This window comes from Streptomyces sp. NPDC060064 (assembly GCF_042736455.1).
GTDB lineage: Bacteria > Actinomycetota > Actinomycetes > Streptomycetales > Streptomycetaceae > Streptomyces.
This window is the reverse complement of the sequence record NZ_JBHWWF010000004.1, coordinates 55,710-166,327: the sequence shown is the minus strand read 5'-3', so window position 1 is coordinate 166,327 and position 110,618 is coordinate 55,710. Positions and strand designations below refer to the sequence as shown.

At 69.3% G+C, this 110,618-nt stretch carries 106 protein-coding genes, 1 tRNA gene and 4 pseudogenes (2 of these 111 cut by a window edge); 40 read left to right on the top strand and 71 right to left on the bottom strand.

All coding sequences use genetic code 11. The features are described 5' to 3' along the window. The 3 genes from ACFWDI_RS07205 to ACFWDI_RS07195 form a co-directional block, all read left to right on the top strand. A protein-coding gene (locus ACFWDI_RS07205) for a 4'-phosphopantetheinyl transferase family protein (protein ID WP_385301806.1) crosses the window boundary here: on the top strand, positions 1-235 show its end. Its footprint begins 497 nt before the window's first position; 235 of the gene's 732 nt are visible here — the last part of the coding sequence; its start codon lies off the left edge, out of view; its stop codon occupies positions 233-235. A 507-nt stretch (positions 236-742) separates the two neighbouring features. After that, positions 743-2,557 carry a prolyl oligopeptidase family serine peptidase gene (locus ACFWDI_RS07200; RefSeq protein WP_385301958.1) on the top strand — a complete coding sequence of 605 codons (1,815 nt, stop codon included), beginning with the start codon at positions 743-745 and terminating at the stop codon, positions 2,555-2,557. 146 nt (positions 2,558-2,703) lie between these two features. Beyond that, positions 2,704-3,465 carry an SURF1 family protein gene (locus ACFWDI_RS07195; RefSeq protein WP_385301805.1) on the top strand — a complete coding sequence of 254 codons (762 nt, stop codon included), beginning with the start codon at positions 2,704-2,706 and terminating at the stop codon, positions 3,463-3,465. 174 nt (positions 3,466-3,639) lie between these two features. On the opposite strand, the gene ACFWDI_RS07190 is transcribed toward ACFWDI_RS07195, so the two are convergent. The 7 genes from ACFWDI_RS07190 to ACFWDI_RS07160 form a co-directional block, all read right to left on the bottom strand. After that, on the bottom strand, positions 3,640-4,623 hold the full coding sequence (locus ACFWDI_RS07190; protein WP_385301804.1) for a hypothetical protein: 984 nt from the start codon (positions 4,621-4,623) through the stop codon (positions 3,640-3,642). Positions 4,624-4,766: 143 nt separating this feature from the next. After that, positions 4,767-5,357, bottom strand: coding sequence for a SigE family RNA polymerase sigma factor (locus ACFWDI_RS07185; protein ID WP_385301956.1), 591 nt, complete (start codon positions 5,355-5,357; stop codon positions 4,767-4,769). Between the two features lie 397 nt (positions 5,358-5,754). Further along, on the bottom strand, positions 5,755-6,822 hold the full coding sequence (locus ACFWDI_RS07180; RefSeq protein ID WP_385301803.1) for an aspartate-semialdehyde dehydrogenase: 1,068 nt from the start codon (positions 6,820-6,822) through the stop codon (positions 5,755-5,757). Next, positions 6,819-8,090, bottom strand: coding sequence for an aspartate kinase (locus ACFWDI_RS07175; protein WP_327325084.1), 1,272 nt, complete (start codon positions 8,088-8,090; stop codon positions 6,819-6,821). The genes ACFWDI_RS07180 and ACFWDI_RS07175 overlap by 4 nt, the downstream gene beginning before the upstream one ends. A gap of 294 nt (positions 8,091-8,384) precedes the next feature. Then, on the bottom strand, positions 8,385-9,044 hold the full coding sequence (locus ACFWDI_RS07170; protein ID WP_385301802.1) for a DUF5063 domain-containing protein: 660 nt from the start codon (positions 9,042-9,044) through the stop codon (positions 8,385-8,387). Next, positions 9,037-9,636, bottom strand: a complete 600-nt coding sequence (gene recR / locus ACFWDI_RS07165; protein WP_385301800.1) for a recombination mediator RecR — start codon at positions 9,634-9,636, stop codon at positions 9,037-9,039. Before recR ends, ACFWDI_RS07170 begins: the two co-directional genes overlap by 8 nt. Positions 9,637-9,691: 55 nt before the next feature. Beyond that, the gene (locus ACFWDI_RS07160) at positions 9,692-10,048 is read right to left on the bottom strand and encodes a YbaB/EbfC family nucleoid-associated protein (protein WP_385301955.1); all 357 of its coding nucleotides are present in this window, start codon (positions 10,046-10,048) and stop codon (positions 9,692-9,694) included. Positions 10,049-10,354: 306 nt separating this feature from the next. Here ACFWDI_RS07160 and ACFWDI_RS07155 point away from each other — a divergent pair, with 306 nt between their 5' ends. After that, complete coding sequence (locus tag ACFWDI_RS07155; protein WP_385301799.1) at positions 10,355-11,098, top strand: SLATT domain-containing protein; 744 nt, start codon at positions 10,355-10,357, stop codon at positions 11,096-11,098. A gap of 292 nt (positions 11,099-11,390) precedes the next feature. On the opposite strand, the gene ACFWDI_RS07150 is transcribed toward ACFWDI_RS07155, so the two are convergent. From ACFWDI_RS07150 to ACFWDI_RS07135, 4 genes are all read right to left on the bottom strand, one after another. After that, on the bottom strand, positions 11,391-12,395 hold the full coding sequence (locus ACFWDI_RS07150) for a class I SAM-dependent methyltransferase (RefSeq protein ID WP_385301797.1): 1,005 nt from the start codon (positions 12,393-12,395) through the stop codon (positions 11,391-11,393). 62 nt (positions 12,396-12,457) lie between these two features. Continuing rightward, entirely contained in the window at positions 12,458-13,108 is a 651-nt protein-coding gene (locus ACFWDI_RS07145; protein ID WP_385301796.1) for a hypothetical protein, read from the bottom strand. A gap of 102 nt (positions 13,109-13,210) precedes the next feature. Beyond that, positions 13,211-15,673, bottom strand: coding sequence for a dolichyl-phosphate beta-glucosyltransferase (locus ACFWDI_RS07140; protein WP_385301954.1), 2,463 nt, complete (start codon positions 15,671-15,673; stop codon positions 13,211-13,213). 20 nt (positions 15,674-15,693) lie between these two features. Further along, positions 15,694-16,383 (bottom strand): GntR family transcriptional regulator, encoded by a 690-nt coding sequence (locus tag ACFWDI_RS07135; RefSeq protein WP_385301795.1) that lies wholly within the window; start codon positions 16,381-16,383, stop codon positions 15,694-15,696. 102 nt (positions 16,384-16,485) lie between these two features. On the opposite strand from ACFWDI_RS07135, the gene ACFWDI_RS07130 reads away from it, so the two are divergent. The 4 genes and pseudogenes from ACFWDI_RS07130 to ACFWDI_RS07115 all read left to right on the top strand — a co-directional run bounded on the left by ACFWDI_RS07130 (position 16,486) and on the right by ACFWDI_RS07115 (position 18,813). Beyond that, positions 16,486-16,944, top strand: a complete 459-nt coding sequence (locus tag ACFWDI_RS07130) for a hypothetical protein (RefSeq protein ID WP_385301794.1) — start codon at positions 16,486-16,488, stop codon at positions 16,942-16,944. A 252-nt stretch (positions 16,945-17,196) separates the two neighbouring features. Continuing rightward, a pseudogene (locus ACFWDI_RS07125) lies at positions 17,197-17,277 on the top strand (hypothetical protein); the annotation flags it as partial. Positions 17,278-17,447: 170 nt separating this feature from the next. Next, positions 17,448-17,930 (top strand): zinc-binding dehydrogenase, encoded by a 483-nt coding sequence (locus ACFWDI_RS07120; protein WP_385301793.1) that lies wholly within the window; start codon positions 17,448-17,450, stop codon positions 17,928-17,930. Positions 17,931-17,964: 34 nt separating this feature from the next. After that, positions 17,965-18,813: a hypothetical protein gene (locus ACFWDI_RS07115; protein ID WP_385301792.1), complete on the top strand. Its 849-nt coding sequence runs from the start codon at positions 17,965-17,967 to the stop codon at positions 18,811-18,813. A gap of 129 nt (positions 18,814-18,942) precedes the next feature. Here the strand turns inward: ACFWDI_RS07115 and ACFWDI_RS07110 are convergent, their stop codons facing one another. Next, positions 18,943-20,298: an aspartate aminotransferase family protein gene (locus ACFWDI_RS07110; protein WP_385301791.1), complete on the bottom strand. Its 1,356-nt coding sequence runs from the start codon at positions 20,296-20,298 to the stop codon at positions 18,943-18,945. A 506-nt stretch (positions 20,299-20,804) separates the two neighbouring features. Between ACFWDI_RS07110 and ACFWDI_RS07105 the strand changes: the two genes are divergently transcribed. Together ACFWDI_RS07105 and ACFWDI_RS07100 are read left to right on the top strand one after the other, a co-directional pair. After that, on the top strand, positions 20,805-21,398 hold the full coding sequence (locus tag ACFWDI_RS07105) for a type 1 glutamine amidotransferase family protein (protein ID WP_385301790.1): 594 nt from the start codon (positions 20,805-20,807) through the stop codon (positions 21,396-21,398). After that, positions 21,395-21,865 carry a MarR family winged helix-turn-helix transcriptional regulator gene (locus tag ACFWDI_RS07100; RefSeq protein ID WP_385301789.1) on the top strand — a complete coding sequence of 157 codons (471 nt, stop codon included), beginning with the start codon at positions 21,395-21,397 and terminating at the stop codon, positions 21,863-21,865. The genes ACFWDI_RS07105 and ACFWDI_RS07100 overlap by 4 nt, the downstream gene beginning before the upstream one ends. Here the strand turns inward: ACFWDI_RS07100 and ACFWDI_RS07095 are convergent. Then, a complete protein-coding gene (locus ACFWDI_RS07095) occupies positions 21,828-22,319 on the bottom strand; it encodes a VOC family protein (RefSeq protein ID WP_385301788.1) in 492 nt (163 codons plus the stop codon). The genes ACFWDI_RS07100 and ACFWDI_RS07095 overlap by 38 nt on opposite strands. Positions 22,320-22,506: 187 nt before the next feature. On the opposite strand from ACFWDI_RS07095, the gene ACFWDI_RS07090 reads away from it, so the two are divergent. Next, positions 22,507-24,177 carry a serine/threonine-protein kinase gene (locus ACFWDI_RS07090; protein WP_385301787.1) on the top strand — a complete coding sequence of 557 codons (1,671 nt, stop codon included), beginning with the start codon at positions 22,507-22,509 and terminating at the stop codon, positions 24,175-24,177. A 54-nt stretch (positions 24,178-24,231) separates the two neighbouring features. On the opposite strand, the gene ACFWDI_RS07085 is transcribed toward ACFWDI_RS07090, so the two are convergent. Together ACFWDI_RS07085 and ACFWDI_RS07080 are read right to left on the bottom strand one after the other, a co-directional pair. Continuing rightward, on the bottom strand, positions 24,232-25,515 hold the full coding sequence (locus tag ACFWDI_RS07085; protein WP_385301786.1) for a hypothetical protein: 1,284 nt from the start codon (positions 25,513-25,515) through the stop codon (positions 24,232-24,234). A gap of 78 nt (positions 25,516-25,593) precedes the next feature. Further along, positions 25,594-26,001: a hypothetical protein gene (locus ACFWDI_RS07080; protein ID WP_385301785.1), complete on the bottom strand. Its 408-nt coding sequence runs from the start codon at positions 25,999-26,001 to the stop codon at positions 25,594-25,596. 157 nt (positions 26,002-26,158) lie between these two features. On the opposite strand from ACFWDI_RS07080, the gene ACFWDI_RS07075 reads away from it, so the two are divergent. From ACFWDI_RS07075 to ACFWDI_RS07065, 3 genes are read left to right on the top strand one after another with little or no spacing between them, the layout of a single operon-like run. Then, positions 26,159-26,995 (top strand): Scr1 family TA system antitoxin-like transcriptional regulator, encoded by an 837-nt coding sequence (locus tag ACFWDI_RS07075; RefSeq protein ID WP_385301784.1) that lies wholly within the window; start codon positions 26,159-26,161, stop codon positions 26,993-26,995. After that, a complete protein-coding gene (locus tag ACFWDI_RS07070) occupies positions 26,992-27,228 on the top strand; it encodes a DUF397 domain-containing protein (protein WP_385301783.1) in 237 nt (78 codons plus the stop codon). The genes ACFWDI_RS07075 and ACFWDI_RS07070 overlap by 4 nt, the downstream gene beginning before the upstream one ends. Before the next feature lie 26 nt (positions 27,229-27,254). Next, a complete protein-coding gene (locus tag ACFWDI_RS07065; protein WP_385301953.1) occupies positions 27,255-28,622 on the top strand; it encodes a cytochrome P450 in 1,368 nt (455 codons plus the stop codon). Between the two features lie 53 nt (positions 28,623-28,675). Here ACFWDI_RS07065 and ACFWDI_RS07060 read toward each other — a convergent pair whose 3' ends face one another. From ACFWDI_RS07060 to ACFWDI_RS07050, 3 genes are all read right to left on the bottom strand, one after another. Then, a complete protein-coding gene (locus tag ACFWDI_RS07060; RefSeq protein WP_385301782.1) occupies positions 28,676-29,077 on the bottom strand; it encodes a hypothetical protein in 402 nt (133 codons plus the stop codon). Further along, complete coding sequence (locus tag ACFWDI_RS07055) at positions 29,074-29,337, bottom strand: hypothetical protein (RefSeq protein WP_327325056.1); 264 nt, start codon at positions 29,335-29,337, stop codon at positions 29,074-29,076. Before ACFWDI_RS07055 ends, ACFWDI_RS07060 begins: the two co-directional genes overlap by 4 nt. A 460-nt stretch (positions 29,338-29,797) precedes the next feature. Further along, a complete protein-coding gene (locus ACFWDI_RS07050; RefSeq protein ID WP_327325054.1) occupies positions 29,798-31,081 on the bottom strand; it encodes an adenylosuccinate synthase in 1,284 nt (427 codons plus the stop codon). A 153-nt stretch (positions 31,082-31,234) separates the two neighbouring features. On the opposite strand from ACFWDI_RS07050, the gene ACFWDI_RS07045 reads away from it, so the two are divergent. Together ACFWDI_RS07045 and ACFWDI_RS07040 are read left to right on the top strand one after the other, a co-directional pair. Continuing rightward, positions 31,235-32,056, top strand: coding sequence for a diacylglycerol kinase (locus ACFWDI_RS07045; RefSeq protein WP_385301781.1), 822 nt, complete (start codon positions 31,235-31,237; stop codon positions 32,054-32,056). A 69-nt stretch (positions 32,057-32,125) separates the two neighbouring features. Beyond that, positions 32,126-32,590: pseudogene (locus ACFWDI_RS07040) on the top strand (ABC transporter permease); the annotation flags it as partial. 101 nt (positions 32,591-32,691) lie between these two features. Here ACFWDI_RS07040 and ACFWDI_RS07035 read toward each other — a convergent pair. The 3 genes from ACFWDI_RS07035 to ACFWDI_RS07025 all read right to left on the bottom strand — a co-directional run bounded on the left by ACFWDI_RS07035 (position 32,692) and on the right by ACFWDI_RS07025 (position 36,089). Next, a complete protein-coding gene (locus tag ACFWDI_RS07035) occupies positions 32,692-33,894 on the bottom strand; it encodes a cytochrome P450 (protein WP_385301780.1) in 1,203 nt (400 codons plus the stop codon). A 162-nt stretch (positions 33,895-34,056) separates the two neighbouring features. Further along, complete coding sequence (locus tag ACFWDI_RS07030; protein WP_385301779.1) at positions 34,057-34,716, bottom strand: response regulator; 660 nt, start codon at positions 34,714-34,716, stop codon at positions 34,057-34,059. Further along, positions 34,713-36,089: a sensor histidine kinase gene (locus ACFWDI_RS07025; RefSeq protein ID WP_385301778.1), complete on the bottom strand. Its 1,377-nt coding sequence runs from the start codon at positions 36,087-36,089 to the stop codon at positions 34,713-34,715. The genes ACFWDI_RS07030 and ACFWDI_RS07025 overlap by 4 nt, the downstream gene beginning before the upstream one ends. A 66-nt stretch (positions 36,090-36,155) precedes the next feature. On the opposite strand from ACFWDI_RS07025, the gene ACFWDI_RS07020 reads away from it, so the two are divergent. Then, entirely contained in the window at positions 36,156-36,356 is a 201-nt protein-coding gene (locus tag ACFWDI_RS07020; protein ID WP_385301777.1) for a hypothetical protein, read from the top strand. Here ACFWDI_RS07020 and ACFWDI_RS07015 read toward each other — a convergent pair. From ACFWDI_RS07015 to ACFWDI_RS06975, 9 genes are all read right to left on the bottom strand, one after another. Continuing rightward, positions 36,350-37,018, bottom strand: a complete 669-nt coding sequence (locus ACFWDI_RS07015) for a response regulator (protein ID WP_385301776.1) — start codon at positions 37,016-37,018, stop codon at positions 36,350-36,352. The two genes, ACFWDI_RS07020 and ACFWDI_RS07015, sit on opposite strands and share 7 nt — an antisense overlap. Continuing rightward, on the bottom strand, positions 37,015-38,307 hold the full coding sequence (locus tag ACFWDI_RS07010; protein ID WP_385301775.1) for a sensor histidine kinase: 1,293 nt from the start codon (positions 38,305-38,307) through the stop codon (positions 37,015-37,017). The genes ACFWDI_RS07015 and ACFWDI_RS07010 overlap by 4 nt, the downstream gene beginning before the upstream one ends. Before the next feature lie 10 nt (positions 38,308-38,317). After that, positions 38,318-39,496, bottom strand: a complete 1,179-nt coding sequence (locus tag ACFWDI_RS07005; RefSeq protein ID WP_385301774.1) for an acyltransferase — start codon at positions 39,494-39,496, stop codon at positions 38,318-38,320. Beyond that, a complete protein-coding gene (locus tag ACFWDI_RS07000; RefSeq protein ID WP_385301773.1) occupies positions 39,489-40,436 on the bottom strand; it encodes an alpha/beta hydrolase in 948 nt (315 codons plus the stop codon). The genes ACFWDI_RS07005 and ACFWDI_RS07000 overlap by 8 nt, the downstream gene beginning before the upstream one ends. Before the next feature lie 138 nt (positions 40,437-40,574). Then, complete coding sequence (locus ACFWDI_RS06995; RefSeq protein ID WP_385301772.1) at positions 40,575-41,444, bottom strand: alpha/beta hydrolase; 870 nt, start codon at positions 41,442-41,444, stop codon at positions 40,575-40,577. A gap of 86 nt (positions 41,445-41,530) precedes the next feature. Then, entirely contained in the window at positions 41,531-42,757 is a 1,227-nt protein-coding gene (gene kynU / locus ACFWDI_RS06990) for a kynureninase (RefSeq protein WP_385301771.1), read from the bottom strand. Further along, a complete protein-coding gene (locus tag ACFWDI_RS06985; RefSeq protein WP_327325040.1) occupies positions 42,750-43,571 on the bottom strand; it encodes a tryptophan 2,3-dioxygenase family protein in 822 nt (273 codons plus the stop codon). Before ACFWDI_RS06985 ends, kynU begins: the two co-directional genes overlap by 8 nt. A gap of 100 nt (positions 43,572-43,671) precedes the next feature. Then, positions 43,672-44,601, bottom strand: a complete 930-nt coding sequence (locus ACFWDI_RS06980; RefSeq protein WP_385301769.1) for a DUF3152 domain-containing protein — start codon at positions 44,599-44,601, stop codon at positions 43,672-43,674. 123 nt (positions 44,602-44,724) lie between these two features. Beyond that, a complete protein-coding gene (locus tag ACFWDI_RS06975) occupies positions 44,725-45,138 on the bottom strand; it encodes a DUF3151 domain-containing protein (RefSeq protein WP_362677805.1) in 414 nt (137 codons plus the stop codon). A gap of 78 nt (positions 45,139-45,216) precedes the next feature. Between ACFWDI_RS06975 and ACFWDI_RS06970 the strand changes: the two genes are divergently transcribed. After that, positions 45,217-46,020, top strand: a complete 804-nt coding sequence (locus ACFWDI_RS06970) for a hypothetical protein (protein WP_385301768.1) — start codon at positions 45,217-45,219, stop codon at positions 46,018-46,020. On the opposite strand, the gene ACFWDI_RS06965 is transcribed toward ACFWDI_RS06970, so the two are convergent. From ACFWDI_RS06965 to ACFWDI_RS06900, 14 genes and pseudogenes are all read right to left on the bottom strand, one after another. Next, a complete protein-coding gene (locus tag ACFWDI_RS06965) occupies positions 45,992-47,479 on the bottom strand; it encodes an MFS transporter (protein WP_385301767.1) in 1,488 nt (495 codons plus the stop codon). The two genes, ACFWDI_RS06970 and ACFWDI_RS06965, sit on opposite strands and share 29 nt — an antisense overlap. Positions 47,480-47,617: 138 nt before the next feature. Then, positions 47,618-48,778: a MalY/PatB family protein gene (locus ACFWDI_RS06960; RefSeq protein ID WP_385301765.1), complete on the bottom strand. Its 1,161-nt coding sequence runs from the start codon at positions 48,776-48,778 to the stop codon at positions 47,618-47,620. 110 nt (positions 48,779-48,888) lie between these two features. Then, positions 48,889-49,920, bottom strand: coding sequence for a class II fructose-bisphosphate aldolase (gene fbaA, locus ACFWDI_RS06955; protein ID WP_327325034.1), 1,032 nt, complete (start codon positions 49,918-49,920; stop codon positions 48,889-48,891). Positions 49,921-50,143: 223 nt separating this feature from the next. Then, positions 50,144-50,683, bottom strand: a complete 540-nt coding sequence (gene pyrE / locus ACFWDI_RS06950; RefSeq protein ID WP_327325033.1) for an orotate phosphoribosyltransferase — start codon at positions 50,681-50,683, stop codon at positions 50,144-50,146. A 10-nt stretch (positions 50,684-50,693) separates the two neighbouring features. Continuing rightward, a complete protein-coding gene (locus ACFWDI_RS06945) occupies positions 50,694-51,491 on the bottom strand; it encodes an aldose 1-epimerase (protein ID WP_385301763.1) in 798 nt (265 codons plus the stop codon). A gap of 26 nt (positions 51,492-51,517) precedes the next feature. Further along, positions 51,518-52,420 (bottom strand): SRPBCC domain-containing protein, encoded by a 903-nt coding sequence (locus tag ACFWDI_RS06940; RefSeq protein ID WP_385301762.1) that lies wholly within the window; start codon positions 52,418-52,420, stop codon positions 51,518-51,520. Positions 52,421-52,488: 68 nt separating this feature from the next. Next, the gene (locus ACFWDI_RS06935) at positions 52,489-54,084 is read right to left on the bottom strand and encodes a polyamine aminopropyltransferase (protein WP_385301761.1); all 1,596 of its coding nucleotides are present in this window, start codon (positions 54,082-54,084) and stop codon (positions 52,489-52,491) included. A 54-nt stretch (positions 54,085-54,138) separates the two neighbouring features. Then, the gene (locus ACFWDI_RS06930) at positions 54,139-54,657 is read right to left on the bottom strand and encodes a DUF2617 family protein (RefSeq protein ID WP_327325029.1); all 519 of its coding nucleotides are present in this window, start codon (positions 54,655-54,657) and stop codon (positions 54,139-54,141) included. Between the two features lie 375 nt (positions 54,658-55,032). After that, on the bottom strand, positions 55,033-55,296 hold the full coding sequence (locus tag ACFWDI_RS06925) for a hypothetical protein (RefSeq protein ID WP_385301760.1): 264 nt from the start codon (positions 55,294-55,296) through the stop codon (positions 55,033-55,035). A gap of 204 nt (positions 55,297-55,500) precedes the next feature. Beyond that, positions 55,501-56,106 carry a signal peptidase I gene (locus tag ACFWDI_RS06920; RefSeq protein ID WP_385301758.1) on the bottom strand — a complete coding sequence of 202 codons (606 nt, stop codon included), beginning with the start codon at positions 56,104-56,106 and terminating at the stop codon, positions 55,501-55,503. Continuing rightward, entirely contained in the window at positions 56,107-56,556 is a 450-nt protein-coding gene (locus tag ACFWDI_RS06915) for a hypothetical protein (protein WP_385301757.1), read from the bottom strand. Between the two features lie 243 nt (positions 56,557-56,799). Continuing rightward, complete coding sequence (locus ACFWDI_RS06910) at positions 56,800-56,901, bottom strand: hypothetical protein (protein ID WP_385301952.1); 102 nt, start codon at positions 56,899-56,901, stop codon at positions 56,800-56,802. 73 nt (positions 56,902-56,974) lie between these two features. Further along, positions 56,975-57,889, bottom strand: a pseudogene (locus ACFWDI_RS06905) (RCC1 domain-containing protein); the annotation flags it as partial. A gap of 334 nt (positions 57,890-58,223) precedes the next feature. Beyond that, complete coding sequence (locus tag ACFWDI_RS06900; RefSeq protein WP_385301756.1) at positions 58,224-59,357, bottom strand: aminotransferase class I/II-fold pyridoxal phosphate-dependent enzyme; 1,134 nt, start codon at positions 59,355-59,357, stop codon at positions 58,224-58,226. Positions 59,358-59,758: 401 nt separating this feature from the next. On the opposite strand from ACFWDI_RS06900, the gene ACFWDI_RS06895 reads away from it, so the two are divergent. Beyond that, on the top strand, positions 59,759-60,961 hold the full coding sequence (locus ACFWDI_RS06895; protein WP_385301755.1) for a glycosyltransferase family 39 protein: 1,203 nt from the start codon (positions 59,759-59,761) through the stop codon (positions 60,959-60,961). A 21-nt stretch (positions 60,962-60,982) separates the two neighbouring features. On the opposite strand, the gene ACFWDI_RS06890 is transcribed toward ACFWDI_RS06895, so the two are convergent. Continuing rightward, positions 60,983-61,534 carry a YbjN domain-containing protein gene (locus ACFWDI_RS06890; RefSeq protein ID WP_362677781.1) on the bottom strand — a complete coding sequence of 184 codons (552 nt, stop codon included), beginning with the start codon at positions 61,532-61,534 and terminating at the stop codon, positions 60,983-60,985. 140 nt (positions 61,535-61,674) lie between these two features. After that, positions 61,675-64,260 (bottom strand): ATP-dependent chaperone ClpB, encoded by a 2,586-nt coding sequence (clpB, locus tag ACFWDI_RS06885; protein ID WP_385301754.1) that lies wholly within the window; start codon positions 64,258-64,260, stop codon positions 61,675-61,677. Positions 64,261-64,401: 141 nt separating this feature from the next. Between clpB and ACFWDI_RS06880 the strand changes: the two genes are divergently transcribed. Then, positions 64,402-64,809 carry a TIGR03618 family F420-dependent PPOX class oxidoreductase gene (locus ACFWDI_RS06880; RefSeq protein WP_327325023.1) on the top strand — a complete coding sequence of 136 codons (408 nt, stop codon included), beginning with the start codon at positions 64,402-64,404 and terminating at the stop codon, positions 64,807-64,809. A gap of 173 nt (positions 64,810-64,982) precedes the next feature. Here the strand turns inward: ACFWDI_RS06880 and ACFWDI_RS06875 are convergent, their stop codons facing one another. After that, the gene (locus ACFWDI_RS06875) at positions 64,983-65,303 is read right to left on the bottom strand and encodes a (2Fe-2S)-binding protein (protein ID WP_142214562.1); all 321 of its coding nucleotides are present in this window, start codon (positions 65,301-65,303) and stop codon (positions 64,983-64,985) included. A gap of 482 nt (positions 65,304-65,785) precedes the next feature. Between ACFWDI_RS06875 and ACFWDI_RS06870 the strand changes: the two genes are divergently transcribed. Further along, positions 65,786-66,769, top strand: coding sequence for a helix-turn-helix transcriptional regulator (locus ACFWDI_RS06870; RefSeq protein ID WP_362677775.1), 984 nt, complete (start codon positions 65,786-65,788; stop codon positions 66,767-66,769). Between the two features lie 168 nt (positions 66,770-66,937). On the opposite strand, the gene ACFWDI_RS06865 is transcribed toward ACFWDI_RS06870, so the two are convergent. Genes ACFWDI_RS06865 through dnaK form a run of 4 tightly spaced genes read right to left on the bottom strand, consistent with a single transcriptional unit; the run spans position 66,938 to position 71,116 of the window. Continuing rightward, positions 66,938-67,399, bottom strand: coding sequence for a heat shock protein transcriptional repressor HspR (locus ACFWDI_RS06865; protein WP_327325020.1), 462 nt, complete (start codon positions 67,397-67,399; stop codon positions 66,938-66,940). A gap of 4 nt (positions 67,400-67,403) precedes the next feature. Next, the gene (gene dnaJ, locus ACFWDI_RS06860; RefSeq protein ID WP_385301753.1) at positions 67,404-68,591 is read right to left on the bottom strand and encodes a molecular chaperone DnaJ; all 1,188 of its coding nucleotides are present in this window, start codon (positions 68,589-68,591) and stop codon (positions 67,404-67,406) included. 30 nt (positions 68,592-68,621) lie between these two features. Further along, complete coding sequence (gene grpE / locus ACFWDI_RS06855) at positions 68,622-69,263, bottom strand: nucleotide exchange factor GrpE (protein WP_385301752.1); 642 nt, start codon at positions 69,261-69,263, stop codon at positions 68,622-68,624. Beyond that, positions 69,260-71,116: a molecular chaperone DnaK gene (gene dnaK / locus ACFWDI_RS06850; RefSeq protein WP_362677769.1), complete on the bottom strand. Its 1,857-nt coding sequence runs from the start codon at positions 71,114-71,116 to the stop codon at positions 69,260-69,262. The genes grpE and dnaK overlap by 4 nt, the downstream gene beginning before the upstream one ends. Positions 71,117-71,391: 275 nt before the next feature. Between dnaK and ACFWDI_RS06845 the strand changes: the two genes are divergently transcribed. The 4 genes from ACFWDI_RS06845 (at position 71,392) to ACFWDI_RS06830 (ending at position 76,850) form a co-directional block, all read left to right on the top strand. After that, positions 71,392-71,949: a sugar transferase gene (locus ACFWDI_RS06845; protein ID WP_385301751.1), complete on the top strand. Its 558-nt coding sequence runs from the start codon at positions 71,392-71,394 to the stop codon at positions 71,947-71,949. 129 nt (positions 71,950-72,078) lie between these two features. Then, positions 72,079-74,349, top strand: a complete 2,271-nt coding sequence (locus ACFWDI_RS06840; RefSeq protein ID WP_385301750.1) for a heterodisulfide reductase-related iron-sulfur binding cluster — start codon at positions 72,079-72,081, stop codon at positions 74,347-74,349. Positions 74,350-74,681: 332 nt separating this feature from the next. Then, positions 74,682-75,761 carry an FG-GAP repeat domain-containing protein gene (locus ACFWDI_RS06835; RefSeq protein ID WP_385301950.1) on the top strand — a complete coding sequence of 360 codons (1,080 nt, stop codon included), beginning with the start codon at positions 74,682-74,684 and terminating at the stop codon, positions 75,759-75,761. Positions 75,762-75,956: 195 nt separating this feature from the next. Further along, positions 75,957-76,850, top strand: a complete 894-nt coding sequence (locus tag ACFWDI_RS06830) for a Yip1 family protein (RefSeq protein ID WP_385301749.1) — start codon at positions 75,957-75,959, stop codon at positions 76,848-76,850. Positions 76,851-77,029: 179 nt separating this feature from the next. Here the strand turns inward: ACFWDI_RS06830 and ACFWDI_RS06825 are convergent, their stop codons facing one another. The 4 genes from ACFWDI_RS06825 to ACFWDI_RS06810 all read right to left on the bottom strand — a co-directional run bounded on the left by ACFWDI_RS06825 (position 77,030) and on the right by ACFWDI_RS06810 (position 80,436). Next, complete coding sequence (locus ACFWDI_RS06825; protein ID WP_385301748.1) at positions 77,030-78,361, bottom strand: DUF6777 domain-containing protein; 1,332 nt, start codon at positions 78,359-78,361, stop codon at positions 77,030-77,032. 704 nt (positions 78,362-79,065) lie between these two features. Continuing rightward, positions 79,066-79,575, bottom strand: a complete 510-nt coding sequence (locus ACFWDI_RS06820; protein ID WP_385301747.1) for a phosphoribosyltransferase — start codon at positions 79,573-79,575, stop codon at positions 79,066-79,068. Between the two features lie 3 nt (positions 79,576-79,578). Further along, a complete protein-coding gene (gene dcd, locus ACFWDI_RS06815) occupies positions 79,579-80,154 on the bottom strand; it encodes a dCTP deaminase (RefSeq protein WP_327325006.1) in 576 nt (191 codons plus the stop codon). A 99-nt stretch (positions 80,155-80,253) separates the two neighbouring features. After that, positions 80,254-80,436: a hypothetical protein gene (locus ACFWDI_RS06810; RefSeq protein WP_326651449.1), complete on the bottom strand. Its 183-nt coding sequence runs from the start codon at positions 80,434-80,436 to the stop codon at positions 80,254-80,256. A gap of 255 nt (positions 80,437-80,691) precedes the next feature. Here ACFWDI_RS06810 and ACFWDI_RS06805 point away from each other — a divergent pair. Continuing rightward, positions 80,692-80,765, top strand: a tRNA-Gly gene (locus ACFWDI_RS06805). A 333-nt stretch (positions 80,766-81,098) separates the two neighbouring features. Here ACFWDI_RS06805 and ACFWDI_RS06800 read toward each other — a convergent pair. Both ACFWDI_RS06800 and ACFWDI_RS06795 read right to left on the bottom strand, forming a co-directional pair. After that, the gene (locus tag ACFWDI_RS06800; protein WP_385301746.1) at positions 81,099-81,332 is read right to left on the bottom strand and encodes a hypothetical protein; all 234 of its coding nucleotides are present in this window, start codon (positions 81,330-81,332) and stop codon (positions 81,099-81,101) included. Between the two features lie 442 nt (positions 81,333-81,774). Further along, a complete protein-coding gene (locus ACFWDI_RS06795; RefSeq protein ID WP_385301745.1) occupies positions 81,775-82,290 on the bottom strand; it encodes a hypothetical protein in 516 nt (171 codons plus the stop codon). A gap of 563 nt (positions 82,291-82,853) precedes the next feature. On the opposite strand from ACFWDI_RS06795, the gene ACFWDI_RS06790 reads away from it, so the two are divergent. The 4 genes from ACFWDI_RS06790 to ACFWDI_RS06775 all read left to right on the top strand — a co-directional run bounded on the left by ACFWDI_RS06790 (position 82,854) and on the right by ACFWDI_RS06775 (position 87,823). After that, the gene (locus tag ACFWDI_RS06790; protein ID WP_385301744.1) at positions 82,854-83,405 is read left to right on the top strand and encodes a hypothetical protein; all 552 of its coding nucleotides are present in this window, start codon (positions 82,854-82,856) and stop codon (positions 83,403-83,405) included. Positions 83,406-84,314: 909 nt separating this feature from the next. After that, positions 84,315-86,573 carry a glycoside hydrolase domain-containing protein gene (locus ACFWDI_RS06785; RefSeq protein ID WP_385301743.1) on the top strand — a complete coding sequence of 753 codons (2,259 nt, stop codon included), beginning with the start codon at positions 84,315-84,317 and terminating at the stop codon, positions 86,571-86,573. An 84-nt stretch (positions 86,574-86,657) separates the two neighbouring features. After that, on the top strand, positions 86,658-87,077 hold the full coding sequence (locus ACFWDI_RS06780) for a hypothetical protein (RefSeq protein WP_385301742.1): 420 nt from the start codon (positions 86,658-86,660) through the stop codon (positions 87,075-87,077). After that, entirely contained in the window at positions 87,074-87,823 is a 750-nt protein-coding gene (locus tag ACFWDI_RS06775) for a hypothetical protein (protein ID WP_385301741.1), read from the top strand. The genes ACFWDI_RS06780 and ACFWDI_RS06775 overlap by 4 nt, the downstream gene beginning before the upstream one ends. A gap of 600 nt (positions 87,824-88,423) precedes the next feature. Here the strand turns inward: ACFWDI_RS06775 and ACFWDI_RS06770 are convergent. Both ACFWDI_RS06770 and ACFWDI_RS06765 read right to left on the bottom strand, forming a co-directional pair. Beyond that, positions 88,424-88,600, bottom strand: coding sequence for a hypothetical protein (locus ACFWDI_RS06770; protein WP_385301740.1), 177 nt, complete (start codon positions 88,598-88,600; stop codon positions 88,424-88,426). Positions 88,601-89,378: 778 nt separating this feature from the next. Next, the gene (locus ACFWDI_RS06765; protein WP_385301738.1) at positions 89,379-89,717 is read right to left on the bottom strand and encodes a MerR family transcriptional regulator; all 339 of its coding nucleotides are present in this window, start codon (positions 89,715-89,717) and stop codon (positions 89,379-89,381) included. Positions 89,718-90,539: 822 nt separating this feature from the next. Between ACFWDI_RS06765 and ACFWDI_RS06760 the strand changes: the two genes are divergently transcribed. After that, positions 90,540-90,932, top strand: a complete 393-nt coding sequence (locus ACFWDI_RS06760; protein ID WP_385301737.1) for an ATP-binding protein — start codon at positions 90,540-90,542, stop codon at positions 90,930-90,932. Positions 90,933-91,607: 675 nt separating this feature from the next. Here the strand turns inward: ACFWDI_RS06760 and ACFWDI_RS06755 are convergent. Then, positions 91,608-92,645, bottom strand: a complete 1,038-nt coding sequence (locus tag ACFWDI_RS06755) for an SMP-30/gluconolactonase/LRE family protein (protein ID WP_385301736.1) — start codon at positions 92,643-92,645, stop codon at positions 91,608-91,610. A gap of 165 nt (positions 92,646-92,810) precedes the next feature. Here ACFWDI_RS06755 and ACFWDI_RS06750 point away from each other — a divergent pair, with 165 nt between their 5' ends. Further along, positions 92,811-93,254 (top strand): MarR family winged helix-turn-helix transcriptional regulator, encoded by a 444-nt coding sequence (locus ACFWDI_RS06750; RefSeq protein WP_385301735.1) that lies wholly within the window; start codon positions 92,811-92,813, stop codon positions 93,252-93,254. Between the two features lie 565 nt (positions 93,255-93,819). Here ACFWDI_RS06750 and ACFWDI_RS06745 read toward each other — a convergent pair. Then, positions 93,820-94,347 (bottom strand): annotated as a pseudogene (locus ACFWDI_RS06745) (SixA phosphatase family protein). Continuing rightward, entirely contained in the window at positions 94,344-95,150 is an 807-nt protein-coding gene (locus tag ACFWDI_RS06740; RefSeq protein ID WP_385301734.1) for a hypothetical protein, read from the bottom strand. The pseudogene ACFWDI_RS06745 and the gene ACFWDI_RS06740 overlap by 4 nt, the downstream one beginning before the upstream one ends. A 481-nt stretch (positions 95,151-95,631) precedes the next feature. On the opposite strand from ACFWDI_RS06740, the gene ACFWDI_RS06735 reads away from it, so the two are divergent. Then, positions 95,632-95,784, top strand: coding sequence for a hypothetical protein (locus tag ACFWDI_RS06735; protein WP_385301733.1), 153 nt, complete (start codon positions 95,632-95,634; stop codon positions 95,782-95,784). A gap of 86 nt (positions 95,785-95,870) precedes the next feature. Here ACFWDI_RS06735 and ACFWDI_RS06730 read toward each other — a convergent pair whose 3' ends face one another. From ACFWDI_RS06730 to ACFWDI_RS06715, 4 genes are all read right to left on the bottom strand, one after another. Further along, the gene (locus ACFWDI_RS06730; RefSeq protein ID WP_385301731.1) at positions 95,871-96,317 is read right to left on the bottom strand and encodes a PaaI family thioesterase; all 447 of its coding nucleotides are present in this window, start codon (positions 96,315-96,317) and stop codon (positions 95,871-95,873) included. A 254-nt stretch (positions 96,318-96,571) separates the two neighbouring features. Continuing rightward, complete coding sequence (locus ACFWDI_RS06725; protein WP_385301730.1) at positions 96,572-97,045, bottom strand: carboxymuconolactone decarboxylase family protein; 474 nt, start codon at positions 97,043-97,045, stop codon at positions 96,572-96,574. Between the two features lie 633 nt (positions 97,046-97,678). Further along, entirely contained in the window at positions 97,679-98,989 is a 1,311-nt protein-coding gene (locus tag ACFWDI_RS06720) for a carotenoid oxygenase family protein (protein ID WP_385301729.1), read from the bottom strand. Next, positions 98,986-99,540: a hypothetical protein gene (locus ACFWDI_RS06715; protein ID WP_385301728.1), complete on the bottom strand. Its 555-nt coding sequence runs from the start codon at positions 99,538-99,540 to the stop codon at positions 98,986-98,988. The genes ACFWDI_RS06720 and ACFWDI_RS06715 overlap by 4 nt, the downstream gene beginning before the upstream one ends. Positions 99,541-99,630: 90 nt before the next feature. Here ACFWDI_RS06715 and ACFWDI_RS06710 point away from each other — a divergent pair, with 90 nt between their 5' ends. From ACFWDI_RS06710 to ACFWDI_RS06700, 3 genes are all read left to right on the top strand, one after another. After that, entirely contained in the window at positions 99,631-100,143 is a 513-nt protein-coding gene (locus ACFWDI_RS06710; RefSeq protein ID WP_385301727.1) for a PadR family transcriptional regulator, read from the top strand. Positions 100,144-100,718: 575 nt separating this feature from the next. Continuing rightward, positions 100,719-101,267 carry a DoxX family protein gene (locus tag ACFWDI_RS06705; protein ID WP_385301948.1) on the top strand — a complete coding sequence of 183 codons (549 nt, stop codon included), beginning with the start codon at positions 100,719-100,721 and terminating at the stop codon, positions 101,265-101,267. A 91-nt stretch (positions 101,268-101,358) separates the two neighbouring features. Next, on the top strand, positions 101,359-101,922 hold the full coding sequence (locus tag ACFWDI_RS06700; RefSeq protein ID WP_385301726.1) for a response regulator: 564 nt from the start codon (positions 101,359-101,361) through the stop codon (positions 101,920-101,922). A gap of 110 nt (positions 101,923-102,032) precedes the next feature. On the opposite strand, the gene ACFWDI_RS06695 is transcribed toward ACFWDI_RS06700, so the two are convergent. Both ACFWDI_RS06695 and ACFWDI_RS06690 read right to left on the bottom strand, forming a co-directional pair. Next, complete coding sequence (locus tag ACFWDI_RS06695) at positions 102,033-102,614, bottom strand: HdeD family acid-resistance protein (protein WP_385301725.1); 582 nt, start codon at positions 102,612-102,614, stop codon at positions 102,033-102,035. A 311-nt stretch (positions 102,615-102,925) separates the two neighbouring features. Next, positions 102,926-103,606: a pyridoxamine 5'-phosphate oxidase family protein gene (locus ACFWDI_RS06690; RefSeq protein WP_385301724.1), complete on the bottom strand. Its 681-nt coding sequence runs from the start codon at positions 103,604-103,606 to the stop codon at positions 102,926-102,928. Positions 103,607-104,006: 400 nt separating this feature from the next. Between ACFWDI_RS06690 and ACFWDI_RS06685 the strand changes: the two genes are divergently transcribed. The 3 genes from ACFWDI_RS06685 (at position 104,007) to ACFWDI_RS06675 (ending at position 106,553) form a co-directional block, all read left to right on the top strand. Beyond that, positions 104,007-104,843 (top strand): helix-turn-helix transcriptional regulator, encoded by an 837-nt coding sequence (locus ACFWDI_RS06685; RefSeq protein WP_385301723.1) that lies wholly within the window; start codon positions 104,007-104,009, stop codon positions 104,841-104,843. A gap of 194 nt (positions 104,844-105,037) precedes the next feature. Further along, the gene (locus ACFWDI_RS06680; protein ID WP_385301722.1) at positions 105,038-105,403 is read left to right on the top strand and encodes a hypothetical protein; all 366 of its coding nucleotides are present in this window, start codon (positions 105,038-105,040) and stop codon (positions 105,401-105,403) included. A gap of 520 nt (positions 105,404-105,923) precedes the next feature. Next, positions 105,924-106,553: a hypothetical protein gene (locus ACFWDI_RS06675; RefSeq protein WP_385301720.1), complete on the top strand. Its 630-nt coding sequence runs from the start codon at positions 105,924-105,926 to the stop codon at positions 106,551-106,553. 160 nt (positions 106,554-106,713) lie between these two features. Here the strand turns inward: ACFWDI_RS06675 and ACFWDI_RS06670 are convergent, their stop codons facing one another. Beyond that, positions 106,714-108,240 (bottom strand): SDR family oxidoreductase, encoded by a 1,527-nt coding sequence (locus ACFWDI_RS06670; RefSeq protein ID WP_385301718.1) that lies wholly within the window; start codon positions 108,238-108,240, stop codon positions 106,714-106,716. Between the two features lie 313 nt (positions 108,241-108,553). Between ACFWDI_RS06670 and ACFWDI_RS06665 the strand changes: the two genes are divergently transcribed. Next, complete coding sequence (locus ACFWDI_RS06665) at positions 108,554-109,420, top strand: serine hydrolase domain-containing protein (RefSeq protein ID WP_385301717.1); 867 nt, start codon at positions 108,554-108,556, stop codon at positions 109,418-109,420. Between the two features lie 37 nt (positions 109,421-109,457). On the opposite strand, the gene ACFWDI_RS06660 is transcribed toward ACFWDI_RS06665, so the two are convergent. Continuing rightward, positions 109,458-110,135 (bottom strand): zf-HC2 domain-containing protein, encoded by a 678-nt coding sequence (locus ACFWDI_RS06660; protein ID WP_385301715.1) that lies wholly within the window; start codon positions 110,133-110,135, stop codon positions 109,458-109,460. 5 nt (positions 110,136-110,140) lie between these two features. Beyond that, positions 110,141-110,618 carry the 3' portion of a sigma-70 family RNA polymerase sigma factor gene (locus tag ACFWDI_RS06655; protein ID WP_327324980.1) on the bottom strand. 101 nt of this gene lie beyond the right edge of the window, so 478 of the gene's 579 nt are visible here — the last part of the coding sequence; its start codon lies off the right edge, out of view; the stop codon is at positions 110,141-110,143.

Here is a 110,618-nt window from a genome sequence, read left to right as displayed (position 1 = left end):
CTTCGCCGGCTGCTGGACCCGGAAGGAAGCCCTGCTGAAGGCAACCGGAGTCGGTCTGAACGAGGATCTCTCCCTCACCTATGTGGGAGCCGGCGCCCAACCGGCAGGGAGCGCCGACTGGTTGCTCGCCGACCTGCCCACGGATCCCGGGTTCGCCGCCGCGATCGCCGTACACCTCACCGCGCCCGGCGCTCGGCCGCCGCATGCCACCAACGAGGCGGAGACGGCCCGCTGACCTTCGCCGTGAGCTGGTCGGGATGCAGCCCCAGCGGGCGCAGGGCGTCGGCCCGGATGCGAACGTCGTACCATCCGCGCCAACGGCCGTCGGGGCCTGGACCGCAGGCGTGGTTCCAGTAGATGTCGCTCTCCGCGAAGGGCATCCAGTCGATGCCGCGATCACGTAGTCAAGCGCGTACTGCGGCGGTCGGGTTCGGGCGGCCGGGCAGGTTTTCGTAGGCCGCAACGGTGACCCAGTCGGAGCTCTGCAGGTTCATGCCGTCCATTGTCCCGGCCCTGGACACTGGGCGGCGGCATCGCCGTCGTCCGGCTGCCGAACGCCCAGCGGCCTCAGTAGCGTTCGACCACGCGCTCATCCATGCCCTCGAAGTTATCCACAGGCTGCGGACGACGCGAACGGATTGTCGGGGGTCCGGCGCAGAATGGGGTCATGACTGAGATCACCGACTCGACGCCGGACCTGCCCGGCACGCCAGAGCTGCCCGGCACGCCGGACCTGCCGCCGATGCCCGACTGGGAGAAGCGCTTCCGGGCTCCGCGCGTCTCGCTGCCCGACTGGGCGGAGGACGCGCCGGACCGCTCGCTCTTCGTGTCGAACGCCACGGGGACATATGAGCTGTACGCCTGGGACCGGTCGACCGGCGAGCAGCGGCAGGCGACGGACCGGCCGAACGGCACGACAGACGGTGTGCTGTCGCCCGACGGCGAGTCGATCTGGTGGTTCTCGGACACCGACGGGGACGAGTTCGGGGTCTGGATGCGGCAGCCCTTCGGCGGCGGCGACGACGAGCCCGCGGCACCCGGACTCGAGCCTTCGTACCCGGCGGGGCTGGCGATCGGCCGGGACGGCACCTCGGTGGTCGGCCGGTCGACCGACGAGGACGGCACCACGATCCATGTCGTACGGCCGGGTGCGGAGCCGGTCGAGATCTACCGGCACCGGGAGTCGGCCGGGGTCGGCGATCTTTCGCACGACGGGACGCTGATCGCGATCGAGCACACCGAGCACGGGGACGCGATGCACTCGGCGCTGCGGGTGGTGCGCATCGGGGGCACCTCCCACGCCGAAGGCTGCGGGGGAGGCATCTCGGTCGCCGAGCTGGACGACACAAAGGGGGGCACGGAAGAACTGGGTCTCGAGGTCCTCGGTTTCGCTCCGGTGGACGGGGACACCCGGCTGCTCATCGGGCATCAGCGGCGCGGCCGCTGGGAGCCGATGATCTGGGACGTCGCGTCGGGCACCGAGACCGATCTCGCGATCGACCTGCCGGGCGATGTGAACGCCGAGTGGTATCCGGACGGCTCCGGGCTGCTCGTCGCGCACAGCTTCGAGGCGCGCGGGGAGCTGTTCCGGTACGACCTGGCGGCGCGCGAGCTGGTGCGCATCGAGACGCCGACCGGTTCGGTCTCGGGTGCGACGGCCCGGCCGGACGGACAGGTGGAGTATCTGTGGTCGTCCGCCGCACTGCCGCCGCAGGTGCGCTCGACGGCGGGCGGGGTCGTGCTCGATCCGCCGGGGATGAAGGCGCCGGAGTCGGTGCCGGTGGAGGACGCCTGGGTGGAGGGACCCGGGGGCCGTATCCATGCGCTGGTGCAGAAGCCGGCGGGCGCGACAGGACCGCTGCCGACCGTCTTCGAGATCCACGGCGGCCCGACCTGGCACGACAGCGACGCCTTCGCGGCGGGCCCGGCAGCCTGGATCGACCATGGGTACGCGGTCGTGCGGATCAACTACCGGGGTTCGACGGGGTACGGCAGGGAGTGGACGGACGCCCTCAAGCACCGGGTCGGGCTGATCGAGCTGGAGGACATCGCGGCGGTACGGGAGTGGGCGGTGAAGTCGGGGCTCGCGGACCCCGCGAAGCTGGTCCTGGCGGGCGGCTCGTGGGGCGGGTATCTGACCCTGCTCGGCCTCGGCACCCAGCCTGAGGCGTGGACGCTGGGGCTGGCGGCGGTGCCGGTCGCGGACTACGTCACGGCGTACCACGACGAGATGGAGGCCCTGAAGGCGATGGACCGCACACTGCTCGGCGGGACGCCGGAGGAGGTCCCGGAGCGGTTCGAGGCCTCGTCCCCGCTGACGTACGTCGACGCCGTCAAGGCTCCCGTGTACATCTCGGCGGGCGTCAACGACCCGCGCTGCCCGATCCGCCAGGTCGAGAACTATGTGGACCGTCTGGCGGCCCGCGGCGCGGTGCACGAGGTCTACCGGTACGACGCGGGGCACGGCTCGCTGGTGGTGGAGGAGCGGATCAAGCAGGTGCGGCTGGAGATCGCCTTCGCCGGCGGGCATCTGGGGCAGACGGCGAGCCTGGGATAGGGATCCGTAATCGGGAAGGGGCCCTATCCGGGAAGGGGGACAGGGAGCCGTACCTGCCGCAACGGGCAGGGCGGCGCAGCCGGGAGCGGGAGCCGGGACAGGGGGGTGGGCCGAGAGATCGCGGGCCCGTTCCGTACCGTGGAGGGGTGTACCGGTTCCTGCTGACGCCCCGCTGGTGGGGGATCAATCTCTTCGTCGTGCTGGCGATCCCCTTCTGCGTCTTCATGGGCTCCTGGCAGCTCGGCAAGTTCGAGGACCGCGTCCACACGCACCGGGAGGCCCAGCAGAAGCCCGGCCCCGGTGAGCAGAAGGCCGCGCCCGTCGACGAGCTGCTGCCCGTCGACCAGGAGACGTCGGGGCGGCAGGCGACGGCCACCGGGCGGTACGGGAAACAGTTCCTCGTGCCGGAGCGGGAGTTGGACGGCAAGCGCGGCTCGTATGTGCTGACGATGCTGAAGACCGACGGCGGCCGGATGCTGCCCGTGGTCCGCGGCTGGTTGGCCGAGGGCGGGCGGATCCCCGCGGCACCGGCCGGCCAGGTCACCGTGACCGGCGCGCTGCAGGCCTCCGAGACCTCGGGCTCCGACGGGGTGCACGCCGCGGGCGGGCTGCCGAGCGGTCAGCTCGGCATGATCAGCGCGGCCTCGCTGGTGAACCTGGTGCCGGACCATGTGTACGACGCATGGGTCACGCTCGCCAAGGCGGACGCCGGGCTGAAAGCCGTGCCCGCGGCCGCGCCGGAGGGCAGTGGGCTCGACCTCAAGTCGTTCCAGAACCTCGGCTACACCGGCGAGTGGTTCGTCTTCGCCGGCTTTGTGGTCTTCATGTGGTTCCGGCTGCTGCGGCGCGAGGCGGAGGCCGCCCGTGACAGCGCGCTGGGCCTGGCCCCGGGCCCGGAGCCGGTGTAGACCGAGCCGGACGATGCGGCTGCGGCCGGCCACCGCGGCGGAGCCCCCGTACGCCCTGAACAACAGCCCCTCCGGCGTTTGAGGAGCGGGGCTTGGGGCGGAGCCCCAACAGGAGCCTCGCCGGCGATTGAGGCGCGGGGTCCGGGGCGGAGCCCGGTTGCGCGACGGTCGCTGCTACTGCGCGTTCAGGACACCCGTGCGGTAGATCGTGCCCGCGCATGCGTTGGAGATCGTCGTCTCCGCGCTCGGCGCGCCCGGCTCCGGGACGTGGGTCACCGCGACGCTGCCGTCCGAGGTCCCGCCGTCCTCGGTGACGAGCTGGGGCTGGGTGTTCTCCGACGTCGTGCCCGTGCCGCTGCTGCTCGCGCCCGAAGAGCCCGTCGAGGGCGTGGGGTCGGGCGAGGCGCCGGAGGTCGGGCAGCTGTCCTTCGGCACCCAGGCGAACTTCACCTCGTACGCCGTGTCCGGCTTCAGCAGCAGCGCTCCGGCCTCCTGCGAGGGGTCGGGCAGTCCGCTCGCCGGGTCTCCCGTCGTGTGCCCGACCACCGTGATCTTGGCGGGGTCCGCGGCACCCATCGCCTGGAAGCCGACCGTGCCGGCGCCGCTGACCGCACAGTCGGTCTTGGAGACGTTGGCAATGTGGAAGGTGCCGTACACCTTGCCATCGGCGTCGGGCTTGGCCGCCTGGGTCGCACTGACGCCGAGCTGGTTCGCGTCGCAGGGCGGCGAGGTCGCGGCCACGGTGCCCGACGGGTTGGCGCTACCGCCGACCATGCCGTTCGAGGTGCCGTTGCCGGGCTTCGCCCCCGGCGTCTGGCTGGCACCGCCTTCGTTCTGCTCGGTGCCCTGGCCGCCGGCGGAAGGATTGTCCGTTCCGTTCTCGCCGCCCCCGTCACCCGGCTCGGACCCGGTGCCGCCCTGCGCCTGTTCGCCGTGTCCGGCGTTGACGGAGCGGGCGCCGTCGCTGTCGCTCGAGTTCGCCACATGGACGAAGGCGGGGACGGCGGTGCCGATCAGCAGCGCCGCGGCCGCCATGCCGACGAGCGCCTGCCTCTTGCGGGCGCGCCGCGCGGGAACCGCCCTTCGCAGATGGTCGAGGGCGCCGTCGGAGGGCTCGAGGTCCTGTACCGCGCCCTGCAGCATCCGGCGCAGGGCCATTTCGTCCCCGCCAAAACCCTCAGCGGGTCCTTGACCGAGGCCGCCCTGCTCATTTTCCGGCCCGTTGTTCACAATTCCGTTTCCAGTCCGGTCGTCAAACGGCCCGTCCGGCCCGTACTGCTCAAACCTGTGCTTGTGCCCGCTCATGCCGTGGCCTCCATGGCGACGCGCAGCGCCGCGATGCCCCGCGAGCCGTACGCCTTCACCGAGCCGAGCGATATGCCCAGCGTTTCGGCAACCTGAGCCTCGGTCATATCGCCGAAGTATCGCAGCACCAGCACTTCGCGCTGGCGCCGTTGCAGTTTGCGCATCGCCTTGATCAGCGCGTCCCGCTCCAGCTGGTCGTAGGCCCCCTCCTCGGCGCTCGCCATGTCCGGCATCGGCTTGGAGAGCAGCTTCAGCCCAAGGATCCGGCGGCGCAGCGCGGAGCGGGAGAGATTGACCACGGTCTGGCGCAGATACGCCAGAGTCTTCTCCGGGTCCCGCACCCGGTTGCGCGCCGAGTGGACGCGTATGAAGGCCTCCTGGACGACGTCCTCGCAGGAGGCCGTGTCGTCCAGCAGGAGGGCCGCGAGACCGAGCAGCGACCGGTAGTGGGCGCGGTAGGTCTCGGTGAGGTGATCGACAGTGGTGCCCGCAGCCATGGTGTCTTCAGCCATGGTTCCTTCAGCGCCCTCGCGCTGGGAAGGTATGCGGTTGGTGCGGGGTGCGGGCATGGGAGCAATCACCGGCATGCCGCCGGACGGGCGGCGTCTGCGGAGCGGACGCACTGCAGCGCCGCGGACCGGGACCACCCTGGTGATGTCGAGAACCTCTGCCACGCCTGTTGGACACGCTTCCCCCCGTCAGGGTTGTACGCGTACGCCACCGTTTTTGACGGTGATCCAAATGCGCTCATGCGTACCCGCTCTTCCCCAATGCCCCATTTTTTGCGGCACCGTGAAGGGGCAACCGCAAAGACGCTTCCCGCCCAACTGCCGGTTGCAGAAAGGGGGGAAGCGAATCGTCGAACATCCTTGCACCCCAGTTCAAGTGGTACAGACCTTCGACTTGCTCACAGGATGTACACAGATCTTACAAAGGCCTCCGGTTCCACCGCCCCCATAAGGAGGAGCCGGAACCGGAGTCGGGTCAAGCTCCGAGCCGCGGCCCGATTTCGGCGGCGACCGCTTCCGCGATCTGCGCGGAGTTCAGCGCCGCCCCCTTACGGAGGTTGTCGCCGCAGACGAACAGTTCCAGCGCGCAGACGTCGTCCGGCGCCCGCCGCACCCGACCGACCCAGGTCGGATCCGTTCCCACCACATCCGCCGGCGTGGGAAAGTCGCCCGCCGCCGGATCGTCGTAGAGCACCACACCGGGCGAGGTCGCCAGGATCTCGTGCGCCCGCTCCACCGTGACCTCGTTCTCGAAGCGCGCGTGCACCGCGAGGGAGTGCGTGGTGATGACCGGTACGCGTACGAACGTCGCCGCCACCCGCAGCCCCGGCAGACCCAGGATCTTGCGCGTCTCGGCCCGCAGCCCCAGCTCCTCCGAGGACCAGCCGCCGTCCTCGAGCGCGCCGGACCAGGGCACCACATTGAGCGCGAGCGGCGCCGCGAAGGGGCCGAGCTCGTCGCCCACAGCACGGCGTACGTCGCCGGGCCCGACGCCCAGCTCCGTACCGGCAACCATCGACAGCTGCGACCGCAGCGCACCGACAGCGTCCCGTCCCGCGCCGCTGACGGCCTGGTACGAGGAGACAACCAGTTCGCGCAGCCCGAACTCCGCGTGCAGCGCGCCCACCGCAGGAAGCATGGCGAGCGTGGTGTCGTGCGGGCTCGCGACAATGCCGCGCGGCCGGACCCGTACGGCATGCGGATTGACCTCGGGGACCACCAGCGGCACATCCGGATCCATCCGGAAGGCGGCCGAATTGTCCACGACCACCGCGCCCTTGGCAGCGGCGATGGGCGCCCACCGCTCGGACACTTCGGCCGGCACGAGGAAGAGCGCGACGTCGACGCCGTCGAGGGCTTCTTCGCTCAGCGCGACGACCTCGGTCTCCTCGCCGCGCACGGCCAGCTTGCGGCCGGCCGAGCGCGGCGAGGCGAGGAGTCGTATATCGCCCCAGATGTCGGCGTGCTGCGACAGGATCTGGAGCATCACCACGCCGACGGCTCCGGTCGCTCCAAGGACCGCGAGCGTCGGCTTACGGGTCATCGCCCGGTGCCTCCGTAGACGACCGCCTCGTCGGAGTCACTGTCGAGACCGAAGGCGGTGTGCACGGCGCGCACGGCCTCGTTGACGTCGTCGGCGCGGGTGACCACCGAGATACGGATCTCCGAGGTGGAGATCAGCTCGATGTTCACGCCCGCGTCGGACAGCGCCTCGAAGAAGGAGGCGGTGACGCCGGGGTTGGTCTTCATACCGGCGCCGACGAGCGAGATCTTGCCGATCTGGTCGTCGTAACGCAGCGATTCGAAGCCGATCCCGGCCTTCGCCTTCTCCAGGGCGTCGATGGCCTTGCGGCCCTCGGTCTTGGGGAGGGTGAAGGAGATGTCGGTCAGCGCGGTGGCGGCCGCCGAGACGTTCTGTACGACCATGTCGATGTTGATCTCGGCGTCCGCGATCGTGCGGAAGATGGCCGCGGCCTCGCCCGGCTTGTCCGGCACTCCGACGACCGTGATCTTGGCCTCGGAGACGTCGTGGGCGACTCCGGAGATGATGGCGTGCTCCACCTGCTGGTCCCCTTGCGGCTCGTTGCTGACCCAGGTGCCGCGCAGCCCGGAGAAGGACGAGCGGACGTGGATCGGGATGTTGTATCGGCGTGCGTACTCGACGCAGCGGTGCAGCAGCACCTTCGAGCCGGAGGCGGCGAGCTCCAGCATGTCCTCGAAGGCGATCCAGTCGATCTTCCGCGCCTTCTTCACGACCCGCGGGTCGGCGGTGAAGACGCCGTCGACGTCGGTGTAGATCTCACAGACCTCCGCGTCCAGCGCGGCGGCGAGGGCGACGGCGGTGGTGTCGGAGCCGCCCCGGCCGAGGGTGGTGATGTCCTTCTTGTCCTGGGACACACCCTGGAAGCCGGCGACGATGGCGATATTGCCCTCGTCGAGCGCCGTACGGATCCGGCCCGGCGTCACATCGATGATGCGCGCTTTGTTGTGGACCGAGTCGGTGATGACGCCTGCCTGGCTGCCGGTGAACGACTGGGCCTCGTGGCCCAGGTTTTTGATCGCCATGGCCAGCAGGGCCATGGAGATCCGCTCTCCTGCGGTCAGCAGCATGTCGAATTCGCGCCCGGCAGGGATCGGGGATACCTGCTCGGCGAGATCGATCAGCTCGTCCGTCGTGTCGCCCATCGCGGATACCACGACGACCACCTGGTGGCCGTTCTTCTTGGCATCGACGATTCGCTTGGCGACGCGCTTGATGCCTTCGGCATCGGCAACGGAGGAACCTCCGTACTTCTGCACGACAAGGCCCACGTGCGCTCCTCGCTCGGTTCATTACTGCAGTCGTTGCTGCAGTCACTGCGGTCGGCTCAGTCTAACGAGCGGCCGCTCTCCGCCCCGCTGATGTCACATCGTGAGATGTCCCGCTCACTCAGTGATCACGGGGAGGAGATCACGGCCGCTCGGAACGACTCCTGCCCGGGGTCAGGCGCAGTACGCGGAGTGTGGGGCGGGTCACATGCCGACTACAGATCCGACTGCGGCGCTGTCACACCGGCGGCGACCCAACTCCGTTCCCTTGCAAGCGTTTTGGCATCCGGGCGGCCCTCAGGTGGCCGTGCGCATGCCCAGCGGGCCCGCGAGCTCCTCCGCCATGACCTTGCCGGCCTCCTCGGCCAGCACCTCCTCGGCCAGGTCCTCGTCCGTGTCCAGGCCGTCCAGCTCATCCAGCGGCTGGTCGAGGCGGACATGGGCGACCAGCGACTGCAGGGCGCGCAGCGTCGCGGATGCGGTCGGGCCCCAGTTGGAGAAGTACGAGAACTGCCACCACCACAGCGCCTCGCTGACGCGGCCCGCCTTGTAGTGGGCCAGGCCGTGACGCAGGTCGGTGACGACGTCCGCGAGGTTGTCGGAGATCCGGCAGGCGACCGGGGCCTTGCGCGGCTCGTACGGGTCGAAGACCTCGGAGAAGATGTCCACCGGGTCCAGCAGCACCGCGAACCGTTCGCGCAGGTCGTCGACGTCCAGGTCCGGGCCGGTGTCCGGTTCGTACCGCTCGTCCGGGACGATGTCCTCGTGCGCACCCAGCCGGCCGCCCGTCAGCAGCAGTTGCGAGATCTCCAGCAGCATGAACGGCACCGCACTGTCGGGCTCGTCGCCCTTCGCGACTTCCGTGGTCGCGACGATGAAGGATTCGATCGAGTCGGCGATCTGGACCGCGAAAGAGTCCGGGTCCTGGCTAGTGGCGTGCAGCATGACGTCAGACATCGAGTAGTCGTCTCCCCTCGAAGGCACGCCCGAGCGTGACCTCGTCGGCGTATTCCAAGTCTCCCCCCACAGGGAGACCGCTGGCCAGCCTCGTGACCCTGAGTCCCATCGGCTTGACCATGCGTGCCAGGTAGGTGGCGGTGGCCTCGCCCTCCAGGTTGGGGTCCGTGGCCAGGATCAGCTCGGTGATCGTTCCGTCGGCGAGACGGGCGAGCAGCTCGCGGATCCGCAGGTCGTCGGGGCCCACGCCCTCGATGGGGCTGATGGCCCCGCCGAGCACGTGGTAGCGGCCCCGGAACTCGCGCGTCCGCTCGATCGCGACGACATCCTTCGGCTCCTCCACGACGCAGATGACCGACTGGTCACGGCGCGGGTCCCGGCAGATGTTGCACTGCTCCTGCTGCGCGATATTGCCGCACACCGCGCAGAAGCGGACCTTGTCCTTCACCTCGAGGAGTGCGTGCGCGAGGCGGCGGACATCGGTCGGCTCGGCCTGCAGGATGTGGAAGGCGATCCGCTGCGCGCTCTTGGGACCGACGCCGGGCAGCCTGCCCAGTTCGTCGATGAGGTCCTGAACCACGCCTTCGTACAACGGAACGCCTCTCCTGGAATGCTTTGACGCTTACGGTAGTTGGTGGGCGGCGCCCTTAGAAGGGCAGGCCCGGCATGCCGCCCAGACCCTGGGCGAGCGGGCCGAGCTTCTGCTGCTGCAGCTGCTGCGCGTTCTCGTTCGCGGCCTGGACGGCGGCGACAACGAGGTCCGCGAGGGTCTCGCCAAGCTCTTGCAAAGAGGACGCAGTCTCGGGATCGACGGCCTTGGGGTCGATGACGAGGTTGCGCAGCTCGCCGGATCCGGTGACGGTGGCCTTCACCAGGCCGCCGCCCGCCTGGCCCTCGACCTCGGTCTGCGCCAGTTCTTCCTGGGCCTTTGCGAGATCCTGCTGCATCTTCTGGGCCTGCTGGAGGAGCTGCTGCATATTCGGCTGGCCACCACCGGGAATCACGGTCACTCCTGGCATTTCGACGACGATTGTTCGGTACGCCGAGCCTACGTGGTCACCGGGCGGCCTGCCCCACCCTGCGATGACCAACTCTTTCGAGTGATTTTCGAGCGAGTGGGGTGGAGCGCCCTTAGGGATCAAGACCCTCTTGCGGGCGGAAATACCGGGCTTTTCGGAGCACAGCCCACCATTCGGCGGTAGGAAGGTCGTGCACATCAGGATGCACGCGCGCACCGTTACGTCACGCAGTGTTACGTCAGTCGTCGCGTCTGTTGTCGCGTCCGTTGTCGGTCGTAGAGGAGTGCAAGGGTGAGCCAGCCGGAGATGCAGCCCGGGGGGCCGGCCCGGGAGGAGCGCGGCGAGGCGCCGCGCGGTGATCTGACTGGAATGCCGTTTCCGCTCGGCGACTGGGGAGAGCCGGCGGAGCGCCTCGACGAGCTCTACAGATGGGTCGAGGCGACGGGGCTGCGTACGGCGGAGTGGTACCTGGCGGAGCGCGTGTGGAAGCGGCGCACGGCGCGTGTGCTGCGGATCGGTACGGCTCTGGGCGTGATCGGCGGGGCGGCGCTCGTCCTCCTAGACCTGACGGCCGCGCTGGCCGACGTCGCGGGCTGGGGGTATCTGTCGCTGCTGCTGGGGGCGGCGTGCCTGGCCTGCGACCGGCATTTCGGGCTGACCTCCGGCTGGATAAGGAATGTCGCGACGGCACAGGCGGTGCAGCGCAGGCTTCAGGCGCTGCAGTTCGACTGGGCGTCGGAGTCCGTACGAGAGGTGCTGGGCCCTACGGAGGGCACGGCGAGCGAGGCGGCGGAGCGGTGCCTCGGGGTGCTGCGCCGGTTCTCGGAGGACATCACGGAGCTGGTGCGGTCGGAGACGGCGAACTGGATGGTGGAGTTCCGCCCGGGCGTCCCGGCGCCGCCGGCGATGCAGTCGATGAGCCCGGGCGCGGTACGGCCGGACACGGGGCCGACGCCGGGACCTGGACGGGTGCCGTTGCCGCCGGGCACGCGGCCGAACATGCCGCGGCAGCGGCCGCCGGAGACGCCGCGGTGAGGTGGGGCGGGGGGTGCGGGGTCCCTGCGGGTGTGGGGCGCCTGCGGTGCGGGACCCCTGCGGGTGCGGAGCCCCTGCCGGGCGGGCGTTGTCCTCAATCGCCGGACGGGCTGAAATTCAGCCGCGCCCCAGCGGTGCGGGGTCCCTGCGGGTGGGGGGCGCCTGTGGTGCGGGGCCCTGCGGGTGCGGAGCCCCTGCCGGGCGGGCGTTGTCCTCAATCGCCGGACGGGCTGAAATTCAGCCGCGCCCCAGCCGTGCGGGCCATGCCCTCAAACGCCGGGCGGGCTGATTTTCACTTCCTTCGGGCCGCGATCGCTCGGGTCAGGATCGGCGGGAGCAGGTCCCTGACCAGGCGCCGGGTGCGGGAGCGGGCGTGGGGCGGGCGCGGAGGCGTGGTTGCCGCGGGCACGCGCGGCTCGGGGGTCGGCGCGGGCGTCGAATCCGGCTCCGGCTCATGGCGGGATCGCGGCTGCTCCGGCACCTGCGCCTTCGTGCCCTTGATCCGGATCAGCGGGCGGCCCGCCACCTCCTCCACCCCGTGCCAGAGGTCCTCGCGCGTCTCCAGCCACGCCAGCAGCGCCTCCCGCACCGGCGCAGGGTCGCCCCACGTGCCGTACAGCTTTGTGCCCGTGATGCAGATCGGCTTCAGGCCCGTCGTGGGCACGGCGCCCCACACCGCCGCCGAGACGCCCGGACAGTGCTCGGCACGGAAGTCGTCGAACGCCACGATGCCCTCGGGCTGCAGCAGCTCCCGCGCCGCCTCGATGTCGCCGTGGACATGCTCGTACAGATGCGAGGCGTCGACGTGCACGAAGCGGCAGCTGCCCGGGCTGACCCGGGAGGTGATCACCGAGGTCGGGGCCTGCACCAGCGTCGGCAGCGCGTCGTGGAACGACAGGTAGTTCGCCGCGAAGGCGCGACGCGTGAGCGTCGAGTACGACCGGCCCATCTCCGCGCTGTTGGGATCGTCCGGCGCCGGGGAGTCCCAGAGGTCGCAGACCGTGAACTCCTCCCCGTCCCGCAGATACCCGCCCACGAAGATCGCGCTCTTGCCCAGATACGCGCCGAGCTCGAGCAGATCTCCGCGGCCGTCCGGATCCGTGTCCCGCTGATGGGTCAGGAACCAGTCGAAGAGCAGTTGGTCGGCGGGCCAGAACCAGCCCTTGACGTCCGCGAAACGTGTCGGCCTGGGAAGTTCTTCCACAGTCTCCTTCGCGGTCTGGTCCGCGGTCTCGTCCACGTGCTCCCCCGCGGTCGCCACCGCGGGGGACTGTGCCGGAGTACTCGTCTGTGACATGCCCCGGTCCTACCGGGCCGAGATGTCCCGGAGCTTAAGGCCGCGCATTCAACGGATGTGCGTCAGCTGAAAATGATCATTGAGCCCTGGCCGAGGCTCCGCGTCGCCGCCGCATGCAGCCCCAGCCACACATGCCGCTCCCGCGCGAACGGGCTCTCGTCGTACGGAATCGGGCCCGCCGGCTCCTCCAGCGAGGTGGGACGGTCCGGCGGCTGCGGCGCCTCCGGCGGGTTCGCCGGGTCGATGCCGATCGACGGCGCGACATACTCCAGTTCCCGCAGCAGACCCTGGGTGGAGCCCAACGGGCCGCCGCCCGCCAGCAGTTCGTCGTTGGACAGCGGCGAGCCGAAGTCCACGGGGACGTACGCGCCCGCGTGGTCGTAGTGCCAGACCAGATGCGACTGCTGGGCCGTCGACTCGAACATCTCCAGCAACTGCTCGTAGTCACCGCCCAGTTCGTCCACCGGCGTCACCGCGAGACCGCACAGCTGCAGCAGATACGCGCGACGCAGGAAGTGCAACGCGTCGTAGTCGAAGCCCGCGACCGGCGCCACATCACCCGACAGTCCCGGCATATAGGCGAAGACGGGGACCGTGGGCAGGCCGGCATCGGTGAGGGCCTTGTCGTAGGACGCGATCTCTTCGGCGAAGGGATTGTCGGGGCTGTGACACAGCACATCGACGAGGGGCACCAGCCACAGGTCACAGGCCAAGGGAAGGCTCGCTCTCCAACGGGATCGGGCACGGCATAGGGCGCGGTCGTGCGATGGTCGGGACAGCGTAATGCCACGGATACATTCGGCGAAGGGTGCCGCTCAACTGCCCGTCCGAACGGAATTCTTCGGGTCCTGCACATCCCATACCCACACTCCGCCCACCCGCTTCCCCGGCTGCCCGAGGAGTTTCTCCACGGTCGCATACAGCGCCCCGTCGTTGTACTGCGGCTCCAGCACCACCACGCCCGCCTTCCACGCCGCGAGATCGGCGCGCGCCTGCGCCTGCCAGTTGGGGCCGAGCACCGGGACGCGCCCGCTGTTGCGGACATCGTTGAGGAGGTTGGAGGTGTGGCGGGGCGTCGCGCCGTAGATACCGATACGGTCCGGTCCCCACGGCCCGTTGAAGTAGCCGCCGGCGACCGAGAAGCCGAGCCCGGTGGCCGACTGCCAGTGCAGCGCCTCCGCGCTGCCGGGATACGGCAGCGGCACGGTGACCACCGATTCGCCCTCGGAGACGTACGCGCGGTACATCCCCTCCGTGATGAACGCCGGGACCTCGGGCCGCTCCCGCACCGGATACGGCGTCGGCAGTACCGGCAGCAGGGCCGCCGCCACCGCCGCGAGACCCACCACCTGGTGCACGAGCTCCCGTGTGGCCACCAGCCGGTCCGCGGCCAGAGCGATCAGCACGCCGAGCACCGGCGCGCAGATCATCGCGACCCGCGACTCGATGACCGACTCGAAGAGCGGCTGATGCGCCAGCGCCCGCCACGGGCCCGTCAGCACGGTGTCCGTGTACGGGATACGGAACTTGGGTCCGAGCGACAGCAACGCCGCGGCGAGGCCGGTGAACGCCAGCGCCTTGACCGCCGCGTGCCGCCACAGCCGCACCACGATCGCCGCCGCCAGCGCGATCAGCGGCCAGCCGAAGAAGGCGTTCTGCTCGGTGCGGTTCATCGCGAGCGGGTCCGCGCCCGCGTCGGAGCCCAGCAGCGAACGGCCCGCGAACTCCAGGAAGGCGAGCGGGCTGTTGCCCGCGTTGTCGCCGTGCAGCACGCTCTTGTAGCTCTGCGGGCCGAAGAACTGCCAGCCCAGCGGGAAGGCGATCAGCGGCAGACAGACCACGGCCGCGACACCGAGCCCACGCAGCAGCGGCCGCAGGGCCGCCCGTGCCACATCGCGGCGCAGGAGCGCGTACGAGAGCGCGAAGAGCAGCATGCCGATCGACGCGAGCAGCAGCGGCTCCTCGCCGAGGAAGATCTGGTACGTCGCGAACAGCCCGAGCAGGACCCCGTCGCGTACGACATTGCGGCCCTCGCACAGCCGCAGCGCCCGGTCGATGATCAGCGGGATCATGAAGAGCACAAGGAAGTTGGGGTGCGCGTTGCCGTGCGAGATCATCGGCGGCGCGAAGGCCGCGAAGCCTCCGCCGACGGCGGCCGCCCACCGGTTCTTCACCAGCCGCCGGGCGATCAGCCAGTACCAGGCGGTGGCGGTCGCGGCGAGCCCGAGCGTGAGCACCAGCGCCCAGGTGACCGTCGGCCCGAGGAGCAGGGTCACCGGCGTGAGCGGGACGGAGAACCCGAGCATGACGGTGTTCGCCATCAGGTTCACACCGTCGGGATAGCCCTGCAGGGTCGTGAACAGTGGATTCCGCAGATGCGCGACATTGTCGGCGGTGACCGCGAAGAACCACTCCCACTGGTTCTGGTCCTGCCCGGCGTCGGCGAGGTAGCCGCGGTCGAGGTCGGTCCACAGCCCCTTGTAGAGCAGTACGGAGGCGAGGAGGAAGAGCCCGGTGACGGCGAGGTCCACCCGCCGTACGGCACGCGCGCGCAGCCGCAGCAGCTCCAGCAGCACCTTTCCGTAGTCCAGCGGTCTGACCTTGGAGCCCGCCTGGTGCGACCAGCGCACCGGGACCTCCGTGACCCGCCAGCCCTGGCGCCGGAAGAACCGCAGAATCTCGACGTCGATGCCCCATCCGTCGAGCCGCGAATCGGCGAAGGCAGCGCGCGCCTTGTCTCCGTCGAAGAGCTTGAAGCCGCACTGGGTGTCGTGGATGCCGGAGACGGCGACGGCACGTATGAGCCGGTTGCCCATCCGCCCGAGCCATTCACGCATCCGCCGCTGGTGCACCTCGATACGGGAGTCGGGGTGTGCGCGCGAGCCGATCGCCGCCGCGCTGTCCTCGGCCGCGAGCTGCTTGTCGAGCCGGTCCAGCTCCTCGATGGGCGTCGCGAGGTCCGCGTCGGTGATCAGGACGCGCCGGCCGTACGAGGCGAGCACCCCAAGGCGCAGGGCGCTGCCCTTGCCGCGGTTGCCGTCACTGGAGACCAGGTGGATGCGCTGCTCCTCGGCAGCGGCCTCCTGGGCGATCTTCGCGGTTGCGTCGGACGAGCCGTCGTCGACGACGATCAGCTCCCAGTTGCCCCAGCGGCCGGGTTCCGCGCGCAGATGCGCGCAGATCGCGTCCAGGGTGGGCCGCAGCCGGCCCTCCTCGTTGTACGCCGGAACGACGACGCTCAGGTCCACGCCGTCACCGGCGCTCGCCTCCGCGCTCATGCCCACGCCCCCGTCCGAGCTCACCGCTCCAGCCGATCCGCCCACGCGAGCGCATGGTCGTTGTACGCGCCGATGACCACGCGCACGGAGTCGGCGTCGCCGGTGGTGACGGCGTTCACCAGGTCCTCGTGCCCGTTCCACAGCCAGTCCCGCACCTGCGCGTCGCCCCGCAGATACGGGACGGCGAACACCCAGGCCTGGACCCGCAGCCGGTGCAGGAAGTCGGAGATGTAGCGGTTGGCGACGATCGAGCTGAGCTCGCGCCAGAAGCGCAGGTCGTATCCGATGAGGATGTCCAGGTCCCCGACGCGCGCCGCGCGGGCGGCCTCCTCGGCCCGGCGGCGTACGGACACCAGCGACTGGCCGTGCACTCCGCCCGAGCCGCCCGAGCCGCGCACGGCGACACGGCGGAAGATGCCGTCCACGATCAGCGAACGCGCCTCGACCATGCCCCGGTAGTCGTCGACCGAGAACTGGTGCACTTTGAAGCCCCGGTGCTGGTCGGAGTCGAGCAGCCCCTGGGCGGAGAGGTCGACGAGGGCTTCCCTGACAGGGGTCGCGGAGACGCCGTACTGCTCGGCGATCTGCTTGACGGTGAATTCCTGTCCGGGCTGCAAACGCCCCGCAAGCACCTCGTCACGCAGCGCGTCCGCGATCTGTTGCCGCAGGGTGTTGCGGGTGACAGCGGTACTGCTGCTGGTACCGCGCATCGTGGCCTTCTCCTTCACCAGGGGTCCCGGACACGATAGGCCAGGGGTGCTGCACCGGGCGCGGGAGTACGGTCCTGACGGTGCCGGGAAGGGGAGGTATGCGTGGCTGACGTCTTCGAGGCGGCCACCGGCGACGGCCTGCTGTCCGCCCTGACCGAGCGGGAAAGGACAGCTGAGGTACGGGTCGCCTTCGAGGGCCTGCTGCAGATCCGCCGCGTGACGAACACCGCACCGGCGGCCTGGGAGCTCAACCAGATGGTGCGCGCGGTCGCCCTGGCGCTGGAGGCGGCGGGCGTCCCGGCCTCCGCAGTGGACACCTCGGGCGCGCGGGCGGCGACGGGCTACCGCGTGCGCGCCTCCGAGCGCCCGCGCATGGTCTGCGTGGACTGGCTGGGCCCGCCGGGCAGCGGGGCGCCCCAGGAGGAGGAGAGCAGGCTGACCGAGTGCGCGGAGACCTTGGGCCGTCTGGGTTGGGAGGCGCTGCTGTACCGGGGACCGCGGCGCCGCCGGTTCCTGGAGGTGGAGCCGGCGGGGCCGAATCTCAGCCCCGCCGGTGATTGAGGCGCGGGGTCCGGGGCGGAGCCCCGCCCCGAGGCCGGACGGGTCGGCTTACGACACCACGTGCTCGTCGGCAACCGCCGGCGACGCGTCCAGCGGCTCGCCGGCATCCGGGCACGGATCTCCGCGGGCGCGTCCACACACGTACCTGCCGACCGTGCCGTACCGCTCTACCTGCTGAGCAGCTCGGCAGAGTGCTCCTGCGTGCGGAACGTCCGCCGGTACGCCATCGGTGACACCCCGATCGCCGCCGCCATGTGGTGGCACCGCGCCACCGGCGGCCTGCTGAACGACGGCCCGGTCCCACTCGGCTGGGACGTCTCCGGCGTGGTCGAGAAGACCGGACTGGGCGTCACCGTGTACCGGCCCGGCGACGAGGTGTTCGGCATGCCGCTGCTGCCCCAACCGGCGGGCGCACACGCGGAGTTCACGACGAAGTCCGCTCCGGCCACCGGGCCCAGGTCATCGACTGCCTGCAGACCGACTTCGCTGCGGCCGCGCGGGACATGGACGTCGTGCTGGACACCATCGGCGGCGAGTACGGGCCGCGTTCGCTCGCGACGCTGCGGCCCGGGGGCATCCTGGTCTCCATCGCCTCACCGGCGGAGGTGTATCTGGCCGAGGAGGCTGAACAGCGGGGCCTGCGCGCCGGGTTCACCATCGTCGAGCCGGACAACTCCGGCCCGAAGGAGATCGCGGCGCTGATCGAGGCGCGCCGTCTGCGGGTGCACGTCGAGACTGTGTGCTGCCGATGGAGGAAGCGGGGGAAGGCCCACGAGCTCGGCGATCCGCGCGTGTATGCGCGCGCCAGTAGGCCACGTTTCGCCGGTACCGATGTGACGCGCCGGTACGTAGCCCCATCGGACCGACTGCGCTCAGCCAATGTGTTGATCACCGAGCGCGCCTCCCGCTCCGGTTGCGGACGCGACCGAATCATGCTGGTAGGAGGGCCGCAGGTGCTTCGACTGGGTCCACCGAGCTTCGAGTGATCGGTTCGAACACCTAGAGAAAGTGGGACGCTTCATGAGCCCCAAGAGCAGGAGCGGGTCCGGCCTCGGCCCGTTTCCCCAGCGGACCAAGCTGCTCACCGGCGGCGCCATGGCATCGCTGGCCCTCGTGATGGTGGGCCTCAGCAACCCGGCGATGGCGACGGCGTCGAGCCCCCGGGCGAACCTGGCACCCGTGTCCGCGAGCGACAGGTGCGAAAGGATCACCTACGACACCGCCTCCGGCTTGGTGGTGGAGCGCGGCGGCGGAGACAAGTGCAAGGGCAAGAACGGCGCCACCGGACCGACCGGCCCGACCGGCCCCGCAGGCGAGGACGGCGCCACCGGACCGACCGGAGCAGACGGAGCAGACGGGGCTGACGGAGTGACGGGCCCGACCGGCCCCGCAGGCGAGGACGGCGTCACCGGATCGACCGGCCCCGCAGGCGAGGACGGCGCCACCGGAGCGACCGGAGCAGACGGAGCTGACGGAGCGACAGGGCCGACAGGGCCGGAAGGTCCGACAAATACGGCGTCGTGCTCAGAAGTGGATGCCGTGACGACTCCGGCCTACCAGTTCATCGCCCAACTCACCCCCGATAAGCAGATCTTCGTGGGCCAGCGGCCCGCGGCCGGCGGTACATACGCCTTCGTCGAGCTCACTGATGTCCCGGCGAACGCCTGTGGCATCGCCGTCCACGCGGGGCCCGCCGACACGGATTCCGTCACTCCGGACTTCTACGTCACGATCGCACAGGTCGACAGCGACATCCTCCAGGAAGCCGAGTGCAACGCGGCGATCATCGCAGGTAACCCTCCCACCTGCGGCGCGTTCGGCCCCCCGTTCGCGCTGGCCTCTGTGAACAGAGCCAAGGGCCTGAAGTAGTCCCACACTCTGAAGCCGCCTGGCTTCTTGATGTGTGCCGTGTCCGGTCCCCCGGACACGGCACACGTGCGTCAGCGCCGCCACCTCCGCGCTTCCCTCACCCAGGCATGGGCGCAGCACCCCTTGGGGCTACGCCGTGTGCTCGTCGGCGACCGACAGCGCCGCGTCCAGCGCGGCCAGACCCTCCTTGGCCTCCGCCTCCGTCACGTTGCACGGCGGCACCGCGTGCGTCCGGTTCATGTTGACGAACGGCCACAGGCCGTTCTTCTTGCACGCTGCGGCGAAGGCGGCCATCGGCGCGTTCGCCTCGCCCGCGGGGTTGTACGGCACCAGCGGCTCGCGCGTCTCCCGGTCCTTGACCAGGTCCAGCGCCCAGAACACGCCCGTACCGCGCACCTCGCCGACCGACGGGTGACGCTCAGCGAGCTCCCGCAGCCCCGGCCCGAGGACTCTCTCACCGATGTGGGCCGCGTTCTCGACGACCTTCTCGTCCTCCATGACCTGGATGGTGGCGACGGCTGCGGCGCAGGCCAGCGGGTGGCCGGAGTAGGTGAGTCCGCCCGGGTAGGGGCGCTTGTCGAAGGTCGCGGCGATCTCGGCGGAGATCGCGACGCCGCCGAGCGGTACATAACCGGAGTTGACTCCCTTGGCGAAGGTCAGCAGGTCGGGCGTGACGCCGAAGTGCTCGGCGGCGAACCACTTGCCCGTACGGCCGAAGCCCGCCATGACCTCGTCGAGCACGAACACGATGCCGTACCGGTCGCAGATCTCGCGGACACCCGCGAGATAGCCGGGCGGCGGCGTCATGATGCCGGCCGTGCCCGGGATGGTCTCCAGGATGATCGCTGCGATGGTCTGCGGCCCCTCGAAGGTGATGGTGTCCTCGAGGTGCTGGAGCGCGCGGGCGGACTCCTGCTCTGCTGTCTCGGAGTAGAACCGCGAGCGGTAGAGGAACGGCGCCCAGAAGCGCACGACACCGGCGGTGCCGTTGTCGTTGGCCCAGCGGCGCGGGTCGCCCGTGATGTTGATCGCGGTCGCGGTGCCGCCGTGGTACGAGCGGTAGGCGGAGAGCACCTTGGGGCGGCCCGTGTGCAGCCGGGCCATCCGGACGGCGTTCTCGACGGCCTCGGCGCCGCCGTTGGTGAAGAAGATCTTGTCGAGGTCGCCGGGGGTCCGCTCGGCGATGAGGCGTGCGGCCTCGGAGCGGGCCTCGACGGCGAAGGCGGGAGCGAAGGTGGCGAGCTTGCCGGCCTGCTCCTGGATCGCGGCGACGACCTTGGGGTGCTGGTAGCCGATGTTGGTGAAGACGAGGCCGCTGGTGAAGTCGAGGTAGCGGTTTCCGTCGTAGTCCCAGAAGTACGAGCCCTCGGCACCGGCGACGGCGAGCGGGTCGATCAGGCCCTGGGCGGACCAGGAGTGGAACACATGCGCACGGTCTGCGGCCTTCACGGCCGCGCCGGCCTGGGGGTCGGGATGAGGGGTCATGCGGGCAAGGGTAGAGACGCGCGGGTGGGGGCGGACATGGCCACGGTGTATGGCCTGGGCCGGGTTCCTGGGCAGTGTGTCGGGTCCGGGACGACTGGGTCGGGCCGCGGACCCGGTCGGCGGGCGCGGGTGCGGACCCGGTCCGGCGGGTGCGGGTGCGCCTGCGGCGGGCCTGTTCCCCTACCCGCCCCTTCCCGCACTGGGGGCAAGCCCCCAGACCCCGTATGCGACCTTCGGCCGCATGTCCTCAATCGCCGGACGGGCTTGAATTTCCGCCGGTCGGCCCGAACATTCAGGCCGACCGGCGGAAAACCAGCCTCACCGGCGATTGAGGCGCGGTGTTCGGGGCGGAGCCCCGAAATCAAGCCCCGCCGGCGATTGAGGCGCGTGGTTCGGGGCGGAGCCCCGACCTGAGGCCGGACGGACCATCGCCGGCTTCGGACCGGGCCTATTGACAGCATGCTGTCGACATGACAGGCTGCTGTCACCAGGCCAAGGAGGACGCCATGAACCCCCGCACCGTTCATCTCGCCGTGTACGACACCTACGCCGACTGGGAGACGGGCCACACCACCGCCCACCTCACCCAGAACGGCTTCACCGTGCGGACCGTCGGGCTCACCACCGACCCCGTCACCACCATGGGCGGCGTCCGGATCCAGCCCGATCTCGCGCTCGCCGACCTGCGGCCCGAGGACAGCGCCCTGCTCATCCTCACCGGCGCGCACCTCTGGGACACCGGTGACGATCTCGCCCCCTTCGCCGCCAAGGCGCGTGAGTTCCTCAATGCCGGAGTGCCCGTCGCCGCCATCTGCGGTGCCACCGCCGGGCTCGCCCGCGAAGGGCTGCTCGACGATCGCGAGCACACCAGCGCCGTCTCCTTCTACCTCGACGCCACCGGCTACAAGGGCGGCGAGCACTACCGCGACACCGACGCCGTCACTGACGGGGATCTGATCACCGCAGGGCCGACCGAGCCCGTCGCCTTCGCCCGCGAGGTCTTCGCACGGCTCGGCGTGTACGAGGGCGAGAAACTGGGCGCCTGGTACCGGCTGTTCCACGACTCGGACGCGTCCGCCTTCGAAGTCCTGAACTCATGAGCCGCGAACAGCAGGACCTGCTCAGCCGGACCGCGCTCGGCGTCTTCCGGCTGAACGGCCAATTCCTCGCCGTGTCCGATGAGTTGGCGAAGCCGGCCGGGCTGACCGCCGCCTGGTGGCAGGTCCTCGGAGCCGTACTGCGCGATCCGCTGCCCGTCGCCGGGATCGCCCGCGACATGGGCATCACCCGTCAGAGCGTGCAGCGGATCGCCGATCTGCTCGTCGAGCGTGGTCTCGCCGCGTACGAACCCAACCCCGCCCATCGCCGCGCCAAACTGCTCCGCCCCACCGACGAAGGCCGCGCCGCGATCGCGAAGATCGACCCCGGTCACGCGGAACTGGCGGCCCGCCTCGCCGACGCCCTCGGCCCCGAGCAGTTCGCCGAGACGGCGCGAGTGCTCGAGGCGCTCTCCAAAGCTCTCGACAGCATCAGTTCGCAGTCCCAGGAAAAAAGTCCGCACTCGTGAGGTAGTCCATCGCCTCGGTGAACACCGGATCCCCGAGGCGACGCGCCATCTCCGCCTCGCTCACATCCTCGACGTGCGTCTGGATCCACCACAGGTTCCCGAACGGGTCCCGCACCCGTCCGACCCGGTCCCCGAAGAAGAGGTGCGTCACCTCGGTCACCGATTCGCCGCCGCACTCCACCGCCCGCCGGTGCACCGCGTCCGCGTCCTCGACGTACAGCCGCAGAAACGCCGGCGTCGGCGGCCAGTCGGCGCGCGCCGCGTCGAACAGCATGACCACCGCGTCCCCGATCCGTATCTCCGCATGCCCGATGCGCCCGTCCTCGCTGGTCATCCGGCCCAGCTCCACCGCCCCGAAGGCAGCTTTCAGATAGTCGATGACACCGGCCGTGTCCTGCGAAATGATCCACGGCGTGACGCTGGAGTAGCCCTCGGGAACCGGCTTGACGGTCATGACAGTCTCCTCGCGCGTAGGGGGGGTTGCGTTCGTGAGTCCGACGGTAGGGGTCAATGAGGTCAGATCCTGACCTATAAGGGCCACCTCCGCGCGCACTATTCTCGATCCGTCGGAACGGAAGCACGTCCGGCACGAAGCAGGTCCGGCACGAAGCATGTCCGGCACGGGGGAAGGGCGCGCGGCGATGGAGCCACTGGCACCGGGAGATCCACGGCACATCGGCGAGTACCGGCTGCTGGCCCGGCTCGGCGCGGGCGGCATGGGCCAGGTCTACCTCGCGCGCAACGACCGCGGCCGCACCGTCGCCGTCAAGCTCGTACGCCAGGAGCTCGCCGTTCAGGAGGAGTTCCGCAGCCGCTTCCGCCAGGAAGTACGCGCGGCCCTGCGCGTCGGCGGCGAGTGGACCGCACCCGTGCTCGACGCCGACACCGAGGCCCCCGTCCCCTGGGTCGCCACCGGCTACATCGCCGGACCCGCGCTCCACAGCGTCGTCTCCGGCGACCACGGCCCGCTCCCGGAGCGCTCCGTCCGCATCCTCGCGACCGGCCTCGCGCACGCACTCGAGAACATCCACGGCGCCGACCTCATCCACCGCGACCTCAAGCCGTCCAACATCCTGATCACGATCGACGGCCCCCGCGTCATCGACTTCGGCATAGCCCGCGCCCTGGAAACGGTCACCGACGGCGGTCTCACCCGCACCGGCGCGCTCGTCGGCTCGCCCGGCTTCATGGCTCCCGAGCAGGTACGCGGCGACCGCGTCACCACCGCCTGCGACATCTTCTGCCTCGGCTCCGTCCTCGCGTACGCGGCGACGGGCCGCCTCCCGTTCGGCTCGGCCGACAGCGGTGTGCACGCGCTGATGTTCCGTATCGCTCAGGAGGAACCGGACCTGGCCGGCCTTCCGGAGGGCCTGCTCGAGCTCGTACGCGACTGCCTCAACAAGGACCCCGAGGCCCGCCCGACGCTCGCGCGGATCCTGGAGCGTACGACCTCCGACGCGGACGGCGAGCCCTGGCTGCCCGGAGCGCTGATCGCCCAACTCGGCCGCCATGCGGTGCAGTTGCTGGAGGTGGAGCAGCCGGCGGCCCCGGCTGCTCCCGCACCGGCCGCGCCTCCGGTTCCGGCCCCGGCCCCGGCCCCGGAACAGCCGCCGACGATGACCGCGTCCGCCCCGAAGCCCCCGATGCCGCGGCCCACGCCTCCGCCGACCCCACCCCCGGCGTACGGGTACGGCTACCCGTACAACGTCCCCGCCCAGGCCCCGTACCTCCCCGCCCCGGCTCCGTACGCACCCCCGCCCGCGCCCAGCAGGAAGGGCGGCACCATAGCCCTCGTCTCGGTGGCCCTGCTGGTCGCGGTCCTGGCGGGCGGCTCGGTGTACGCGTTCATGGGCGACGACGGCAAGCACACCGGTGCCGGCCACTCCACGCCGCCGGCCTCGAAGTCCCCCTCGCCGCAGGCCTCGTCGCCGACGACCCCCGCCACCACACCCCCGACCGATCCCGGCACCGGGACCGGCGGCGTCCCGCAGGAGTACGTCGGCACCTGGCGGGCCTCCTTCGACACCGCCGACGGCACCAACGTCCGCACCATGACGATCACCCAGGGCTCGACCGGCACCCAGGTCATGACCCTGACGGGCACCGGCCCGAACTACGACTGCCGCTGGTCGGCCACCCTCCGCGCCCCGGGCCCGCCCCTCGAACTCGGCCCGACCCAGGTCACCTTCGGCGACCCGAAGCAGTGCTCACCGGGCCAGTGGAGCCGCCTGAACATGCCCAACGACACGACGATCGTGCGCGAGCTGGTGGGCTCGGGCGGCGCGCCGCTCACGTACACGAAGACGAGCTGAGGCTCACACCCCGAGGTCCGTCATCCCGTACTGCGGCCGCCTCCGACCACGCGGTCAGAGTCTGATCGCGTACACGTAGCGGCTGTTGTACGGGGACCGCGGACGGGTGCCCCGGTCCTGGTCGTCGATCGCGTACTCGCCGAGCGACCACAGGAGTCGTCGCCCGCCGGTCTGTGCGTAGGACAGGTCCTCCGGACCCCGCACCACTCTTCCGCTCGTCCGCACGGTCAGATCGGTGGCGGCCGCCCGGCCGGTGGCCAGGTAGCCGTACACGGACGGGCCGTCGCTGCGGGAGACGTAGAACGTCTCGTTGACGCTGGCCGCGCCCTGGATCTGCTTCCCATTGGTGATCCGGTACGTCTTCTGCGAGAGCACCGACTGCGTCGCGGGATCAACGTGCCGCAGTGCCCCATAGTCGGGCTCGACCTCGAACCGCACCGCCCGTGCCTCCGGCGATGCCGCCTTCTTGTCGACGAACTCGCTCACCAGCAGCGTGTCGTACGGCTTGGTCGTGCGGTCGACCGACACCTGGGAGTAGCGCATCCTGTCGATCTCGGGCTCGATGTCGTCGTACCCGCGGCTCTGCGGCAGGACGTACTTGCAGCCGTAGCCGTAGTAGCGGTTGTCGGTGTGGAGCCCGCAGTGATCCGTCGCCGGGCCGCCGGTCGCCACCTGGAACATCTGGTCCAGGTTGAACACCCGAAGACCGCGATAGGTGTCCACGACGTACAGCCGCTCCTTGTACCAGGCGATCCCCCCGACGTGCACGGTCACGGGCCGGAAGCTGTACCGCCCGCCCTCGGTCCGGTACGGCTCGACCAACAGCACATGCCGGTATTTCGGACGGGACGAACCGCTCACATCCACAAAGCTGATGCGTGCGGCCTGATGAGCGGCCTTCTTCATCGTGTACCAGGAGACCAGGACCACATTTCCGCCGGTGCCGTGGCCGTCGTAGTCGGTGGTAATGCCTTGGGGCCGCCAGTCCCGGGTGATGAAGTCGTCATGCCGCCAGGTGAACGCACGCGCCACCGCGGGCGAATTCTGCCGCGGCCAGTCCGGCCTTCTCCGATACGTGCCGTCCCTGTTGAGATCCCCCATTACCCGGCTGATGGGGGCGTGGGGAAGTTTTTCCACATCGCCCAACCCCTTGATGGCGTCCGGGTAGGACGTGCCGCCACCCTCCGGGACGCTGCCCGAGCGTATCCAGAGCCTGACTCCCGGCAGTTCCGCCGCGGCGGCTGCGCGCGCCGTCGCGGGTACCAGGAGCCCGCCGGCCGTCGCCACGAGGGGAGCCGCGGCCATGCCGCGCAGAATGGTTCTCCGTGTGGTGTCCATGCGGCTGGACGCTAGACAGGGTGGCGACGGCCTGTCGCCGGCTGTCGCGTCCGGGACGTGTCCCGGACACGCCGGGGGTCAACTGAGCAGCGCGGACGCGGCGTTGGACAGCAGGAGAGGGTGTACGAACCGCCCTTCGCCGGTGGGCGGGAACCGCCATGAGAGCGGCCAGGTGCGCCCGCGGAGGGCGGGCACGGGGACGTAACTCACATGCGCCGGACCTGAGTTGAACCGGGTGACACCACGCGGCCAGGGCCGGTGGGACGTCGTCCCGGGCGGTACGAGGAAGTAGACCGACCGTCGCCCGTACGCCTCTATGACGACGGGGCCCGGGTCGCCCCCGGTCATCCTCTCCAGGAGGTCGGCCAGGCGGCGGCCGTCCTCGTCGTCGACGCGGACTGCGTCGAATTGCACGCCTGCCTTACGGAGCTGGAATCCGGAAGCCGGAATCCAATCGAGGTTTACTTGGCGACTTTGCGTATCCACAAGGACAGTCTGAGTGACTTTGGCTAGCGTTTTCCAGGACCGCGAGGAGGGGGTCCGGCATACGTTGACCTGCGCGAACTTCCTTTGAGGCGGGTCGAATTCGGCGGGGACTGGTTGAGACCGGTTGAGTCCGGTTGAGTCGAAGCGGTGATCGCAAATGGCACGTTCGGAAAACAAGGAAACGGCGGGTCCGGCGACGCGTCTGGTGGCGAATGTCGCGCGCAATATGCGCGTCCAGAAAGGACTGACGCAGGAGCAGCTGGGAGACGAGATGGGCTTCACGGGCGCGGCGGTGAGCGCGATGGAGACCTGTGCCCAGCCCGCGAGCGACCAGATGCTGGTGGAGCTGGAGAGGGTGCTCGGGGGCGGGACGGGGATCTTCGAGGAGGCGAGGACGTATGTACGGCTGGACAAGTACCCGGCGCAGTTCAAGAACTATGCGCTGCTGGAGCAGAAGGCGGTGGGGCTGTGTCTGTACGCGACGCTGGTCGTGCACGGGCTGTTCCAGACGGAGGAGTACGCGCGGGCGCTGATCGGGGGCGGGTATCCGCCGCTGTCCGAGGAGCGGGTGGAGGAGCTGGTCGAGGCGCGGATGGCGCGTAGGGCGCTGTTCGAGCGGGAGCCGGTGGCGCTGATCGAGGTGGTGCTGGAGGAGTGCGTACTGCGTAGGACGATCGGCAGCGAGGAGGTCATGCGGGGACAGTTACTACGCTTGGCGGAGTGCGCGCGGCGCCGCAATGTGACGCTCCAAGTACTGCCGCTGGACTGCGGTCTCAGCGGTGAGTACGCGGGCGACCAGGGCGGAATGGAGCTGGTCGAGACCCCGGAACACGACCACTTGGTCTATCTGGAGTCCCAGGGGGAGAGCCTCCTGATCAAGGACCCCGCAAAGGTGAGTACGTGCGCCCAGCGGTATGCGAGGATCCGAGCACAGGCCCTGGATCCCCGTGAATCGCTGGGCCTCATCGAGCGGTTGGCAGGAGAGCAGAAATGAGCGACACCCTGCGGTGGTTCAAGTCCAGCTACAGCGACAGCAGTGGCGGCAGCTGCATCGAAGTGGCCTTCGACTGGCGTAAGTCCTCGTACAGCAGCGACTGCACCGGCAACTGCGTCGAGGTCGCCGCCTGCCCCCACACCATCCACATCCGCGACTCCAAGGTCACCGACGGCCCCACCTTCGCCGTCGCCCCCACCACCTGGACGAACTTCCTCGACTGGGCGAGCTGAACCCGTACGGAGGAGAAGCCATGACGATGACGGGCACAGCGGTACCGGGTCCGGCGGGTCTGCCGCTACTGGGCTCGATGTTCGAGCTCAAGCGGGACTCGCTCGGCACCTTCCTCAACGCGCAGCGCGAGTACGGAGACGTCGTCAGGATCACCGCGGGCCCGCCCGGGCTGCGGGCCGAGCTGTACGCGGTGTTCTCCGCGGAGGGCGCCCAGCAGGTGCTGGCGACGGAATCGGCCAACTTCCGCAAGGACAACGCCTTTTACCAGGAGGTCCGGGAGTCCTTCGGCAACGGCCTGCTGACCAGCCAGGACGACGACTACCTCCGGCAGCGGCGGCTTGTGCAGCCGCTGTTCACCCGCCGCCGGGTCGACGGCTACGCCGACGCCGTCACCGCCGAAACCTCTGCTCTGCTCGCCACCTGGAGCACCGCCCCGGACGCCACGGTGGACGTCGTCGACGAGACGACCCGGCTCACTCTGCGGGCGGTTGCCCGCATCCTGTTCGGCACGGACGTCGAGGCGGCGGTCGACGTCGTGCAGCGCTGTTTCCCGATCATCGGGGAGTACACGCTCACCCGCGGCTACTCCCCCGCCAACTTCCCGCGCAGCTGGCCGACTCCCGCCAACCGGCGGGCCGCCACCGCGATGGAAGAACTGTTCGCGGTGTGCGACGGGATCATCGAGAAGCGGCGGGCGGAGGGGGATGCGGCCCAGGGCGAGGATCTGCTGACGCTGCTCTCCCAGGCCGAGAGCGCGGAGGACGGGTCCCTCGACGCGTCCGAAATCCGTGACCAGGTCCTGGTGTTCCTGCTCGCGGGGCACGAGACGACGGCGACGTCGCTGGCGTTCGCGCTGCATCTGCTGGCCCGCCACCCCGAGCAGCAGGCACGGGCGCGGGACGAGGTCGTACGCGTACTGGGCGGAAGGACCCCAGGGGCCGCGGATCTCGACGCACTGCCGTATCTGACACAGGTGCTGAAGGAAGCGATGCGCCTCTATCCGGCGGGCCCGGTCATCGGCCGCCGGGCGGTCGCGGCGGCGGAGGTCGGCGGGCACACGATCCCGGCCGGCGCGGATGTGATCGTCGCGCCGTGGGTGACGCACCGGCATCCGGGGTACTGGGACGATCCGGAGCGCTTCGACCCGGAACGGTTCACACCGGAGCGGGAGAAGGAGCGGCCGCGGTACGCGTGGTTCCCGTTCGGCGGCGGGCCGCGGGCGTGCATCGGTCAGCACTTCTCGATGCTGGAGTCGGTGCTGGCGCTGGCGATGATCCTGCGGGAGTACGAGCTGGAGGCGGTCGACGTCGAGGTTCCGGTGGACACCGGGATCACTCTGCGGGCGGCGGGCCCGGCGCGGTGCGCGCTGCGGCGGGTGGACGGGGCGCAGTGACCTGACGCGAAGGCGCGGGGCCCGGAGGTTCCAGGCCCCGCGCCAGTGGGCGGTCAGCGCGCTTCGGGCAGCCTGATCGTCCGTACGAGCGGCATCTCCGCGTACAGCTCCGGCGTCGAGGTCAGCACGTACCGGCCGTCCGGCCAGTCGACCGTTGGGCGGGACAGATGGATCGCGTGACCCAGGTGCCACTGCACACCGTCCCGGATCAACGCACCGACCGCCGCCACACCCGCAAAGTCCAGCTCCACGATCTCGGCGGCGGGCAGGGCGCCCACGTGCTCCGCCAGCCCCTTGCGCATACCGTCGGCCGCCAACAGGCACAGCGCAGGCACATATACGTGCCGGGTCGGGCCGTGCTCGGTATTGGAAATGAACTGCGAGGCCAGCCTATTGCCCGAACCGAGCGCGAGCAGGGCGGTCTCGTCATAGATCACCGCAGTGGATGCGCTCACAGGCTGTCCACAGGCCGGTCGGCCTCGAGGTCCTGCCAGATCTTCTCGACCCTGTCATGGTCCTCGTCCGTGAGCGTCACGCCGAAGTGCGTCTCGCAGTACGCCTTGGTTGCCTCGTACCGCTTCTGAAGCTCTTCCTTTGTGGGTGTGGCTCCGGCCAGCTCGGCGATGAGATCGCGCATCGTCATGCCCCGCTCGCGGGCAAGCACGAGAAGGCGGTCGCGGACAGCGGGGTCAACCTTGACGGTGGTGTCAGCCATGACGACAGTATACCGGTGGTATACCACCTCGGGCCGCTCTAACTGGAGGGTCATGAAGACCTTCTTCCTCTCGGGTTCTTACGACTGCCGGGCGACCGTACCGCCGGACGCGGCGATCTACGCAAGTGCCAACTGACTATGCCAAACCCGCAGTTCGAATTACTCAAAGCCCGAAATCAGGTCGGCATTTGCCAAAAATGGGGTCGAATCGCCGGGCGGCAGACCGCCGCCACTTCCCTGAAGAGTTCACCCCCCAGGGTGACTTGGGGGCCCACATCCGGCGTCGAGACCCCGTAAGCCCCGAACTCGGTGAGCGGCAGCACGCCGAACCGGTCCTTCCTCGACACGGGCGACTCGCCCCGCGCGTACCGGCGTCCCTAGGAGCGGGTCCACAGGAACGCAGCGCGCCCCGGCCGGCCGAGAGGCCAACCGGGGCGCGCCACAGAAACGGACTCCTGGATCAGAGGAACGAGTTGATCTCGATCGTCTCGGTGCGGCCGGGGCCGACACCGATCGCCGAGATCGGCGCGCCCGACATCTCCTCCAGCGCCTTCACATACGCCTGCGCGTTCTTCGGCAGGTCGGCGAAGGTCTTCGCCTTGGTGATGTCCTCGGACCAGCCCGGCAGCATCTCGTAGATCGGCTTCGCGTGGTGGAAGTCGGTCTGGGAGTACGGGAGTTCCTCGACGCGCCTGCCGTCGATCTCGTACGCCACACACACCGGGATCTGCTCCCAGCCGGTCAGCACGTCCAGCTTGGTGAGGAAGAAGTCGGTCAGTCCGTTGACCCGGGTCGCGTATCGCGCGATGACCGCGTCGAACCAGCCGCAGCGGCGGTCGCGGCCGGTTGTCACGCCACGCTCGCCGCCGATGCGGCGCAGCGCCTCGCCGTCCTCGTCGAGGAGCTCCGTCGGGAACGGGCCCGCGCCGACGCGGGTCGTGTACGCCTTGAGGATGCCGATGACCCGGCTGATCTTCGTCGGGCCCACGCCCGCGCCCGTGCAGGCGCCGCCCGCGGTCGGGTTCGAGGAGGTGACGAAGGGGTACGTGCCGTGGTCGACGTCGAGGAGCGTGCCCTGGCCGCCCTCGAAGAGGACGACCTTGCCCTCGTCGATGGCGTTGTTCAGGATCAGCGTGGTGTCGGCGACGTACGGCTTGAGCTGCTCAGCGAACTGGAGCATCTCCTCGACGATCTTGTCGGCCTCGATCGCGCGCCGGTTGTAGACCTTGGCGAGGAGCTGGTTCTTGGACTCCAGCGCCGCCTCGACCTTCTGCTCCAGGATCGACTCGTCGTAGAGGTCCTGGACGCGGATGCCGACGCGGTTGATCTTGTCCGCGTACGTCGGGCCGATGCCGCGGCCGGTCGTGCCGATCTTCCGCTTCCCGAGGAACCGTTCCGTCACCTTGTCGACGGTGACGTTGTACGGAGTGATCAGGTGGGCGTTTCCGCTGATCAGCAGCTTGGACGTGTCGACGCCGCGGTCGTTCAGCCCGCTCAGCTCGGAGAGCAGTACCGCCGGGTCCACAACGACGCCGTTGCCGATTACCGGAGTACATCCGGGCGAGAGGATTCCGGAAGGGAGGAGATGCAGCGCATACTTCTGGTCACCCACGACAACCGTGTGGCCGGCGTTGTTGCCGCCCTGGTAACGCACTACATAATCCACTGATCCACCGAGCAGGTCGGTGGCCTTTCCCTTGCCCTCGTCACCCCACTGAGCACCGAGCAGCACAAGTGCGGGCACAGGCGTACACCCCTTCCGGGCGGGGCAAGACCAAGGTCAGGGGGCCTGAGCCGTGCCTGAGTCTTCGGACCGGTTGCCCCGGAATAGACGAAGCCCCTGGCGCAATAGCGCAAGGGGCTCTTGCACAAAGATGCTACCCGAGGAAGGACCGAGGTGTCGGCTCACGACCAGCTACTGGTGGTCATCGACCCGGTCGCCCGCCGAAGTGACGGCGAGTCCGTGCGGATCGCGAAAGATGTGCTGTGTGGCGGCGCGGAGGCGAAGATCTGCCTTCCCGAGAGCCCGGAGGAGTTTGCGCGGGCACTGGCACGCAGGGGCTCGCGGCGGCCGGTGGTGATCGGTGACGACCGTGCGCTGCTGCGGGCGGTGGCCCTGCTGCACCGGGACCGCTGGCTGGGCGACGGGGCGCTGGCCCTGGTCCCGGTGGGCACATCCGTAGAGCTCGCGCACGCGCTGGGCGTGCCGAGGGGTGCGGTGGCGGCGGCTCGGGCGGTGCTGGACGGGACCGTACAGCGTCTTGATCTGCTGGTGGACGAGAGCGACGGCGTGGTGCTGGGGGATCTGTCGATCCCGGCGGCGCGGGCGGCGACGGGCGCGGCGGCGAACGGGGCATCGATGTGGGGGACCTGCCGCTCGCTGGTCCGCACCCTGGTCCGCCCGGCGCCGCCGGTGCCCGCGATGCGTACGCACCGGCTGCGGGTGGAGGCGGACGGAGTGCTGCTGACGGATCTCGACCGGCTGGTGGAGGACGTGACGGTGCGCGCGGGCGGCGGGCGTGCGGAGGTGGTCGTCCGGCACGGCGCGGACATGGAGCCGGTCACGGCGCGGGCGCTGACGGTGACCGTGTCCGGGGCGGACTTCCGCTACCGGGCGGACGCGCTGATCACGGGCCCGGTCCGGACGCGGACGTGGACGCTGCGGCCGGGGGCGTGGGGGCTGACGCTGCCGTCGGCGGCGGTGGCGTCGGGCGGGTAGTGAGCCGGGAGGGCCCGGAGCAGCCGGTTCATCCTCGAGCGCCGGACAGGCTCGGCTCCAAGCCCATAGACCTCACAGCGCGCCGAGCCGATCCTGGCGAACGCGGTCGGCCGGCTCGCCTGGGCGGCGGGCCACCTCGCCATCGCCTTCGGCGGCGCGGTCGTGATCATGGCTGTGGCCGGCCTGGGGCTGGCGATCGGCCACGGCGAGGAGTTCGGCCCGATCATGGGCGCGGTCCGGGTCGAACTACCGGCGATCTGGCTGCTGGGCGGGCTCGCGGTGGTGCTGTACGGGCTCTTCCCGAAGGCGGCCGTGGCGTCCTGGGCGGTGGTCGGGATCTGCCTGACCCTGGGCTGGATCGGCCCGGCGCTGGACCTGCCCGAGTCGGTGATGAACCTGTCGCCGTTCAGCCACCTGCCGAAGCTGCCGGGCCCGGAGATGACCTGGACGCCGGTGCTGCTGCTGACCGCGGTGGCGGCGGCACTGGTGGCGGCGGGACTCGGCGGTCTGCGCAGAAGGGACATGCAGACCTGACCCTGCCCGCCCGGCGGGGAACGCACGGCGGGGAACGCACGGCGCCCGGACCTGTGGTGGAGTCCGGGCGCCGTGCGTTGCCCGGGCCGGTCGCGCGGGCATCAGAGTTCGACGAGGAGTTCCTTGACGCCGCGGATGACATAGCCCGGCTTCCACTCCGGCTCGGCGGCGAGCCGCATCGTCGGGGCCTCGCGGAGCAACTCGCCGAAGGACGCGGCCAGTTCGATACGGGCGAGCGGCGCGCCGAGGCAGTAGTGGATGCCACCGCCGAAGCTGACATGAGGGTTGTCGGCGCGGGCGAGGTCGAGGGTGTCCGGGTGGCCGAACCTCTCCGGATCGCGGTTGGCCGAGCCGAAGAGCAGGGCGAGTTCGGAGCCGCGCGGGACGACCGTCCCGTCGATCTCGATGTCGTCGAGGACCCACCGCTCGAACAGCTGGAGCGGAGTGTCGTAGCGCATCAGCTCCTCCACAGCTGTGGACAGGAGTGCGTGGTCGGCACGGAGAGCGGCGAGCTGCCCGGGGTGGCGGAAGAGCGTCCACCAGCCGTTGGCGGTGGTGTTGACCGTCGCCTCGTGACCCGCGTTCAGCAGCAGCACACAGGTGGAGATCATCTCCTGCTCGCTGAGCCGGTCGCCCTCCTCGTACGCGGCGATGAGCGCGGAGATCAGGTCGGCGCCGGGCGAGCTGCGCCGCTCGTTGATCAACTCCCGTAGATACGCGCTGAATTCGAGCGAGGCCGTGACGGCGCGACGGGCGGTCTCCTCGGCCGGATTCAGCTCGTACATCCCGCAGATGTCGGCCGACCAGGGCCGCAGCAGCGCGCGGTCGGCGGCCGGAATGCCGAGCATCTCCGCGATGACGGCGACGGGCAGCGGCTCGGCGACCTCGGCGAGCAGATCACCTCCGCCGGCGTCCGTGATCCCCGCGACGAGCTCGGCCGCGAGCCTGCGCACGGTGGGCACGAGCGCCTCGACGGTGCGCGGTGTGAAGGCCTTGGAGACCAGCCGCCGGATCCGGGTGTGGTCGGGCGCCTCGAGATCGAGCATCCCGCTGTCGTTGAGCGTGTGGAACGGCTCGTGCGCGGCGGGAGGTGCCGTACGGCCGAACTCCTCGTGCGTGAAGCGGTGCAGATAGGTCCGCCCGAGCCGCCGGTCGCGCAGCAGCGCGGAGACGTCGGCATGGTGCGGGACCAGCCACTGGCGGGTGGGCTCGTAGTAGTGCACCCGGCCGCGGGAGCGGAGCTCGGCGTAGGCGGGGTAGGGGTCGGCGACGAATGCGAGTGACCAGGGGTCGAAGGCGGCCATGCGCCGACGCTACCGGTCGCCTCCCGTACCCGCGGCTCCACCCCGGACCCCGCGCCTCGATCGCCGGCGAGGCTCCTGTGGGGGCTCCGCCCCAAGCCCCGCTCCTCAAACGCCGGAAGGGCTGGGATGTCCGGGAAACCCAGCCCGTCCGGCGAGGCTTGATCAGCCCGGGGTCACCAGGCGTGCCTCGTAGGCGAACACCGCCGCCTGCGTACGGTCCCGCAGCCCCAGCTTCACCAGCACCCGGCTCACATGCGTTTTGATCGTGGACTCCGCCACCACCAGATGCGAGGCGATCTCCGCGTTCGACAGACCCTGCGCGATCAGCACCAGGACCTCCGTCTCGCGCTCCGTCAGATCGCCGACCTGCGCCAGCGCCGACGGCCGCGGGTTCTGCGAGAGCTTCGAGAACTCCGTGATCAGGCGGCGCGTCACCGTCGGGGCCAGCAGGGCCTCGCCGGCCGCCACCACCCGTACACCGTCGGCCAGTTGGCGGGCCGAGGCGTCCTTCAGCAGGAAGCCGGACGCCCCCGCGCGCAGCGCCTGGTACACGTACTCGTCGAGGTCGAAGGTCGTCAGCACCAGCACCTTGGACTCGCTGTGCGCCGCGACGATCTCGCGGGTCGCCTCGATACCGTTCAGCTCCGGCATACGGATGTCCATCAGCACGACGTCGGGCGCGAGCTCGGCGACCTTGGTGACCGCCTCGCGGCCGTTCACCGCCTCGCCGATGACCTCGATGTCGGGCATCGCGTTCAGCAGGACCGAGAAACCCTCGCGGACCATCATCTGGTCGTCGACTATAAGGACGCGGATCGTCATGAGGTCTCCTCGGAGGCGGTCTCGGTCACGGCGACGGGAATGAAGGCGGTCACCTCGTAGCCGCCCTCCTCCGTGGGCTCCGCGGTCATCTCGCCGTTCAGCATCGTCACACGCTCCCGCATGCCCGTGATGCCGTGGCCGGCCCCCGGCGAGGGCTTGACCAGGCTCTGCGCGGCGGTGTTGACGATCCGCAGGCCCAGGCCACCGAGTACGTAGGAGATCTCGACCTTCGCCGTCGACCCGGGCGCATGGCGCAGCGCGTTGCTGAGCGCCTCCTGGATGATCCGGTAGGCCGACAGCTCGACGCCCTGCGGCAGATCGCGGACCGCGCCCGTGACCGTCTTCTCCACGTCCAGACCCGCCTCGCGGACATTGGAGAGCAGGTTCTCGATATCGGCGAGCACCGGCTGCGGCGCGTCGGGGGCCTGGTAGTCCTCCGCCCGTACGACACCGAGGACACGACGCAGTTCGGTCAGCGCGGCCACCGCGTTCTCGCGGATCGTGGCGAAGGCCTTCTCCAGCTCGGGCGGCGGGTTCTCCACCCGGTACGGCGCGGCCTCCGCCTGGATCGCGACCACCGACATATGGTGCGCGACGACATCGTGCAGCTCGCGCGCGATCGTGGTGCGTTCCTCCAGCAGCGTGCGCTTGTCGCGCTCGACGGCCGTCACGGTCTGCTGCGCCGCGACCTCCTGCTTCGCCTCGCGGCGGACGTGCAGCACGGTCACCACCAGCAGTGCGAGCGCGGCGACGAAGAGCATCTGGGGAGTGTCGGAGATGCCGAACCCGCGGCTGGGAACGACCTCGGCGAAGACGCCGTACACGGCCGTCAGCGCCCACATCCAGCCGGCGGTCCGCGGGCGCGTCCGCATCGCGACCACCGTCATCACCGTCAGGTACGAGAGGAAGGCGCCGGGCGGCCACGGATAGCCGTTCCAGTCGGTGACGAAGACGGCGACCACGGGGGTGCTGAACAGCGAAATCCACCAGGCGCCGACCGGCCTGAGCAGCGTCATCACCACCGCGGCGGCCGGGATGCACCCGGTCAGTACGAATTCCAGCCCGGCACCCTGGCCGTCGCCGGAGACGCCCACGTCGCCGGAGACGCCCGCCATGAGCACCACGAAGAACGCGAAGCACAGCACCGTGGCGTGCGGGGTCCACCTCGCGCCGTCGCGTATCCGGCCCGGCAGCCGGCGGGTGAGCGGGCCGTCCGTGCGCATCGGCGGCAGCGGTCGGTAGGCGAAGGCGTCATGGAACAGGTCCTGGCGGAGGCCGCTCAGCGCGCCCATGGCCAGGCGGAACTCGGGGCTGCGGGTCTTCTCGGTCACGTACAGAACGGTAAGCGGAAGGACGGACGCGGTCGTCAGCATCGCTACGGATCCTGCCGCGTCCGTCCTGAGTACTACCTGCTCACCGCGTGTGACGAGGACCGGAAGATGTCGGCGCGATCGGCCGCCCACTCGGCGAAGCTCCGCGCCGGGCGGCCCGTGACCTTCTCCACGGTGTCGACGGCGGTACGTCCCGCTGCCGGGGTGTTCCCGAACGGTGAGAGCGACTGCCGCGACGGCGCCGATGGCGCCCTCGTGGACCATGGCGCTGAGCCGGCCGGCGAACGGCGCCTCGAGGGGACTCAGTAACCGGTGGGGCGTACCAGACCCGTCTCGTACGCGAAGACCGCCGCCTGTGTACGGTCCCGCAGCCCCAGCTTCAGCAGGATCCGGCTCACATGCGTCTTCGTCGTCTGCTCCGCCACCACCAGCCGCTGGGCGATCTCCGCGTTCGACAGACCCTGAGCGATCAGCGCGAGCACCTCGGTCTCACGCTCCGTCAGATCGCCGACGCGCTCCTTGAGCGGGGCCCGCGGTGCGCCGAGGGTCCGGGAGAACTCCAGGATCAGCCGTTTGGTGATGTTCGGCGAGAGCAGCGCGTCGCCCGCCGCCACCACCCTTACTGCTTCGGCCAGTTGCGCGGCCGAGGCGTCCTTCAGCAGAAAGCCGGACGCACCCGCACGCAGCGCCTCGTAGACGTACTCGTCGAGGTCGAAGGTGGTGAGTACGAGGACCTTGACGGTTGCGTCCGGGGCCTGGGTGATCCGGCGGGTGGCCTCGATGCCGCCGAGTTCGGGCATCCGTATGTCCATCAGAACGACATCGGGGCCGAGTTCGGCGACCTTGGCGACGGCGTCGAGGCCGTCCACGGCCTGGCCGACCACCTCGATACCGGGCTCGGCGTTGAGCAGCACCGTGAAGCCCTGCCGGACCATCGCCTGGTCGTCGGCGATCATCACGCGGATCGTCATGCTCTGTCCTTCATAGGGGTCGCGTTCAACGGGAGTGTGGCGGTCACTTCGTACCCACCGTCGGCCGTAGGGCCGGTCGTCACTTCGCCACCCAGCATCGCGGCGCGCTCGCGCATGCCGAGCAGACCGTGGCCGGCGCCCGGGGATGCCGGGACCGGCCCGGCCGGCGCGGTGTTGGTGACCCGGACCGTCAGCCCGGCCGGGTCGTACGCGATCCGCACCCGCACCATTGAGCCCGGCGCGTGCCGCATCGCATTGCTGAGCGCTTCCTGGACTATGCGGAAGGCCGACAGTTCGATGCCGGGCGACAGCGGGCGCGTACCGTCGTCGACCTCGGTGGTGACGGTCAGGCCCGCGCTGCGGACGTTGTCGACGAGGGCGCCGAGCCGCGCCAGCGTGGGCTGCGGGGTCTGCGACTCGTCGTCCGGCTCGGGGTTCTCGGACCGCAGTACGCCGAGCACCCGGCGCAGTTCGGTCAGCGCGTCGACGGCATTCTCGCGGATGCCCGCGAGGTTCTCCTTCAGCTCCTCGGACGGATCCTCGACCAGGTGCGGCGCGACCTGCGCCTGGATGGAGATCACCGACATATGGTGGGCGACCACGTCGTGCAGCTCGCGTGCGATACGGCTCCGCTCCTCCAGCAGCGTGCGCCTGGCGCGTTCCTCCGCGGTCAGCACCTCCTGCTCAACCAGTCTGGTACGGGCCTCGCGGCGGCCGCGCAGCGATCCGCCCACGATCACGACAACGGTGAAAACGAGCGCCGCCACCGGGGCCGTCGTGTCGTGGGGGCGGTCGCCGATCCCCTCGAGGACCACGCCCGCCAGACAGCTGAGCAGCAGCGCCTCGACCGCCGCCCGGGGGCGTACGCGCAGTGACAGCAGGAGCAGGACGCCGGCGTGCGCGAGGATCCCGGTCACCGGCCACGGCCACGGATCGTCCGGCCTCGGCTCGCCGGCCGCGACGACGAGAGTGGGGACCAGGGACAGCCACCAGGCGGGCACCGGACGGAACATCGCGAGGATGAGCGCGCCCGACTGGAACGCCGCGAGCAGCAACCCGTACCGCCCAACGAGGCCGATGCGGTGTTCCAGCTCATCGCTGTTGGCCAGGAAGAGGGGAATCGACAGCCACACCACCATGACGTGCGGCAACCAGGCCAGCCATCGCACCTTGGTGATGCGCGGCAGCGGGTCGGCGGCGAGGGTGCACAGGTCCTCACGGAGGGTACGCGGAAACGACCGCAGGGTCTTGGCCGCCGGGGCCAGGCGCGCCTTGTCGTCGTTGTCCACGGCGTCAACCCTAAACACGGCCCATCTCCCGTTCCCGGGCGGGCTCGTGGGCCCGTACGACCCGGCTGCCTTTCCGGGGCCGCCGCTGTTCGTATGTACGGAACGCGGCCCAGCACACCAGCATCGCCGCCGCGAACACCGGCAGCCAGGCGATCCGGGCGAGCACCCAGCCGGGGCCGTCGGGCTCGGTGTGCAGTCCGGGCAGCGCCGTGCCCGCGAGCAGGCCGGTCGCGGTGACCGCCATCATCGCGGTCTGGTGCCACAGGAAGACCGTCATCGCGGAGAGGTTGACCAGCGCCACGGCCGCCCATGCCACGGGCCTTTGAAGCACCCGACGCAGCGGGCCGAGCAGCAGCATCGCCGCCCCGCACTGGGCGAGACCGAAGGTCACGGCGGCGAGGGTGGGCGGGTTGAGGTTGGAGATCTCGGCGCCGGGCACCCCGACCATGGACGCCGGGTAGCCGGCGAACACGACCAGCCCGGCGGTGGCGGCGACGCCGACGGTGAGCAGCACCCAGCCGCTGGTACGGGAGCGGAACTCACCGCGTGCCCACGCCGCGCCCAGGCAGTACGGGACCAGCCAGCCCGCCGCCACATTGATCCAGCCCAGCCAGGCAGGCCCGCCCAGGCCGAAGCGGAACAGGTCGATGTGCAGGACGACGGCGAGCGGCCACAGCGGATGCAGCCTCGCGACGAGCGGCGTCGCCGCCGTCAGAGCCGCGAAGACCAGCAGGAACCAGAGAGGTGAGAGGACGAGGTTGAGAAGGGTGGTCACGGTGTCCAGGCCGGTACCGGAGGCAAGCGTGCACACGGCTGCCACGGTCCACAGCGTCAGTACGGCGGCGACCGGCCGGAAGAGACGGGACAGTCGGACACCGAGCCACTGCCCGTAGGTCGTGCCGTTGGCGCGGGCCGAGGCGTAGCTCGACCTACCCACCTGCCCGCCGACCAGGAAGAACACGGCGAGGGTCTGGAACATCCAGGAGATCGGGGCGAGTTGGGGCAGCTGCTCCAGCGGACTCGCGCCGCGCAGCGCGCCGCCGTCGATGACGAGGGCGGTGACGAGCCAGTGCCCGAGGACGACGCCGAGGATGGCGAGGGCGCGCAGGGCGTCGACGGCGCGATCGCGGTCGGGAGGGGTGGCCGCGTCGATACGGCGTGCCAGGTCACGAGGCTGTGAGTCACGCATGAGTGACCTCCGCCCCGCGGCCGAGGGCGATCCGGGCGAGGTTCTTCAGGGATACGGAGCCGGGCTTCAGGTAGTCGCTGTGCCCGCCGTCACCGGCGGCGAAGGTGCGGGCGCCGAAGCCGTCCGACACGGGGTCGGCGCCGAGGCCGAGGGTGGTGCCGAGGATGTCGAGCCGGACGTGCGGGACGGCGGCGATCCAGTCGTCGGAGCCGCGTCCGGCCCAGACCGTGGCGGGGGTGCGGAGGTCGGCGACGTTGTCGGCACCGGCGCCGGGACTGCCGTAGAGGGCGATGTCGGCAACGTCGAGGGAGGGGGCGGCGCGTCCACAGACGACGGAACCGTACGAATGGCAGAGCAGCGACACCCGCGAGCCGGGCTTGGCCCCCTTCAACTCCCGTACAAATTCTTGTAGTTGTGCGGCGGCATCGTCCGCCCTCCCTTCGGTCAGGACCTCGGGGCTGACGGTTCCCGGCGTCGCGTAGCCGAGCCAGGCGACGACTGCGGCGCGGCCGCCGAGCTCGTCGTGAAGGGCGACAGCGCCGGCCCGGAAACGCTCGTACGTATCGAGGTTGGTGTCCGAGCCCGGCACCAGCACGGCGATCCGCTCGGCACGCGCCAGGTCGCCGAAGACCTCGGCAGTGCGGCCGCCGTCCCGCCCGTCGAAGGAGAGGAAGTGCCGCGCCGGGTCCGCCATGACGCGCAGCCGGGCGGCCCGCCCCTGATCGCCATGGTCGGCGGCCGTCTCCGCAGCCGCGCGGATGTCGGCGCGGCCGGCCGCGAACCTGTCGCCGAGGAGGGGGAGTTCGGCTGCGGTGAGCGGCGCGAGGGTGGCCGGTGCGGGCGCGGGAACGGCGGCGGGCCGCGCCGCCGCCGACACCGGCACGGTCACCGCGGCGGTGACGAGCGCGGCGAGCAAGGTACGACGCAGGCGGGACGCCATGGCTTTCCTTCCGTTCCGAGTGCTGAATGCTTTCTCTCGGAACAGAAGTTATGAATCGCGGCGTGTGGTCGGCGTCCCGCTGGGGAACGCACCTGTGACGTAGCTCTGAGGTATGACGAGTATGGGCAGGCCCTGTGGCTACCAGGCCAGCTGGGCGATCTCCTCCGCGACGACGGCGCACGCATCCGCTGCCGGGTCGATCAGCGGGAAGTGCCCGACATCCTCGAGGAGCGTCAGCCCGACGGTCTCACCGGCCTTCGCGGCGGCGTCGACATAGGCCTCCGAGACGGCGTACGGCACGACGATGTCGGTACGGCCCTGTACGACGGTGGTGGCGATGCCGGTGGGCAGGAGTGCGGCCGGGTCCGCGTATGCACTGCGCGCAGCGAACTCCGCCTCGCTGCCCAGGAGTTGTGTCACCGCCCCGCCGCACACATCGAGCTCGACGGCTTTGGCGAAGTCCGCGATCGGCGCGAGCGCGACAACACCGCGCAGCGCGGGCGGCGCGGCCAGCCGCCACGGCGAGCCGGCCGGCAGCACATGCCGGGCGGCGGCCCACAGCGCGAGATGCCCGCCGGCGGAGTGCCCGGTGACGACGGTGCGCCGGGCGTCGGCCTGCGGCAGGACGTCCTTCACCAGGCCGGGCAGCGCGTCCATCGCGGCGGCGACATCGTCAAAGGTCTCCGGCCACCGCCCGGCGACGGGCTCGCTCCCCCGCTGCTGCGGAATCTCGCTCCCGCGCCGGTACTCGACATTGGCGACGGCGAGCCCGCGCCTGGCCAGAAAGTCCGCGAAGGGAGTGACGTGCTGCCGGTCGTACGACGCCCGCCAGGCCCCGCCGTGCAGCATGACGACGAGCGGCACGCCGGCAAGCCCGCCACGGGGTGCGTAGAAGTCCACGACCTGGTCGGGGTGCTCGCCGTACGCGGCGGAGACATCCGGCGCGACGACGGGATGCGAGAACAAGGAGTCGCTCTCGGCGGCGTCACGGGCGGCGGGGTCCGGCATTGCTGCTCCAACCTTCCGACAGGGCGGCGGAATTGACCTGACCAGCGGGGACGGTACCAGCCCCCGCTGATCAGATCGTCACAGCGTCAGACGGCCGGTATCCCGGCCGGCATCCCGGCCAGTACCTCCGCCAGTACCGACGCCGCCCGTTCCGCGTCTGCGAAGCCCACGTACAGCGGTGTGAACCCGAAGCGCAGCACATCCGGGCGGCGCAGATCGCCCACCACGCCCCGTGCGATCAGCTTCTCCATGACCGCGGGCGCCTGCTCGCAGCGCAGCGCGATCTGGCTGCCGCGCGACGCGTGCTCCAGCGGGGTCAGGGAAGTGACGCGGCCCTGCGGGACGTACGACTCGACGCACTCCAGGAAGAAGTCCGTCAGCGCCAGGCTCTTCGCCCGTACGGAGTCGACCGAGACGCCGTCCCACACATCCAGCGCCGCCTCCAGCGCCAGCATGGACAGGATGTCGGGCGTCCCGACCCGGCCCCGTACCGCGCCCGGTGCCGCCTCGTAGGCGGACGTCATCGCGAACGGGTCCGTGTGCGAGTTCCAGCCCGGCAGCGGGGAGTCGAAGGCTGCCTGATGGCGTTCGGCGACGTACAGATACGCCGGTGACCCCGGGCCGCCGTTCAGATACTTGTAGGTGCAGCCGACCGCCAGGTCCACGCCGTGGGCGTCCAGACCGACCGGCAGCGCGCCCGCGCTGTGGCACAGGTCCCAGACCGCCAGCGCGCCCGCCTCGTGGATGGCCGCCGTCAGGGACGGCAGGTCGTGGAGGCGGCCGGTGCGGAAGTCGACGTGGTTGACCAGCGCCACCGCCGTGTTCGGGCCGAGCGCCGCCGGGAGGTCCGCAGGCGCGACCGGGACCAGCCGCTTGCCCGTCATCCGGGCCGCAGACTCGGCGATATAGCCGTCCGTCGGGAACGTCGTCGCGTCGACCAGGATGTCCGTACGGGAGGGATCGCCGGTGCGCTCGCAGAGCCGTATCGCGCCCACAACCGCCTTGAAGACGTTGACACTTGTGGAGTCGCCGACCACCACCTGCCCCGGCCCCGCACCCACCAGCGGCGCGATCCGGTCGCCGATCCGCTCCGGCGCCGTCCACCAGCCGCTCTCGTCCCACGAACGGATCCGCAGTTCGCCCCACTGCCGGGTCACCACATCGGCGACCCGCGCCGGCACATGGGCGGGCAGCGCGCCCAGTGAGTTGCCGTCCAGGTACACGGCCTCGTCGAGCGCGAACAGCTTGCGCGCACCGGCCAGTTCATCTGCGGCGTCCAGCGCCGCGGCCTTCCCGGCCAATGACTCAGACATGGCTGCGCGCCGTCCACAGCTCGGGGAAGACGTTCTTGCGGGCGCGCTTCTCCAGCCAGGCCACGCCCGCCGAACCACCCGTGCCCGACTTCGAGCCCATGGCCCGCCGGGTCGCCACCAGATGGTCGTTGCGCCAGCGCCACACCAGCTCGCCGACATCGGTCAGCGCCTCGCCGAGCCGCACCAGCTCGGTGTCCTGGTCCGCACCGCCGTACACCGCGGCCCAGACCTCCTCGATCTCCGCCGACGGCTCATACCTCTGCGAGAGGTCCCGGTCGAGGACAGCGGACGGAACCGCCATCCCGCGCCGCGCGAGCAGCCGTAGCACCTCGTCGTACAGGCTCGGCTCCTGCAGCGCCTTCTCCAGCTCCGCGTGCACCCGCGGCGCGCCCCGGTGCGGCACCAGCATCGACGCCGACTTCTCGCCGAGGAGGAATTCGAGCCGCCGGTACATCGCCGACTGGAAGCCGGAGCCTTCGCCCAGAGCGCTGCGGTACGAGTTGAACTGAGCAGGGGTGAGGTGCGCGAGCGGCTCCCAGGAGGCGTTGAGCGACTCCAGCTCGTACGTGCTGCGCTTCAGCGCGGCGAGAGCGACGGGCAGATTGTCCTCCCGCAGCGCGCCGGCCGCCGTCTCCCACTCGTGGACGATGACGGTGAACCACAGCTCCATCACCTGGGTGGTGACCAGGAAGACCATCTCTCCCGGATCGTCCGAGAGCGGATGCTGCAGGTGGGTGAGGACGTCCGCCTGGACATAGTCCTCGTACGGAGTGGTGCCCGCGAAATCCAGATTCGGGGCCGCGTCATGTGACATCGCTGTCTCCTCGACGTGTCCGGGTAGCGGTCCGCCCCTTCCTGTTGGCTTGGGAGCCCCGGTCCCCACCGGCATCATAAGCCGGTGGTCATTTTGCGGGTCAGAGCGTCGGGCCTGTGATGTACGTCCCGTTCTCGTCGTACGGCCAGGCATTGGAACGGCACCCGTCCAGCCCCTTGATCTGCTGCATCATCACCGGCGCGGGCTTTCCCGGGCCCGCGCAGCCCAGGTGATTGCGGATGCCGATCTCGTGCCCGATCTCATGGTTGATGATCAGATGCCGGTACTCGGCGGGCGACCCGGCGAACGTCGGCGAGCCCAGCATCCAGCGGCGCAGATTCACCACGACACCGTCGGCGGTCTCGCAGTTCAGCTCGCCGTGGGTGTCGAGGCCCTGCTCGAGACAGAGCCGGTCCGCGGTGGCCGGGGTGGCGATCCTGATCACGAAGTCGGCGTCCGAGGTGACCAGCTGGAAGGAGCCCCTGCCGTGGGCTGCCCAGCCGCGCGGGTGGGCGAGGATCTGCTGGATCTCGGCGGCGGCGTCCTTCGCGGGGATGTCGACGCCGTCCTCGACCTGTACGCGGTAGCGGCGCAGCGGGCCCGAGCCGGCCGCGCTGCCGGAGGCCTGCGCTGTGGTGAAGGTGCCCTTGCCTGAGGCGGGGACCTTGGCGGGCGGCTTCTTCTTCCGCGTCGGAGGCTCGGCGTCCGGCGGACGGTGTCGCGACGGCGTCGAGGGGGTGGTGCGCGGCTCGCGGTCGACGGCCCCCGGGGCCTCGGACGGCGTCACGTGCGGTTGGACGGTGTCGTCGGCCGCCTGGGTTGTGGGCTCCGCGGTGCCGCGCCAGTGCGCGAGGGCCGCGCCACCGCCGATGGAGAGGGCGACGAGGGCCGCGCCGAGCAGGAGTAAGCGCGCGAGCGGGGGGCGGGTCGCCCGTTTTCGGCGGCTGCGGCTGCGGCTACTGCTGCGTCTTCGGCTCTGGCTCTGGCTGCGGCTCTCGCTTCGGTTGCGGCTCTGGCTGCGACTGCCCAACAGAACGTCCCCCACCTCAATCGCCGGTGCGTGCGAATTGTCAGTGCGGACGATCGTCAGCGGCCGAAGGCCCGCGCCCCCTCCTGTACAGACGGGGGATACGGGCCTTCGGTTCATTTTCAATCAGCTCAGCGTGTCGGCCGCCGTCTGCGAGGAGTCCCGCAGGAACGTCGAGCAGCGCTCGTACTCCGCCTGCTCGCCGATCGACTGCGCGGCGCGGGCCAGCGCGTGCAGCGCCCGCAGGAAGCCGCGGTTCGGCTCGTGCTCCCACGGCACCGGGCCGTGGCCCTTCCAGCCACTGCGCCGCAGCGAGTCGAGGCCGCGGTGGTAGCCGGTGCGCGCGTAGGCGTACGACTCGACGACGCGGCCGTTCTCGAACGCGTCGTCGGCGAGCTGTGCCCAGGCCAGCGACGAGGTCGGGTACTTGGCGGCGACGTCGGCGGGAGCCGCCCCGGTCGCGAGGAGCTCGCGCGGCTCGGGGTCGTCGGGCAGGTGGGTCGGGGCAGGTCCCCCGAGCAGGTTTTCATGGATGGACATGGGCTCCAGTGTCACAGGTCGGTGGGGAATCCGTGGAAGCGGTGCGGGTGCTCTGCGACGGGGGCGACCATCGTTGTCATGGGCAGGGTCACGGGCGGGTGGAAGGCCATGGCACTGGGGGCTGTCGTCGTCCTGGGCCTGGTGACGGGGTGCGGTGAACCGGGCGGCCAGGGCGGGCACGACAAGGCCTGGCGCCCGCCGTCGGCCCCACCTTCGCTGTCTCCGTCCACGACGTCCTCGACGTCCCCTGCGCCCGCGACGCCCTCGCCCTCGGTGTCCGCGAAGCCCTCCGGCAGCGTTTCAGCGGGCTCACCGGCACCGGGTCCGACCACGACCGCCGGTGCGGGCACGGGCGGCCCAGCCACGGGGGATTCCGGCGGTTCAGGCGGCTCGGGCGGTTCCAGCGACGGCGGCGGTGGCGGTACGAGCGGGAACGGCGGCGGCAGCGACGGCGAACCCGAGCCGCCCACCGCGCCCCCGCCCCCGTCCCAGCAGGCCCCGGCCGGCGGGACGGACGGTTTTCCGTACGACGGCGATCTCTGCGGCGGCGACCACGGCCCGTACATCCAGGTCCACAGCGGCTCCGGCACGGGGCGGACCGGCCGGCTCGTCATCCGCGAGGGGCACTTCACCTGCCACGGCAAGGACAGGGCGACCTGGACCGCCACCGGCGGGACGGCACGCCCGTTCCCGCTGAACGAGAACGCGCACATCACCGTCACCGCGCCGTTCGCCCCCGCCGGGCAGCGCAAGGCGATCACCGCGAGCGAGTTCCTCACCAGGATCAATGCGTACGGGAAGAGGCAGACCCTGGTCTTCCACTACCAGACCGACCCCGAGCTCATCTGGATCCTCAACCAGATCGACCCGGCTCAGTACTGACCACGGCGGTCGGCTCCAGCGGCGGCGACGACAGCCCGCAGTTCATCCTGCACTCGGGCCGGGCCCGCGCCGCCTTCGGCACGGGCTTCCGCACCGTCAACCAGGCGATCAGCGAGCCCACGACCAGCACCCCCGCACACATCGGCATCGCCCGCCGGAACGTCGCGCCGAACTCCGCCGCCGAGCGGTACGCCTCCGGGCCCATCCCGGCCAGCAGCGGCAGCGCGGCCACCGCGAGCAGACCGGCCGCGCGGGCCGCCGCGTTGTTGATGCCGCTCGCGAGCCCCGCCCGCGAAGTCTCCACGGAGGCCAGGACGGTCGCGGTCAGCGGCGCGACCAGGGTCACCATGCCCATGCCCATCACCAACATCGCGGGCAGCACATCACGTACGTACGAAGCGTTCTCGCCGACGCGCAGCATCAGCATCATCCCCGTCGCGCAGAGCAGCGGGCCGACGGTGAGCGGGATACGCGGGCCGATCCGCTCCCCCAGCTCCCCGGATTTCGCCGAAAGCAGCAGCATCAGCACGGTGGTGGGCAGCAGTGCCGTACCGGCGCCGAGTGCCGAATATCCCGCCACCACCTGGAGTTGCAGGGCGGTCAGGAAGAAGAAGCCGCTGAAGGCGGCGTACACACACAACGTGACCAGATTGGCCGCGGTGAACTGCCGGTTCGCGAAGATCGACAGTGGCAGCATCGGAAGGGGCCGCCGCCTCTCGACGAGGACGAAGGCCACCCCGACCACCACACCCGCGACGCCCACCCACACCGACGGCCCGATGAGCGCGTACGTCACCAGCGCCAGCGCCGCGGCTCCGAGCACCGCACCCAGTACATCGAAGCGGCCGTGGGCCTGTGGATCGCGCGACTCCGGCACGTGCTTCAGCGCCACCGGCACACACAGCGCGGCCAGCGGCACATTGATCAGGAACACCCAGCGCCAGCCGGGCCCGTCGACCAGCCAGCCACCGAGGAACGGACCGACCGCCGCGCCGACACCGCCGAGCCCCGACCACAGCCCCACCGCGCGGGCCCGGTCGTCCGGGTGGAAGCTCGCCTGGATCAGGGACAGCGACCCCGGGGTGAGCAGCGCCGCGCCGACGCCCTGCAGAGCGCGGGCGCCCACCAGCACAAGGTCATTGGGCGCGAGCCCGCAGAGCAGCGAGCCAAGCGCAAACCACACCACGCCGAACACAAAGATCTTCCGCCGCCCGAAGCGGTCGCCGAGCGCCCCGCCGAGCAGGATCAGCCCGGCCAGGGTGAGCATGTAGGCATTGACGGTCCACTGGAGGATCGCCATATCGGCATTGAGATCTTCCCCGATGCGGGGGAGTGCGACATTGACGACGGTCGAATCCAGCAGGGCCATGGTGGAGCCGAGCACCGTCGTCAGAACCACCCAGCGGCCGGTGGCCGTGGACAGCCTGATGCCGCCCGGAACCTTCTCACCCGAGCTCATCCCTGCCGAGCTCATCCCTGCCGGGCTCTTCCGCCCTGAGCTCTTCCGCCCCGGGCTCTTCCGCCCCGAGTTCCTCTCCTCCGGACTTGTCTCCCCCGGCCTGTTGTCCATACCCGGATCATCCCCGGGCCGGGCGGCTCAGGCCAGCCGGTGGAGGGCACGAATCAGAGCGTCCACGCCCTGCTCCGCCTTGGCACGGGGGCAGCCGACGTTGAACCGTACGAAGCCGTCGGCGCCGTACGTCGTGCCCGGCATGATCGCGACCTTCTCGCGCTCGATCAGCTCCCGCTGCAGCGCCGCGTCGTCGACGCCGAGCGGCCGCAGATCGATCCAGGCCAGATAGCCCGCCTGCGGCGGCTGCCAGCGAAGTTCCGGGAACGCGGAGTTGAGCCGCTCGGCGACCAGGCGCAGATTCCCCGCCACATAGGCGTTGAGCCGGTCCAGCCACGGCCCGCCGTCCCGGTACGCGGCGATGTGCGCGGTCAGCGCCAGTACGGCGGGCGAGGCGAGCCCCTCGCCCGTCTGCATCCGGCGCAGAAACGCCGCATGGTCGTCCGCGTCGCCGATGATCCCGTACGAACCACTGAGTGCCGGGAAGTTGAAGGCCTTGGTGGCGGAGGTGATCAGCGCCCAGCGACCTGCCCCGAACCGCGTCCACGGCAGATGGCGCCGCCCGTCGGGCACAAAGTCGGTGTGTACGAAGTCGGCATGGATCTCGTCGCTGATGACCGCGACGTCGTACGCCGCCGCAAGCCGCGCGAACTCCGTCAGCTCGGCCTCCGTCCATACCCTGCCCGTCGGATTGTGGGGCGAGCAGAGCACCAGCACCTTGCTGTCCGGGCGGGCGAGCTGTCGCTCCAGGGCCGCCGTGTCGCCGGCCGGTGCCCCGCGCAGCTCCCGCCCGAGGCCCGATATCGCCTTGAGGAAGCCGTCGTACGTCGGGGTGTGGACGACCACGCCGTCGCCCGGCCCGGTCCACATCTGCAGCAGCTGCGAGAGCTGGTTGAGCACGGACGGCCCGTACACGATCCGGTCGGTGTCGATGTCCGTGCCGTGGCGGACGGCGAACCAGTCACGTATCGCGGACAGGAAGTCCTCGTGGCGCCAGTCGGTGTAGCCGAAGACCCCGTGCGCGATACGCCGCTGAAGCGCGTCGAGCACCTCGGGCGGGGATGCGAAGTCCATGTCGGAGATGGTGAAGGGCAGCAGCCCGTCCACGCCGAACCGGTCCGCGACGCCGTCCCACTGCACGGACCAGGTGCCGCGCCGGTCGACGGGAGTGTCGAAGTCATAGCTCACGGTGAGTCCTCCCACATGCCGCGGGCCCGGCACCCCGGGAAGGGGTGCCGGGCCCGGCGTACGGATGACGCTTGTTCGGGCTGCCGGCCTGGGCCGCCTGCCCCAGCCGCTTACTTGAGCTTGGTGCCCGCGGAGCGCAGCGCGGCACAGGCCTCGCCGACACGCTTGGCCATACCGGCCTCGGCCGCCTTGCCCCAGGTGCGCGGGTCGTAGGTCTTCTTGGAGCCGACCTCGCCGTCGACCTTCAGCACACCGTCGTAGTTCTTGAACATGTGGTCCGCGACGGGGCGGGTGAAGGCGTACTGGGTGTCGGTGTCGAGGTTCATCTTCACGACGCCGTTCTCCAGCGCGGTGGCGATCTCCTCGACCGTCGAGCCGGAGCCACCGTGGAAGACGAAGTCGAACGGCTGGCTTCCGGCCTTCAGGCCGTGCTTCTCGCTGACGCCCTGCTGCAGGTCCTTCAGCAGCTCGGGGCGCAGGACGACGTTGCCCGGCTTGTAGACGCCGTGGACGTTGCCGAACGAGGCGGCCAGCAGGTAGCGGCCCTTCTCGCTCAGGCCGAGCGCCTCGGCGGTGCGCAGCGCGTCGTCGACCGTGGTGTACAGCTCGTCGTTGATCTCGTGGGTGACGCCGTCCTCCTCGCCACCGGTCGGGGTGATCTCGACCTCGAGGATGATCTTGGCGGCGGCGGCCTGTGCGAGCAGCTCCTGGGCGATGGCCAGGTTGTCGGCGAGGGTCTCGGCCGAGCCGTCCCACATGTGGGACTGGAACAGCGGGTTCTGGCCGGCCTTGACGCGCTCGGCGGAGATCTCGAGCAGCGGACGGACATAGCCGTCCAGCTTGTCCTTCGGGCAGTGGTCGGTGTGCAGCGCGACGTTGATGTCGTACTTGGCGGCCACGATGTGCGCGAACTCGGCGAGCGCGACCGCGCCGGTGACCATGTCCTTCTTGTACTGGCCGCCCAGGAACTCGGCCCCACCGGTGGAGATCTGGACGATGCCGTCGCTCTCGGCCTCCGCGAAGCCGCGAAGCGCAGCGTGCAGGGTCTGGGACGAGGTCACATTGATAGCCGGGTAGGCGAACTTGCCTGCCTTCGCCCGGTCGAGCATCTCGTTGTAGACCTCGGGAGTCGCGATGGGCATGTGTCCGCTCCTTGTGATGTGCGGGTATGTGGTGCTTGGCCCTGACCTGGGGGCGACGTCATCGTCGGCGCCCATCTTTCCAGACTCTGCGCGCGGCTCCACCCCGCGTGGGTCGCGGACCTGCGCGAGGGGCGTGCTGTTTCACGTGAAACGGCACGCCCCTCGACGTCATCGCAGGTCAGAGCGCGTCTCGGGACCTAGGTCACGAGTCGGCGAAGGAGGGTCAGGCGAGCCCGAGCTCGTCGAGCGAGTACGCATTGACATACGGCAGCCCCGCCTCGGCGATCGCCGGAGCCGCGCCCCGCTCCACGATCACGGCGACCGCGACCACCTCGCCGCCGGCCTCCCGTACCGCCTCGACGGCGGTCAGCGGGGAGCCGCCGGTGGTCGAGACGTCCTCGACGACCAGACAGCGGCGGCCCTTGACGTCGGTGCCCTCGATCCGGCGCTGCATACCGTGCGCCTTGCCCGTCTTGCGTACGACATAGGCGTCGAGCCGCTGCCCGCGCGCCGCCGAGGCGTGCAGCATCGACGTCGCCACCGGGTCGGCGCCCAGCGTCAGACCGCCCACGCAGTCGTAGTCCAGCTCGGCGGTCGCATCGAGCATCACCTGGCCGACCAGCGGCGCGGCCTCGCCGTCCAGCGTGATCCGGCGCAGGTCGATGTACCAGTCGGCCTCAAGACCCGAGGAGAGGGTCACCTTGCCGTGCACCACGGCCTTGTCCTTGATCTGCTGGAGCAGCTCAGCACGTACGTCAGTCATGCCCATGAGCTTAAAGGCGGCGCCAGGCCCAGATGGTCGCGATCTCCAGCGGCTCGATCGGGGTGACCAGCTGCGGGTGGGTGTTGAGACCGTTCGGCGGGCCCGACTGCGGCTCCACACAGATGGCTTCGCCCTCCTGGTCGTAGACGACGACCCACTCGGCGCGACTGGTGACCGTGAGCTCCAGCTGCTCCGGCCAGGTGAGCGTGACCGAGACACCGTCGGGCATCCCGAAGCAGTCGTCCCACGGGCCGGGCAGCGGGGCGACGCGCCGGCCGGTGGGCAGATGGTCGGGGCCACGCTCCTCCAGCCACTCGGGCGTGAAGTCGATCCGTGCGTCCTCACCGGTGCCGAGGTTGCGCAGGAACCACGGGTGCCAGCCGGCCTGGGCCGGGAAGGAGTTCTCGTACGTCTCGACGCCCATGGTGAGGATCAGCGAGTCCTCGGCCAGCTCGAAGGCCTGAGTGACGCGTCCGCTGTACGGCCAGGGGTCGGCGAGGTCATAGGTGAAGGCCGCCTCGCTCTTGCTCGCGCGGGCGGTGTGCCAGGCAGTGTCGCGGCCCGTGCCGTGGATGGCGTGCGGCGGTGAGTTGAGCGGCAGTTGATGCCGTACGTCGCCGTTGCTGAACCGGCCGTTCCCGACGCGGCCGCACCAGGGGACCATCGGGAAGGAGCCGTACCGCTCGCCCTGGCGCAGCACCTCGGTGCCGCCGATGCGCAGGCTCGCAATGCGGCAGCCGTTCTGCGGATGCACGGTCAACTCGACGTCTCCGGCGGCCAGCCGGATGTTTTCTTCGCTGCTACTCACACGACGACAGTACTGGCGACCGGCGACTACCTGCGGCGGCGCAGCACCCGTCCGACGACGACCGCGGAGGCGAGCGCGAGGGCCGCGGCGGGCGCGAGCCAGCGCAGGGTCGCGCCGGCGGTGCCCGCGTCGGGCACGGGCGTAGGGGCGTAGCGGCCGCGCGGCGGGGCGTGGTCCACCTCTTCGGCGCTGCGCCCGATCATGGTGCGGCGGGCGTGCGCGGCCTCGGCGGGCGGCTCGTCGGGGACGGCGGGGAGCTCCTGCAGCTCCGGTGCCTCGGATGCGTCGGGCACCTCCGGCACATCGGGCACGTCCGGTACGGCAGGCACGTCCGGTACGTCTGGTACGCCGGGCACGTCCGGCACATCCGTTGCGTCGAACTGCTCCTCGGCGACCGGGTCGAGCGACGGCGGCGGCACGGGCGCATCGAACACGGACGGCTTCGCGGCGTCCGCAGGGGCCTCGCTGCCGTCGACCGGCTGTTCCAGCTCTTCCGGTGTCGGCTCCGCCGTCAGGGCGAGCCGGTCGGCGAACCGGTCCAGCAGCCGGTGCGCGGCCGATGCCGTCGTCGAGTCGGCCAGCTCCGCCAGCCGGCCCTCCGCGCCGGCCGTCCCCGTGAAGCAGAGCCTCGTACCGCCGTCGGTGGGTTCCGGACGGATCGTCAGGGTCACCTTGACCGAGCCCGTGCCGCGCGCCTCCACGCCCTCGCCCTCGACGGCGAAGGTGTCGCCCTGCTCGACAATGCGCAGGGTGCCGCGGTAGGTGATCGTGTGCCCGCCGATCCGGATCTTCAGCCGCCCGGAGAGCGGGCCGGCCGACTCCTCCGCGGCCTGTTGGAGCCCGGGGACACAGCGGGCGACCCGCGCGGGGTCCCGCAGCGCCTGTCGGAGGGTCTCTGCCGGAAGCGGAACGAACACCTCATGCTCCATGGGAGCCGAGCCTACCCAGGCACGACCGCTACGTCAGCGTTTCGGTCCGTGTGCTGCGCACTCCGTACTCAGTCCGTGTACCGCGGGTGCACCAACGTCGACGGCGGGAGGTCCGGCAGCCGGGTCCGCTCGGCGGCGCGCACCCCCGCCGCGAGCGCGGACGGGCCCAGTGCCCGCAGCCGCGGTACGTCGGCGTCGAGTCCGAGCCGCGGGACGCGGCCCACGGCGGCGAGCAGGAACCCCCAGTCGCGCGACGCGGCGGCAGTGCCCGTCACACGGTCCGGTCCTGCGGCGAATCCCGGGAGCCGGCCGGTCGCGCTGTACGGCCGGGTGCCGAACCCGGCCGCGCGCAGCGTCGCGTCGACCGTCCAGAAGGTGTGCGGACGGGAGGCCGGCGGCCCCGCATGCACGACCAGCCGCCCGCTGTCCGCGAGGACCCGTGCGGCGAGCCCGTAGAACTCCTGGGAGTACAGCTTGGTGCTGGGAGTGATGCCGGGGTCGGGGAGGTCCGAGATCACCACGTCGTACGTCCCCTGGGGCGCACGCAGCCAGCAGAAGGCGTCCGCTGGGACGACCCGCACCCGCGGATCCTGGTAGGCGTGGGCGTTCAGCGTGGCGAGCGCCGGGTCCGTGCGCGCCAGCCGGACGACGCCCGGGTCCAGTTCGACGACGGTCACGGACCGGACATCCGGATAGCGCAACGCCTCGCGCGCCGCCAGCCCGTCGCCGCCGCCCAGGATCAGTACGCGTGCGTGCGGCCCGCGCATCGCCGGGTGGACGAGCGCCTCGTGGTACCGGTACTCGTCGCGCCCACTGACACGCAGCCGACCGTCCAGGAAGAGATCCGGCGGCCCCGACCGGCCGCCCGTGAGCACGACTTCCTGTACGTCGGTGTGGACGGCGACCCGCACCTGGTGCCCGTAGACCGCGCTGCGCGCGGCCCGCTCGAAGTCGTCGACCAGGACCGCCGCGGCCGCCAGCACCGCCAGCACCGCCACATTGGCGGCGAGCAGCCACCAGCGCGAACGGGTCGTCAGATCGCGGCGGAAGAGCCACAGCACGAGCAGCCCGCCCGCCACCGCGTTGACGGCTCCCGTCAGCAGCGCGCCCATGAGCTGACCCAGCCATGGCAGCAGCAGAAACGGGAAGGCGAGTCCACCGACGAGGGCACCCACATAGTCGGCGGCGAACAGATCGGCCACCGTGCCCTCCGCGTCGCGCCGGGAGATGCGCTGGATCAGGGACATCAGCAGCGGGATCTCGGCGCCGATCAGCACGCCGATGGCCAGGGAGAACACGACCAGCACGAACCGGGACTCGCCGATCCAGGCGAAGGAGGCGTACAGCACCATGGCCGAGCAGCCGCCGATCAGGGCCAGCGCGGCCTCCAGCAGACCGAAGCCGACTGCGGCCCGGCAGCGCAGCCGCTTGGCGAGCAGCGAGCCGACGCCCATCGCGAAGACCATCACCGAGAGGACGACGGATGCCTGGGTGACGGAGTCGCCGATCAAGTACGAGGCGAGGGCTACCAGTTCGAGCTCGTACACCAGCCCGCAGGCGGCGCAGACGAAGACCGCGACCAGCACCAGATACCGGCCGGCGGCCGGGCGGACGGGCAGCCGCAGCACGCTCTCGGGCGGTGAGGTCGGCCGCTGGTCGATCATGTTTGTAACGCTACGTCACTGTGCACCTTCACTCTGTCACCCACAAGGGTGCGACTACAGCAGGGCCGGCATACGGGCACCGACACGCGTTCGGGTGACAACGAGGCGCCCCTCCTGCGGATAGGCGTGCCAGGTGCGCCACCGCACCTGGTCATCGAACCGCTGCGCCAGCATCGCGGTGAACGCGTGCGGCGAGCCGGGGAAGGTGCCGGCCAGTCCGTTCGGGTGGTCGGCGACCAGCGCGAGCAGCTCCTGCGCGCGCCCCGCGAACGACCCCTTCGTGAGCGTTTCGACATGGGCCGCGAACTCGTACTCCCAGTCGCCGAGCCGCTTGGCCACGCCGAGCGGCAGCGGAGTACTGCTGCCGCGCATACAGGCGACGGTCTCGGAACAGTTGCCCCGCTCCTCCTCCAGCAGCACTTGATGGGAGGCGCCCAGCAGTCTCAACTGCAGTTTCGCACCTGACAGTTCGAGATCGAGTACGGCCAGGGCAGGGAGCGGCTCCCGGCCCAACGCCCAGGCGAGGTCGTCGGCACTGGTGTCGGAATAGGCGGTCTTGAGGGTCGTGAGCATGGGTCGGCTCCGCAAACACGCTTCGGCAGGTGGACACGTGGACCGGGGGCGCCCCGGAGGGGGGAAGGTCAAGAAAGCGGGGAACGCCTGCTCGGGTCCACATGAGGAACGAGGGGCTGGATGGTTCCTACAGGTTCCAACAGCGAGGGAATCATGAACTACGCGGCACCCACAGCGCTTTTACCCAACTTGGTTGGGTTTCCATCCCCTCGGGGGCCTTACAGTTCAACTGTTCAACAAAAAAGGTCGACAGGGTCAACAACGGTGAGCCGTGGAGTGAGCCGCGCGGCGGCCGGCAGAGCAGCCAACAAGGAGGCACCCGGCGGTAGTTCACCCGCCGGGTGCCTTCAGTGGTCGCGGACCGGCTGCCCCGTGTCAGCTGCCTCCGCCACCGCATCCGCCCCCGCCACCACAGGACGAGGAGCCACCCCCGCAGGACGAAGAGCCCCCGCAGGACGAGGAGCCGCCGCAGGACGCGCCGCCGCCACCCGCCCACCAGCTGCCACTGCTGCCCCCGGCCCCGCTGCGCCGACGGCTCTTGACCGTCCTGACCCTGCTGTTCTTCTTCGCGTGTGCCCTGCTGGCCATGATCACAGCGAAGACGAAGACGACCATCAGAATCCCGTAGAAAGCTGCCATTGCTCTCACCGTCCTTCCGTTCCCCCGAAGCGAGCCCCCCGCGTCTTTGCGTGACCGCTTCTTGTGTGAGAGGGGGATGCCCCTGGCTCCGAAGACCCAAAGCAGACTTGAGCAACTCCAGAGCTTGGGCAACGGCGCGCACGCGCGTGACAACGGCTCTGCCGTGATCACGCGCGTGGTCACGGCAGAGCCGTTACCCCTGGCCTAACCAAGGGTTGCTGGATGCTGGGGAGGTGACTCGGGGTCCGGGAGGGGTGTGCGGGCTATGGGGGGAAGGCGCAGTGACGCCAGTCCGGTGGTGACCGCGATGAGCAACGCCGTGGCGATGACGAGCCAGTACTTATGCCATCGCCACCACACGAGGGGCAGGCCGATCGACGGGACGCACACACGGGCGAGGCCCAGGAGCGACGACCGGGGCACCGGGGTGGAGTCGGTGTGGTGGTTGGCGTCCCCATGGGTGATGATTTTTCCGTCGGTCATGACCTTGTGGATGCGATGGACCACGAGGCGGGAGGGACGGGCGGGGTCCCGGAAGAGGACGACCTGTCCGCGCTTGAGCGTGCGACCGTGCACCGGCTGGTACAGGACGACGTCCCCGGGCGGCAGCCGGGGACGCATCGACCCGCCCACGACGAGGGTCGACTGCCAGTGCAGCACGAGGGGGGGCAGGTGCGCCCAGAGGAGCAGCCCGGCCGCAGCGACCAGCGCCACGCGTGCGGAGGTCAGCGTCAGGAGCCTGATCCACTGCCGGGCGGTGTTGGTCTGCGGGGGCGGGCCGGCTGCGGCCCGCCCGGAGAGGAGCGTCATCTACGCAGATTGTGCTTCCCAGATGAAGGCGACGTTGGGCGTGGTGCCGCCCTGAGTGCTTGCCGGTGCCGCGGCGTTGAAGGTCCAGCGGATGCGGTAGGTGATGATCCGCGCCGGTGGGCTCGCGGCCAGCGCCCAGGGACCGACACCTGTGGCGTAGTTGGTGCGCGTGTTCACGAAATTGTGCAGGGTGCCGGTGTAGTCCACGGCCCCGCTGGGGACGAAGCCGGTGCAGCTGGCGAAGGATCCGCCGGTGCCGTCCTCGATGGTGATGTCGATGAAGTCGTCGATGTCGTTGGACGGCAGGGCTGTGTCCTGACCGTAGAGCTTGACGCTGACGGGGACGGATGCATTCGATGTGATCGCAATGCAGCGTTCCCCCGAGTCGCCGGGGATCATGTTGGTGACCGTGAACATCGGGATGCCGCCGCTGTCATTGCTCAGGTTCACGGATCCGGCGGTCCAGGTGTTTCCGGCGTTGCTCGTCACGCCGGCGAAAGCGGCATCCGACGCGCGCCAGACCAGCGCACCGCTGAGCACCAGACCGAGCGGTACCGGAAGGGCATAGGCCACCATTCTGGTCCAGGGAAGCCGTGCCATGTTGATTTTCCATCGTGCCATGCCCGATCCCTTTCCCGATTTCCCGTGACGCCAGTCGAGCCGAACGAGTGAAAACGGTGACCGTGCCTTTCCCTATCCAACAGCCAGCCCGCTCGACGAGCTCGGTCCCGTTACGAGCAGCCTGCTGAAACCGGGCAGCTGAGTCGGCGTACTCCGGTTGGTCTTGTCGCCCAGGCCGAGCTGACCGACGCCGTTGCCCCCCCCAGCACCACGCGGTGCTCCCGCTGCGGGTACCGCAGGTGTGCACGGAGCCCCCGGTGACGGACGCCCAGGTGGTGACGGTGCCGACCTGCACCGGGCTCGTCCGGTTCACCGTGTTCCCGAGCCCCAACTGACCGGAACCGTTGTTCCCCCAGCACCACAGCGTCCCGTCCAGCCGGACGGCACAGGTGTGCTGTCCTCCGGCGGTGACGGACGCCCAGGTGGTGACGGTGCCGACCTGCACCGGACTCGTCCGGTTCACCATGTCACCCAGCCCCAACTGACCGGAGCCGTTGTTGCCCCAGCACCACAGCGTGCCGCCGGTGCGCACGGCGCAGGTGTGCGCGGAGCCTCCCGCGACTGACGCCCCCCAGGTGGTGACGGTGCCGACCTGCACCGGGCTGGTCCGGTTGGTCGTATCGCCCAGCCCCAGCCGACCGGAGCCGTTGTTCCCCCAACACCACAGTGTCCTGTCGAAGCGGGTGGCGCAGGTGTGGTCGGAGCCTGTGGCCAGCACCTTCCAGGTCGTCGCAGTGCCGACCTGGACGGGGCTGGTCCGGTTGGTCGTATCGCCCAGCCCCAACTGACCGGAGCCGTTGTTCCCCCAGCACCACAGCGTGTGCGTGGCGCGTGTGGCACAGGTGAAACTCTGCCCGGCAGCGAGGTCCAACCATGTGGTGGCCGTGCCGGCCTGGGTGAAGGTGGTTTGCCCCGTGTTGTTGCCGAGGCCGAGCTGCCCGGAGCCGTTGGCTCCCGAACACCACAGGGTGCCGGTGGTCCGGCGCGCGCAGGTGTGCTGCGAGCCTGCCGCCATGCGGGTCCAGTCCACAGCCGTGCCGGCCTGCCCGGGAAAATCTTGGTCGCTCTTGTTCCCCAGGCCGAGCTGCCCGTCACTGTTCTCGCCCCACCCGAACAATCTGCCGACCGCGAAATTCGTAGCCGCCGCCCAACTCGCCGTCACCGAAGTGGTCTTCGAAAAGGCGGCGAATGCCACAGGAATAGCCAAGAGTCCTGCCACCGCCGCCACAAGGACCAGCCAACTGCGCCGCACCGTCAAACGGCGCCTGTGCCGGACTGGGGAATTCAGAATTTCGATGCCGTCACGTACTCCGCGGTCCAAAGACGTTTCCACGTCGCATATATCGGCACTGCGTTTCGCAGCTTGAGCCGATCAAGCTGCGACGCACACCTCACTCGGCTCCCAAGGGGCCAGTGGGATAGGCGGGTTATCGGCAGCCTGTTCCGGACTCTGCTTACCTTCCGGCCGGAGGGCCGCCCGTGGAGCCACAGTTGGATCAGCGCGCGGCAATCAACTGGTCAACCGCCTTGCGGATCGAGTCCTCGCGCTTGCAGAAGGAAAAACGGACCAGCCAGGCCGGGTCATCGGTGCCCACGTAGAAGGCCGAGGTAGGGATCGCGACCACCCCCGCGCGCTCCGGCAAGTCCCGGCAGAACTGCACGCCGTCCGAGTACCCCCACGGCCGCACATCCGCCTGCACGAAGTACCCGGCGTCCGCACGGAAGGGCCGAAGTCCGGCTTCCGCCAGGCCGGCGCTCAGCAGGTCCCGATTCCCGCGCAGGGTGTCCCGCAACTCCCCCGCCCACTGCTCCACCGAGCCGAGCGCCCGCGCCAGCGCTTCCTGATACGGAGTGCCCGAGGCGTACGTCAGGAACTGCTTGGCCGCACCCACCGCCGACACGAGCGGCGCGGGCCCGCAGACCCAACCGACCTTCCAGCCCGTTGCGTTGAAGGTCTTGCCCGCCGAGGAGATGACCACCGTCCGCTCGCGCATTTCCGGCAGGGCCGCGATGGGGAGATGACGCGCGCCGTCGTTGTAGACGAGGTGCTCGTAGACCTCATCCGTGATCACCGTCAGTGAGTGCTCGCGGCACACATCGGCGATGGTTTCCAACTCTTCGGCCTTGAAGACCATGCCTGTCGGGTTGTGCGGAGTGTTCAGGATCAGCACCCGGGTGCGCGGGGAAACGGCCGCACGCAGCGCGTCCGCGTCGAGAGCGAAACCGGCACCGTCGAGGACCAGGGGAACGGCGACCAACCGGGCCCCGGCAAGCCGCGCATCCGCCGCGTACGCGTCATAGCAGGGGTCGAAGGCAATGACCTCGTCACCTGGGTCGCAGAGCGCCAGCAGGGCCGCAGCGAGTGCTTCCGTCGCGCCCGTGGTGACCAGCACCTCACCCTGAGGCTGGTAGTCGAGGCCGTACCGCCGCAGCTGATGCGCGGCGACAGCCTCGCGCAGCGCCGGGAACCCATGAGCCGGCGGGTACTGGTTGCTGCCCGCGAGCACAGCATCCGCCACGTCCTTGAGCAGCGAGGGCGGACTGGCCAGCTCCGGCACCCCTTGCCCGAGGTTCACGGCCCCGGTCCTCCTCGCCAGCTCCGTCATCTCCGTGAAGATCGACGTGCCCATGCCCCGCACCCTCGCCGCAGGACTCCAGCCTGCTGAGCCCACTACGCCGCGCGCGTCAGCCGTCCCCGCCGTATTCATGCGATCCCGCTTTCCCGAGTCCACCAACCAGGAGATTCGGCCCTCACGATAGGCGTGCACGGGGGAGACCGGTCCATTCAGTGGGCAAGGCCGAGCCATCACCCGGCCCTCAGCCCGCCGTTCGTCCGATTCGCATTCTGCAAGCGCGAGTCGGTGCTCCAGGAGGCCGTGACCCGGCCGAAAGGGCTCATTAACGGCTGAACCGCCCGCTGTCACGAGTGACACGCACACCTTCAGCCGACCGGGTAAGAACCAGCACCATCTGCTGCACAGCGCTCGCGCGTGCGCCTTGGGCGGCACAAGGTCGGGTTGACCGACCCCCTGTGCGCGCCCGGAGGTGCACCCTGTCCGCCGACACTTTCGACAGCGCAGCGGCGGCGGCTGCCAGGCCCGCTCCCCGCTGGCGCACCGCGCTGCTGAGGGCAGCCCCCGCGCTGGGGCTGTTCGCGGCGGCGCGGCTGGCCGGGCTGCTGGTGATGGCGGGCTGGGCCTGGCACATCGGGCGCTCGCCCCGGATGCTCGTGGCCCGTGCCTGGGACTCCGACTGGTACATGCTGATCGCCGAGCACGGCTACGGCCGCGTCCTGCGCTGGCCGGACGGCTCGGTCCAGAGCGATCTGGCATTCTTCCCGCTCTACCCGGGGCTGCTGCGCGCGGTGACAACCCTGCTGCCGGTGACCAGCGGCACTGCCGGGCTGCTGCTCTCCTGGTCCGCGGCCGCGGCGGCCGCCTGGGGCATCTACGCGGTCGTCGAGCGGCTGAGCGGGCGGCGCATCGCGACCGCGGTGGTCCTGCTCTGGGGCCTGTTGCCGCACTCGATCGTGCTCTCCATGGCGTACACGGAGCCGGTGCTCACCGCGTTCGCCGCCTGGTCGCTGTACGCGCTGCTCACCCGCCGCTGGGTGTGGGCGGGCATGCTGGCGACGCTCGCCGGGCTCTCCCGGCCCAACGGGATCGCGGTGGCCGCGGCGGTGCTCGCGGTGGCGGCGTACGAGGTGTCCAAGGCGTACCGGCGGGGCGAGCGCCCGGGGTGGCGGATCTGGACGGGCGCGGCCGTGGCCCCGCTCGGCTGGTGCGGCTATGTGCTCTTCGTCGGCTTCCGCAAGGGCGACCCGCTGGACGGGTACTTCGCCGTGCAGCGTGGCTGGAACTCGCGCTTCGACTTCGGGATCGGAGCGCTGAAGGTGGTGCGCGACATCGTGCTGCGCCCGGCGATGTTCCCACCCGTGGTGGCGCTGCTGATCGTCGCGGCGGCTGTGGTCCTGTTCGTGCTGTTCGCGCTGGAGCGGCCGCCGTTGGCGGTGTTCGTCTACACCATCGTGCTGGTGCTGATCACGGTCGGCGGCTCCGGCTTCTTCGAGTCCAAGCCGCGCTTTCTGCTGCCGGCCTTTCCGCTGCTGCTGCCGGTGGCCCGCGTCATGACGAAAGCCCGGCCGAGTGCGGCGGTCGTGGTGACCGTCGCGCTGGCCGGGCTGTCGTTCGCCTACGGGACGTATCTGGTGACACTGTCCCCGCTGGCGCCGTAGCCGGTGCTGCCGGGGGGCCGCTCAGGCCTCGTCGTCGGCGGGCTTCTCGTCGGCGGACTGCTCGTCCGCCGGCTCCAGGCCGAGCTGCTCCACGAGCCACTTGTCGAACTCGATCGAGGCCCGGACCCAGCTGACCGTCGACGACACGAAGTGCTCCAGGCTGACGCCCATGCCGATCAGCATCTGCGTCTCGCCGATGAGGCGGACCGTGCTGGGTGCGTCCTCGTCCTCGTCGTGGATGTGCGTGTAGACCTTCGGCCACAGGGTGCGGCGGTTCCAGTCGTCGATCGCGTCGAGGAGCTTGGGCTTCTCCTCAAGGGCGTGCGGACGGTCGTAGAAGGTCCGCACCGAGAAGACCTGCTGGTCCTCCTCGCCGCGGAACATGAAGTACGTGCGGAATTCCTCCCACGGCGCGGCGAGGTCGCCCTCGTCGTCGACGACGTACTTGAGCTCCATCTGATCGAGGAGCTGCTTGACCAGGTCCTGATCGGGAACGACGGGGCCCGCCGGTCCTGCGGCCTGCGGCTGGGGCTGGCCCCCGAAATTAGGAATCGAGGACGGATCGATGGTCACCGTGTATTTCCCTTCGTACGGTTCCCGCCATCCTCTCCCATGTCCGGCGGGGCATGGCAACCCCCGACTCACCCGATCCGCTGCAGGCTGACATTTCCGGCCGGAGCCTTTCGCCTCGGCACGACGGACCCCGCACCGCGTCAGCCCGCCTTGCCCACGATCAGGCCGTCCTCGAAACGGTCCACCCGTACCGTGTCGCCGTCCGCGACCTCGCCCGCGAGGATCTCCTTCGCGAGGCGGTCGCCGATCGCCGTCTGCACCAGACGGCGCAGCGGGCGCGCCCCGTACGCCGGGTCGTTGCCCTCGTCGGCCAGCCACTCCAGCGCCGCCGGGGTCACCTCCAGCGAGAGCCTGCGCTCGGCGAGGCGCTGCGCGAGGCGGTCGATCTGGAGCTTCGCGATGTGCGCGAGCTCGTCGCGGGACAGTGCCGAGAAGACCACCAGATCGTCCAGCCGGTTCAGGAACTCCGGCTTGAAGGTCGCCCGGACCACCTCCAGGACCTGCTCCCGCTTCTCCTCCTCCGAGGTGAGCGGCTCGACCAGATACTGGCTGCCGAGGTTCGACGTCAGGACCAGGATCGTGTTGCGGAAATCCACCGTCCGGCCCTGCCCGTCCGTCAGCCGGCCGTCGTCGAGGACCTGGAGCAGGATGTCGAAGACCTCGGGATGCGCCTTCTCCACCTCGTCGAGCAGCACGACGGAGTACGGACGCCGCCGCACGGCCTCGGTGAGCTGGCCGCCCTCCTCGTAGCCGACGTACCCGGGAGGAGCGCCGACCAGCCGGGCCACTGAGTGCTTCTCCCCGTACTCGCTCATGTCGATGCGGACCATGGCCCGCTCGTCGTCGAAGAGGAAGTCGGCGAGGGCCTTCGCCAGCTCGGTCTTGCCGACACCGGTCGGGCCGAGGAAGAGGAACGAGCCGGTCGGCCGGTCGGGGTCGGCGATCCCGGCCCGGGTGCGCCGGACCGCGTCGGACACCGCCCGCACCGCCTCGGTCTGGCCGATCAGCCGCCTGCCCAGCTCCTGCTCCATGCGCAGCAGCTTCTGCGTCTCGCCCTCGAGCAGCCGCCCGGCCGGGATCCCGGTCCAGGAGCCGACCACGTCCGCGATGTCGTCCGGGCCGACCTCCTCCTTGACCATGGTGTCCTTGGCCGCTTCCTTCTCGGCCTCCGCCGCCTCCTCCAACTCCCGTTCCAGGCCCGGGATCTCCCCGTACAGCAGCTTGGACGCGGTGTCGAAGTCGCCGTCGCGCTGGGCCCGCTCGGCCTGGCCGCGCAGTTCGTCGAGCTTCTCCTTCAGCGCACCGACGCGGTTGAGGCCCTCCTTCTCCTTCTCCCAGCGCGCGGTGAGGCCGCGCAGCTCCTCCTCCTTGTCGGCGAGGTCGCGGCGCAGCTTCTCCAGGCGCTGCATGGAGCCCGGGTCGGTCTCGTTCTTGAGGGCGAGCTCCTCCATCTTCAACCGGTCGACGGAGCGCTGGAGTTCATCGATCTCGACAGGCGACGAGTCGATCTCCATACGGAGCCGGGAGGCGGCTTCGTCGACGAGGTCGATGGCCTTGTCGGGCAGGAAGCGCGAGGTGATGTACCGGTCCGAGAGCGTCGCGGCGGCGACCAGAGCCGAGTCCGCGATCTGCACCTTGTGGTGTGCCTCGTACCGGCCCTTGAGCCCGCGCAGGATCGCGATCGTGTCCTCCACGGACGGCTCGGCGACCATCACCTGCTGGAACCGCCGCTCCAGCGCGGGGTCCTTCTCGATCCGCTCGCGGTACTCGTCGAGCGTCGTCGCGCCGACCATGCGCAGCTCGCCGCGCGCCAGCATCGGCTTCAGCATGTTGCCCGCGTCCATGGACGAGTCGCCGCCCGCGCCGGCGCCCACGACGGTGTGCAGCTCGTCGATGAAGGTGATGATCTGGCCGTCGCTCGCCTTGATCTCGGAGAGGACGGTCTTCAGCCGCTCCTCGAACTCACCGCGGTACTTCGCGCCCGCGACCATCGCGCTGAGGTCGAGCGAGACCAGCCGCTTGTTCCTCAGCGACTCGGGCACGTCGCCCTTCACGATCCGCTGGGCGAGGCCCTCGACGACCGCGGTCTTCCCGACGCCGGGCTCACCGATGAGGACGGGGTTGTTCTTCGTACGCCGCGACAGCACCTGCACCACGCGGCGGATCTCCTGGTCCCGGCCGATGACCGGGTCGAGCTTGCCCTCGCGGGCCGCGGCGGTGAAGTCCGTACCGAACTTCTCCAGCGCCTTGTACTGCCCCTCAGGGTCGGGGGTGGTCACCCGGCGCCCTCCCCTTACCGTCTCGAACGCGGCCAGCAGCTTCTTCGCCGTGGCCCCCTGCTGGTCCAGCACCTCCCCGGTCTGCCCGCCCTTGGCGGCGATTCCGATGAGGAGATGCTCGGTGGAGATGTAGTCGTCCCCGAGCTCCTTGGCCCGCTGCGCGGCGTCGGCGATGACGGCGAGCAGCTCGCGGTTGGGCTGCGGCGGCGCGACGGTGGACCCGGTGACGCTGGGCTGCGCGGCCAGCAGCCGCTCCGCCCCGGACCGGACGGCGGCCTGGTCGGCCTCGACCGCGGCCAGCAGATCGGTGATGTTCTCGTTGTCCTGGCCCGCGAGCAGCGCGAGCAGCAGATGCGTGGGGGTCAGATCGGGATGCCCCTCGGACACGGCCCGGGTGGTGGCGGCGTTGATCGCATCCCGGCTCTTGTTGGTCAGCTCGGCGTCCACTGCGGCCTCTCCTCCTCGCTGTAGGGACTCTTCCCTCAACACTGACTCATTCAACCTGCACTAAGTTGAGTCTACTTCACTCAAGTATGGAGCAGGCAGGACATGCCGACGCGAACCATTGCCGCCACTACCCTGCTGAGCATGGCCATCGACGTACGCAACCCCGGTCCCGAGTACCTCGCGTTCTGGCGTGAATACCATCTGTGCACGCTCACGACACAGCGTCCGGACGGCAGCCCGCACGTCGTGCCGGTGGGCGTGACGTACGACCCCGAGGCCGGGCTCGCCCGCATCATCACCAACAAGAGCAGCAGGAAGGTGGCCAACATCCTGGCCGCGGACCGGCAGGGCGGGGCGCGCGTGGCCGTCTGTCAGGTCCACAGGGGGCGCTGGGCGACGCTGGAGGGGCGGGCGACCGTACGCACGGAGCCGGAGCTCATCGAGGACGCGGTACGGCGCTACGCGGAGCGCTACGAGCGGATGCCGGCACCCAACCCGGACCGGGTGCTCATCGAAATCGCCCTGGACCGGGCGCTGGGGCGCGGCTGACGGACGCGACCGAGGGACGCGCCTGAGGGACGCGGCTGCCGCCGGCCGTCCCGCTTCCGCACGGGAGAAGCCCCGTACGGGAAAAGCACAGCGGCGCCATCGTGTTTCAGGTCCACGATGGCGCCGCTGTGTGGGGGAAGCACCTGAGCGATTTAAAACGACGGGGGAACCGCTCAGGCACTGCGGGGGGTGGCGGTGGTGGTGTCGGGCTCGACCAGCTGGTGATCCCGCTGGTCAAGATTGACGAAAATCATGCCGTACCGGATGGCACAGCGGACGGGCTGCGGAGCTCCACGGGGCCTGCGAAGGCACCGATACGCGCGGACGTCCTCATCCTCCTCGCGCGCCACGACGATCGGCTCCCCGAAGAGGGTGACCATCAACGAGTCGCCACGGTGGGGGATTGCCGTGACGAGGTCGATGAAATGCCACCCCGATCGGTAGGCCGTAGCCATTTCACGCCGGAAGACCCGGTCGTCCGGTGGAACGGTCATGCGTCCGTGCGGGCCGGAGCGACACCCCAGGAAGGCTCACCAGGAGTACCCGCGGCATCCGCCGGTGCTACACCCCAGGAAGGCTCACCAGGAGTACCCGCGGCATCCGCCGGTGCTACACCCCAGGAAGGCTCACCAGGGGTAAGCGCCGCGTTTGCTGCGACGAAACCCCAGGAGGGCTCACCGGGCGTTGCTGCCACAGCGTCCGCGGGAACGAAACCCCACGAAGGTTCGCCGGGGGTTGCCGTCACAGCGCCGGCGGGAGAGCTACCCCAGGAGGGCTCGCCGGAAGCCACCGCACCGAGCGCGGCCGCCGCTATGGCAAGAGCACAAAGAGCACGAAGCGTCCTAGACATGGGTGATCTCCACCTCTTTTGATCATTCCTCCTCCCCCGCGCATAAGACGATGTCTCACTCCGAACGCTTGCACCAGCGACGGCAGGCATCATGTTCCTGTAATGCAGGAGCCTGAGGGGGTGCACATGTCATCGAAGGGGGGCGAAACGGGACACCCTCACGCAGACGGCGAGCTGTGCGAGGCGGGGAAGAATCTGTACATCACCGCTCTGCGGACCGGGCGAATAGCCCGGTCAGAGGCGGAGCCCACACCCTGTCTCTTCGATCTCGCCCTACTGCATCCGGATCCCGACGACGCTCAATGGCTCCGTCCGGTTCCGCCGACCACTGCGCTGACACAGCTGATACACCCCATCGAGCGGGAGATCCAAGAGCGCCGACGTCGAACTGTCGCTCTGACCGATGCTCTTGAGCCATTCATGGCGTTCAGTGCTCAGAACTCCACCGTCCCACAAGGGATCACCGTCCTCGAGGGTCTCAACCGCATCAACACAACCCTTGACCAGGTCACCGCAGACTGTTCGGAGGAGCTTCTCACGGTGCAGCCCGGCAGCGGGCGACAGCCGCACATCCTCGAGAAGGCGCTGCGCCGCGTGGAGCCGCTGATCGACCGCGGCGTACGGATGCGGACGCTCTACCAGCACACGGCCCGCCACCACCCGGCCACCCTCGCCTACATGGAGCAGGTCGGCCCGTCCGGCGTGGAGGTGCGCACGCTCGAGGAGATCATCGACCGGCTGATCATTGTCGACCGGAAAGTGGCGTTCATACCGGCAAGTAGCGACAGGCTCTCGGCACTTGAGCTACGGCACAAGGGAATCGTCGAGTATCTCGTCGGCGTCTTCGAGCAGTTCTGGCTGCACGGCATCCCGTGGGAGGAGCAAGTCTCCTACGGCCCCCCGCTGGACGGCATCACAGGCGTCCAGCGCTCGATCGCCAAGCTGCTGGTCGAGGGCCATGTGGACGAGGCCATCGCCCGGCGGCTCGGCATGAACGTCCGTACCTGCCGTGCCCATATCGCCAAGCTGGGCTCCTCGCTGGGCAGCGGCAGCCGGACCCAACTCGGCTATCTCATCGCGCAGTCGGGGATCCTGGAGCACGAAGGCTGAGGCCCACGGCGGGGCGGCCGGCGAGAACGGCGGGATCCGTATGCCGCGGGGGACCTAGGAGAACATGAGAAGGGGACGTAAGAAGCTGGCGTCCCCACCCATGTTTCACACGGCTGAGGGGCCGGAGAGCGACTCGCCCTCCGGCCCCTCAGCCGTACAACTCCGGTCCTACTCGGGACGCTTGGGCCGCCAGACCACCAACGCGCTCGCCTGCTGCACATCCTGGTACGGCACCAGATCGCGCCGGTAGGAGGCATGCACCTGCGCCTCGCGCTGCTGCATCGCCGCCGCCGCGCCGTCCACGGCCGCCGACAGCTCGACAATCCGCTGCTGGAGCGCAGCGACCTGGTTCTCCAGTTCGATGATGCGCTTGATTCCGGCCAGGTTGATGCCCTCGTCCTGGGACAACTGCTGGACGGTGCGAAGCAGTTCGATATCGCGGGCGGAGTATCGCCGACCCCGGCCCGGCGTACGGTCCGGTGAGACCAGACCCAGCCGGTCGTACTGTCGCAGGGTCTGCGGATGCAGGCCCGAGAGCTGCGCGGCCACCGAGATCACGTACACCGGCGACTCGTCGGTCAGTTCGTAAGCCCTGCTGACAGCTGAGTACTGTCGGCGACGTCCGTCCATTGCGTCATGCTCCCTTCGCGGCCTGGAACAGCTCGGCCCGCGGGTCCTCCTCCGCGGTGGCTTCGCGGTAGGCCTCCAGCGCTTCCTTCGCCTTGTCGCTCAGCTCCTTGGGTACCGCGACCTCAACGGTGACCAACAGGTCGCCGCGGGTGCCGTCCTTGCGGACCGCACCCTTGCCGCGGGCCCGCATCGTACGGCCGTTGGGCGTCCCGGCGGGCAGTTTCAGCGTGACCGGGGGGCCGCCGAGGGTCGGTACCTTCACCTCGCCGCCGAGCGCCGCCTCCGTGTAGGTGACGGGCACGGTGATGGTGAGGTTGTCGCCCTTGCGGCCGAAGACGGAGTGGGCGCCGACATGCACGACGACGTACAGGTCGCCGGCCGGGCCGCCTCGTTCGCCCGGCGCGCCCTTGCCGCGCAGCCGGATCCGCTGGCCGTCGGAGACGCCCGCGGGGATACGGACCTGCATGGTGCGCGAGGAGCGGGCGCGCCCGCTGCCCTTGCAGACCTCGCAGGGGTCCTGCGCGATCAGGCCGCGGCCCTTGCAGTCCACGCACGGGTCGGTGAGCGAGAAGGAGCCGCTGCCGCCGCGCGAGACCTGGCCGGTGCCGACACAGGTCGGGCACACCCGAGGCGTACCGTTTCTGTCGCCGGTGCCCGAACACGCCTTGCACGCCGCCGAACTGGACATCCGCAGCGGGACCGTGGCCCCGTCGACCGCCTCGGTGAAGCTGAGCGTCACCTCGGACTCGATGTCCTGGCCACGGCGCGGCTGGGTACGCGTACCCGCGGCGCCGCCGGCGCCGCGGTTGAACAGGCCGCCGAACACATCGCCGAGACCGCCGCCGAAGCCTCCGGCGCCACCCTGCGTCCCGCCCTGGGCGCCTCCGAAGAGGTCGCCCAGGTCGAAGTTGAAGGTGCCGCCGGGGCCGCCGGGACCTGGCCTGAAGCCACCGTTGCCGAAGAGGGCGCGCGCCTCGTCGTACTCCTTGCGCCGCTTGGGGTCGCCGAGGATGTCGTTGGCCTCGGAGATCTCCTTGAAGCGCTCCTCGGCCTTGGCGTCGCCCTTGTTGGCGTCCGGGTGGAACTCGCGGGCGAGCTTCCGGTACGCCTTCTTGATCTCGGCCTCGGTGGCGTCCTTCGGGACGCCGAGAACCTTGTAGTAGTCCTTCTCGACGAAGTCCTTCGTGCTCATCGACGTCCCTCCTCTCGGCCTGTCATTGCGTCAGCCCTGTTCCGGGCCACCGCTCTCCTCGTCGGTTGCCGTCTCGTCCTTCGGAGCCGCGCCCGGCTGGGGCTCGGCCACCGCGACCCGCGCGGGGCGGATGGTCCGCTCGCCGATGCGATACCCCGGCTGCAGGACCGCGACGCACGTGGTCTCTGTGACATCCGGTGCGTACGAGTGCATCAGGGCTTCGTGGATCGTCGGGTCGAAGGGCTCGCCCTCCTTGCCGAACTGCTGCAGGCCCATCTTGGCGGCGGCCGTCTCAAGAGATTCGGCAACCGACTTGAACCCGCCCACCAGCTCTCCGTGATCACGGGCGCGGCCGATGTCGTCGAGTACGGGCAGGAGCTCGGTCAGGAGGGTCGCCGTGGCGATCTCCTTGACCGTGATCCTGTCGCGCTCCACGCGACGGCGGTAGTTCTGGTACTCGGCCTGGAGCCGCTGGAGGTCTGCCGTGCGCTCGTTGAGCGCCGTGCGGACCTGGTCCAGCTGTGCTGTCAGGCCGACGATCATTGCTGCGTCCCCTGCCGGGGCCGCCGGGCCCTCCTTCTCGGAGGACTCGGCGGATTCGGCGGCGTCGTCAGGTGTGGCGCCGGAGGGGACGTCGGGCTTCTCGTCGAAGCCCGGAGTCTCCTCCGTCACGCGGCACCACCCTTCGCGTCCTTCTCGTCGTCCACGATCTCGGCGTCGACGACATCGTCCTCAGCCTTGGCCTGCTCGCCGGCGGGGGCGTCGGCACCGGCAGCGGCACCGCCCTCGGGCGTGGCGTTGGCGTACATCGCCTGGCCGAGCTTCTGGCTGACCGCGGCGACCTTCTCGGTGGCGGTGCGGATCTCGGCCGTGTCCTCGCCCTTGAGCTTCTCCTTCAGCTCGGTGAGCGCGGTCTCGACCTCGGTCTTCACATCGCCGGGAACCTTGTCCTCGTTGTCCTTGAGGAACTTCTCGGTCTGGTAGACGAGCTGCTCGCCCTGGTTACGGCTCTCGGCGGCCTCGCGGCGACGGTGGTCCTCGTCCGCGTACTGCTCGGCCTCCTGGCGCATCCGGTCGACCTCGTCCTTCGGCAGCGAGGAGCCGCCGGTGACGGTCATCTTCTGCTCCTTGCCCGTGCCCAGGTCCTTCGCGGTCACGTGCATGATGCCGTTGGCGTCGATGTCGAAGGCGACCTCGATCTGCGGGACCCCGCGCGGGGCCGGCGGCAGACCGGTCAGCTCGAACATCCCGAGCTTCTTGTTGTACGCCGCGATCTCGCGCTCGCCCTGGTAGACCTGGATCTGCACGGACGGCTGGTTGTCCTCGGCCGTCGTGAAGATCTCGGACCGCTTGGTCGGGATCGTGGTGTTGCGCTCGATGAGCTTGGTCATGATGCCGCCCTTGGTCTCGATACCGAGGGACAGCGGGGTCACGTCGAGGAGCAGGACGTCCTTGACCTCACCCTTGAGGACACCGGCCTGGAGCGCGGCGCCGATGGCGACGACCTCGTCCGGGTTGACGCCCTTGTTGGCGTCCTGGCCGCCGGTGAGCTCCTTGACGAGCTCGGCGACGGCGGGCATCCGGGTCGAGCCGCCGACCAGGACCACGTGGTCGATCTCGGACAGCTGGATGCCGGCGTCCTTGATGACGTTGTGGAACGGGGTCTTGCAGCGCTCGAGCAGGTCCGCGGTGAGCTGCTGGAACTGAGCCCGGGTGAGCTTCTCGTCCAGGTGCAGCGGGCCCTCGGCGGAGGCCGTGATGTACGGCAGGTTGATGTTCGTCTCGGTCGAGGACGACAGCTCGATCTTCGCCTTCTCCGCGGCCTCGCGGAGACGCTGGAGAGCCATCTTGTCCTTGGACAGGTCGACGCCGTGACCGTTGGCGAACTGCTTCACCAGGTAGTCGACGACGCGCTGGTCCCAGTCGTCACCACCGAGGTGGTTGTCACCGTTGGTGGCCTTCACCTCGACGACGCCGTCGCCGATCTCCAGCAGCGAGACGTCGAAGGTGCCGCCACCGAGGTCGAAGACCAGAATCGTCTGGTCGTCCTTGTCGAGGCCGTAGGCCAGGGCTGCCGCCGTCGGCTCGTTGACGATACGCAGGACGTTCAGGCCCGCGATCTCACCGGCCTCCTTGGTCGCCTGACGCTCGGAGTCGTTGAAGTACGCCGGTACGGTGATGACCGCGTCGGTGACCTTCTCGCCGAGGTAGGACTCCGCGTCGCGCTTCAGCTTCTGCAGGATGAAGGCGCTCATCTGCTGCGGGTTGAAGTGCTTCCCGTCGAGCTCGATCTTCCAGTCGGTGCCCATGTGGCGCTTGACCGACCGGATGGTCCTGTCGACGTTGGTGACCGCCTGACGCTTCGCAACCTCGCCGACCAGCACCTCACCGTTCTTCGCGAAGGCGACGACGGACGGCGTGGTCCTGGCACCCTCGGCGTTGGTGATGACGGTGGGCTCTCCGCCCTCCAGAACGCTGACGACGGAGTTAGTCGTGCCCAGGTCGATGCCGACCGCACGTGCCATTTCGATTCCTCCAGCTGACTTGAGTGGATCTGGCTCAAGGATGCATGACCGGGTCGATCGAGTCAACAGACCTGAGTCGGCCCCACTCAACTTTTATCCGGCCCTTACGAGCACTCTCGCCGGCCCTTGCAGCCAAGTCCTGCGCCCACCCTGCTCCCAGGGGTCCGTGCGGGGGTCCGCGCGCGTGGCGGACCGGTTCACAAAGCGTCCATCTGCGAAAGTCATAGCCGCAAAATCGATCAATAACTGTCAATCGTGATGAAAGGCGTGTATCCATGCCTGCAAAGCGAGCCGTCGACCTGACGGGCAGTCTGATCCTGCTGCTGCTCCTGTCCCCGCTCCTGCTCGCGGTCGCCGCGGCGGTCGCGCTCACCTCTCCGGGACCCGTCCTGGCCCGCCAGAACCGGACCGGCCTCGGCGGTCGCACCTTTGCGATGCTGACGTTCCGCACACGGCGGGCCGGCACCCGCTGCAGCACACCCGTCGGACGGCCGCTGCGCGACCATTTCCTCGACGAACTGCCCCAGCTGATCAATGTGGTGCGCGGCGAGATGTCCCTCGTCGGCCCACGGCCGCTGCCACCGGAGAGGTCCGAGCCCGCCACCGGAGCGGGCCGCGCCCGTCTCGGCGTACGCCCCGGCATCACGGGCCTCTGGCAGATCAGCGGGCGCTCCGAACTCCCCTGGGAGGAGATGGCCGTGCTCGATCTGCACTACATGGAGGAGTATTGGCTGGGGCTGGACCTACTGATCCTGGCCCGGACCCTCCCGGCTGTCTTCGCCGGGCGCCCCCCGGTCCGTCCCCGCCGGGCCCGCCCGGTCAGGCTTGCCTGAGCGACACAGATCACCGCGTGCGCGGCTACAGTGCGGCGGAATAAGTGGGTAATCTCAGCACGGACTGAATAAGTTACCGCTTAGTAGAAGTCGCCGAATCCCACCCTCGCAGGCCCGAGGAGCCCCCAAATGCAACTCGCCGCGATCATCGTGTCGCTGGTCCTGACCGTGGTCGGCGTTGCGCTCATCGCCAGAGCCGTCGCGCAGATCTACCGGTTCGTCAGGCTCGGCCAGGCCGTGCCCGCGGGCAGCCGTACCGACAACCCCAAGCAGCGCACGATCACCCTGGTCAAGGAGTTCCTCGGCCACACCCGGATGAACCGGTGGGGGATCGTGGGCTTCGCCCACTGGTTCGTCGCGATCGGCTTCCTCACCCTGCCGCCGACGCTGGCGCAGGCATACGGACAGCTCTTCCAGGCGGACTGGACGCTGCCGGTCATCGGCGGCTTCCTGCCGTTCGAGATGTACATCGAGTTCATCGGCCTGATGACGGTCGTCGGCATTGTCGTGCTGATGGCCATCCGGCTGCTGAACCTGCCGTCCCGGGCCGGCCGCAAGTCGCGCTTCGCGGGCTCCAAGGCCTGGCAGGCGTACTTCGTCGAGTACGTCATCCTCACCATCGGTCTCGCGATCCTCGCCCTGCGCGGGCTCGAGGGCGCGATCCACCATGTCGAGGGCTACGAAGCCGCCTACTTCGTCTCGTATCCGCTGGTCCTCGCCTTCAAGGGGCTCAGCCTCGCGACGCTCCAGAACCTCATCTACTTCACCGCGATGATCAAGATCGGCACCTCGCTGATCTGGATGATCACGGTCTCGCTCAACACCAACATGGGTGTCGCCTGGCACCGCTTCCTCGGCTTCCCGAACATCTGGTTCAAGCGGAACGCCGACGGCTCGACCGCGCTCGGCGCGCTCCTGCCGATGACGAGCGGCGGCAAGGAGATCGACTTCGAGGACCCGGGCGAGGACGACGTCTTCGGCGTCTCCCAGGTCGAGCAGTTCTCCTGGAAGGGCATCCTCGACTTCTCCACGTGTACCGAGTGCGGCCGCTGCCAGTCGCAGTGCCCCGCCTGGAACACCGGAAAGCCGCTCTCGCCGAAGCTCCTGATCATGTCGCTGCGCGACCACGCGCACGCCAAGGCCCCGTATCTGCTGGCCGGCGGCGGCAAGACGATGGAGGGCGAGGAGAAGGCTTCGGCCGAGCAGCTCAAGGATGTGCCGGCGGCGGCCCTCGCCGAGGCCGAGCGCCCGCTGATCGGGACGCTCGAGGAGAACGGCGTCATCGACCCGGACGTGCTGTGGTCCTGCACCACCTGCGGTGCGTGTGTGGAGCAGTGCCCGGTCGACATCGAGCACATCGACCACATCGTCGACATGCGCCGCTACCAGGTGATGATCGAGTCCGCGTTCCCGTCCGAGGCGGGCACGATGCTCAAGAACCTGGAGAAGAAGGGCAACCCCTGGGGTCTTGCCAAGAAGCAGCGTGTCGAGTGGACCAAGGAGGTCGACTTCGAGGTCCCGATCGTCGGCAAGGACGTCGAGGACCTGTCCGAGGTCGACTACCTGTACTGGGTCGGCTGCGCGGGCGCCCTCGAGGACCGGGCGAAGAAGACCACCAAGGCCTTCGCCGAGCTGCTGCACATCGCGGGCGTGAAGTTCGCGATCATGGGCGGCGACGAGAAGTGCACGGGTGACTCGGCCCGGCGCCTGGGCAACGAGCCGCTGTTCCAGCAGCTCGGCCAGGAGAACGTGGCCATGCTGAACATGGCGTACGGCGAGGACGACGAGGACCCCTCGACGAAGAAGCCCAAGTCGTCGAAGAAGATCGTCGCGACCTGCCCGCACTGCTTCAACACGATCGCGAACGAGTACCCGCAGCTGGGCGGCGAGTTCGAGGTCATCCACCACACGCAGCTGCTCCAGCACCTCATCGACGAGGGCAAGCTGATTCCGGTGACGCCGGTCGAGGGTCTGATCACGTACCACGACCCCTGCTACCTGGGCCGTCACAACAAGGTCTACACGCCGCCGCGCGAGATCATGTCCGCCGTCCCCGGCCTGCGCCAGCAGGAGATGCACCGCCACAAGGAGCGCGGCTTCTGCTGCGGCGCCGGTGGTGCCCGGATGTGGATGGAGGAGCGGATCGGCAAGCGCATCAACACCGAGCGTGTGGATGAGGCCCTTTCGCTGAACCCGGACATCGTCTCCACCGCCTGCCCGTTCTGCCTGGTCATGCTCACGGACTCGGTGAACGGCAAGAAGAACGACGGCAAGGCCAAGGAATCGCTCCAGGTCGTGGACGTGGCGCAGCTGCTCCTCGACTCGGTGCGTACGCCTCCGGCCGACCCGGCCGCCGCCGAGGAGTCGGAGGACGCGCCGGAGCCCGAGCCGGTGAAGTAGTCCCTGCGTAACGCGGGAGCGGCCGGATCTGCCTCGGGGGCAGAACCGGCCGCTCTCTTGTGTACGTAGTCGCGTGTCCGCTGTGTGCGTACTCGCCTGTCCGCGGGCCGCTCGACACGGCCCCAGGGTGGTCCGGTGCCTGGTTTATCGTGTCTGTTGCCCTTTGCGCTGCATTCCGCGACCGCTCAACTACCCACCGCATAACCATTGGCCTGCGATCACGACGGATCCATTGCCCTGCCGCGACGGCCGAACGAGCATCGTGGGGCGACTGAGCACAGAACAGACGGACGGGGTGGGTCGTGCGGATACGAACGGCGGCAGCAGCGGCGATGGGCGCCGCCTGCGCCTGCGCAGTGCTGCTGGCGGGCTGCACGAGCGGCCCCGAGCCCGACCGGCCCGCCACCGCCAAGAACGGCGACACCGCCCCGCTCGCCGGCCGGGCCGCCACCCCGCGCCTCCCCGTCCCCCACGGCACCGGCAGCCGCGTCCCCGAGGACTTCAATGGCGACGGCCACCGCGATCTCGTACTGAACGACCTGGTGAAGGCCCCCGACGACAGCCACGGTGACGACGCGGGCATCGGAATCGTCTACGGCACCGCCGCCCTGCGCCGGCTCGACCCCGCCCGACGCCAGATCCTCACCCCGCGCGCCAACGCCGCACCGGTCGACGGCACCCTCCCCGCCGCCTTCGACGCCGAGGCCTCCTGCGATCTCGACAAGGACGGCTTCGCGGACCTGATCGTCGCCACGGACCCGCCGTACAACGGCATCGGCCGCCCACCCGTACCGCTCCAGCTCCTCTTCGGCTCCCCCACCGGCCTCGGCGGCAAGGCGGTCGTCCTGCGCATCCCCGACCGGGCGAGATACGGCAACGACTGGCCCGACCACCCCGTCTGCGGCGACTTCGACGGCGACGGCAGCACCGACCTGGCGGTCACCGCCTCGGCGGGCCACGTCAGCTTCCTGCGCGGCCCCTTCACCCGGGCCGGCGCCCCGCGCGCCGCCACAGCGCCTGTCCCGGGCGGCGGCCCGCTCCTCTCCGCACCGGCACCCGAGCCGGACACCAATGACGACGGCTACGACGACCTGGTGGTGTCGGCCCGTGCCCCCGAGCCGGGCGCGGCGGCCAAAGGGGAGCTGCTGCTCGGCGGCCCCGACGGCCCCGGCCGCGCGGGCGGCACGTACCGCACCAAGCCGGTACGGCTGCCGCCCGGCCCCGCGCTCCCGTCCGGCGAGACAAGCCCGGCGACCGACGTCCTCGAGTACGCGGACTTCGACGGCGACAAGCGCCCGGACCTGGTGACACGTACGCACCGCGGCGAACACGCGGACGTCGTGGCGCTGTACCCGGCGGCGGAGCGGACGCGCGCGCTGCTCACCTTCAGTACGTCGGTCTTCCTGACCTGACCTGACCTGACCGCCTGCCTGCCTGCCTGCCTGCCTGCCGTACGGCTGCCCCTGCGCCCGCCGAATGCCCAAGCTGAGCGCGGTACGGCAGACCCCCCGGGGTTCCCCTAGGGGATGTCACAGCTCAGCAGCAAAGGACCGCTTGTTCCCCTGGGTCGACCACCTCACTCTCCGGGACCAGGTACGTTCGAATACGTGGCTGGATTCAGGATCGGACGCGGCCGGGACAACCGCACCTCGCAGCAGCAGCAACCGCAGCAGGCACCGCCGTCGCCCTACCGGGGCGGGGGCGGCCGTGCGGCGCCGCCGTATGCGCAGCAGCAGCAACCGCCGCAGTGGCCCCAGGCCGGCGGCGGTCATCATCATCAGCAGCAGCCTCAGGGCCCGTACGGCGAACCGGAGTACTTCGGCGACCCGTACCAACAGCCCCCGCACGGTGACCCGTACGCCAACAACCCTGGCCACACCCAGGCGTTCAGCGTCAACGAGGACCCGTACGGCGACGGCGCGACCTACCGCGCGGGCGCGGCCGCTGCCGCCCCGTCCGGCCCGCGTCTGCACTGGAAGCAGCTGCTGAGCGGCATCGTGCTGCGCCCCGGACCGACGTTCTGGCAGATGCGCGACTACCCGGTGTGGGGCCCGGCGCTGATCGTGACGTTCCTCTACGGACTGCTCGCGCTCTTCGGCTTCGACAAGGCCCGCGAGGAGACGATCAACGCGACGATCTCCGCGGCCATCCCGTACGTACTGACGACGGCGGTCGCATTCGTCATCGGCGGCCTGATCCTGGGCGCGGTGACCCACACCATGGCCCGCCAGCTCGGCGGTGACGGCGCCTGGCAGCCGACGGTCGGCCTTTCCATGCTGATCATGTCGATCACGGACGCCCCGCGCCTGATCTTCGCCCTCTTCCTGGGCGGCGAGAACTCCCTGGTCCAGGTCCTGGGCTGGGCGACATGGGTGGCGGCGGGAGCGCTGTTCACATCGATGGTGAGCAAGTCGCACGATCTGCCGTGGCCGAAGGCGCTGGGCGCGTCGGCGATCCAGCTGATCGCACTGCTGTCGATCATCAAGCTGGGCACGATCTAGGACTTTCCACGGACGCGCAGAGGCCCCCGGAGCCATCCGGGGGCCTTTTTCCATGTCCGTACTCGCAGAGGCCTGACAAGCCCAGCAGACCTCAGCTACCACCCCGCCGGAAGGTCGGGAAGCTCAGAGCTCCTGCTCGGCGACTCCTTCAGCTCTGCGGCGACTCCGGGGGCGGCGGCTCAACCGGCGCCGGTGTGGTCCTGGTTGGGCTGGTCCTTCGGCTGGTCCTTCGGCTGGTCCTGGTTGGGCTGATCCTCGGGCTGGTCCTTGGGCTCGTCCTTGGGCTGGTCCTTGGGCTCGTCCTTGGGCTCGTCCTTCGGCTGGTCCTTGGGCTGGTCCTTGGGCTGGTCCTTGGGCTCGTCCTTGGGCGCGTCCTTCGGGTGGTCCTTGGGCGCGTCCTTGGGCTGGTCCTTGGGCTGGTCCTTGGGCTCGTCCTTCGGGTGGTCCTTGGGCTGGTCCTTGGGCTGGTCCTTGGGCTGGTCCTTGGGCTGGTCCTTCGGGTGGTCCTTGGGCTCGTCCTTGGGCGCGTCCTTCGGGTGGTCCTTGGGCTCGTCCTTCGGGTGGTCCTTGGGCGCGTCCTTCGGGTGGTCCTTGGGCTCGTCCTTCGGCTCGTCCTTCGGGTGGTCCCTGGGCGCGTCCTTCGGCTCGTCCTTCGGCTGGTCCTTCTTGCTGTCCTTGTCCTTCTTGCTGTCCTTGTCCTTCTGCTTGCCTTTCTCCGGGTACTCCTCTTGCTTGTCCTGGTGCTCCTCTGTCGATTCAGGAGGGGGCAGGACAGGGAACCGCGTTCCGGCAGGCTGGCCCTTCGGGGCGGGAACCCTTGCGTCGCTCTTGCCCATGAGGTCGCCGCTCGGACGCTGGAACCAGCCCTTGCGCTTCTGGTCGAACATCGTCACGGTCTTCATGGGCTTGTCGGCGGGTGTGACCGCAACGAGGTGGGAGGGCTGGAACGACGACCACTGACTGCCGGTGTATTTCTGCTTGTTCTCGCCGGCGACGGGCGGAGTCAGGGGGTTGCCGCAGGCGCAGCGGACGCGCGGAACGCCGCGGTCGTCGACGAGGACGGCCGTGCCGGCCTGCAGGATGGCCTGATAGCTGGTCGCCGCGCCGTTCCTGTACCCGTGGTTCGTGACGCGTGTGTCCCAGACCAGCCGAGTCGGCGTCAGGGACCGCATGTACTGGGGGATTTCGGGCTGCCGGATGTTGAGGGCTCCGGCGAAGGCCTGCCCTTTGTCGCCGTTCTGCGTGAGGAACTTGACCTGCTTCTCGACGTCACAGCTCGCGACGTTCTGCGTACCGCCGTACAAGCCCGGGTGTGAACCATTGACGACGAGGGTGCCTGTGCCGCCGGCCGATGACGTACCAGCGCTTGCGGACGAGGCTGCGGCATCCTTGTCCTGGGTCTCGGTCGACGGGGTGAACGGATCAGAGCCAGCCGCGGAGGCGGTCTGGAGGAAGACCTCCCCACCGCCCTTTTTCCCGCCGGGGAGGGCGACCGTGAGGATCACCGCCATCGCGGCACCCACCACCACAGTGCCGGCAGCCAGCAGCGTTCTCCGCGTCCGCCACCGGGGCGACAGTCCTGTGCGGCGCCGATGAGGCTCATCCGGTTCGCCGGGCGGACCCGTGGACCCCGGTGGGGGCGGAGGCCCGGGTGGGGGCGGAGGCTCGGGTGGGGGCAGTGGCCCGGGTGGGGGCGGAGGTACCGGCGACTGCTCACCTGAGGGCTGGCCGGACAGCGGGCCGGAGGGAGGGCCGGTGGGGCGCTCGGACGAAGGAGGTAGGGAACTCACGGCATTCTCCTCAACCGCATAGATATCGCGGAATGGGAATTTCTTCTCATTCGCCTCCCTAAGGCCATTATCGCTCCATGTCCGGGAGGCACTGATCATGCACCGGCTTTGTTCAAAGCCCGCCTCTCGAGTAAGCCCCGAGCTTTGCCATCGCGACACGTCACTACTTTTCGGGACTTGACAGAGAACAGCGTTCCCCTATGCGAAAGAGCCCGCTGGTCCCGGACCTCTTGACGTCGCCGTGGAGCAACGCGCCACCTGATGGTGTCCATTGCCGCGCGCCATGGCTCCCAGGTGGCGCCTCGAGCACAGCCGGATGACCCGGCGCCTGCCTCAACCGGACGCAACCGGGTGGCAGCCGAGGTCAAGCCTCCTCAGCGCCGAGCGAGGGCACGCAAGAATGACTGGCATATCTCAGTCGCAGGTCAGAGGGCTTCCCTCGACGGAGTGACCGGCTCGCCAGACTTACGTACTACAGGCAGGACACTCCAGGGGAAGTTGATCCACTCGTCGGTGCGCTTCCAGACGTACTCGCACTTCACCAGCGAATGCGGCTTCTCGTAGATGACGGCGCTGCGCACCTCGGCGACCTGGTCGACGCAGAAGTCGTGCACGAGCTTCAGCGTCTTACCGGTGTCGGCGACGTCGTCGGCGATAAGGACCTTTTTGTTCGAGAAATCAATGGCGTTCGGGATGGGCGCGAGCATGACCGGCATCTCGAGAGTGGTCCCGACCCCCGTATAGAACTCCACATTCACCAGGTGGATGTTCTTGCAGTCGAGCGCGTACGCCAGCCCCCCGGCGACGAACACGCCACCTCTGGCGATGCTGAGCACGATGTCGGGCTCGTACCCGTCGTCGGCGATGGCTTGCGCAAGCTCACGGATCGCCCCGCCGAACGTCTCGTACGTCAGGTTCTCCCGTGCCTCACTCAAGGCTCACACCTGCGTCCGGTGGAAGTTCATGTACGACCGCGACGCCGTGGGCCCACGCTGCCCCTGGTAACGGGACCCGTACCGCTCGCTCCCGTACGGGAATTCGGCCGGCGAGCTCAGCCGGAACATGCACAGCTGACCGATCTTCATGCCCGGCCAGAGCTTGATGGGCAGCGTCGCGAGATTCGACAGCTCGAGCGTGACGTGCCCGGAGAAGCCGGGGTCGATGAACCCTGCGGTCGAGTGCGTGACCAGCCCCAGCCGCCCGAGGCTGGACTTCCCCTCCAGCCGCGAGGCGAGGTCGTCCGGCAGCGAGATGACCTCGTAGGTCGAGGCAAGGACGAACTCACCGGGGTGCAGGATGAACGCCTCGTCCCCCTCCGGCTCGACCTTCCTGGTCAGATCCGTCTGCTCGACAGCAGGATCAATATGCGGATAGCGGTGGTTCTCGAACACCCGGAAGTAGCGGTCGAGCCGCACATCGATGCTCGAGGGCTGCACCATGAATTCGTCGTACGGGTCGATACGCACCCGTCCGGCGTCGATCTCGGCCCGGATGTCCTTGTCTGAGAGAAGCACGCACCGAGGATACGCAGAGCGCGCGGGCCCACCCCAATCGGGACAGCCCGCGCGCCCACTCCGACCGCCGATTCCCCACGGCTTCCGTACGGCTACCGGCTACCGCTTGGCCGACCGCTCCGACTCCACAGGCACGACACTGCGAAGCCGCGCACAACGCGGACACCGAATGAGCCGCCCGGGCCCGATCCGATCGGCGCCGAGCTGCTGCATCGGGAACGAAGCGGTACTGAAGACGTGCCCCTCGGCACAGCGGACGACGGTGCGCTCCATCAAGTCCATCGGGTCCCTTCCCCAACAAAATGCGGACGAACGACCACATTAGGGGATGAACGGGACGGGCCCGCATGCGGCACTCCGATGTCACTCCGCACGCAACGGTACGCCTCAACTCCCGTACGCGGCAGCCGCATCCGGGGCGGCGACATCGGCTGCATCCGCCCCCTGGACAGCACAAAGGCCCCGCGGCTAAATACACCGGGGGCCAGCGATGGGGTACAGTGTGCGACGATGCGGTCGCCGTTCACGGCCCGCCGCGCGGGTGTAGTTTAATGGTAGAACATGAGCTTCCCAAGCTCAGAGCGCGGGTTCGATTCCCGTCACCCGCTCCATATGAAAGCCCCAGGCCAGCGCCCGGGGCTTTTTGTTGTCCCGCACTAAACATCTCGTGCCAGATCCGTGCCAGATTCTTGATTGTCCGGCCCCTTGCGCTGCGCGGCGTGAACGGCGCCCGCGCGTGCGCGTGGTGCGGAAGCTGTCGGCGATCAGCACGTCGCCTGGGGTGCGGGAGACACCTTGGGTTGACCTCGTCAAGGGCTTTCGCCGGCTCCGCGTCCGCCTCGGCGTCCCGGCCGGGGTTCGCCTTGAGAAGCTCACGGTCGCAGCCGGGCAGTGGATAGCGCAGACGGCCCCCGCAGGAACCTGCGGGGGCCGCCTACTGCTGGTCAGCTCTGCAGCTCTCGCTTGTTGCTCTTCACGATCGACACGACCGGGTTGTCCGGCAGGGGCTTGCCGGGATCCTTCACGGTGAGTTCAGTGGGCCACGACGTGCCGGGGTAAAGGGCGACCGCGCCGGTGTCGACTCGTACCGTCGCATCGAATCCGCCCGGCCCGGTGATGCGTACCTCGACCTGGTAGAAGGCTCGCTCCTTGCCGCTGTTGGTGATGCTCAGCGGCACCGTCAACGATCCCCTGTCACGACGGGGCTTGAAGACCGTGACATCGCCGCTCGCAAGGACCGACTGTCCGAACTCCTCATTGCCTTGAGCCGTGCCGGTCGGTGTGCTGCGGGTGATGGGGTCGCCGCTGGCGGCTGCTGCCCGCCGCTCGTCGATCTCGGCGCTGATGCGATCCTGCGCCGCAGGCTGAGACGACGACGCTGTGGGCGCAGGCGTCGCCTCGGCAGACTTCGAGGGCGATTCCGCCCCTGCCGCTGACTCTGCCGATCGGCCGACAGGCGGGGCCCCACTGGGCGCAAATGCACCGGGCGGGCCGCCGGCCGCACTGTCGCTCCCACCGTCCCCTCCGGTGAGAACAACGACCGTTCCAGCTGCTATCGCCGCTGTCAGCGCCAAGGCTCCGCCCCAGGCGACAGTCCGACGGCGCGGCGCGGGCCGCCGCCTAGTTGCACGAGAAGGCATATTGGGAGGTGTAGTTGATGAAGTTCGACATCTTTGCGGTGACGGTGGCGCACACGGGGTGCTTGGTGTAGACGGGACCGGCGTACTGGCTGAACGTGCCACTGTCGGAGTCGCACTTGGTGCCCGGGTACCCGTCGCAAACCTTCGCCGTCATGCTCTGGGCTTTGCCCGTGTTGTTGTCGAAGATGAGGCACCCGCCTGCCTGACTGTTGTAGGTGAACACAGTTGCAAGGCGCAGCCTGGGGTCAGTACCCACCGGCAGGGGTATGGCTTTGGTCAATGTGTACCCCGAGCCACACGCGTTCGCTGCAGCCGCGACTTCCCCCGGGTTGGCCGCGGCGAACTCGCGGGTTTGCTTGGACGCCTCGACGGACATGTTCACGTCGGTGCCAGTGGGATCCTCAGCGGCGGATGCCTGAGGTGCAGCGACAGTCAAGGCAGCGACGGCGGTGGCGGCAACTGCTAAGCGAGTGGTGGATCTGGCAATGGTCAGCATGTAGGTCCCCCTCATGGATGCACCATGTGCAAACGAATGATCTTGACCGGATCGGCAAGAGGCCGTTGAAAGTTGCCCGGACGTCCCAGACCCCGCAGTCCGCGTGCGCCTCTCACGACCAGACGAGAGCCTAGGAGGCGCTCGTGCCGTCCCCAAGGGGTCTAGACCGGCCATCGCCTCCCTCGCAGCAATTGCAGCTACGGAGAGCTACGTCGCGCACCGGCGCTCTCGCTATATGCGGCATTTAGGCCGCTGAGCGTCACCTGGAGCCACACGAAGCAACGGGACATGTCCTGCGTCACATGCCCATCAAGGGGCTTCCTGGCACCACCCCCGCCACGTGTCGAAAGCGTTCTCGCTAGCCAAGCCGACGCCCTACATGTGGATTTGACCCTAAATTCCCCTCTGCCTCAGCGCGCGACGACGAGCGAAGCTCGACGTCCACTTCCTGGGCGCGCCGGATACCTTCTGCACGTTGAGGCTGGAAATGGACGCAACCACCCTCTGTCGTGGTGGATGCATCCACTCGCAGTGATCATCGTTGCACCGTTAGTGATCGGTCGATGGCTGGAGAACTCAGCCGCGCGCTCGCCGACTGCGACCGCCACCTCTTCCGCGCTCGAACCGGCCCCGCCCTCACCTCCGAGTTTGTCGACATCACCGACGTGATCCTCGACAAGGTCACCGTCCTGCGGATACGCGGCTCGCAGATGCACCCGGCCGGAAGATGTACCGCCCGGTCCGGCACGCCTGGACCACCGTCGCCGAACCTCCTGGCCGGCACCGGCACCTACGCGGAACGCTTCTACCGGACGGAGTCGCGTGAAGAGCATCGCCCTCGAAGGGCCCTTGTACGCCGGGAAGTGACCGTGCGCCGCGCGCCAGGGCAAAAGCCGGACCGGACCGTACCGAGCGCATCCCCTACCACCGGCTCCTGTCGACCGGCACGGTCCTCGGCGGCATCTCCAGTGCCTTCGGGGTGTCCTGGGCGCTCAAGCACGGCCTCCGACTACACGACGGGCTTCCTCGTCACGGCCGCAGTGATGCTGCTCACCGGAGCGTTCGCGGTCGTCGCGATCCGGCGGGAGAAGGAAGCCCGGCGCCTCGGGCTGTGATCAACGACACATGCGCACTGCTGGTCACTCTTTGCTTGCCCGTACGCGAACCACTGTCCGTGACAACACTGTTGAGCAGCCTGGCCGACAATCCCTCCCGACGGGCCGCTCGTTGAGGATCCTGAAAGCCCATCGATCGCCCTGGGGTACGGGGCCGCGACGGGGTCGAGTCGGCCATGCCGACGGTGCAGACCAGTGCACGAACACGTGATCGAGTGGCCGAGTCTCGCCGCTGACATCTATGAAGGAACGGCAGAAGCGGCAGAATCGGTGTAATTCCCGCACATAAGCTAAGTATTCCGGCGACCCCATCACCCTTGGTGACACCTGCCGACTGCCCCGCGTGGCCTTGCCGCGCTCAAAAGCCTTCTCGCCACCAACCCGACTGACTTAGGTTCTTAGTTGTCGCGAAGGGCCCGGGGAGGGGCGCTCGCGGGGTAGGCAATTGACGGGCTCCAGGGGGGATTTCAGTTATGCAGGCCATCAGTGGCGAGCAATTCGATCACGTGGGCGGCACCGCTGTGCCGGGCGCGGCTTTGGGTCTCTCTCCCTCCTCGCAGATGCCCTGAGACCGGCGCCGTATTCGACTCCTCGCCGGAGAGTTCCCCCGGAGCGCCAATTCCACTACCCGGGGTGTTCGCCCGGTCTGAGCATGCCTGAATGCGCGTCGCGGCCGCCTCGGCCGCGGTCTTCGCGGGCCGGGCGCCCGGTGCCCCGTACTCCTCGTCTCTCACGCCGTTCGACCGGCCACTCCCCGCCGGATTCCCGGCAGGGCCGTACCGATCCGCAGACCACCGGGCCGACGCATGTCCGGACCGCGCTCTCGGCCGCGCCCCGATGCTCAGATCACCCTAATTTTCCGGGCACTTGTGCCCCGTCCCGATCTCGTGCCTGCACGAAAGGAACTCGATGGCTGACGAAATGGTGCGTCGCGCCCAACGATTCATCAACACCACGTACGGGAATGGTGCCACCCTCGGCATATCCAAGCTGGACGAGAACGGCCAGACCAGCTGGACCGTCATGTACGCGCTCACTCGCGCCTTACAGTACGAGATGGGCATCACCGCGCTGTCCGACAGCTTCGGTCCGGGCACCCTTTCAGCGCTCCAGGAGAAGTACGGCAAGCTCGACGAGACCACGATCCCGTCGGCGAACTTCTGCCGGATCATCCAGTCCGCCCTGTACTGCAAGGGCTACGACGGCGGTGACATCGACGGCAAGTACAACTCCCGCGTCAAGGCCGCGGTGCTGAAGCTGAACCAGAGCATGGGCGTGGACAGCACCTACCCGGGCAGCTCCCTGTGGCCGAAGGTGGTCAAGGGCCTGCTCAACATGGACGCCTACGTCACCGTCAACAGCGGCTCGGAGACCATCCGCTCCATCCAACAGTGGCTGAACGGCCGGTACGTCCTCCGCAAGGACTACTACGTCATCCCCTGCGACGGTCACCACTCCCGTGACGTCGCCAAGTCGATGCTCCTGGCCGTCCAGTACGAACTGGGCATGGCCGACGGTGTCGCGAACGGAGCGTTCGGCCCCGGCACGCAGGCCGGCCTGAAGAGTCACACGCTGTCCACCGGCTCCTCCGGGGTGTGGGTGCAGCTCTTCACCGCCGCCATGGTGCTCAACAAACGCCCCGTGTCCTTCTCGACCTCGTTCACCTCCTCACTGGCCGACAGCGTCAGCGTGTTCCAGGCGTTCACGAAGCTCACCGTCAACGGGCAGGGCGACTTCGGGACATGGTCCTCCCTGCTGGTCTCCTACGGCGACCAGACCCGCCAGGGCGAGGCGTGTGACGGCATCACGAAGATCACCCCCGCCCGCGCGCAAGCCCTGAAGAGCGCCGGCTACAAGTACATCGGCCGCTACCTGTACAACCCCTCCACCACCAGCCTGCCGGAGAAGGAGATCCAGCCGGGCGAGCTCGCGACCATCAAGCAGTACGGCCTGCGCTGCTTCCCGATCTACCAGACATGGGCGCGCTCGGTCGACTACTACAGCGTCTCGCAGGGCGTCGCGGACTGTATGAACGCCGCGTTCAAGGCGGAAGAGCACGGATTCAAGCCGGGGTCACGCATCTACTTCGCGGTCGACTACGACGCGGTGAACGACGAGGTCACCTCGCACATCCTGCCGTACTTCCGGAGCGTCAAGGAGCAGATGGACCGGCTGGGCAGCCCCTACAAGATCGGGGTCTACGGCCCGCGCAACGCGTGCTCCCGGATCTCCGCGGAAGGCTACGCGGACACCAGTTTCGTGTCCGACATGTCGTCCGGCTTCTCCGGAAACCTCGGCTACGCGATGCCGGAGAACTGGGCCTTCGACCAGATCGTCACCAAGGTGGTCGGCTCCGGTGACGGCCGGATCGAGATCGACAACAACATCGCCTCCGGACGCGACACCGGCCAGGGCGACTTCCACCCCGCTCCGTCCCAGAAGCTCGACATCGGTTTCAGCCTCTCCTACTGGGAGGCATTGCTGAAGGACGCCGAAGGCTATATGGAATCCATAGGCAGACCGACGAGCGGCGGCGAAACGGGCAATGGTTATGTTTACACCAGGAAACAGTGTCTAGAAACAATCATGACCCTCGACGCAGCCATCACGTCGGCGGCCCGCCGGTACCGCATGCGCAAGGCCCTCATCCAAACGTCGGTCTTCTGGGAGTTCTGCCACTACAGCTACAAGGACGTGGTGGAGGACGCGGGCGTGGTGCTCTACCACACCGGCGCCATCCCGGACTGGGGCAAGGACCTGCCGGGCGTCAGCAAGCTGGTCGACAGCAGCACCGGCGTCGCCAAGGTCTCGGGACGTACGTGCATTCTGTCGCGGAACAACTCGATCCGTGCGGGGCTCCTGGAGGGTGAGATCCTCGACTCGACCGCCGACGGCGACAGGTGGGCGATGTGGCAGAAGGTGAACCAGGACAACGTGTTCAATCTGAGTACCGTCCCGCACCTGCACATCTGGGCGGCCGACGGAAAGGCGGGCGACCATGACGAGACCCCGATCCGCCGTCCCGCACTCGACTACACCGACACGGAGACGTTCGAGATCCTCCGCCGCTACCAGGGATCAGGCCCCGTGGCCGAAAAGGACGCTAAGTTGCGCATGCCGCTCTATGCGATATTCGAGAAGTACAACAACATCATCCGCGGGTCCTGACGCATCGTGATCACGGCGTCCGGACCCTATTCAGGCCACAATGGACTGGTACTGGTCTCCCTCATATTCGGGGGAACCGTTGCCGTGGCCGCTCTTGCCGTCTATCTGGGCTCAGCGGTCACTCAACGTCGCCGTCGCGCGTATACCCCGGCGACTCGATGGCGCGACATTTCCATCCTGTTCACCACTGCGTCACTCGCCCTCTACGTCTGGGGATGTCTCCACATCTTCTTTCTCTACGGGAAGGAGGGGGGAGAAGATTGCTTCACATTGAGTGACTTGGAAAATGGCGTCAAATTGAACGAAGCTGCGGGTGACTTCATCCCGCTTCGACTCATCTGTCACATGTCAGACGGACGCAGCCACTCCATTGTCATCCCCGATTACATCAACCCGTCCATCGCCGCTCTTCTGCTAATCGCTGTGGCGGCCGGAATCGCCTCGGTCGTCCTCCACCGCAAACAGTGCAACTCGCTATCTCAGAGAAAGGAACGCGCCAGTTGAGCCGCACCGGCATAACCCGCAGACACGTCCTCACCACAACGGCTGGCATCACAGCCGCCGCAAGCCTTGCCACCACAGGTCTTCTTGCCACCCCGGCCACCGCAGCGCCCCAACCTCTCAAGAACGACAAGCTGAAGGAGGCACTGCGCCGCCTCGAAGCCCGACGCCGTCGCCTCCATACGGGACGCCCCTCCGCCAACCGGTGGGAGATGCAGAAGGCTGTCGACCCGGAAGGGGACATCGTGACGCGTCCTGTGTCCGGCACTGGCCTGAGCATCGCAGTGCGAAAAGGCGATGTGGACACGGTTCTGGTGTATGTGATCCGGCGCTTCCACTACGAGGTCGACGCCCTCGGCCTGCACGGCGAACCGAACCCGGTCGAGGGCTGGGTGGCACCCTCGGCGGTCCGCGACGGCCGGCTCCCGGAGTCGAACCAGGCGTCCGGCACCGCCGTCGTGATCCGGCCGGACTCCTATCCGCCCGGCGTGCGGGGCGGCTTCACCACGGGACAGCAGCTGATCATCCGCGACATCATCGCCGACACCGAAGGCGTCGCCCGCTGGGGCGGCGACGACCGCCGCCCCTACGAGGGCCTGTTCTACCTCACCGTGCGTCCGGGGGACGCACGTCTGGAGCGGGTCGCGGCCAAGATCCGGGCCTGGGACGAAACTCCGGGAGCGGGTGCCGGGGTGGTACCCGACGTGACGCAGCCCTCGCGGCGCCGCCAAGCCGCCCGCTACCGCTGAGCGGTCCGACACCTGACGCGCTCGTCCCTGGCAGGGTTCACCCTGCCAGGGACGGCGACCTCGGGTGAAATCGCGGCGAGATCCAGGCACCTGACGGTCGAAGCCCGCTCAGGCACCAGCTCGCGTACCCGCACAGCAGCGGCCGGGCCGCCCCCGGGACTGGCTGTGGCGTCGAACCGGTCCAACCGGCTCACCGCGCGCCGAACCCTGGACGCAGCTCTGCACATCACCCTGTACGCCGCCACTTGCACGCGCAACAAACCTCTCTTGGTCTGCTACGCGCGTCCCAGCAGCTCACCACTGCCTCACCCGGAACTGCCCACGCCACCGTCTCAAGCGCGCTCGTGCCCCATCCGCGCCCTTCAGAGCACCCCACGTGCCACTACGTGCCATTCGTAGGGGTAAACAGGGGTCACTACGGGCACCGTCCGGTCGCTACCCAGCCGCACACCTGTGCAGCGTTTCCGCTGGTCAGGAACATGTCTGGCGATCAAGTGCTGGTTGATTCCCAAGCTCAGAGCGCGGGTTCGATTCCCGTCACCCGCTCCAAAGAGAAGCCCCAGGCCAGCGGCCCGGGGCTTTGGTGTTGTCTCGACCGGATCAGACGTCCCGTGCCCGTTGCGTGCCCGATGCCTGATCGTCGGGCACGTCGCCGGCCTTCTCACGCTCGGCCTGGACGCGGGCGTCGATCCCGTCGGCCACATCCCTCTGTCGATCCAGGTTCGAGTGCTGATAGATCATCGCGGCCCGCTCCGAGGACTGCCCGGCCCGCACCATCGTGTCCTTGAGGGTGGCGTTAACTGGTCTCTGGGCTGCTCTTTCGGCAGCTTAGGGACTAGGGCAAGCGTCGACTGAACGCGACCTAGCCAAGCCCTGGCGTACAGCAGCGCAGTACCGCAACCACAGCAACCGTTCCCAATCCGGTAGCGCTCCTCCAGGGCCGTGCAGCGACCGGAATGACCGTCGCTGACCGATCCGGCTAGAGCTACGGATCAGATGGCGTGCGCAACCGTGCTCCACCTACGTCCTGCATGCGCCTCCCCTGTGCCCCTGCCGCACGCGAAAGTGCGAGGGGTCCAGGGACATGAGGGTTCGGACTAGGAGGGCATGCGATGGCATCTCAGTCCAAGTGTGGCGCTCGTACCAAGGCTGGCACGCGGTGCAGGAACCTCGCCGTGATCGGCACTTCTCGCTGTGCGCGGCACCAGGGGCCTTGGTCCGCCATCGGTGTAGCCCAACGTAAACAGAAGGAAGCAAAGGAGAAGAAGCGTCAGCTTCGCAAGAAGCGGTAGCCGATCTTGGATTACGAGTTCTCAGGACCTCCGGCCAAGGCCCGCGCGGTCTCATCCGCTGCCGTTCGCGGCCGTTCAACGTGTCGGCGCGCAGCGACGCAGGTCAAGATTTGGACGGCTACGAACCATGACGGACTGGGTCATGCAGAGTTGGAAAGCGTGCGCCTGCCCTCTCCACGCGAGAGGTGGTGGGCGGCCGGCGATGGCAGGTTGTCTCCTGGCCATCGCCGAAGCTGCTGGGAACGCCACAGGTTCCAGCCGTTTCAGGCTGCGGCCGTTGGATTCGCCGGCTCGGCGGCGCGGCGGTATTCGGCATTGATGCGCTGGGCTTCTTCGAGTTGGTCTTCGAGGATGACGATGCGACAGGCGGCCTCGATGGGCGTGCCGTGGTCGACGAGTTCCCGGGCGCGGGCCGCGATGCGCAGCTGGTAGCGGGAGTAGCGGCGGTGGCCGCCCTCGGAGCGGAGCGGGGTGATGAGGCGGGCTTCTCCGATGGCGCGGAGGAAGCCCTGGGTGGTGCCGATCATCTCGGCGGCCCGGCCCATCGTGTAGGCGGGGTAGTCATCGTCATCGAGACGGCTGAGCGAGTCGTCTGCTGTCATTGCACCTCTCTGTGGAACGTGTGGAGGGGCCCTGGTGCCGTATGGCACCAGGGCCCCGAAGGAACTGCTACACCATCTGCCGGCCCTGGTACTGCGCCGGCCTTCTGTTTCCGCACGCCCACCCGGGAGAGGGCGGGGAATGCGGGGATCGCGGTTGCCTGACCGGAGACCACCTCACTATCGATGTCCTGCGGTACCCGGGCTCAGTGATTCGCCCGGGCGATCCTGATGGCGCTCAACTCCTCCGTTCTTCCCTCTTAGATCACTTACCTATCTACTGGTACTGCGAACTGCTGGTGGCCTGTGACAGCGCCACTCTTCGGCAGCCAGCCCCGTCGCCCGTCCTGCGTCTGCTCTGGCTTAGAACCCCACTGCCGAACCTCCCGGTGCGCGCGTCCGCAGCCGACGCCTTCACCGAGGTGCTGCTCACTGACTTCACTGCTGGGTACTGCGAACTGCACTTACAGGTACTGCCACTGCGGTACTGCTCACGGCGGCCCCTGATCACTGCGGGCCACCCGGTCCGGCCGCCAGTCCCGTCGCCATCCTGCAACCGCTCCGGCTTCGGAACTCCACCACCGCACCGTCCTGCAACTGCGGTACTGCTGCCCGGCAGTTCATCTCTGCCGGGCCTTGCTGATCTCGGCTACGAGAGAAACCATAACCACACCACGACCCAATGTCTACTCCAGCCGTCATAGATTTCCGCGCGCTCAGCGGTCAGGTAATCGAGCCCTGCCGGGTTAGGGAGTCGCGGGGCGGGGCACAACGGGCGGGTAGGCAGGACCGGGCATTGACGAGCCAGAAACCAGGGTGAACCTGATGGACACGATGTGCGTCGACGCCACGACCATCCGCTCCGCGACCCCCGTCGCCGACGCGCGCGAGACCACGCGGGCCTTTCTCCAAGCCCTCTGGCAGCCGGCCCTCGACTCAGTTGCGGCCGACACCGTCACCCTGGTCGTCTCCGAACTCGTCACCAACGCCCTGCGCCACGGCGGCGGCACCTGCACCCTCCGCCTGACCGCCCACCCCGACCTCATCGAGGTGGCCGTCGACGACCCCAGCTCGCAGGCGCCGCGCATGCGCACCCCCGACCTGAACGGCGGCACCGGAGGCTTCGGCTGGGCCATGGTCAACCACCTCGCCCGCGCCACCGCAGTGACCCGCCGGCCGTCCGGCGGCAAGACCGTAAGCGCCCTCCTCGCCCGGTAGCCCCAAGGGCCGGCGCCGACTGCGCTCACCAGATGCTCTCGGTCTGCACAGCTCCATCCCCATGGGCCGAATGGGGTATCACACCAGGCCTCTCATCAGAGCTGCATGACTGATCGATGTCGGGAGCCCGCCCTTGTGGACCTGACATCATCCGCTGACATCAACGACTCCGGACAAGGGCGTGCATGGGCACCTCTGTCCGGCTGTCATGACGACGGAGCCTCGGGGCCACATCGGCGCCCGATCGAACTCCCAGAGGGGTGCTCACCGCTCGTGCCCGATCCGTGCCCGACAGGTCGGTGAACCACGGGCAACAGCGGGTGCCAGGAAGAGCCCTAGGGTCAGCCCAGGCACCCGTGCGCGCAGGTCAGGCCGCAGTCGAGGCCCCAATACGCCGCGATTCCCAAGCTCAGAGCGCGGGTTCGATTCCCGTCACCCGCTCCATACGAAAGCCCCAGGTCAGGGACCTGGGGCTTATCTGTTGTCCGGTCCACTCGTAGGTCGCGCGCCGTACACGTGCCATAACGCGCCTGCCAGCTGGCGGAGTTGGCACCCACAAGCCCCTCGCAGCTATGAACTCGCACAGAAGCGCAGTGGGGTGGATGCGGGCGCGGACCAGGAGAAGCGCACCCCTTTCCTGCCGCAGATCATGAAGCTCCTCGTCGGGACGACGGTTCAGATGCCGTCCGCCTCGGCCACCGTGAACGGCTGCGGCGTCCCGGGGCCCATCGGGCCACCCTTGTCGAACTGGGAGCGGACGACGAGCGTCCGGCCGCGGCTGTGGACGATCGTGGTCGGGATCTGGAGCGCCTGGTCGGCGATGCGGCGCTCCATGCGGGCGGACGCGCCGTCGTCGCCGACCTTCCACCGGCTGATGGCGTTGGTCACGTTGTGAACGACCCAGAGGGTGTTGCCGCGCATTTCGAGGCCGTCGCCGTGCAGCGCGTCTCCGCCGTGCAGGACGACTTGGCGTACCGCGCCCGACGCCACGTCGACGCGGTAGAGGGTGCCCGCGGTCATGTCGACGGTCAGCAGATAGCGGCCCGAGGGGTCGGCCACGATGCCGTTGAGTGCAACGCCGCCGGCCGGGGCGTTGGGGAGCGCACCGGCCAGGTCGTAGGCCGTGGTCAGCTCGGCACGCCCGCCGCGCGCGGCGGCCCGCGCCAGCTGCCGGGGCGTGACGCTGTAGAGGACACCCCGGTAACTGTCGGTCAGATAGGCGCTGCCGTCCGGGGCGATCGCCAGGTCGTTGACGAACGACTTGGCGCTCCCGGTCACGTCGAAGCGGGCGATGAGCTTGCGGTCGTGAAGGTCGTAGACGGCGACGCCGGCGGTCGAGTCGATGACCCACAGCCGGCCGGCGCGGTCGACCTTCAAGCCGTTCGCGGTGGTGCGCCCGTCGGTGCCGCACGGAAGGAAGACCTGGGCGGTGCGGTGCCCGGGCGTCGCCTTGTAGACGGCGCCGGTCGCGTACGAGCCGACGTAGATGTCGCCGGTGCGCGGGTCGGCAGCGATGCCTTCCGGGTAGACGCGGGCGCCGGGCAGGTCGTACGCGGTGGAGACGCGGGCGCGGGTCTCGTGCCGGGCGGCGGTGTGCGAGGCCGGTGACGTGGCCGCGGGTTGGCCGCTCGCGGTGGCGGCGAGCGGCACGACGACGGCGGTCAGGGCCAGGGCGGCCGAGATCAGAGCGCGGCGTGTGATCGCTTGGGACATGGGTGGGTGCCTCCCCGTTGCCGGCGCATGCGAGTGTCGTCCGCATGCGATCGAATGTGTACGAAGTTATATTCGAACTCTAATCTTCGTCAAGACTCTAATTGCTATATGTGTACTCATTATTGGGTGAGCGCTTCCCTGCTTTATGGCCGTTACGATGCGGAGATGACGTCCATGCCCGTGTCCGAGCGCCTCGGTTCTTCCATCAAGCGCGCCGAGCAGGCTCTGAACGGTGCCAAGCACGCGGCGCTGAAGCCGGCCGGTCTGACGGTCCCGCAGTACGCGGCTCTGCTCTACAGCTCCGAGCGGCCCGGCATCTCGGCCGCCGCGCTGGCGCGGGCGTGCGGAGTGACGCCGCCGACCATGAACACGGTGCTGAAGAACCTCCAGGAGCGCGGCCTCATCGAGCGCACTCCGCACGAGTGGCACAAGAACATCCTGGAGACCCGGCTCACGGATGAGGGCCGCGCCGCCATGGATAACGCCGACGCGCGGGCGGTACCGGTGGAGCGGGCACTGGCCGCCGAGTTCACCGACGAGGAGCGGGCAACACTTGTCGGCCTGCTCGCCCGGTGCGCCGCCCTGCTCGATTCCGTGCGGCCTGACTAGGCCGTGCCCGGCGGTGGAACGGCCGGTCCTCGCGGCATGATCGCGGCACCGCGGGGGGACGGGTGGAGGCCGGGGCGATGCCGGTATCGAGGGCATGGCCGACATCACCGACGCACCACCAGGGCCCCAAGAGGGTTCGATTCTCGTCACCCGCTCCACGATGAAGGCCCTGGTCAGAGGCCAGGGCCTGTTTGTTGTCTAGACCATATTGGGGCGGCTGCCGTAAGGGCACGTCCACCAGCGCAAACCGCATCGAAGGACCTCCGGCAGCGACGCCTGGCGCCTCTTCGTCACCTATCGCGAAATCGACTTTCGGTAATCTGCGCCGCAGGTTCCCGACGGGTCGGCAGTGTGCGGACGCGAAGTTACAGTCATCCACCAACGTTCGCGGTGCTCGGTCGTACCGTCTGTCTGCGCCTCGCTGCCAGTTGACCGACGCCGGGTGGGCGTGGCACGAGGGGTCGTGTGCCAGGCGGGGTCCGTCGCCACTTTTCGAGTGACCAGCGGCCTGTGCAGCCGGTCAAGGCGAGCGGCGTACGCACCTCTGGGCGTCGGCGCCGTCCCGTCATGGCTTCGCGCCGCGGGGCACGACCATCTCGGTCAGCCGGGCAGCACCCGGTTCCAGGCCCGACCAGGGCCCTGACAGGCACAGCACGGCGATCGCGGACGTCGGGAACTTCGTACGCGTCTGCTCCAGGGCGTAGCCGTCCGCCTCACCGGTGAGCATCAGGACCAGGTCCTGCACGCCGGGGTTGTGCCCGACCAGTATCAGCGTCCGTACGTGCGCCGGGATGTCCCGTACGACGCCGAGCAACTCCCCGGCGCTCGCCAGGTAGAGGCGTGCGTCGTGGGTCACCGGCGTGGTGGCGTCGAGCTCGTCCGAGACGAGGTCCCATGTCTGGCGGGTGCGCCGGGCGGTGGAGCACACGACGAGGTCGGGAACGCAGTCGGCCTAGCGCAGCCAGCGGCCGGCGGCCGGGGCGTCACGGCGGCCGCGCGGGGCGAGAGGCCGCTCGTGGTCGGCCACGTCGTCGGGCCAGGCGGATTTGGCGTGCCGCAGCACGACCAGGCGCCGGGAGTCGCCTGCGCTCACGGCGTCTCCTGGTGCTGGTGGCCGACCTCGCGCGCGAGGTCCAGCCCGAGGACGCGGTCGAGATGGGCGAACGTCTCGAACTTGGCACCGGCCGGCACTTCCGCGTCCCTCTCCACGCTGCGCAGTATGTCCAGGACGGCGGGGACGCCGAGATTGTCGGCGAGCGCGGCATGAGCCTGTCGCAGCAGGTCGGCAGGGATCGGCCTGGATGGCTCCTGCGCCCAGTCGGCCACCAGTTGCCGCCAGTGCCGCAGTGTCCGCCGGGCCTCGACGAGCGCGGCACCGGTGACCATGACGGGCGTGCGGTAGGCATGGCCGAGCATCAGCATCCTGACAGCCAGCGGATCGGTTCCCTCTGCGGCGGCTGCGTCCGGGGAGCCTGGGACACCCTCGCCAGGGGGTACTGTGCCGACCCGGCCCACGTCGATCCGTACCCCCTCGACGCTGTCTTGCTGGTCGGTGCCGAGCGCGAGCACGTGCACGTCGGCAAGAGCGCTCGGTGTCTGACTCGGATCGTGAGCACGGACGGTGGCGGGCGGGTGGATGCCGAGTACGGCCATGACCCGGTCGAGCGCCTGAACTTGCTCCTGCGGCAGGTCCGGTGCGGTGAGCACCGTCAGGGTCTGCAGGCCGTGCAGCTCAGCGGTGCGCGCGAGTACGTCGCCGAGCAGCAGCACGCGCAGGTGCACCGCGCCGATCCCGTTGTCGATGACCGGTAGATGGACGCAGATGCGCAGGAGGTGGCGGTGCGCGGAGGGAATCTCCACGAGGTGGCCGGTGCGGGAGTCGGCGATACGCAGCATGCTGCGGAGGCTAGTCGTGGAAACCTCCGGTACGGAGGAAGCCGGCAGATGAAGCCTCGCGCCACAGAAACCCGGGTTCGGCCGGTGCGGCCTCATCGCAGCCGCTCGCGGCCGGCCCTGCAGCCGAACCCCACGCACCCCACGTGCCACTACGTGCCATTCGTAGGGGTAAACAGGGGTCACTACGGGCACCGTCCGGCCGCTACCCAGCCGCACACCTGTGCAGCGTTTCCGCCGGTCAGGAACATGCCTGGCGATCAAGTGCTGGTTGATTCCCAAGCTCAGAGCGCGGGTTCGATTCCCGTCACCCGCTCCAATGATCAAGGCCCAGGTCAGGGACATGATCCCAACCCGGGTGGGCGGCGGGCCAAGCGCGGGTTGGGAATCCTGTCCGGATTCCAGTCGTCGTTTCCATCGGATGCAGGGCACCTAAGGGGCCACCGAAGTCGATGACAGCGCAGACACGGGAGGGTCCTCACCGATGAACGATCAGACAGATCAGCGGACGGTACTGCTCATGCTCGTTGGGAGCGGCGCGGTGTACATCGCTCTGGAGCACCCGTCCTTCGGCACAGCCCTGCTGGTTGGCGTCGGAGTGATGACGCTGCTGCATCTCCTGTTGAAGGACCGGTGACTCAGGGCGCCTGCCTCTGCTCTGCCACAGGACACACTGTCCCGTCTCACTGAAGGTTGACCGATCTCACTGAAGGTTGAGCGGTGTCAGGCCGCGGTTTCCGCGCCGCTGAGAGGGATAACGCGAGCCGTGGCGCTGGCGGTTGCGATCACCATGTCGTCCGAGTCGGACAGCGAAGCTTCCAGGTAGGCGATATCGCCCACCCGATGCACGACGCGGCCGTTCCCGAAGAGCCGCCCGGGGCGGACCGGGCGGAGGAAGGACACCTTGAGCTCCATGGTGGACTGAAACTGGTCGGGCTGGAGTGTGGCGAGAAGAGCAGGGCCGACCATGTCGTAGAGCATCGCGGCGAGAAAGGCCCCCAGCACGTTGCCCGTCGGATTGGTGAAGTCCTCGGTCGCGTTGAACGCCAGACGAATCGTACCGTTCTCGACGTCCGCGTCGATGAATTCCAACCCCAGGGTGGCCGCCGCACGCGGCAACGGCGAGCGCCCGTCCACTGCATCCCAAAACAGGCCGGAACGTCCGCTCATCACATCTCCCTGGGCGCGACCGTCTGGTGCCGTCCGCCGTCCATCCTTTCCCCTGCGGTCCCTTCACGCGAACAGAGAGGCCTGACCGGCCACTTGAGTGAGGCGTAGCGGTTGAACTGTGCCGGCCAGGCCGACTCGCTGCTCCTCGGCCGCCGGGCGGACCACAGCAACGCCCCGGGCCCCGGTGAGGGGCGCCCGGGGCGTGTGATGCTGCAGCCGCACGGGAACCAGCAGTCCCGGTCAGGCACTCCTGGTTATGCGAACTGGCCGGGCTGGTAGTCGCCGGCGGGCTGCTGGATGATGACGTTCGCCCGGTTGAAGGCGTTGATGAGGGCGATGGCGCACACCAGGGCGGCCAACTGCTCCTCGTCATAGTGCTTGGCGGCGTTCGCCCATGCCTCGTCCGTCACCCCACCGGCCGCATCCGCGATGCGGGTGCCCTGCTCCGCCAGCTCCAGCGCGGCCCGCTCGGCCTCGGTGAAGACAGTGGCCTCCCTCCACGCCGCGACCAGGTTGAGACGTACCGACGTCTCACCGGCGGCGGCGGCGTCCTTGCTGTGCATGTCGGTGCAGAAACCGCACCCGTTGATCTGACTGGCGCGGAGCTTCACCAGCTCCTGCGTCGCGGCCGGCAGCGTCGAGTCCTCGAGCACCTTGCCTGCCGCAATGATGTGCTTGAAGACCTTGCCTACGGTCGGGCTGCTGAAGGCGTCCAAACGGGCACTCATGCCGATCTCCTCTGCCGTTGTCGGTGCTTACACACTTACGACGGAACAGCTCGGCAGGATGTGACATGAACGCCTGTGTCCTGCGTCTCCCCTCCCGCACGGCAGCAGGGACCACCACGCGACGTTCACGTCCACTGCCGAGAGGTCACCCCTGGCCCCTGAGCGCTTCAGTTGGCGGGTGAGCGTCTGAGTCGGCAGGGCCGAGCGCTTCAGCTGGCGAGCCCGATCCGGCACGGGCCGGGGTGGTGGTCTCCAGAGGCTGTTCCAGGAGACCGCGGGCCAGAGCCCGGCGACCGGGCCCGACTGTCCCCCACCTGGCGAACGTCGCCACCGGACGCCTCGACCAAGGAAGCCCTCGGCGCACCCCCCGGACGTCGACTCGGACGCCGACCCCGACGGCGCACCCGACTCGCGTTCCGACACTCAAAGCGTCGGTGAAGCGGCGGTCCGCGCGCCCCGCCGGGGATCGAACCGTTCTCCGGCATTGCAGCTGAACTTGCCCTGGTCAAGCGGATCCTGACGATGACTCACGAAGTCGACCTGCGGCTCAAGTCCACCTCCGGCCCGGTGCTTGTCTTGCCTGTCGGATATCCGGGCCCAGCTGAGCAGCCTGCTCCGTCCGGGCTTGGTTGATCAATCCGCAAGCCAGTTGCCGTGGAAGCCGTACGGCACGCGAGTCGGCAGATGAATGATGGCGACCGGGTCGGCGGCGAGGTCGCCCGCGTCCAGGATGACCAGGTCGCTGCGGTCGGTGCCGGCGTCGTAGACGTACGTCATGAGCCAGCCGGGGCCGCCCGCCGCGTCGCAGGCCGGGGCAAAGGCGGCCTCGCCGGGCATGCGGCGGGGCCCGAAGTCATGCTCCGTCGCCGCGCCGCTGCCCAGCTCGTACCGCACCAATGAATTGCCACAGGTCACGTGCCCGTAGGTGGCATCGAGCCCGGTCAGCCGGTCATCGACCCGAGGGAACTCGCCGGGACGGTCGTCGCACTGCTCCTCGCGGACCGTCCCGGTGGCCGGGTCGATCGTCCACTTCCAGAGCACGGCCTCCTGCCTGCGGTCGATGACGTCGCCGGTCCGCCGCCACAGCTCCGGGTAGCGCATGACGTGCAGCACGATGGTGCCGTCCGGCGCGTCGTAGGCGTTGAGCGGGTGGAACACGTAGCACGGGTCGATGCCGAACCAGCGCACCTCGCCGTACGGGTCGTTGCGGCGCAGCACCCCCAACCGGGCGCCGTAGCCGTCGTCCCAGCGGTAGGGCATGGTCCCGGTCATGGCCAGGTTTGGGTCGAAGACGACGGGCAGGTCCATGAAGACGACGTGCTCCGCGGTGAGGTTGAAGTCGTGCATCATCGTCGGCCCCGGCACCTCGACAGACCTGCTGATCACCAGCTCGCCCGAGGCATCCGCCCGGTGGTAGGTGAGGTAGGAGGCTTCCAGCATCCCGTAGCCGAAGAAGTGCAGCTCCCCGGTGACCGGGCACGCCTTCGTGTGCGCGGTCATCGCGGTGCCCAGCTTCCCGCCGAAGTCGTACGCGCCGACCGTGTCCAGGCCGCAGGTGAGCTCGTAGGGCAGTGCCGTCTCGACCAGGGCGAGGGTCCGGCCCGCGTGCCGGATGACGTGGGTGTTGGCCGGGCCCGCGGTGAGGTCGCGGTGGCCTTGGTCGTCGTAGGTCCGGGCCCCGTCGGTGAAGCTGCGGGTACGCACCCAGCGGTTGCGGTACGAGGTGGCCCGGCCGCCCTCCAGCCGGACGCCGTGGATCATGCCGTCGCCGAAGAACCAGTGTCCGGAGGCGGCGTCGGCCGGGTTCGGCCCGTTGCGGAGGTACCAGCCGACCAGCTCGGCGGGGATCCGCCCGGTCACCCGCAGGTCGTACGCGGTGAGTTCTTCGCCGACCGGGGCGTAGTTGCCCGCCAGGTGGGGCCGGGCCCGGGGCGCGGAGATCATCGGACACCGGCCTTGGCCTGGACGTGCGCGATGTAGCGGACGGTGAACATCATCGGGATCACGAAACCGGCGACCTGGATGAGCGTGGCGAGGGCCGAGTGGCCGTTCCCTTCGTGCGCCACGAAGGCGAGCACGACAGAGGTCAGGGCAAAGGCCGCGGTCCAGACGGCGGTGATGATGACGTTGGTCTGGATGAACGGCTTGAGCCCCCAGACCTCGCGCGGGGTGGTGCGCTTGGCGATGCCCGACGTGAACGGCTTGCCGATGGCCAGCGAGACCCCGGCGATGACCGCGAGTGTGCCCGACGACAGCGCCGCCGAGTAGTCGTGCACGCCCGAGTCCGGGTTGGCGAAAGCGATGACGGCCAGCACGGCGAAGAAGACCGCGGAGCCGAGCTCGATGATCAGCGCGTCGAATCCGGCACCCGCCCGTACCTGCTGGACGATCACCGCCACCGCGACCACCAGGGCTGCCAGCGCCGCCCACTGCCAGTTCCCCGAGGGCAGCACGGCGAAGACGATCCACGGGAGGAAGGTGCGCAGGTAGGACATGAGGTCTCCGCTTCAGCGTTCCGTTTCTGACATGTCAAAACTAGAAGGTCTGATAACAACATGTCAATAGTGGAATGTAGACTGTGGAACATGAGCCTTCGACACGCCCTGCTCGGGCTCCTCTCCGAGCGCCCCGCCAGCGGCTATGACCTGCTGAAACTGTTCGAGACGTCGCTGGCCACCGCCTGGCCGGCAACCCAGAGCCAGATCTACACCGAGCTGACCAAGCTGGCGGACACAGGGCTGATCATGGTGACAGCCGAGGGGCCGCGTGGCCGCAAGGAGTACGCCCTCACCGACGAGGGACTGGCCGAGCTGCGGCACTGGCTTACCGAGACCAAGCCTCAGCGGAACACCCGCAGCGACATTCTCCTGCGAGTGTTCTTTCTCGGGGTGCTGACGCCCGAGCAGGCGCGCGGCTACCTCACCGAGCTCATCGAGCTGTCCGATCAGGGGTACCAGAGTCTGCACCGACTGGAGAAGTCCGTCGACTGGGATGACGACAATCTTTCGGTCTACGGCCGGATCGCCCTGGAGTACGGCCTGCGGTTCAACGCCATGCGCCGCGACTGGGCCGAGTGGGCGGCCGGCCAGATCGCCTGACGGCTGGTGGACCGACGGGAGCGCTGCGGGAACCGGACTTCACCGTGGAACCGCCCCTCGGCGACGGCGTCGAGCGCATCGGTCATGGACCATCAGACGAGCTGTAGTCCACTTCGGCCGCGCCCACGCTCCTGCCTTCGTCCCGCTCGGCGCGCCGTCCGCCGCCGCGCGCCCACCAGATAGGCCACGGGGCATGAGGTGAGAACCGCGGCGGCTGGGGCGGTCGGCACTCCGAGGCTTTGGGCCCTACCTTTCGGGAAACCCGGCCCTACTGCTCTGGATCACAAGACGGCGGCCCGGTCACCGCGAGACGTGAACGGGGTGAGCGATGATTGAAAAAGACACGCCGACGTCACGCACGCTCCTCATAACGAGAACGACCGGCGGCCTGACCGGAACGGTGGCGATGGTTCCGCAGGTTTCCCGTGCCGGCTGCGTCCCGGCAAGGTCGCGGGTCTTCCGCGCATCGCATGCGCTTGAGAACGCCATGGCGACGTGCACAACCCGCTCTGCCGGTTCCCTGAGCGATCAGTCGGCACCGCCCGGGGACCCCGGGGCAGAAGAGAGTTCCCATGATGAAAATCGCTGACCAACTACGGGCCTCTCCCGGGCCTGCGGCCGAGGTCACAGCACGGCGGTCGGTGTCCGCCGGTGACGCCGGTCTGCTTCTTATCAGGATCACGTTCGGCCTGCTGATGGCAGGACACGGCTGTCAAAAGCTTTTCGGGATATTCGGTGGCGAAGGCCTCACCGCCACGGGGAAAGGGTTCGCCGCACTGGGCTACAGCCCCGGAAAGGTCTACGCCGCCATCGGCGGTGGCTCGGAGTTCCTCGGAGGCCTCGGACTGGCTCTGGGTCTGTTCACCCCACTGGCGGCGGCTGCCCTGATCGGCGTAATGATCAACGCCATGGTGACCGTTAGCGCGGCACACGGTCTGTGGGACGCGAACGGCGGCGTGGAGTACAGCGTGTGCATCGCGGTCGTCGCCCTCGCCATCGCCGCCATCGGCCCCGGCCGGCTCGCCCTCGACCGGCCCTTCCGCTGGGGGAAGGGCGGCTGGGGTGAAGCCGCCTTCGCACTGTGTCTCGGAGGGATTGGCGCCGCCATCGTGCTGAGCCTCTAGAGCCGACCGTGCGGGCCGGCGTTCACCCTGCGGGCCATCTGCGTTTCCGGGGAGGGGATGGTGCGAGCCACGCGCACACCGAGGGCCGGGCATGTCGTTCGGCGCCGCGGTGCTTCGCATGGTCGAACGGCTACGCCCCGACGTCGTAGTGATGGACGTGCGGATGCCTGATGTGGACGGCATCGAGGCGACTCGGCGACTGCGGTCCGTGCTGCCCGACCCGCCGAAGGTCATCGTGATCACGACCTTCGAGAACGACGAACACGTCTACGACGCCCTGCGGGCCGGTGCCAGCGGGTTCATCCGCAAGCGGGCGCCGTCCCAGCAGATCGCGCACGCCATCCGGCTGGTAGCCGGCGGTGACTCCGTACTGTTCCCGGACGCCGTCCGCCGACTCGCCGCCGGCCGGCCCGTACGACGGGATGCCGCCACCGGCGCGGCCGCCCTGCTCACCGGCCGCGAGATCGAGGTCCTGCGGCTCATGGCGAAGGGCCGGTCCAACCAGGAGGCGGCCACGCAGCTGCGGGTGAGCCTGGAGACCGTCAAGACGCACGTGGGTAACGTGCTGACCAAGCTGAGCGCCACCAACCGCACCCAGGCGGTCGTCATTGCCTACGAAGCGGGTCTGGTGGGCTCCGGGACGAACGACCAGTAGCACCGGTCGGCGGAAGTACGACCACCGCGCACCGGACCACCGCCCTGCGCCGCGTACCGGCCCATGGGATTGGCGTAGCCCGTCTGCCGTCGTGCCCGAGGCGTGCCCGATCAGGGGGTCTGATGGACCGCCAGGGATCTGACACGGAAGGCATGGACCACCTCGGCCACGCCGAGGACGATCAGCCACAGGCCGGACACCAAGGTGAGGGCGGCGAGCGAGCCGAACGGGGAGATGATCAGCACGATGCCCGCCAGGATGGTGATGGCACCGAAGAACAGCTGCCAGCCGCGGGCGGGCAGCCCCTCGGTGGAAACCGCCACGGCCACCAGCATGATTCCGCGCAGCAGCCAGCCGAATCCGATCCACAGGGCCAGCAGCAGCAACGACTGAGTCGCTCCGCGGAAACAGATCAGCCCGAGCAGCACGCACAGCGCGCCGATGACGAAATTCAGCACCCGCATACCGCCGGGCACGTGCGGGCCGAAGGCGCCCGCCAGCTGAAAGATGCCGTTGACCAGCAGGTAGATACCGAACAGGACGCCGACCACCGCCAGCGTCGCGTCCGGCCAGGCGAGGACACAGACGCCCAGAACGATCGCAGCGATTCCGGCGGTGAGGAGAACCTGCCAGGCGAACTTGGCAAGGGCGCCGGGGGTGCCTCCTGATACTTCGCCGGAGGGGTGGGTCATGGCACCCGCCTTTCGCGGACAGGCCCGGGGACGTGAGGACGCAACCATCCTCTGCCGCTCCGGACACCCCCGCACGGCAGGAGCCGCTGGTCGAGTGCGGCTGCCTGGGACCGATCGGACCCGCCGCTACGCGTACGACCGGGCCGGCCCCTGCGTGTTGGTGACCTCTCCGTCAGGCGCAGTTGGGTGTCGTACGCGAAGGCGTATGTGGTCCCGTCCCGGTCCGTTCGGGTCGGTACGGGTCGGTACGGGTCGGTACGGGTCCGTTCGGGTCCGTTCGGGTCCGTTCGGGTGGCGGGGCCCGCCCGTGGTCACCCCAGCCGGATGCCGCTGCGGGCGGTGATGTGGGGCGGCGGAGTGATGCCCTCCTTGAGCGCCGGATCAGGTTCCGGCTCACCGAAGGAGGTCACCATGGGCAGCACGCCGGCCCATATCCCGAGTTCGGCGTCGGGTCCGTCACCGTCGTCGGGGCCGCCGGTGCGGATCTTGACGGAGGCTTCCTCCAGCGACAGGGCGAGAAGCGCGGTGGCCGCCAGCTCCTTGCGGCTGGGCTGACGTGCGTACTCCCACTGGCCGGGGGTGGCGTGCTGGGTCAGGCAGCGAAGACCGGCGAGTTTCGTCTCGGGGTCGGTGACGAGGCGGGGCGTGCCGTAGATCATCGCGCTGCGGTAGTTGACGCCGTGCTCGAACACCGACCGGGCGAGGACGAGGCCGTCCACATGCGTGACCGTGACGCACACCTCGGCGTTCGGCGCGGCGACGAGGCTCCGGCTGGCCACCGAGCCATGGAAGTACAGATTCCGCCCGTCGGTTCCGTAGACGGTCGGGACGACCATGGGATGCCCGTCGACGACCACTCCGAAGTGGCACATGAAGCCGGCGTCCAGGATCGCGTTGAGGGCTGCGCGGTCGAGGCTTGCCTGCTCCCGCAGTCGGCGGTGACGGGTGCGGTCAGTTGCGGGCAGCGTGGGCGGCAGTGGGCTCTGGTTCACGTGACCTCTTCCAAGTAACTCTTGAATGGGGGCCTTTGGCGCGCGGTGGGCGGTGCGCGGTGTGGAAGCCGCGCACGACGTGGGTCGGGCCGGGCCGGACGGGACGAACGGCCGACCCGGCGGGGAACGTCATCCGGCGCTGTCGGCCTGCGGGCACGGATCCCTCCCGGGGCCACGCATCGGCATACCTGAGGACGGTCACCCCTCGACAGCCGCACGCTACCGATATCGCAGAGCTTACGCCACCGATCCGCTAAATCAGTTGTTTCTGCATCTTTATTCAACTGAATCCATTGTCCAGATCTCGGCCACGGAGATGCGGATAGGCCACGGGAGGCCGAAATGATCCTGGTACTCGCTGGGCGACCCTCCGCGAACGCCCAGCCGCCAGAATGAAGTCATGAGCGACGCCGACCTGGGCAGCTGCCTGCGCGCCTGGCGCGACCGCCTGCCACCCGCCGAAGTCGGCCTGCCGGCCGGCCCGCGCCGGCGCGCGCCCGGGCTGCGCCGCCAGGAGCTCGCCACCCTGGCCGGGCTCTCGGTCGAGTACCTGGCCCGGCTCGAACAGGGCCGCGCAGGACGGCCCTCGACCTCCGTTCTCGGGCCGCTGGCACGTGCTCTGCGGCTGACCAAGGAGGAACGCGACCACCTCTACCGGCTGGCCGGACACTCGTCGCCCGCGCCCGGGGTCGCGTCCGCGCACATCACGCCGGGGCTGCAGCGGATCATCGACCGGCTGAACGATGCCGCGGTGGTGGCGGTCGACCGCGCCTGGAGCGTGGTCCTGGCCAACCCGCTGGCGATCACACTCCTCGGCGACGACGCGACAGGCGAGGACGGTGAGCGCAACATCCTGCGCCGCCACTTCACCGGGCGGCCCTCGCGGGTGATCCGTACACCCGCCGAAGCCGCGAACTTCGAGGCGTACGCCGTCGCCGACCTGCGCGCGAGCCTCGGGCGGTTCCCCGCCGACCCGTACCTGCTCGGGCTCATCGACGAACTGCAGTCGGCCAGCCCGCGCTTCACGGAACTCTGGGCACGGACCGACGTCGCCGCGAGCACCTCGCAGCTGAAGCGAGTCGAGCACCCCGAAGTAGGGCGGCTGACGCTCGACTGCGATGTGCTGGAGGCCACGGGTTCGGCACTCCGCCTGGTCATCTACACCGCCGCGCCGGGCACACCCGACCACCAAGCCCTGACACTGCTCTGCGCCGTCGGCCCGCAGACCTTCGGGTGACATGGGCGCCCGTGCCATAGCCGTTGGATGGCGGGATCGATGATCAGTCCGGCCCAAGTCCGGGCTCCCCGCATCGAATTGGGACACCGGTGTTGGCGGCGCAGACCTGAGTGATACTCGAGAGCCGAAAGCCGTTATGAAATCGCAGGTTTGAGCAAGGTTTCCCGTACTCCGGCAAGGCAAGCAGGGAAGGCATGAGCAATCCCCATGAACCCGTGCCCGTAAATGAAACCTACAACCCCTATGACCGTAACCGGGATGCCTATGGGCGTAGTCGGGACGGCGCCGGAGCAAACCGGGCAGCCTTGGTCATCCACACGATCGCGGACATAGCTGCTGGCTTTCTTGGCCTGTGGATTCTGCTGTACCTGCTCGACGCCAACCAAGGGAATGTCTTCGTCGGCTTTGTGCACGGCATGGCGGACTGGCTCGCCGGCTGGTCCCAGGACATCTTCACCATGGAGACCGAAGGTCTGCGGGTTTTCCTCAATTACGGCCTGCCCGCCGTTATTTACCTTCTACTCGGCCATGGGATCGCTGCGCGGGTACGCCGCCTCTGACCGAATTCGGGTCGAGCGCGGCATGTATGTCGTGAGGTCCGTGATCAAACCATGCAGGATGACGCGGACCTCACCATGAACGGCACGCCTCTCATCCCGGCATTCGTAACGACATGTCCGGGAGTACGAGGCACAACCGTCAGTAAATCTTTGCAGCAGCATCACAAGGGCTGCGCGCCACCTTCGACGGGTGCCAGTAGCGTTACTGGCCTCTCGATCCCGCGTGCGAACTGAAAAACAGGTCGCCGGCGTCCCTGGCGGCGCAGTCAGCACAGAAAGATCGCAGATGGACTACTGCTCCGCATGCCGCCGCACTCTCAATGGGGCACTCGTGTGCCCAGGGTGCGGCGCATACGCTCCGGACATCGCCCCGCCTGCCCATCGCCTCCACAGCGCGTTCGCCCCTACCGCAACGACGAGGCAGGCATGGCGCGCGGAGGAGGTCCCCGCTCCGGGGTCCTACCTCGGCACTCATCACTCGGATGCCGCGCCGATCGGCAGCGACGTATCCGAAGACGCGGTGGCGGATGCGTCGGGCACTGATGCGTCCAGCGGCTTCGACGGGGCGGCCTCCACCGGGCAGGGCCGGGCGGCTCGGCGTCGGCAGCTGGCACGTTGGAAGAAGAACCGGCGTCGGGCCGTGGCCGCAACGGCCGTTGCCCTTGTCGGTGGCGGCCTGACCGTTGCCGCGCTGCCGACCACCAGGCCTTCCACCAGCCACACACACGCGGCCTCACCGCCGGAGCCGGTGACCGCGGACATGCGGACAGCGACCGCCGACTCGTCGTTGGAGCAACCGGACACCCCGGTTTCGCGGCATCCCAGCAATCGCCCACCCACGACGACCGACCGGCAGCACAGCACCACCGTCGCCACGCCTCCCACGGCGACGACAAGCCGGCAGCAGAACTCCGCCGCCACGGCCCGCCCCCTCGCCGCTCCGAGCGCAACGCCGCACATCACAGCCGAGTCGGCCACGAGGGCGACGCACGTGGGCAAGGTCGGCGCCCCGGCCCCGGAGACGCCCGCGCCCGCGTCCACCGAACGCCCCGGCGCAGACACACCGGCTGCGACCCCTCCGCCGTCGACGTCGCCGGGCGATCCGACATCACCGACGCAGGTGTGTCTGGTCGTTCTGTGCATCGGCTGACCGCTCGGTGACCATCACCGCCGACATCAACTCGCGCTGACGGAAACGCGGCTCGTCCACCCGCGGCTGCGCGGCCGAGCGCTGCCGACACATGCCGCGGAGCAGCGCGTCGCGAACTACACACCGTGTGTGGGCTTCCAGGCGACCGGCCAGGTGTCGCTCAGCCCGGATTCGCGCCCTGGCCGTCATGCGCGGCATCCGCCTGGAGCGCGGCCTGCGCGATGTTGCGGGCCATGCCGCCGAACACGACCGCGTGGAACGGCGACACGCTCCACCAGTAGACATGCCCGAGCAGACCGTGCGGATGGAACAGCGCCCGCTGCCGGTAGCGGGCCCGGCCCTGCTCGTCCCGGTCGGAGTACATCTCCAGCCAGGCGAGCCCCGGCAGCCGCATCTCGGCACGCAACCGCAGCAGCCGGCCCGGTTCGATCTCCTCCACACGCCAGAAGTCCAGCGAGTCCCCCACCCGCAGCCGTGCGGCGTCCCGGCGGCCGCGGCGGAGTCCGGCGCCTCCGACCAGCCGGTCGAGCCAGCCCCGTACCGCCCAGGCGAGCGGGAAGGAGTACCAGCCGTTGTCACCGCCGATCCCCTCGATGACCTGCCACAGTGCCGTCGGTGAGGCATCGACGGCGAGCGAGCGTCGGTCGATGTAGAGGCTGCCCCCGGCCCAGTCCGGGTCCGAGGGCAGGGGGTCGCTCGGAGCGCCGGGCAGTGAGGCGGAGGACCAGCGGGTGGTGACCTGAGCGTCGCGTACGCGCCGCAGGGCCAGGGTGAGGGCCTGGTCGAAGCCGATCGGTGCACCAGGCGGATCGGGTACGTACTGGGCGATCTCGTGTTCGCGGCAGACGACCTCGTGCCGCAGCGACTCGGTCAGCGGCCGGGCGAGGGAGGCGGGAACGGGGGTGACCAGGCCGATCCACAGGCCGGAGAGACGGGGTGTCAGCATCGGTACGCGCAGAATGAAGCGGCGGGGCAGGCGGGCCACCACCGCGTACCGCCGCATCATCTGCTCGTATGTCACGACGTCGGGTCCGCCGATGTCGAACACGCGGTTCACCTCGTCGGGCATCCGGGCACTACCCACCAGATACCGCAGCACGTCCCGGACGGCGATCGGCTGGATGCGGGTGCTGACCCAGCTCGGTGTGACCATGACCGGCAGCCGCTCGGTGAGGTAGCGCAGCATCTCGAAGGACGCCGAACCGGAGCCGATGATCACCGCGGCGCGGAGCACGGTCGCCGGCACAGCCGAGCGGAGGAAGATCTCGCCGACCTCGGCGCGGGAGCGCAGATGGGGTGACAGTTCGCGCTCCGGAACATCGGCCGGGGTCAGCCCGCCCAGGTAGACGATGCGCCGTACGCCCGCGGCGCGGGCCCGCTCGGCGAACACCCGGGCGGCCGTCCGGTCGGTCTCCTCGAAGTCGTCACCGGCCCGCAGTGCGTGCACGAGGTAATAGGCGACATCGATACCGCGCAGCGCGTCGCCGACCGAATCCGGATCGGTCACATCCCCGCGTACCACCTCGGCCCGTCCTGCCCAGGCGTGGTCGCGCAGCTTGTCCGGAGACCGGGCCATGCACCGTACGCGGTACCCGGCATCCAGCAATTCGGGCACCAGCCGGCCTCCGATGTACCCCGTCGCGCCGGTCACCAGACAGTGCGGGCTCCGGGTGTCCCGGCTGCTCATGGGGGCCTCCGATCCGCGGGGGTGCACCAATGCCACTCTCGCCCCTGTCGACGGATTCCGCTCCCCGGCTGCGGTTGCCGCCCTCCATGGGCACGCCGGTGAGGCGGTCGCCACGGGCGCCGTGGAAAATACTGGCTGATCGTCAGACGGGCTCCCTGAGAACGTCTTTCGGCCGAACCCATGGCAATACGCGAACGGTGGAATCAACTGTGGCAATGGTCGGGCTGTTCCGGGTCACCGAGGATGCGATCCACCTCGGTGCACCACCCGGCGAGTCGGCGCGCCCCGCCGAACGCGAGGCTGTTCTCCAGCAGTGGGCGCAGTCCTGATGGCGGGCCTGTCACTGCGGCCCGTTCCCATCTGTGTGCTCAGCGGCTCGGCTCCGCCGCTGGCCCGGCACGGGCACGATCCGGCCGCCTTCGTCGAGATCGGATCCCTGACCAAGGTCCTCACCGGCACCCTGCTGATACGGATGGTCCGGGCCGGCCTGCTCGGCCTGGACGACGCGGTGGAGCAATGGCTCCCGACACCGCCCGGATCGGGAATCACGCTCGGGAAGCTGGCAGACCACACGTCGGGCCTGCCACGGCTGCCACCCGGCCTCAACGGCCGCGATCCCTACGCCGCCTTCGACGAGAACGCGCTCCGGACCGTCCTCGGCCGACTCGGGGAGATCGTCGTGAGGCAACCGGGACAGGAAGAGGAGTACTCCAACCTCGGCTACGCCGTGCTCGGTGCGGCCCTGGTGTCCGCGGCCGGGCGGCCGTACGAGGAATTGGTGCGGGAGCATGTGCTCACACCGCTGGGGGTGGACGAGGTCACCGCGCATCCGCCCGCCGACCGACTGCTGGGCGCGCGGAACCTGTTCGGCAGGGAACGCGCCCGGTGGACCATGGACGGGCCGATCCTGCCCGCAGGCGGGTTGTGGGCCACGCCTCGAGCGCTGGCGACCGTGGTCACCCGACTGCTGCTCGAGCGCTCTCTGGGCGAACCGGCGCCGTCCTGGCAGTCGGCGGGGCCACTGTTGTGGCACAACGGGGCGACCCGCGATGCGTCGGCCTTCACCGGAGTGCTCCCGCAGACGGGGAACTGGGTGCTCGTCCACCGGCTCGGCGGATCGCCGGGCCGCACCGACAAGATCGGACTCGGCCTGCTCGCCGCCGCCCGGAACGCGGCGTGACAGGGGGCCGGGAGCGACCGGCGCCGTTCCCCGTGACCTAGGGGTTCTGCGGCGGGAAGTGTGCGGTGGCGACGACGGAACCGTCGGGGGCCGTCAGCCGGGCGCCGGACACCGCCGCGGGGTCCACGGCGGCCGGGGCGGCCCAGTAGCCGTAGCCGTCCTTGAGTGCGAACGAGCCGACCGGAACCGTGTGGCCGTCGGAGAGTACGAGCCGGCAGTTGACCGTTCCCACGCCACCCTCCAGGTCGACGGCCATGTACACCCAGCCCGGCGAACCCGGGTAGGCGAATATCCGGCCCACTTCGTGGTCGTCCGCGACGAGGGACGCCTGCAGGAGAGCCTGGTTCGCCTGGACCGTTTCCGAGGCGGGGGCGACGGAGTGGTCGACGGCCGTGCCGATGGCCCAGCCGCCGAAGCCGACGGCGATCGCCAGGGCAGCCGCGGCGGCTGCGACACGCAGGCGCGACCACAGGCGCCGGGGCGCCGCCGGCCGGGACGGGTTCAGCCGGTTCGCGACGCGGGTCTCGAAGCCGACCGGCGGCTCACTGCCCGGAAGCAGACCGAGCAGGCCGTCCCCGACGAGGGTCAGCTGCTCGATTTGTTCCCGACAGCCGGGACAGCGGTCCAGGTGTGCGACCGCCTCGGCCCGCTCCCGGGCCGGCAGAACGCCCAGCGCCAGCTCGGGGGCGAGCTCCTCCAGCCGATCGCAGGTCATGCAGTTCATGATCGGCTCCCCTCAGCCTCCAGGGTCACCCGCAGCTTGCCCATCGCCGTTCTGATCCGGGTCTTGGCCGTGCCCAGCGGAATCCGCTCGAATTCGGCGATCTGCTGGCCGGTCATCCCGTAGATCCCCGCCATCACCAGGGCGCGGGCCTGATCCCGCGGCAGAGCCGCCACCGCCGTCCGTAGCCTGACGGACGTCTCGTCGGCGAGCGCCCGCTGCTCAGGGGTGTCGGTCACGATGTCGAGAAGCGCGTCCAGGTCTTCGGGCGCGACAGGACTGGCTCTGCGCGCCCGCACCGTGTCGATCGCCAGATTGTGCGCGATCGTCGTCAGCCAGGTCTTCACGGACCCGCGACGGGAGTCGTAGATCTGGGCGTGCCGCCACGCCCGCTCGAACGTCTGCTGCGCGATGTCCTCGGCAAGCTGGAGATCGCCGACAACCACGATGGCGACGCCGAAGACCGTGCGCTGGAAG

Excerpts from the sequence above, each read along its gene's own strand:
- ACFWDI_RS06920 (WP_385301758.1), bottom strand. The coding sequence starts at position 56,106 with ATGACGCTCCTCTCCGGGCGGGCCGCAGCCGGCCCGCCCCCGCAGACC.
- ACFWDI_RS06870 (WP_362677775.1), top strand. The coding sequence starts at position 65,786 with ATGTCATCGAAGGGGGGCGAAACGGGACACCCTCACGCAGACGGCGAG.
- dnaK (WP_362677769.1), bottom strand. The coding sequence starts at position 71,116 with ATGGCACGTGCGGTCGGCATCGACCTGGGCACGACTAACTCCGTCGTC.
- ACFWDI_RS06835 (WP_385301950.1), top strand. The coding sequence starts at position 74,682 with ATGGGCGCCGCCTGCGCCTGCGCAGTGCTGCTGGCGGGCTGCACGAGC.
- ACFWDI_RS06685 (WP_385301723.1), top strand. The coding sequence starts at position 104,007 with ATGAGCGACGCCGACCTGGGCAGCTGCCTGCGCGCCTGGCGCGACCGC.
- ACFWDI_RS06845 (WP_385301751.1), top strand. The coding sequence starts at position 71,392 with ATGCCTGCAAAGCGAGCCGTCGACCTGACGGGCAGTCTGATCCTGCTG.
- ACFWDI_RS06660 (WP_385301715.1), bottom strand. The coding sequence starts at position 110,135 with ATGACCTGCGATCGGCTGGAGGAGCTCGCCCCCGAGCTGGCGCTGGGC.
- ACFWDI_RS06730 (WP_385301731.1), bottom strand. The coding sequence starts at position 96,317 with ATGAGCGGACGTTCCGGCCTGTTTTGGGATGCAGTGGACGGGCGCTCG.
- ACFWDI_RS06705 (WP_385301948.1), top strand. The coding sequence starts at position 100,719 with ATGAAAATCGCTGACCAACTACGGGCCTCTCCCGGGCCTGCGGCCGAG.
- ACFWDI_RS06925 (WP_385301760.1), bottom strand. The coding sequence starts at position 55,296 with ATGGCAGCTTTCTACGGGATTCTGATGGTCGTCTTCGTCTTCGCTGTG.
- ACFWDI_RS07110 (WP_385301791.1), bottom strand. The coding sequence starts at position 20,298 with ATGACCCCTCATCCCGACCCCCAGGCCGGCGCGGCCGTGAAGGCCGCA.
- ACFWDI_RS06720 (WP_385301729.1), bottom strand. The coding sequence starts at position 98,989 with ATGATCTCCGCGCCCCGGGCCCGGCCCCACCTGGCGGGCAACTACGCC.
- ACFWDI_RS06840 (WP_385301750.1), top strand. The coding sequence starts at position 72,079 with ATGCAACTCGCCGCGATCATCGTGTCGCTGGTCCTGACCGTGGTCGGC.
- ACFWDI_RS06900 (WP_385301756.1), bottom strand. The coding sequence starts at position 59,357 with ATGGGCACGTCGATCTTCACGGAGATGACGGAGCTGGCGAGGAGGACC.
- ACFWDI_RS06785 (WP_385301743.1), top strand. The coding sequence starts at position 84,315 with ATGGCTGACGAAATGGTGCGTCGCGCCCAACGATTCATCAACACCACG.
- ACFWDI_RS06750 (WP_385301735.1), top strand. The coding sequence starts at position 92,811 with ATGACGTCCATGCCCGTGTCCGAGCGCCTCGGTTCTTCCATCAAGCGC.
- ACFWDI_RS07200 (WP_385301958.1), top strand. The coding sequence starts at position 743 with ATGCCCGACTGGGAGAAGCGCTTCCGGGCTCCGCGCGTCTCGCTGCCC.
- ACFWDI_RS06760 (WP_385301737.1), top strand. The coding sequence starts at position 90,540 with ATGGACACGATGTGCGTCGACGCCACGACCATCCGCTCCGCGACCCCC.
- ACFWDI_RS07105 (WP_385301790.1), top strand. The coding sequence starts at position 20,805 with ATGAACCCCCGCACCGTTCATCTCGCCGTGTACGACACCTACGCCGAC.
- ACFWDI_RS06995 (WP_385301772.1), bottom strand. The coding sequence starts at position 41,444 with ATGCCGGACCCCGCCGCCCGTGACGCCGCCGAGAGCGACTCCTTGTTC.
- ACFWDI_RS06875 (WP_142214562.1), bottom strand. The coding sequence starts at position 65,303 with ATGACCGTTCCACCGGACGACCGGGTCTTCCGGCGTGAAATGGCTACG.
- ACFWDI_RS07170 (WP_385301802.1), bottom strand. The coding sequence starts at position 9,044 with ATGTCTGACGTCATGCTGCACGCCACTAGCCAGGACCCGGACTCTTTC.
- ACFWDI_RS07035 (WP_385301780.1), bottom strand. The coding sequence starts at position 33,894 with ATGGCCGCCTTCGACCCCTGGTCACTCGCATTCGTCGCCGACCCCTAC.
- ACFWDI_RS07085 (WP_385301786.1), bottom strand. The coding sequence starts at position 25,515 with ATGGACACCACACGGAGAACCATTCTGCGCGGCATGGCCGCGGCTCCC.
- ACFWDI_RS06975 (WP_362677805.1), bottom strand. The coding sequence starts at position 45,138 with ATGTCCATCCATGAAAACCTGCTCGGGGGACCTGCCCCGACCCACCTG.
- pyrE (WP_327325033.1), bottom strand. The coding sequence starts at position 50,683 with ATGACTGACGTACGTGCTGAGCTGCTCCAGCAGATCAAGGACAAGGCC.
- ACFWDI_RS07140 (WP_385301954.1), bottom strand. The coding sequence starts at position 15,673 with ATGAGCGCGGAGGCGAGCGCCGGTGACGGCGTGGACCTGAGCGTCGTC.
- ACFWDI_RS06790 (WP_385301744.1), top strand. The coding sequence starts at position 82,854 with ATGGCTGGAGAACTCAGCCGCGCGCTCGCCGACTGCGACCGCCACCTC.
- ACFWDI_RS07185 (WP_385301956.1), bottom strand. The coding sequence starts at position 5,357 with ATGCCGGTGATTGCTCCCATGCCCGCACCCCGCACCAACCGCATACCT.
- ACFWDI_RS07150 (WP_385301797.1), bottom strand. The coding sequence starts at position 12,395 with ATGTCACAGACGAGTACTCCGGCACAGTCCCCCGCGGTGGCGACCGCG.
- ACFWDI_RS06735 (WP_385301733.1), top strand. The coding sequence starts at position 95,632 with ATGAACGATCAGACAGATCAGCGGACGGTACTGCTCATGCTCGTTGGG.
- ACFWDI_RS07100 (WP_385301789.1), top strand. The coding sequence starts at position 21,395 with ATGAGCCGCGAACAGCAGGACCTGCTCAGCCGGACCGCGCTCGGCGTC.
- ACFWDI_RS07090 (WP_385301787.1), top strand. The coding sequence starts at position 22,507 with ATGGAGCCACTGGCACCGGGAGATCCACGGCACATCGGCGAGTACCGG.
- ACFWDI_RS06940 (WP_385301762.1), bottom strand. The coding sequence starts at position 52,420 with ATGGAGCATGAGGTGTTCGTTCCGCTTCCGGCAGAGACCCTCCGACAG.
- ACFWDI_RS06710 (WP_385301727.1), top strand. The coding sequence starts at position 99,631 with ATGAGCCTTCGACACGCCCTGCTCGGGCTCCTCTCCGAGCGCCCCGCC.
- ACFWDI_RS06810 (WP_326651449.1), bottom strand. The coding sequence starts at position 80,436 with ATGGACTTGATGGAGCGCACCGTCGTCCGCTGTGCCGAGGGGCACGTC.
- ACFWDI_RS07075 (WP_385301784.1), top strand. The coding sequence starts at position 26,159 with ATGGCACGTTCGGAAAACAAGGAAACGGCGGGTCCGGCGACGCGTCTG.
- ACFWDI_RS07095 (WP_385301788.1), bottom strand. The coding sequence starts at position 22,319 with ATGACCGTCAAGCCGGTTCCCGAGGGCTACTCCAGCGTCACGCCGTGG.
- ACFWDI_RS06930 (WP_327325029.1), bottom strand. The coding sequence starts at position 54,657 with ATGCTCACGACCCTCAAGACCGCCTATTCCGACACCAGTGCCGACGAC.
- ACFWDI_RS06670 (WP_385301718.1), bottom strand. The coding sequence starts at position 108,240 with ATGAGCAGCCGGGACACCCGGAGCCCGCACTGTCTGGTGACCGGCGCG.
- ACFWDI_RS07115 (WP_385301792.1), top strand. The coding sequence starts at position 17,965 with ATGAGCCCCAAGAGCAGGAGCGGGTCCGGCCTCGGCCCGTTTCCCCAG.
- ACFWDI_RS06695 (WP_385301725.1), bottom strand. The coding sequence starts at position 102,614 with ATGACCCACCCCTCCGGCGAAGTATCAGGAGGCACCCCCGGCGCCCTT.
- ACFWDI_RS07180 (WP_385301803.1), bottom strand. The coding sequence starts at position 6,822 with ATGACCCGTAAGCCGACGCTCGCGGTCCTTGGAGCGACCGGAGCCGTC.
- ACFWDI_RS07065 (WP_385301953.1), top strand. The coding sequence starts at position 27,255 with ATGACGGGCACAGCGGTACCGGGTCCGGCGGGTCTGCCGCTACTGGGC.
- ACFWDI_RS07055 (WP_327325056.1), bottom strand. The coding sequence starts at position 29,337 with ATGGCTGACACCACCGTCAAGGTTGACCCCGCTGTCCGCGACCGCCTT.
- ACFWDI_RS07025 (WP_385301778.1), bottom strand. The coding sequence starts at position 36,089 with ATGCTGACGACCGCGTCCGTCCTTCCGCTTACCGTTCTGTACGTGACC.
- ACFWDI_RS06970 (WP_385301768.1), top strand. The coding sequence starts at position 45,217 with ATGGGCAGGGTCACGGGCGGGTGGAAGGCCATGGCACTGGGGGCTGTC.
- ACFWDI_RS07015 (WP_385301776.1), bottom strand. The coding sequence starts at position 37,018 with ATGACGATCCGCGTGATGATCGCCGACGACCAGGCGATGGTCCGGCAG.
- ACFWDI_RS07030 (WP_385301779.1), bottom strand. The coding sequence starts at position 34,716 with ATGACGATCCGCGTCCTTATAGTCGACGACCAGATGATGGTCCGCGAG.
- ACFWDI_RS07120 (WP_385301793.1), top strand. The coding sequence starts at position 17,448 with ATGGACGTCGTGCTGGACACCATCGGCGGCGAGTACGGGCCGCGTTCG.
- ACFWDI_RS06700 (WP_385301726.1), top strand. The coding sequence starts at position 101,359 with ATGTCGTTCGGCGCCGCGGTGCTTCGCATGGTCGAACGGCTACGCCCC.
- ACFWDI_RS06715 (WP_385301728.1), bottom strand. The coding sequence starts at position 99,540 with ATGTCCTACCTGCGCACCTTCCTCCCGTGGATCGTCTTCGCCGTGCTG.
- ACFWDI_RS06935 (WP_385301761.1), bottom strand. The coding sequence starts at position 54,084 with ATGATCGACCAGCGGCCGACCTCACCGCCCGAGAGCGTGCTGCGGCTG.
- dnaJ (WP_385301753.1), bottom strand. The coding sequence starts at position 68,591 with ATGAGCACGAAGGACTTCGTCGAGAAGGACTACTACAAGGTTCTCGGC.
- ACFWDI_RS07005 (WP_385301774.1), bottom strand. The coding sequence starts at position 39,496 with ATGCGTGACTCACAGCCTCGTGACCTGGCACGCCGTATCGACGCGGCC.
- ACFWDI_RS06755 (WP_385301736.1), bottom strand. The coding sequence starts at position 92,645 with ATGTCCCAAGCGATCACACGCCGCGCTCTGATCTCGGCCGCCCTGGCC.
- ACFWDI_RS06680 (WP_385301722.1), top strand. The coding sequence starts at position 105,038 with ATGAGCAATCCCCATGAACCCGTGCCCGTAAATGAAACCTACAACCCC.
- ACFWDI_RS06740 (WP_385301734.1), bottom strand. The coding sequence starts at position 95,150 with ATGCTGCGTATCGCCGACTCCCGCACCGGCCACCTCGTGGAGATTCCC.
- ACFWDI_RS06765 (WP_385301738.1), bottom strand. The coding sequence starts at position 89,717 with ATGACAGCAGACGACTCGCTCAGCCGTCTCGATGACGATGACTACCCC.
- ACFWDI_RS07190 (WP_385301804.1), bottom strand. The coding sequence starts at position 4,623 with ATGGCCCTGCGCCGGATGCTGCAGGGCGCGGTACAGGACCTCGAGCCC.
- ACFWDI_RS06725 (WP_385301730.1), bottom strand. The coding sequence starts at position 97,045 with ATGAGTGCCCGTTTGGACGCCTTCAGCAGCCCGACCGTAGGCAAGGTC.
- ACFWDI_RS06880 (WP_327325023.1), top strand. The coding sequence starts at position 64,402 with ATGGCCATCGACGTACGCAACCCCGGTCCCGAGTACCTCGCGTTCTGG.
- ACFWDI_RS07070 (WP_385301783.1), top strand. The coding sequence starts at position 26,992 with ATGAGCGACACCCTGCGGTGGTTCAAGTCCAGCTACAGCGACAGCAGT.
- ACFWDI_RS06985 (WP_327325040.1), bottom strand. The coding sequence starts at position 43,571 with ATGTCACATGACGCGGCCCCGAATCTGGATTTCGCGGGCACCACTCCG.
- kynU (WP_385301771.1), bottom strand. The coding sequence starts at position 42,757 with ATGTCTGAGTCATTGGCCGGGAAGGCCGCGGCGCTGGACGCCGCAGAT.
- ACFWDI_RS06965 (WP_385301767.1), bottom strand. The coding sequence starts at position 47,479 with ATGAGCTCGGGTGAGAAGGTTCCGGGCGGCATCAGGCTGTCCACGGCC.
- ACFWDI_RS07020 (WP_385301777.1), top strand. The coding sequence starts at position 36,156 with ATGTCGGCGCGATCGGCCGCCCACTCGGCGAAGCTCCGCGCCGGGCGG.
- ACFWDI_RS06865 (WP_327325020.1), bottom strand. The coding sequence starts at position 67,399 with ATGGACGGACGTCGCCGACAGTACTCAGCTGTCAGCAGGGCTTACGAA.
- fbaA (WP_327325034.1), bottom strand. The coding sequence starts at position 49,920 with ATGCCCATCGCGACTCCCGAGGTCTACAACGAGATGCTCGACCGGGCG.
- ACFWDI_RS06825 (WP_385301748.1), bottom strand. The coding sequence starts at position 78,361 with ATGGCGGTGATCCTCACGGTCGCCCTCCCCGGCGGGAAAAAGGGCGGT.
- ACFWDI_RS06770 (WP_385301740.1), bottom strand. The coding sequence starts at position 88,600 with ATGGTGCGGGCCGGGCAGTCCTCGGAGCGGGCCGCGATGATCTATCAG.
- ACFWDI_RS07000 (WP_385301773.1), bottom strand. The coding sequence starts at position 40,436 with ATGGCGTCCCGCCTGCGTCGTACCTTGCTCGCCGCGCTCGTCACCGCC.
- ACFWDI_RS07135 (WP_385301795.1), bottom strand. The coding sequence starts at position 16,383 with ATGCGCGGTACCAGCAGCAGTACCGCTGTCACCCGCAACACCCTGCGG.
- ACFWDI_RS06795 (WP_385301745.1), bottom strand. The coding sequence starts at position 82,290 with ATGCTGACCATTGCCAGATCCACCACTCGCTTAGCAGTTGCCGCCACC.